This is a genomic window from Nocardia sp. NPDC004604 (assembly GCF_040609795.1).
Classification (GTDB): Bacteria; Actinomycetota; Actinomycetes; order Mycobacteriales; family Mycobacteriaceae; genus Nocardia.
In genome coordinates this window covers 172175-271438 of record NZ_JBEXLC010000001.1, presented here as the reverse complement: position 1 = coordinate 271438, position 99264 = coordinate 172175, and the positions used below count along the sequence as shown (strand labels likewise).

At 66.6% G+C, this 99264-nt stretch carries 85 protein-coding genes and 1 pseudogene (1 of these 86 running past the window's edge); 25 read left to right on the top strand and 61 right to left on the bottom strand.

The annotated features are described in order from the left end of the window. Positions 1–456: 456 nt before the first annotated feature. The 15 genes from ABZW16_RS01300 to ABZW16_RS01230 form a co-directional block, all read right to left on the bottom strand. A complete protein-coding gene (locus ABZW16_RS01300; RefSeq protein ID WP_354950880.1) occupies positions 457–864 on the bottom strand; it encodes a subtilase-type protease inhibitor in 408 nt (135 codons plus the stop codon). 97 nt (positions 865–961) lie between these two features. Beyond that, on the bottom strand, positions 962–4234 hold the full coding sequence (locus ABZW16_RS01295) for a hypothetical protein (RefSeq protein WP_354950920.1): 3273 nt from the start codon (positions 4232–4234) through the stop codon (positions 962–964). 76 nt (positions 4235–4310) lie between these two features. Next, on the bottom strand, positions 4311–5525 hold the full coding sequence (gene metK / locus ABZW16_RS01290; RefSeq protein WP_354950878.1) for a methionine adenosyltransferase: 1215 nt from the start codon (positions 5523–5525) through the stop codon (positions 4311–4313). Between the two features lie 286 nt (positions 5526–5811). Next, entirely contained in the window at positions 5812–7035 is a 1224-nt protein-coding gene (gene coaBC, locus ABZW16_RS01285) for a bifunctional phosphopantothenoylcysteine decarboxylase/phosphopantothenate--cysteine ligase CoaBC (RefSeq protein ID WP_354950876.1), read from the bottom strand. A 51-nt stretch (positions 7036–7086) separates the two neighbouring features. Further along, positions 7087–7368 carry a DNA-directed RNA polymerase subunit omega gene (rpoZ, locus tag ABZW16_RS01280; protein WP_354950874.1) on the bottom strand — a complete coding sequence of 94 codons (282 nt, stop codon included), beginning with the start codon at positions 7366–7368 and terminating at the stop codon, positions 7087–7089. A gap of 59 nt (positions 7369–7427) precedes the next feature. After that, on the bottom strand, positions 7428–8012 hold the full coding sequence (gmk, locus tag ABZW16_RS01275) for a guanylate kinase (RefSeq protein WP_354950872.1): 585 nt from the start codon (positions 8010–8012) through the stop codon (positions 7428–7430). Positions 8013–8020: 8 nt separating this feature from the next. Next, the gene (mihF, locus tag ABZW16_RS01270) at positions 8021–8338 is read right to left on the bottom strand and encodes an integration host factor, actinobacterial type (RefSeq protein WP_062993489.1); all 318 of its coding nucleotides are present in this window, start codon (positions 8336–8338) and stop codon (positions 8021–8023) included. Between the two features lie 625 nt (positions 8339–8963). Further along, positions 8964–9788 (bottom strand): orotidine-5'-phosphate decarboxylase, encoded by an 825-nt coding sequence (pyrF, locus tag ABZW16_RS01265; protein WP_354950870.1) that lies wholly within the window; start codon positions 9786–9788, stop codon positions 8964–8966. Between the two features lie 28 nt (positions 9789–9816). After that, complete coding sequence (gene carB / locus ABZW16_RS01260; protein ID WP_354950868.1) at positions 9817–13125, bottom strand: carbamoyl-phosphate synthase large subunit; 3309 nt, start codon at positions 13123–13125, stop codon at positions 9817–9819. Further along, positions 13125–14246: a glutamine-hydrolyzing carbamoyl-phosphate synthase small subunit gene (gene carA, locus ABZW16_RS01255; RefSeq protein WP_354950866.1), complete on the bottom strand. Its 1122-nt coding sequence runs from the start codon at positions 14244–14246 to the stop codon at positions 13125–13127. The genes carB and carA overlap by 1 nt, the downstream gene beginning before the upstream one ends. A 41-nt stretch (positions 14247–14287) precedes the next feature. Continuing rightward, positions 14288–14782, bottom strand: coding sequence for a transporter (locus ABZW16_RS01250; RefSeq protein WP_354950864.1), 495 nt, complete (start codon positions 14780–14782; stop codon positions 14288–14290). After that, a complete protein-coding gene (locus ABZW16_RS01245; protein WP_354950862.1) occupies positions 14783–16081 on the bottom strand; it encodes a dihydroorotase in 1299 nt (432 codons plus the stop codon). It lies immediately after the preceding gene. Continuing rightward, positions 16078–17034: an aspartate carbamoyltransferase catalytic subunit gene (locus ABZW16_RS01240; RefSeq protein WP_354950860.1), complete on the bottom strand. Its 957-nt coding sequence runs from the start codon at positions 17032–17034 to the stop codon at positions 16078–16080. Before ABZW16_RS01240 ends, ABZW16_RS01245 begins: the two co-directional genes overlap by 4 nt. A gap of 73 nt (positions 17035–17107) precedes the next feature. Further along, a complete protein-coding gene (gene pyrR / locus ABZW16_RS01235) occupies positions 17108–17743 on the bottom strand; it encodes a bifunctional pyr operon transcriptional regulator/uracil phosphoribosyltransferase PyrR (protein WP_354950858.1) in 636 nt (211 codons plus the stop codon). A 193-nt stretch (positions 17744–17936) separates the two neighbouring features. Beyond that, positions 17937–18797 carry an SAM-dependent methyltransferase gene (locus ABZW16_RS01230; protein WP_354950856.1) on the bottom strand — a complete coding sequence of 287 codons (861 nt, stop codon included), beginning with the start codon at positions 18795–18797 and terminating at the stop codon, positions 17937–17939. Positions 18798–18901: 104 nt separating this feature from the next. Between ABZW16_RS01230 and ABZW16_RS01225 the strand changes: the two genes are divergently transcribed. The 3 genes from ABZW16_RS01225 to ABZW16_RS01215 are packed head-to-tail and all read left to right on the top strand — an operon-like array spanning position 18902 to position 20643. Next, positions 18902–19456: a helix-turn-helix domain-containing protein gene (locus ABZW16_RS01225; RefSeq protein WP_354950854.1), complete on the top strand. Its 555-nt coding sequence runs from the start codon at positions 18902–18904 to the stop codon at positions 19454–19456. A gap of 55 nt (positions 19457–19511) precedes the next feature. Further along, positions 19512–20138: an alpha-ketoglutarate-dependent dioxygenase AlkB gene (locus ABZW16_RS01220; protein ID WP_354950852.1), complete on the top strand. Its 627-nt coding sequence runs from the start codon at positions 19512–19514 to the stop codon at positions 20136–20138. Positions 20139–20196: 58 nt separating this feature from the next. Next, complete coding sequence (locus ABZW16_RS01215; protein WP_354950850.1) at positions 20197–20643, top strand: SgcJ/EcaC family oxidoreductase; 447 nt, start codon at positions 20197–20199, stop codon at positions 20641–20643. Between the two features lie 41 nt (positions 20644–20684). Here ABZW16_RS01215 and ABZW16_RS01210 read toward each other — a convergent pair whose 3' ends face one another. Continuing rightward, positions 20685–21542: a hypothetical protein gene (locus ABZW16_RS01210; RefSeq protein ID WP_354950848.1), complete on the bottom strand. Its 858-nt coding sequence runs from the start codon at positions 21540–21542 to the stop codon at positions 20685–20687. A gap of 140 nt (positions 21543–21682) precedes the next feature. On the opposite strand from ABZW16_RS01210, the gene ABZW16_RS01205 reads away from it, so the two are divergent. Next, complete coding sequence (locus tag ABZW16_RS01205; protein WP_354950846.1) at positions 21683–22402, top strand: HD domain-containing protein; 720 nt, start codon at positions 21683–21685, stop codon at positions 22400–22402. A gap of 95 nt (positions 22403–22497) precedes the next feature. Here the strand turns inward: ABZW16_RS01205 and ABZW16_RS01200 are convergent, their stop codons facing one another. Next, positions 22498–23070, bottom strand: coding sequence for a helix-turn-helix domain-containing protein (locus tag ABZW16_RS01200; RefSeq protein ID WP_354950844.1), 573 nt, complete (start codon positions 23068–23070; stop codon positions 22498–22500). Between the two features lie 84 nt (positions 23071–23154). Between ABZW16_RS01200 and ABZW16_RS01195 the strand changes: the two genes are divergently transcribed. Next, positions 23155–24123, top strand: a complete 969-nt coding sequence (locus ABZW16_RS01195; RefSeq protein WP_354950842.1) for a zinc-binding dehydrogenase — start codon at positions 23155–23157, stop codon at positions 24121–24123. Between the two features lie 141 nt (positions 24124–24264). On the opposite strand, the gene ABZW16_RS01190 is transcribed toward ABZW16_RS01195, so the two are convergent. From ABZW16_RS01190 to ABZW16_RS01180, 3 genes are all read right to left on the bottom strand, one after another. Beyond that, complete coding sequence (locus ABZW16_RS01190; protein ID WP_354950840.1) at positions 24265–25497, bottom strand: FAD-dependent oxidoreductase; 1233 nt, start codon at positions 25495–25497, stop codon at positions 24265–24267. A gap of 152 nt (positions 25498–25649) precedes the next feature. Beyond that, a complete protein-coding gene (locus tag ABZW16_RS01185; RefSeq protein WP_354950838.1) occupies positions 25650–26207 on the bottom strand; it encodes a DUF4334 domain-containing protein in 558 nt (185 codons plus the stop codon). A gap of 113 nt (positions 26208–26320) precedes the next feature. Beyond that, positions 26321–32044 carry a TIR domain-containing protein gene (locus ABZW16_RS01180; protein ID WP_354950836.1) on the bottom strand — a complete coding sequence of 1908 codons (5724 nt, stop codon included), beginning with the start codon at positions 32042–32044 and terminating at the stop codon, positions 26321–26323. 105 nt (positions 32045–32149) lie between these two features. Between ABZW16_RS01180 and ABZW16_RS01175 the strand changes: the two genes are divergently transcribed. Beyond that, positions 32150–33409, top strand: a complete 1260-nt coding sequence (locus tag ABZW16_RS01175) for an SLC13 family permease (RefSeq protein ID WP_354950834.1) — start codon at positions 32150–32152, stop codon at positions 33407–33409. A gap of 12 nt (positions 33410–33421) precedes the next feature. Here ABZW16_RS01175 and ABZW16_RS01170 read toward each other — a convergent pair whose 3' ends face one another. The 4 genes from ABZW16_RS01170 to ABZW16_RS01155 form a co-directional block, all read right to left on the bottom strand. Continuing rightward, complete coding sequence (locus tag ABZW16_RS01170) at positions 33422–34348, bottom strand: inositol monophosphatase (protein ID WP_354950832.1); 927 nt, start codon at positions 34346–34348, stop codon at positions 33422–33424. Next, complete coding sequence (locus tag ABZW16_RS01165) at positions 34330–35046, bottom strand: hypothetical protein (RefSeq protein ID WP_354950830.1); 717 nt, start codon at positions 35044–35046, stop codon at positions 34330–34332. The genes ABZW16_RS01170 and ABZW16_RS01165 overlap by 19 nt, the downstream gene beginning before the upstream one ends. After that, entirely contained in the window at positions 35047–35943 is an 897-nt protein-coding gene (locus tag ABZW16_RS01160) for a hypothetical protein (protein ID WP_354950828.1), read from the bottom strand. It lies immediately after the preceding gene. A 69-nt stretch (positions 35944–36012) separates the two neighbouring features. Beyond that, positions 36013–36654 (bottom strand): TetR family transcriptional regulator, encoded by a 642-nt coding sequence (locus ABZW16_RS01155; protein ID WP_354950826.1) that lies wholly within the window; start codon positions 36652–36654, stop codon positions 36013–36015. Positions 36655–36948: 294 nt separating this feature from the next. Here ABZW16_RS01155 and ABZW16_RS01150 point away from each other — a divergent pair, with 294 nt between their 5' ends. Beyond that, positions 36949–37905 (top strand): NADP-dependent oxidoreductase, encoded by a 957-nt coding sequence (locus tag ABZW16_RS01150; RefSeq protein ID WP_354950824.1) that lies wholly within the window; start codon positions 36949–36951, stop codon positions 37903–37905. 269 nt (positions 37906–38174) lie between these two features. On the opposite strand, the gene ABZW16_RS01145 is transcribed toward ABZW16_RS01150, so the two are convergent. From ABZW16_RS01145 to ABZW16_RS01130, 4 genes are read right to left on the bottom strand one after another with little or no spacing between them, the layout of a single operon-like run. Beyond that, positions 38175–38441: a YciI family protein gene (locus ABZW16_RS01145; protein ID WP_354950822.1), complete on the bottom strand. Its 267-nt coding sequence runs from the start codon at positions 38439–38441 to the stop codon at positions 38175–38177. Further along, complete coding sequence (nusB, locus tag ABZW16_RS01140; RefSeq protein WP_354950820.1) at positions 38438–38947, bottom strand: transcription antitermination factor NusB; 510 nt, start codon at positions 38945–38947, stop codon at positions 38438–38440. Before nusB ends, ABZW16_RS01145 begins: the two co-directional genes overlap by 4 nt. A 34-nt stretch (positions 38948–38981) precedes the next feature. Next, a complete protein-coding gene (gene efp / locus ABZW16_RS01135; RefSeq protein WP_354950818.1) occupies positions 38982–39545 on the bottom strand; it encodes an elongation factor P in 564 nt (187 codons plus the stop codon). Positions 39546–39588: 43 nt separating this feature from the next. Beyond that, positions 39589–40716 (bottom strand): Xaa-Pro peptidase family protein, encoded by a 1128-nt coding sequence (locus ABZW16_RS01130; RefSeq protein ID WP_354950816.1) that lies wholly within the window; start codon positions 40714–40716, stop codon positions 39589–39591. Positions 40717–40882: 166 nt separating this feature from the next. Between ABZW16_RS01130 and ABZW16_RS01125 the strand changes: the two genes are divergently transcribed. From ABZW16_RS01125 to aroB, 5 genes and pseudogenes are all read left to right on the top strand, one after another. After that, complete coding sequence (locus ABZW16_RS01125; protein WP_354950918.1) at positions 40883–41905, top strand: glycerophosphodiester phosphodiesterase; 1023 nt, start codon at positions 40883–40885, stop codon at positions 41903–41905. Between the two features lie 101 nt (positions 41906–42006). Further along, positions 42007–42462, top strand: coding sequence for an A24 family peptidase (locus tag ABZW16_RS01120; RefSeq protein WP_354950814.1), 456 nt, complete (start codon positions 42007–42009; stop codon positions 42460–42462). A 91-nt stretch (positions 42463–42553) separates the two neighbouring features. After that, complete coding sequence (gene aroC / locus ABZW16_RS01115; RefSeq protein ID WP_354950916.1) at positions 42554–43747, top strand: chorismate synthase; 1194 nt, start codon at positions 42554–42556, stop codon at positions 43745–43747. Next, a pseudogene (locus ABZW16_RS01110) lies at positions 43744–44262 on the top strand (shikimate kinase); the annotation flags it as partial. The gene aroC and the pseudogene ABZW16_RS01110, both read left to right, overlap by 4 nt. A gap of 400 nt (positions 44263–44662) precedes the next feature. Continuing rightward, positions 44663–45796, top strand: coding sequence for a 3-dehydroquinate synthase (gene aroB / locus ABZW16_RS01105; RefSeq protein WP_354950812.1), 1134 nt, complete (start codon positions 44663–44665; stop codon positions 45794–45796). A 71-nt stretch (positions 45797–45867) separates the two neighbouring features. Here the strand turns inward: aroB and ABZW16_RS01100 are convergent, their stop codons facing one another. The 6 genes from ABZW16_RS01100 to ABZW16_RS01075 form a co-directional block, all read right to left on the bottom strand. Continuing rightward, a complete protein-coding gene (locus ABZW16_RS01100; protein WP_354950810.1) occupies positions 45868–46350 on the bottom strand; it encodes a B-4DMT family transporter in 483 nt (160 codons plus the stop codon). Between the two features lie 46 nt (positions 46351–46396). After that, positions 46397–47260 carry a shikimate dehydrogenase gene (locus ABZW16_RS01095; RefSeq protein ID WP_354950808.1) on the bottom strand — a complete coding sequence of 288 codons (864 nt, stop codon included), beginning with the start codon at positions 47258–47260 and terminating at the stop codon, positions 46397–46399. Further along, the gene (locus tag ABZW16_RS01090) at positions 47250–48842 is read right to left on the bottom strand and encodes an endolytic transglycosylase MltG (protein WP_354950807.1); all 1593 of its coding nucleotides are present in this window, start codon (positions 48840–48842) and stop codon (positions 47250–47252) included. The genes ABZW16_RS01095 and ABZW16_RS01090 overlap by 11 nt, the downstream gene beginning before the upstream one ends. After that, positions 48839–49312, bottom strand: a complete 474-nt coding sequence (gene ruvX, locus ABZW16_RS01085; protein ID WP_354950914.1) for a Holliday junction resolvase RuvX — start codon at positions 49310–49312, stop codon at positions 48839–48841. Before ruvX ends, ABZW16_RS01090 begins: the two co-directional genes overlap by 4 nt. 143 nt (positions 49313–49455) lie before the next feature. Then, on the bottom strand, positions 49456–52122 hold the full coding sequence (gene alaS / locus ABZW16_RS01080; protein ID WP_354950806.1) for an alanine--tRNA ligase: 2667 nt from the start codon (positions 52120–52122) through the stop codon (positions 49456–49458). 114 nt (positions 52123–52236) lie between these two features. Next, the gene (locus ABZW16_RS01075) at positions 52237–53583 is read right to left on the bottom strand and encodes a replication-associated recombination protein A (protein WP_354950912.1); all 1347 of its coding nucleotides are present in this window, start codon (positions 53581–53583) and stop codon (positions 52237–52239) included. Positions 53584–53737: 154 nt separating this feature from the next. Here ABZW16_RS01075 and ABZW16_RS01070 point away from each other — a divergent pair, with 154 nt between their 5' ends. The 3 genes from ABZW16_RS01070 (at position 53738) to ABZW16_RS01060 (ending at position 57322) form a co-directional block, all read left to right on the top strand. After that, entirely contained in the window at positions 53738–55405 is a 1668-nt protein-coding gene (locus tag ABZW16_RS01070) for an alkaline phosphatase D family protein (protein WP_354950804.1), read from the top strand. A 282-nt stretch (positions 55406–55687) separates the two neighbouring features. Beyond that, positions 55688–56035 (top strand): YciI family protein, encoded by a 348-nt coding sequence (locus ABZW16_RS01065; RefSeq protein ID WP_354950803.1) that lies wholly within the window; start codon positions 55688–55690, stop codon positions 56033–56035. Positions 56036–56053: 18 nt separating this feature from the next. Continuing rightward, positions 56054–57322, top strand: coding sequence for a sigma-70 family RNA polymerase sigma factor (locus ABZW16_RS01060; RefSeq protein ID WP_354950801.1), 1269 nt, complete (start codon positions 56054–56056; stop codon positions 57320–57322). Positions 57323–57340: 18 nt separating this feature from the next. Here ABZW16_RS01060 and ABZW16_RS01055 read toward each other — a convergent pair whose 3' ends face one another. Then, entirely contained in the window at positions 57341–58510 is a 1170-nt protein-coding gene (locus tag ABZW16_RS01055; RefSeq protein ID WP_354950799.1) for a kinase, read from the bottom strand. A gap of 868 nt (positions 58511–59378) precedes the next feature. On the opposite strand from ABZW16_RS01055, the gene ABZW16_RS01050 reads away from it, so the two are divergent. Beyond that, positions 59379–60125 carry a hypothetical protein gene (locus ABZW16_RS01050; protein WP_354950797.1) on the top strand — a complete coding sequence of 249 codons (747 nt, stop codon included), beginning with the start codon at positions 59379–59381 and terminating at the stop codon, positions 60123–60125. 66 nt (positions 60126–60191) lie between these two features. Here ABZW16_RS01050 and ABZW16_RS01045 read toward each other — a convergent pair whose 3' ends face one another. Further along, positions 60192–61160: a DUF389 domain-containing protein gene (locus ABZW16_RS01045; RefSeq protein WP_354950795.1), complete on the bottom strand. Its 969-nt coding sequence runs from the start codon at positions 61158–61160 to the stop codon at positions 60192–60194. 139 nt (positions 61161–61299) lie between these two features. After that, complete coding sequence (gene aspS, locus ABZW16_RS01040; RefSeq protein WP_354950910.1) at positions 61300–63102, bottom strand: aspartate--tRNA ligase; 1803 nt, start codon at positions 63100–63102, stop codon at positions 61300–61302. A 216-nt stretch (positions 63103–63318) separates the two neighbouring features. Between aspS and ABZW16_RS01035 the strand changes: the two genes are divergently transcribed. Beyond that, entirely contained in the window at positions 63319–64242 is a 924-nt protein-coding gene (locus ABZW16_RS01035; RefSeq protein WP_354950793.1) for a neutral zinc metallopeptidase, read from the top strand. A gap of 128 nt (positions 64243–64370) precedes the next feature. Then, on the top strand, positions 64371–64910 hold the full coding sequence (locus ABZW16_RS01030) for a hypothetical protein (RefSeq protein WP_354950792.1): 540 nt from the start codon (positions 64371–64373) through the stop codon (positions 64908–64910). A gap of 286 nt (positions 64911–65196) precedes the next feature. On the opposite strand, the gene ABZW16_RS01025 is transcribed toward ABZW16_RS01030, so the two are convergent. Both ABZW16_RS01025 and ABZW16_RS01020 read right to left on the bottom strand, forming a co-directional pair. Next, the gene (locus ABZW16_RS01025; protein ID WP_354950790.1) at positions 65197–66804 is read right to left on the bottom strand and encodes a hypothetical protein; all 1608 of its coding nucleotides are present in this window, start codon (positions 66802–66804) and stop codon (positions 65197–65199) included. After that, positions 66801–67127 carry a type VII secretion target gene (locus ABZW16_RS01020; RefSeq protein ID WP_354950788.1) on the bottom strand — a complete coding sequence of 109 codons (327 nt, stop codon included), beginning with the start codon at positions 67125–67127 and terminating at the stop codon, positions 66801–66803. The genes ABZW16_RS01025 and ABZW16_RS01020 overlap by 4 nt, the downstream gene beginning before the upstream one ends. 247 nt (positions 67128–67374) lie before the next feature. Between ABZW16_RS01020 and ABZW16_RS01015 the strand changes: the two genes are divergently transcribed. From ABZW16_RS01015 to ABZW16_RS01000, 4 genes are all read left to right on the top strand, one after another. After that, positions 67375–68379, top strand: coding sequence for an NAD-dependent epimerase/dehydratase family protein (locus ABZW16_RS01015; protein ID WP_354950786.1), 1005 nt, complete (start codon positions 67375–67377; stop codon positions 68377–68379). A 31-nt stretch (positions 68380–68410) separates the two neighbouring features. Continuing rightward, on the top strand, positions 68411–69427 hold the full coding sequence (locus tag ABZW16_RS01010; RefSeq protein ID WP_354950784.1) for an Rv2578c family radical SAM protein: 1017 nt from the start codon (positions 68411–68413) through the stop codon (positions 69425–69427). A gap of 83 nt (positions 69428–69510) precedes the next feature. Continuing rightward, positions 69511–71454, top strand: a complete 1944-nt coding sequence (locus tag ABZW16_RS01005; RefSeq protein ID WP_354950782.1) for a 2-oxoacid:acceptor oxidoreductase subunit alpha — start codon at positions 69511–69513, stop codon at positions 71452–71454. After that, positions 71454–72533 carry a 2-oxoacid:ferredoxin oxidoreductase subunit beta gene (locus tag ABZW16_RS01000; RefSeq protein WP_354950780.1) on the top strand — a complete coding sequence of 360 codons (1080 nt, stop codon included), beginning with the start codon at positions 71454–71456 and terminating at the stop codon, positions 72531–72533. Before ABZW16_RS01005 ends, ABZW16_RS01000 begins: the two co-directional genes overlap by 1 nt. A gap of 6 nt (positions 72534–72539) precedes the next feature. On the opposite strand, the gene ABZW16_RS00995 is transcribed toward ABZW16_RS01000, so the two are convergent. Further along, complete coding sequence (locus ABZW16_RS00995) at positions 72540–72986, bottom strand: MarR family transcriptional regulator (RefSeq protein ID WP_354950779.1); 447 nt, start codon at positions 72984–72986, stop codon at positions 72540–72542. Positions 72987–73044: 58 nt separating this feature from the next. Here ABZW16_RS00995 and ABZW16_RS00990 point away from each other — a divergent pair, with 58 nt between their 5' ends. Next, a complete protein-coding gene (locus tag ABZW16_RS00990) occupies positions 73045–73440 on the top strand; it encodes a hypothetical protein (RefSeq protein WP_354950778.1) in 396 nt (131 codons plus the stop codon). A gap of 32 nt (positions 73441–73472) precedes the next feature. On the opposite strand, the gene ABZW16_RS00985 is transcribed toward ABZW16_RS00990, so the two are convergent. From ABZW16_RS00985 to hisS, 3 genes are all read right to left on the bottom strand, one after another. Continuing rightward, on the bottom strand, positions 73473–74480 hold the full coding sequence (locus tag ABZW16_RS00985; protein WP_354950776.1) for a malate dehydrogenase: 1008 nt from the start codon (positions 74478–74480) through the stop codon (positions 73473–73475). A gap of 576 nt (positions 74481–75056) precedes the next feature. Beyond that, a complete protein-coding gene (locus ABZW16_RS00980) occupies positions 75057–75713 on the bottom strand; it encodes a hypothetical protein (protein WP_354950775.1) in 657 nt (218 codons plus the stop codon). Positions 75714–75758: 45 nt separating this feature from the next. Next, positions 75759–77036 carry a histidine--tRNA ligase gene (hisS, locus tag ABZW16_RS00975; RefSeq protein ID WP_354950908.1) on the bottom strand — a complete coding sequence of 426 codons (1278 nt, stop codon included), beginning with the start codon at positions 77034–77036 and terminating at the stop codon, positions 75759–75761. A 135-nt stretch (positions 77037–77171) separates the two neighbouring features. Here hisS and ABZW16_RS00970 point away from each other — a divergent pair, with 135 nt between their 5' ends. Further along, the gene (locus ABZW16_RS00970) at positions 77172–77987 is read left to right on the top strand and encodes a peptidylprolyl isomerase (protein WP_354950773.1); all 816 of its coding nucleotides are present in this window, start codon (positions 77172–77174) and stop codon (positions 77985–77987) included. A 422-nt stretch (positions 77988–78409) separates the two neighbouring features. Continuing rightward, positions 78410–78964 carry a hypothetical protein gene (locus ABZW16_RS00965; RefSeq protein WP_354950771.1) on the top strand — a complete coding sequence of 185 codons (555 nt, stop codon included), beginning with the start codon at positions 78410–78412 and terminating at the stop codon, positions 78962–78964. A 190-nt stretch (positions 78965–79154) separates the two neighbouring features. Here ABZW16_RS00965 and ABZW16_RS00960 read toward each other — a convergent pair whose 3' ends face one another. The 18 genes from ABZW16_RS00960 to ABZW16_RS00875 form a co-directional block, all read right to left on the bottom strand. After that, entirely contained in the window at positions 79155–79541 is a 387-nt protein-coding gene (locus tag ABZW16_RS00960) for a DUF4913 domain-containing protein (RefSeq protein WP_354950769.1), read from the bottom strand. Positions 79542–79759: 218 nt separating this feature from the next. Further along, a complete protein-coding gene (locus ABZW16_RS00955; RefSeq protein ID WP_354950768.1) occupies positions 79760–81583 on the bottom strand; it encodes a TraM recognition domain-containing protein in 1824 nt (607 codons plus the stop codon). 48 nt (positions 81584–81631) lie between these two features. Continuing rightward, the gene (locus ABZW16_RS00950) at positions 81632–82339 is read right to left on the bottom strand and encodes a hypothetical protein (RefSeq protein WP_354950767.1); all 708 of its coding nucleotides are present in this window, start codon (positions 82337–82339) and stop codon (positions 81632–81634) included. Continuing rightward, positions 82336–84039, bottom strand: coding sequence for a peptidoglycan DD-metalloendopeptidase family protein (locus ABZW16_RS00945; RefSeq protein ID WP_354950765.1), 1704 nt, complete (start codon positions 84037–84039; stop codon positions 82336–82338). Before ABZW16_RS00945 ends, ABZW16_RS00950 begins: the two co-directional genes overlap by 4 nt. Before the next feature lie 46 nt (positions 84040–84085). Further along, positions 84086–84394: a transposase gene (locus ABZW16_RS00940; protein WP_354950763.1), complete on the bottom strand. Its 309-nt coding sequence runs from the start codon at positions 84392–84394 to the stop codon at positions 84086–84088. A gap of 49 nt (positions 84395–84443) precedes the next feature. Next, positions 84444–86762: a hypothetical protein gene (locus ABZW16_RS00935; protein WP_354950761.1), complete on the bottom strand. Its 2319-nt coding sequence runs from the start codon at positions 86760–86762 to the stop codon at positions 84444–84446. Positions 86763–86769: 7 nt separating this feature from the next. Continuing rightward, positions 86770–88263: an SCO6880 family protein gene (locus ABZW16_RS00930; RefSeq protein WP_354950759.1), complete on the bottom strand. Its 1494-nt coding sequence runs from the start codon at positions 88261–88263 to the stop codon at positions 86770–86772. Further along, entirely contained in the window at positions 88260–89744 is a 1485-nt protein-coding gene (locus ABZW16_RS00925) for a hypothetical protein (protein ID WP_354950757.1), read from the bottom strand. Before ABZW16_RS00925 ends, ABZW16_RS00930 begins: the two co-directional genes overlap by 4 nt. Then, positions 89738–90589 (bottom strand): hypothetical protein, encoded by an 852-nt coding sequence (locus ABZW16_RS00920; RefSeq protein ID WP_354950755.1) that lies wholly within the window; start codon positions 90587–90589, stop codon positions 89738–89740. The genes ABZW16_RS00925 and ABZW16_RS00920 overlap by 7 nt, the downstream gene beginning before the upstream one ends. Then, positions 90583–91398 carry a hypothetical protein gene (locus ABZW16_RS00915; RefSeq protein ID WP_354950753.1) on the bottom strand — a complete coding sequence of 272 codons (816 nt, stop codon included), beginning with the start codon at positions 91396–91398 and terminating at the stop codon, positions 90583–90585. The genes ABZW16_RS00920 and ABZW16_RS00915 overlap by 7 nt, the downstream gene beginning before the upstream one ends. Beyond that, a complete protein-coding gene (locus ABZW16_RS00910; protein WP_354950752.1) occupies positions 91395–92093 on the bottom strand; it encodes a hypothetical protein in 699 nt (232 codons plus the stop codon). The genes ABZW16_RS00915 and ABZW16_RS00910 overlap by 4 nt, the downstream gene beginning before the upstream one ends. 23 nt (positions 92094–92116) lie before the next feature. Further along, positions 92117–92392 carry a hypothetical protein gene (locus tag ABZW16_RS00905; protein WP_354950750.1) on the bottom strand — a complete coding sequence of 92 codons (276 nt, stop codon included), beginning with the start codon at positions 92390–92392 and terminating at the stop codon, positions 92117–92119. Positions 92393–92400: 8 nt separating this feature from the next. Further along, positions 92401–92697 (bottom strand): hypothetical protein, encoded by a 297-nt coding sequence (locus ABZW16_RS00900; protein ID WP_040692318.1) that lies wholly within the window; start codon positions 92695–92697, stop codon positions 92401–92403. A 60-nt stretch (positions 92698–92757) separates the two neighbouring features. Further along, entirely contained in the window at positions 92758–93399 is a 642-nt protein-coding gene (locus ABZW16_RS00895; RefSeq protein WP_354950748.1) for a hypothetical protein, read from the bottom strand. Beyond that, positions 93396–94274, bottom strand: coding sequence for a hypothetical protein (locus ABZW16_RS00890; RefSeq protein WP_354950747.1), 879 nt, complete (start codon positions 94272–94274; stop codon positions 93396–93398). Before ABZW16_RS00890 ends, ABZW16_RS00895 begins: the two co-directional genes overlap by 4 nt. 19 nt (positions 94275–94293) lie before the next feature. Further along, on the bottom strand, positions 94294–95229 hold the full coding sequence (locus tag ABZW16_RS00885) for a hypothetical protein (protein ID WP_354950745.1): 936 nt from the start codon (positions 95227–95229) through the stop codon (positions 94294–94296). 54 nt (positions 95230–95283) lie between these two features. Further along, positions 95284–96915, bottom strand: coding sequence for a cutinase family protein (locus tag ABZW16_RS00880; RefSeq protein ID WP_354950743.1), 1632 nt, complete (start codon positions 96913–96915; stop codon positions 95284–95286). Positions 96916–97257: 342 nt separating this feature from the next. Beyond that, on the bottom strand, positions 97258–99264 hold the 3' portion of the coding sequence (locus tag ABZW16_RS00875) for a RelA/SpoT family protein (protein ID WP_354950741.1). The gene runs 399 nt beyond the window's last position; only the last 2007 of its 2406 coding nucleotides appear in the window; the start codon falls outside the window, past its right edge; its stop codon occupies positions 97258–97260.

Below are 99264 nucleotides of genomic sequence, written 5' to 3'. Positions count from 1 at the left end.
GGGAGGATTACCGGACTCGCTAACCAGTACACTCTCGGCCTTGGCGAACCACCCTGGCGGAGGAACAGTCATCCTAGGCCTCGATGAGGCAAACGCCACGCGCATGGTCACGCCCGAATCTGCCGTGCAGTCCATGCTGCCCAGTTGGCGCGGACCGCAGCTCCTTTCGTCGGAGGAGGTCGGTGCGGGGTGGCACCGCAACGGCTCTCGGACACGGTTCAGCTGCGGTGCGCTGGCCTCCTATGCGCGGGTTGCAGGCCGCAACTGTTCGGCGCCGCCAACGGTGGCCTGGCATGCGAAGGCGGTCGGTTGGCGGAGGCCTTACGACAGCTCTCACACACGGTTTCAGCCACGGCGCACAAGCTGCACACTATGCGTGGCAACCACTGGCGGGCAGACGCTGCTTCGTGCAGTTAGGGGGATGCAGAGGGACGCGGCCTAGCGCGGGGTGCCGGTTCAGCTGGTGAAGAAGTCGAAGAGTGGGGTGGTGGCGGCGCGTAGTTCGCAACTGTTGCCGAAGGTCTTCTGCCACTGGAAGTTTCGGCCGTGCCAGGTACCTGCGGCCGTCGCGGTGACCGGGGCGTAGATCTTCATGCAGCGGACGCCGGGAGAGCCCGCTAGTTTGTCGAAAGCGCCATCGGCGGCCGTCAGCGCTGCACACGCCTCGCTCGCGGCGGGATGGCTACCGGCCGCGGGATCGCACGTCAGCGTGACCTGCTCCGCATTAGGACTCTGCGCATCGCCCTTGCTGACGCTCAGCGATAGCTCGGACTGCTCGGGGTCCGCGCCTGCCGGTGCCGCTGACAGTGCGGCGGTGGCGATCGCAAGGCAGATGGTAGCGATGGTGCGAAGCGAGTTGGTCATCATCGGCCCCACTCAACCACAGCAGGCACGGCACCACGGTCGGTCGGCACAAGTCGGCACGCCGGCGACAGTTCGCGCAGCAAATGGCGGGCGAGTGTCAGCCGATGTCGACCGGGTCGATTTGGACGCGGAGGGGGGCGTCGGAGCGGTGGGTGCTGCGGATGGCCTGGGCGGCGGTGAGGGCGCGGGCGAGGGCGGCACCCGAGGCGCGGTTGACGCGCAGCAGCATGCGCTCGACTTCGGCAGGAGAATCGCCGCTGTCGAAGGGTTTGCGGGCGCCGGGCGGGAGTGGCACCGGGCCGAGGCGGTCGACACTATCCGGAAGCTTTGCAGCCGAGAGCAGTTCGGCAATCGAGTCGGAAGTGCCGTCGATGGCGGCCATGCGGACCGCGGGTGGGAAGCCGACCTCGGCGCGGCTCGCCAACTCGGCACGGGCATGGCCGACCGGATCCCAGCGCAGCAATGCCTGCACGGTCGGCAGCGAGGGTTCGGCCATGACGATGACCTGGCCGTGGTTGCGGACCAGGGCCGCTGCCGACATCCACCGGCGCAGCGTGTCCTCGGCGGCGCGCAGGTCCGCGCGGCTGAGCAGGGCCCAGCCGTCGAGCAGCAGCGCAACACCGTAGCCACCGGGCAGCACCGGTTCGGCGCCGACGGTCGCGACGATCACCTGCGGGCCCGGTTCCACCGTATCGAGGATCGCGCCGCCGCTGGATCCGCGAATCGGCACGCCGGGAAAGGCGCGACCGAGTTCCTCAGCGGTGCGCGCCGCGCCGATCACCACCGCGCGCAGCGCCCTGGAAGCGCAGGCGGGACAACGGAATGCGGCCTCGGTGATACCGCACCACCGGCATGCCGGACTGTGCGCGGTCTCGCCGCGATGCCCGGCTCGCCCATCCGGCAGGGCAAGTGGGCCGTTGCAGTGCCGACATCGTGCGGGCGTACGGCATTTCGCACAGGCGAGCGCCGGAATGTACCCGCGCCGCGGCACCTGCACCAGGACCGCCACCCCCTCCTTCAGCGCCGATCGCGCGGCGGCATATCCCACCGCGGGAATGCGAACGGCCCGCGCGACGGGATCGCGCTCCATCGCGATATCGGAGTCACCCGGTGCACTGATCCGCGGCGAAAGCTTGCGCACCACGGCACGATCGGCGATCAGATCGTGCGCCCACCCCGAGTCCACCACGGCCTGGATCTCCGCCGTCCGCGCAAATCCCCCCGCAACGAATGCCGCCCCTGTCTCATGCGCCCGCAGCATCGCGACCTCTCGCGCATGGGGATACGGCGCACGCGGCTCGGCATAGGTGTCGTCACCGTCATCCCAGATCGCGATCAGCCCCAGATCATGAGCGGGCGCGAAGACCGCACTCCGGGTCCCGACAATTACCCGCGCGCTCCCCCGCAATGCAGCCAGCCACCGCCGATACCGCGCCGCCGGACCCAAACCCGCCGCCAATCCGACCGCCGAATCCCCCACCAGCCGAACACACTCCGCCAACACCCGATCCAGATCCCGCTGATCCGGCACCATAAGAATCGCACTGCGCCCCCGCCCCGCGACCACCGCGGCCAACTCCGCCAACCGCCGCGCCCAATCCTCCCCCGGCACCGCCTGCCACCCTGCCCGCACCCCCTTCCCCTGCCCCAGCGCACCGACAAACGGCCTCCCGTGGACATACCGCCCCCACGCATCCAGATTCACCGCAACAGCCCCGGACGGTCCCCCCGATTCGCGGCACGCACCAGCACCCTGCACATCCGGTTCCGCACTGCTCCCCATTGTTGTGCCCACCGCTGTATCGGACGAATGGTGCGTGCTGGGCGCCTTCCTGCCGCCCGCCACCGGTGCATCCGCCGAATCGGTCACCGCCACTACCGCATTCACCGGCATGGCGAGCTCGACCCCATCCGCTGCACCTACAGCGTCAGCCGCCAGCGACGCATCGAACGATTCCGCGCCCACAGCCGCGGCATCCACCCGTTCGGCGGAGTCGGCAGAGTCTGTCGCTGCCACACCGGACACTGGTCCGCCCGCAACCGGAGCATCCGGCGAATCAGCCCGCGCCGCCACCACATTCACCGCCGCAACGGATTCACTCACATCCGCCGGTGCACCTTCTCCGTCGGCCGCCGACCGCCCTTCGAATGAATCACCAACCCCCACTGCAGCATCCACCCCTAAGGCTTCGACGGCAGAGCCGACCGCCGCCACCCCAGATGCTGGGCCGCTCACCGATGCAACCGGCGAACCGGTCAGCGCCACTACCGCATTCACCGATGCAGCTGACTCGCTCGCATTCGCAGATACACCTCCAGCGTCGGCCGCCGACCCCCCTTCGAATGAATCACCAACCCCCACTGCAGCATCCACCTCTTCGGCAGAGTCGGTCCCCGCCGCCCCGAGTGCCGGTGCTTCCGGCGAACCAGCCTGCGCTGCCATCACATTCACCTGCGCAACGGGCTCGCTCACATCCGCCCGTGCGCCCACTGTGTCACCCATTGGCCGCGCATCGAAGGAATCACCGACCGCCGCTGCGGCATCTACCCCCACGCCAGAGTCGGTCCTCGGCGCCCCCGGTACTGAGCCGCTCACGGGTGCATCCGGCGAATCAGTCAGCGCCGCTACCGCATTCACCGCCGCAGCGGAATCGATCGCACCCGCTGATGCACCTCCGCCGTCAGCCTTCGGCGTCGCATCGAGTGAATCAGTGACCGCGGCTGGTGCATCTACTCCAACGGCGGAGGGGGCGAAGTCGGTCCCGGCCGCCTCTGGTGACCCCGAACCGGAGGACGCCCGTTGCGGGTCGGCACCCAACGGTGCGTCGCGTCGGGCAGCGGCGGATGGCGCATCGGGGACGGCGGCAGTCGGTTCCGCAGCGGGATCGTCGACGAGTTCGCTGTCCAACGGCGCGCGCAAGGTGCTGGATTCGACGGCTCGACGCGGAGGCGTAGCAGAATCCTGCTGCGGCTCTTGGGATTCAGCTGACTTCTTCGGGCCGCCGTTCTCGGTGCGCGCATGGCGGGGCGGGATGGCGAGGCGCAGGACGTCGGCGCGGGTGCCCGCGTAGCGGGCGGCTACCGAGGTGGCCAGCCGAAGGATTTCCGGGGTCAAGACGCGTTCGGCGGAGACCACGCGTTCGAGTTTGACCATTTTCCCGGTGTGGTCGCTGTGCGACAGGCGGGCCAGGATGTAGCCGTCGACGAGGCGGCCCGCGAAGCGGACGCGGACCCGAACGCCGGGTTGGGCGAGTTCGTCCAGTTCCGGGGGCACCAGGTAGTCGAAGTCGCGGTCCAGATGCGCAGGCGACAACAGCGGGAGCACCCGTGCGATCGGATGTCCCGCTGTTGTCGAATCGTGCGTTGCCATGACTGCGGCACCGGCGTCGGCGGAAGCCATGGCGGAGAGGTCCGCTGTGGGTTCGCGCACGCGGACCCCGATGTGCCTACAGTCCCACAGCCGCGCGCAACTTGTCGGCGCGGTCGGTGTGCTCCCAGGGCAGGTCGATGTCGGTGCGGCCGAAGTGGCCGTACGCGGCGGTCGGCGCGTAGATCGGCCGCAGCAGGTCCAGATCGCGAATGATCGCGCCGGGCCGCAGGTCGAAGACCTCGGTGATGGCCGTGGCAATGCGCGCCGGGTCGACCTTCTCGGTGCCGAAGGTCTCGACGAACAGACCGACCGGTGCGGCCTTACCGATGGCGTAGGCGACCTGAACCTCGACCCGGTCGGAAAGTCCGGCCGCGACGACATTCTTGGCAACCCAGCGCATGGCGTAGGCGGCCGAGCGGTCCACCTTCGACGGATCCTTACCGGAGAACGCGCCGCCACCGTGGCGGGCCATGCCACCGTAGGTGTCGACGATGATCTTGCGACCGGTCAGACCGGCATCACCCATCGGACCACCGAGCACGAACTTGCCGGTGGGGTTCACCAGCAGACGAATATTGGAGACATCCAGCGGCGCGGGCAGGTCGAGATCGGCGAGCACCGCGTCGACGACCTTCTCGCGGATATCGGGTGCCAGGAGGTTGTCCAGGTCGATATCGGCGGCGTGCTGGGTGGAGATCACGACCGTATCCAGGCGGACCGGGCGGTCGCCGTCATATTCGATGGTGACCTGGGTCTTGCCATCGGGACGCAGGTACGGCAGCACACCGGACTTGCGAACCTCGGTCAGCCGACGCGAGAGGCGGTGCGCGAGCGCGATCGGCAGCGGCATCAGCTCGGGAGTGTCGGTGTTGGCGTAGCCGAACATCAGGCCCTGGTCCCCGGCGCCCTGACGTTCGATCTCGTCATGGGATCCGGCAGTGCGCGCCTCGTGCGAGGTGTCCACGCCCTGCGCGATATCCGGCGACTGCGCGCCGATCGCGATATTCACACCGCAGGAATTGCCGTCGAAACCCTTTGCGGATGAGTCGTATCCGATTTCCAGGACCTTTTCACGGACGATTTTGGGAATATCCGCATAGGCCGAAGTAGTGACCTCACCCGCGACGTGGACCTGACCGGTGGTCACGAGGGTCTCCACCGCGACCCGGCTACGCGGGTCTTCCGCGAGCAGGGCGTCGAGGATGGAATCGCTGATGGCGTCACAGATCTTGTCCGGATGACCTTCGGTCACGGACTCACTGGTGAAAAGGCGGCTGCCAGACGTGGGCACAGTTCTTCCCTCTCCCTCAACGGGTTACTCGTATCGAATTGCGACGGTAACGCGATGCGTCCACCACACAATCCTTCATCTCAGACTATTCCAAACCACCGACACGATGGAGCTGACGACAGGCAACTGTCTCAGACTATTGAATCCGTCAACGTGTCGGGCCGGGGCTCCAGCCTCCAACACGTCGACCAGTCCGGGTTGCGGTCGACCACCAGCCTAACCATGCATCGGCGGCGCTTCCACCAAATGTTTTCGGTGCATGTATTTCCAAGCACCGCACCGGGTCTCAGCGCAGCAGCGGACCGAGCGCGTCCAGCACCCGGCTGGCGAGCAACGCCTTCGACCCGTGATCGAGCGCCTGTTCGGTGCCGTCGGCGCCGAGTAGCCAGCCGTCGTTGGTATCGACCTCGAACGCCTTGCCCTCACCGACCGCGTTGACGACCAGCAGGTCGCAGCCTTTACGCGCCAGTTTGGCCCGCGCGTGCGTGAGCACATCGCCGTGCTCGTCACCGGTCTCGGCGGCGAAGCCGACGATCGCGGTTCCGGGCAGTTGACCATCGCGGCGCGCCTGGACCAACCCGGCGAGAATATCGTCGGTCTTGGTCAGCGGGATCACATCGGGCTCGTGTGCACCCTTTTTGATCTTGGCCGCGGCCACCGTTGTCGGCCGGAAATCGGCGACGGCGGCGGCCATGATCACCGCGTCCGCACCGAGCGCATGCTTCTCGACGGCGGTCTTGAGCTGTTCAGCGGTGGTGATGTGCACCAGATCGACGGCGGCGGGTGCGGCCATCTCGATCGTATTGCCCGCGATCAACGTCACGTGGGCACCGCGCTGCGCGGCGACCCGCGCCAGCGCGTAGCCCTGCTTGCCGGAGCTGCGATTGCCCAGGAAACGCACCGGATCCAGCGGTTCTCTGGTTCCGCCCGCGGTGATGACCACGCGGCGGCCCACCAGATCACGCGGGATGGCGTCGGCGCGTTCCAGCAGCAGCGTCGCGAGCCCGAAGATCTCCTCGGGCTCGGGCAACCGGCCGGGACCCGTGTCGGCGCCGGTCAACCGGCCCGACGCGGGTTCCATGACGATCGCACCGTGCGAGCGCAGCGCCGCGACATTGGCGACGGTGGCCGGATGCTCCCACATCTCGGTATGCATCGCGGGCGCGAACAACACCGGACATCGGGCCGTGAGGAGCGTGGCGGTGAGTAGATCGTCGGCGCGGCCGTGCGCGGCCCGCGCCATCAGATCGGCGGTCGCCGGGGCGATGACCACCAGGTCCGCCTCCTGGCCCAACCGCACATGCGGCACCTCGGGTACATCGGTGAACACATCGGTGTGCACCGGGTTCCCGGACAGTGCCTCGAACGTTGCCTTGCCGACGAACTGCAGCGCCGACTCGGTGGGGATCACCCGCACCTGGTGCCCGGTTTCGGTGAACCGGCGCACGATCGAGCAAGCCTTATAAGCAGCGATTCCGCCGCCGACGCCGACGACGATCCGTGTGGTCACTACCCCTCCGGTGGGCTGATCCCCGCCTGAGCGGGGAGTTCGACGAGCCTGCTATTCGCCTTCGGAGTGCTCGAGCAGGTCGGAGTGGATTTCTCGCATCGCGACCGAGAGCGGCTTTTCCTGCAGACCCGGCTCGACCAGCGGACCGACGTACTCGAGAATGCCGTCGCCGAGCTGGTTGTAGTAGTCATTGATCTGGCGGGCCCGCTTGGCCGCGTAGATCACCAGCGCATACTTGGACGAGGTGCGCTCCAGCAACTCGTCGATCGGCGGGTTGGTGAGGCCGATCGGAGTGTCGTATGCGGGCGCGGGCTTGATGTCCGTACTGCTCACTTGTGTGGGCTCCTGCGGGGATCGGTTCTTCGGGCTGGGTTATTTCGAGCGTGAGCCTGTCACGAACTCGAATTTGTGCTAACGAACAACGATACCAACTGCTCACAGGCGCTGGTCACCTCGTCGTTCACTATGACCATGTCGAACTCGTCACAGGCCGCCAATTCGGTCCTGGCGGTATCCAACCTGCGTGCGATCACCTCGGGCGATTCGGTACCGCGCGAGGTCAGCCGGGATACCAATTCGTCCCAGCTGGGCGGGGCGAGGAAGACCAGCAGCGCCTCCGGGATGGCCTTGCGCACCGACCGCGCACCCTCGAGGTCCACCTCGACGAGCACCGGCAGACCGGCCGCCATTGCGGTACGCACCGGTTCGGCCGGGGTGCCGGAGCGCTGAAGTCCCCCGTGGATATCGGCCCACTCGAGAAGTTCGCCTGCCTCGATCATGGCGTCGAACTCCTGCCGGGACACGAACCGGTAGTCGCGGCCGTCGACCTCCCCGGGCCGTGGGGCCCGGGTTGTCGCCGACACGCTGAAGACCAGTTGGGGAAGTCGCTCGCGGACGCAACGGACCACGGTCGACTTACCCACGGCCGAGGGGCCGACCAGTACAACCAGTCGACCCTTCCGCGTGTTTTCGACCACCTTGGTGGTCAGGCGAAGTCGAATCGGGCGAGCAGCGCCTTGCGCTGCCGATCACCCAGTCCGCGCAGCCGCCGGGTGGGGGCGATCTCCAGCTCGCTCATGATCTCCGCCGCCTTGACCTTGCCCACCTTGGGCAGGGCCTCCAGCAGAGCCGACACCTTCATCTTGCCGAGGATCTCATCGGTTTCGGCGTCGGTGAGGACCTGCTTCAGGTCGGTGCCGCCACGCTTCAGGCGCTCCTTGAGCTCCGCCCGAGCACGGCGAGCGGCAGCCGCCTTCTCCAAAGCAGCGGCGCGCTGCTCGTCAGTCAGCTGGGGAAGGGCCACGGTTCCTCCGTCTCATCGTTCATTGCATTAACTCCTGCCGGTAACCCAGCAGTCCCAGCGACCGTACCCACGACGTTCCTCGATTGCGAACCCACCCCCCAGGTCAGCGCATGATTCGCCGATATCGTAGGGGTGGGCGCGGCGGGATGCGCACAGCGCGTCGATCGCTGCGGTGATCCTACCGCCGAAAGCTCGAAATGCCCCACGAGCAGGGGTTTTTCATAGATTCATTCGGTTAGCGGAGCGATAGCGGCGACAACCCGCACCACGCCAGCAACCGGTCGCTCGTCCGACCTGGAAGTTTCTCGGATTTTTCCGCGTGTCGCGTTGTTCTTGCGCGTGTCGGACGCGCGAATCGACCGATTTCGAGTCTTCCGGCCCTACCGGCGATCGCCCGAAGGGTGGCACGGTGGGCATGAGCGGCACCCTGTGCCGCGCCAGCGCGGCCCGTGATCGATCAGAACGCCGGGTCGGCCATCGGTGTGCCAGATGGCGGGGAAAACGGCGCAGCGGGGCGCACAGCTGTTCGATATGACATGTCATCCCCGCTCAGCCGACACCGCCCACCCCGGAAACGCAGAATGGACCGACGCCGAAGCGCCGGTCCACCGTCATCATCGCCGCGTTATCGCCGCAGGAAGGCGAACTCCTCCTGCAATGCGCTCACCTTGGCACGCAGTGCCGATACGGACGGGCCGTGGCGCAGCACCTCGCGCGAGGCATTCGGCACAACCGCGTGCAGCTGCTGATCCGAGACCAGCTCACGCACGGTTTCCGGGCCGCCGCCCTGCGCGCCCACGCCCGGCATCAAGATCGGACCGTTGAGCGCCGCGAGGTCCGGCGCCTCGGTGAGTGTGGCTCCGAGCACAATGCCGACCGAACCGAACTCCTGCCCCGCATTGCACTGTGCCGCCGCGTCGACCATCGTCTGCGCCACCGTGCGACCGTCCGCCGCCAGCGCCCGTTGCACCTGCGCACCTTCGGGGTTCGAGGTGGCGGCGAGCACGAAGACACCGCGGCCGTTCGCCTGCGCCTGCGTCAAAGCCGGTGCGAGGGAACCGAATCCGAGATACGGCGAGACCGTCACCGCATCCGATCCGAGCGGGCCATCGGCGAGCCAGGTGCGCGCGTAGGCGGCCATGGTGGAGCCGATATCGCCGCGTTTGGCGTCGGCCAGCACCAGGGTGCCCGAGGCGCGCAGCACCTCGATGGTGCGCTCCAGCACCGCGATGCCACCGGAACCGTAGGCCTCGAAAAAGGCGACCTGCGGTTTGATCAGCGCGACCTCACCGTCGAAGGCCTCGACGCAGATCTCGGCGAACTTCTCGACACCGTCGACATCGTCGGTGAGGCCCCAGGACTCGAGCAGGCCGGGATGCGGATCGATGCCGACGCACAGTGGCCCGAAATGCCGCATGGCGTGCTGCAATCGGGCACCGAATGTCTTCATCGCCGCGCCTCCCTCGTCCGTCGCCGCCTCAGCCACGCAGCACCGAATGCAGTTCCTGCAGTGAGCGCACCCCGATGCCGCCGTTGATACTCGCCTCGATGCCCTGCACCGCGGCGGCCGCACCCTGCACCGTGGTGATGCACGGGATGTTCACGCCCACCGCAGCGGTGCGGATCTCGTAGCCGTCCACGCGCGGCCCGGAGTTGCCGTAGGGGGTGTTGAACACCATATCGACCTCACCGTCGCGGATCTGCTCCACAATGGTCGGCTGGTCGGCCGGACCGTCCTCGGAGTGCTTGCGCACCTGTTCGCAGGGAATTCCGTTGCGACGCAGCATTTCCGCCGTGCCCTCGGTGGCCAGGATCCGGAAGCCGAGATCGTTGAGGCGCTTGACCGGAAACACCATCGCGCGCTTGTCCCGGTTGGCGATCGAGACGAAGACGGTGCCCTCGGTCGGCAGCGAACCGTAAGCCGCGGACTGGCTCTTGGCGAAGGCGGTGCCGAAATCGGCGTCGATGCCCATGACCTCACCGGTGGACTTCATTTCGGGCGAGAGCAGCGAATCCACACCGCTGCCGTCGGCCTTGCGGAACCGGTGGAACGGCAGTACCGCTTCCTTGACCGCGACCGGCGCGTCGAGCGGCACATGGCCGCCATCGCCCTCGGCGGGCAGCATGCCCTCCTTGCGAAGTTCGGCGATGGTCGCGCCCATGGTGATCCGCGCGGCCGCCTTGGCCAGCGGCACCGCCGTGGCCTTGGATACGAACGGAACCGTCCGGCTCGCCCGCGGATTCGCCTCGAGCACGTAGAGCACATCGTCCTTGAGCGCGTACTGCACATTGAGCAGTCCCTTGACGCCGATGCCCTTGGCAAGCGCAATGGTGGAGCGGCGCACCGCCTCGATATCGCTGCGGCCCAAGGTGATCGGCGGCAGCGCGCACGCGGAGTCGCCGGAGTGGATGCCCGCCTCTTCGATGTGCTCCATCACACCGCCGAGGTAGACCTCGTCACCGTCGCAGAGCGCGTCGACATCGATCTCGATGGCGTCTTCCAGGAAGCGATCGACCAGCACCGGATGTTCCGGGCTGAGCTCGGTGGCCCTGGAGATATAGCCCTCCAGCGAGGCCTCGTCGTAAACGATCTCCATGCCACGCCCGCCGAGCACATAGGACGGGCGCACCAGCACCGGGTAGCCGATGCTTGCGGCGATCTTCTTGGCCTGCGCGAAGGTGGTCGCGGTGCCGTACTTCGGCGCGGGCAGACCCGCGGCGACCAGCACATCGCCGAATTCGCCTCGGTCCTCGGCCAGGTCGATGGCGGCGGCACTGGTGCCGACCACCGGCACACCGGCGTCGGTGAGGCGCTGCGCCAGCCCGAGCGGGGTCTGCCCGCCGAGCTGCACGATCACACCGGCAACGGTGCCGGACTCGGTTTCGGCGTGGTAGACCTCGAGCACGTCCTCGAAGGTCAGCGGCTCGAAGTAGAGTCGATCTGCGGTGTCGTAATCGGTGGAGACGGTCTCCGGATTGCAGTTGACCATCACCGTCTCGTACCCGGACTGCGACAGCGTCTGCGCCGCGTGGACACACGAGTAGTCGAACTCGATGCCCTGACCGATGCGGTTCGGGCCCGAACCGAGGATGATCACCTTCTCGCGCTCGCGCTGCGGCGCGACCTCGGACTCGGCGGCGGGGTCGAGTTCGTAGGTCGAGTAGTGGTAGGGCGTCTTGGCCTCGAATTCGGCGGCGCAGGTGTCGACGGTCTTGAAGACTGGACGGATATCGAGCCGGTGACGCAGGGCGCGTACGCCGGTCTCGCCCGCCAATTCCGGTCGCAGCGCGGCGATCTGGCGATCGGAGAGGCCGTAGTGCTTGGCGCGGCGCAGCAGCGCTTCGTCGAGCACGGGTGCGTCGATGACCTCCCGGCGCAGTTCGACGAGCCCGGCCACTTCCGCGACGAACCAGGGGTCGATGCCGGAAGCCTTGGCGACGTCCGCGATGCCGGCGCCTAGCCGCAGCGCACGCTCGACCTGGTAGATGCGTCCCTCGGTCGGGGTGCGCAGGTCTTCCAGGACGGCTTCGGTATCGGTCCACTTGCCGTCGTCCTGGGTCCAGAAGCCCGCGGCCTTGGTCTCCAGCGAGCGCAGCACCTTACCGAGCGCCTCGGCAAAGTTGCGGCCCAGCGACATGGCCTCGCCGACCGACTTCATGGTGGTGGTCAGCGTGGCATCGGCACCCGGGAACTTCTCGAACGCGAACCGCGGTGCCTTGACGACCACGTAGTCCAGGGTCGGCTCGAAACAGGCCGGGGTTTCCTTGGTGATGTCGTTGACGATCTCGTCCAGGGTGTAGCCGATGGCCAACTTGGCCGCGATCTTGGCGATCGGGAAACCCGTTGCCTTGGAAGCCAATGCGGACGATCGCGAGACCCGCGGGTTCATCTCGATGACGATCAGGCGCCCGTCGGCCGGGTTCACCGCGAACTGGATATTGCAGCCGCCGGTGTCGACGCCGACCTCGCGCAGAATGTCGATGCCGAGGTCGCGCAGCCGCTGGTATTCGCGGTCGGTGAGGGTCATGGCCGGGGCGACGGTGACCGAGTCACCGGTGTGCACGCCCATCGGGTCCACATTCTCGATCGAGCAGACCACCACGACATTGTCGCGGCCGTCGCGCATCAGCTCGAGTTCGTATTCCTTCCAGCCCAGGATGGATTCCTCGATGAGCACATTCGCGGTGGGCGAGGCGGCCAGACCGCCGCCCGCGATGCGATCGAGGTCCTCATGGTTGTAGGCCATGCCCGAGCCGAGGCCGCCCATCGTGAACGACGGCCGCACGACCACCGGAAAGCCCAGTTCCGCAACGGTGTCGCGGACCTCGTCCATGGTGTGGCAGACCCGGGAACGCGCGCTCTCGCCGCCGACCTTGGCGACAATGTCCTTGAACTTCTGCCGGTCCTCACCGCGCTGGATGGCCTCGAAGTCGGCGCCGATCAGCTCGACGTTGTACTTCTGCAGCACACCGCGTTCGTGCAGGGCGACGGCCGTGTTCAGCGCGGTCTGCCCGCCCAGGGTGGCGAGAATGGCGTCGGGGCGCTCCTTTTCGATGACCTTCTCGACGAACTCCGGCGTAATCGGCTCCACGTAGGTGGAATCGGCGAATTCCGGGTCGGTCATGATGGTCGCCGGGTTGGAGTTCACCAGCGATACCCGCAGGCCCTCGGCCCGCAGCACCCGGCACGCCTGGGTGCCGGAGTAGTCGAATTCGCAGGCCTGGCCGATGACGATCGGGCCAGAGCCGATCACCAGGATGTGCTTCAGATCCTCGCGGCGAGGCATCAGGCTCCTTCCATGAGACCGGCGAAACGGTCGAAGAGATAGGCGGCGTCATGGGGTCCGGCGGCGGCCTCCGGGTGGTACTGCACCGAGAACGCGCGGCCGTTCACCAGGCGGACGCCCTCGACGGTGCCGTCATTGGCGCAGATGTGGCTGACCTCGGCCTTGCCGAACGGGGTGTCGAACTGCTCGCCCTGCTCACCTTCCAGTGCGAAGCCGTGGTTCTGCGCGGTGATCGAGATCCGCCCGGTCTCATGCTCGACAACCGGGATATTGATACCGCGGTGGCCGAACTTCATCTTGTAGGTCTTGCGGCCGAGGGCGCGGCCGAGGATCTGGTTGCCGAAGCAGATGCCGAACAGCGGCAGGCCCTGCTCCAGCACCCCCTGGGTGATCGCGACCGCACCGTCCTGGGTGGCCGGGTCACCGGGACCGTTGGACAGGAAGACGCCGTCCGGCTTCAGCTCCCGGATCTGGTCCAGGGTGACGGTCGAGGGCACCACGTGCACCCGCATGCCGCGCTGGGCGAACATGCGCGGCGTGTTGGTCTTGATGCCGAGATCGACCGCGACCACGGTGAAGCGCCGGTCACCGCTCGGTTCGATCGTGTACAGCGCGTCGGTGCTGACCTCTTCGGCCAGGTCGGCGCCGAGCATCGAGGGCTGGCCGTTGACGCGGGCCAGCAATTCATCGGCGTCGGCCAGCGCCGCGCCGGAGAAGATGCCCGCCTTCATCGAACCGCGGGTGCGCAGGTGGCGCACCAGCGCGCGGGTGTCGATGCCTGCAATGCCGACGACGTGCTGGCGGTCCAGCTGGTCCTGCAGGGTGCCGGTGGAGCGCCAGTTCGACGCGACCCGCGAGGCGTCGCGGACCGCGTATCCGGCGACCCAGATCTTGGCGGATTCGTCGTCCTCGTCGTTCCAGCCGGTATTGCCGATCTGCGGGGCCGCGGCCACCACGATCTGGCGGTGATAGCTGGGGTCGGTGAGGGTCTCCTGGTACCCGGTCATCGCGGTGCAGAACACCGCCTCACCGAGTGTTTCGCCAACAGCACCGAAGGCCGTGCCGCGGAAAACCCGACCGTCCTCGAGCACCAAAGCTGCCTGTTCTTGCCCTCCCGCCACCCGGCCACCGCCCCCCATCGAATCGCTCCGCGATCCTGCATTCATTCGTCGTCTCCCGTCATCGCCCTGGCCCACGCCGGGTACACCGTCTTGTCGTCACCTCGGAAACCGGTATCTATCTCGGTTCCGGTCGGCAGCTTCCAGCGAATTACCAGCACTCCATCTTCCGTCATTACCTTGCCCGCATGTCCGCGTTCGGTCCGCACGGCCGTAATGGATTCCTGCGGAATCCACAGCACCGTCGCACCGTCGCGCTCGAGCAGAATCCCCCGTTCGAACCGCGTGAGTTCCGCCGTGGCCCGGAAACCCAAGTCGCCCACCGTGATCCGGTCCTGCCAGCTGGGCGCGATGGTGCTGCCGAGATACAGCCCGGTGGTCGGCTCGAGCACCTGGGCGCCGAGATCACCCGGCACATGTGGTAGTTCGCCGATGCGTGCCACCTGGCGTGCGGCGCGGTTCTGCCAGCCGCGATACATCAGCCAGATGCACAGGGCGAACAGCACGAGCAGCCCGACCACCCACAGCGTTCTTTCCACTTACGGACCTCCCACCGCCTTGCCCTCACGGGCGGTTACCCGGCCTCGCAGCAACGTCGTTGTCACCCGAGCCGGGAACGTCATATCGTCGAACGGCGTGTTGTTCGAAATGCTGGCGAGCTCGGCGGCCCGCACGGTCCAGGTCGTATCCGGATCGACCAGCGTGAGATTGGCCGGTTCGCCCACCTCGATCGGGCGACCGTGCCCGTCGAGTCCGACGATCTCGGCCGGACGCTCGCTCATCACCCGGGCGACGCCGCGCCAGTCCAGCAGGCCGGGTTCGACCATGGTCTGCACGATGATCGACAGCGCGGTCTCCAGGCCGAGCATGCCGGGGCGGGCGACGGCGAATTCGCAGCACTTGTCCTGTTCGGCATGCGGGGCATGGTCGGTGGCGACGCAGTCGACAATCCCCTCGGCCAGCGCCTGCCGCAGTGCGACGGTATCGGAGACCTCGCGCAGCGGCGGGTTCACCTTATTGACCGCGTCGTAGGTCTCCAGGCGCGAATCGTCGAGCAGCAGATGGTGCGGGGTGACCTCGGCAGTAATCGAAATGCCCTGTGCCTTGGCCCATTTCACCAGTTCGACGGTGCCAGCGGTGGAGGCGTGACAGATGTGCACGCGGGCACCGGCGTCGCGGGCCAGCAATGCGTCGCGCGCGACGATCGACTCCTCCGCGGCGCGCGGCCAACCGGCCAGGCCGAGGCGGGCCGCGGTCGGACCCTCATGTGCGACAGCGCCCTTGGTCAGGCGCGGCTCCTCGGCATGCTGGGCGATCAATACACCGAGGGAGTTCGAGTACTCCAGCGCGCGGCGCATGAGCAGCGGGTCGTAGACGCAGTGGCCGTCATCGGAGAACATGCGCACCGCGCCGACTCCGGCGGCCATGGTGCCCATTTCGGCGAGTTGCTTACCTTCCAGGCCGACGGTGACCGCACCCACCGGATACACATCGACCAGGCCGATCTCCTGGCCGCGCCGCCACACGTGATCGGTGACGACCACCGAATCGGCCACCGGATTGGTATTGGCCATGGCGAAGACCGCGGTGTAGCCGCCGAGTGCCGCTGCGGCGGAACCGGTTTCGATGGTCTCGGTGTCCTCGCGGCCCGGCTCGCGCAAATGGGTGTGCAGATCGACGAACCCGGGCAGCAAGATCTGGCCCTGCGCGTCGATGACCTCGGTGTCCTCGCCGGTGTCGAGATCGGTGCCGATGGCGGCGATCATGCCGTCGCGCACGAATACGTCGATCGGCTCGCCCTCGCCGTACGGCCGAACACCCTTCAGCAGCAGACTCATGCGGCAGCCTCCTGGGTACCGACCAGCAGCCGGAACAGCACGGCCATCCGCATATGCACTCCGTTCGTCACCTGTTGCAGGATCGCCGCCTGCGATGAATCCGCCACGGGCGAGGCGATTTCCATACCGCGCAGCATCGGGCCGGGATGCAGCACCACCGCGTCCGCGTCCAGCATCGCGAGCCTGCGCTCGGACAGCCCGTAGTTGACCGAGTATTCGCGGGCCGACGGGAAGAATCCGCCGTTCATCCGCTCCTGCTGCACCCGCAGCATGAGCACCGCATCCGCACCGGGCAATTCGGCGTCCAGGCTATGTGCGATCCGCGCCGGCCAGGTTTCCGCGCCGACCGGCAGCAGCGTGCGCGGCGCGACCAGTACCACTTCTGCGCCGAGGGTGTTCAGCAGGAACACATTCGAGCGCGCGACCCGGCTGTGCAGAATATCGCCGACGATGACGACACGCTTGCCCTCGATATCGCCGAGACGCTGCCGCAGGGTCAGCGCGTCGAGCAGTGCCTGGGTGGGGTGCTGGTGGGTGCCGTCACCCGCATTGATGATCGCCGGACCGGAGCGGCCCTCGGCCGCTGCCCAGGCATCCATCCACCGCGCGATCTGGTGTGCGGCACCGGAAGCCGGATGCCGAACGATCAGCGCATCGGCACCGGCGGCGTGCAGGGTGAGCGCGGTGTCACGCAGCGATTCGCCCTTGGAGACCGACGAGCTGCTGGCGCTGACATTGATCACGTCCGCGCTCATCCACTTGCCCGCGACCTCGAAGGACACTCGGGTGCGCGTCGAGTTCTCATAGAAGACGGTCATCACCGTGCGGCCGCGCAGGGTCGGCAGCTTCTTCACCTCGCGACCGAGCAGCGCCTGTTCGAAGCGTTCGGCCTCGTCGAGCAGTTCCGTGGCAGTGGCGCGGCTCAGGTCGGTCACCGTCAGCAGATGCTTCACGCCGCCACCTCCCGCACCACGCGACGACCGCGAATGCGCTGGTCGAGGCCGGGGTCGGATCCGGCGAGCCGGTTCACTGCGCTTCCTCCTGATGCAAGTAGACGCCGTCGCGGCCGTCGTGTTCGGTGAGCAGTACAGAGATGTCCTCGCTGCGGGAGGTCGGCACGTTCTTGCCGACGAAATCCGCACGGATGGGGAGTTCGCGATGACCGCGGTCGATGAGCACCGCGAGTTGGACGGCGCGGGGGCGGCCGAGATCACGCAGACCGTCGAGGGCGGAGCGAACGGTGCGGCCGGAGAAGAGCACGTCATCGACCAGCACGACCAGTGCGTCTTCGATACCGCCATCGGGCACCGAGGTCCGTTCCAGCGGGCGGTGCGGGCGGCTGCGCAGATCGTCGCGATAGAGGGTGATATCGAGCGAGCCAAGTGCCGGGCGTACGCCGGAGAATTCCTCGATCTTGTCGGTGAGCCGCGCGGCGAGCGTGGTGCCGCGGGTAGGAATGCCGATCAGCACCACGCGCGGTACGTCCGGCTCGCCCGAATCCAGGGCGGTCTTCTCGATGATCTGATGCGCGATGCGCGCGATGGTCCGGCCGACGTCGGAAGGAGACAACAGCTCACGTCCCGCGCTCACCCACTCCGGGGTGTGTCGCTGCGACGTTTCGGCAGCGCCGGACTTGGCGGCCCGTTCCTCGGGCACGGCCATGCCGACCTCCTTCCCCGCCTCACCGGACGGTCCGTTAAAGGATGTCTTACGGCATGCAGCCTAGCAGCGCCGATTACCCGGCCTTAACCAGGCATATCCTGCTGTGAGCAGGGCCACCCGAGCCCGGTGCGCCGGTCGCCCGCACGTTTCGGATCCTTCGGGCATTCCGGGCAGCGCGACGCAATCGACACCGTTAAGGCTCACGCACCGCGACAACGACTCCGATCTCCGGATCGTGCAACGCCACGGGCCGGTCGAAGGCTGCGACCATATCGTCCCAGCTGTGGAATTCGGTGCGCCAGCCGTGTTCGTCCAGCCAGGTTCTGGCATCGGCCCCGAGGCCGGTGCGCGACCGGTCCACCCCCTCGTCACCACGGACCAGCCGTTTGAGTTCGGTATAGGGTCGGGCATTTTCGTCGACGGCGAAGCGGCTGACGCCGAAACGGCTTCCCGGAGCGGATAATTCGGTCAGTGTGGTGACCACGTGCAGCGCATATTCGTGGGTCAGATAGCCGAGGACGCCCTCATCCACCCAGTGCGTCGGCAGTTCCGGCCGAAACCCGCACTCACCGAGCAACTTTGCCCAGTCCTCGCGCAAATCGGTAGCCAGCACCGCGCGTTCGCAGCGCGGTACCGCCTGCGCCGCGGCGAGGACCGGCTCCTTGAATGCGAAAAGCTCCGGCAGATCGATCTCGAACACTCGCACATCGGCGGGCAGCGGCATGCGAAATGCTCTGGTGTCCAGACCCGCGCCGATCAGCACGATTTGGCGTATCCCCTGTTCGATCGCCTCGGCGACCCGGTCATCGACGAGCCGGACACCGACCGTGCGGCCCTCGAAGAACGTCTCCGCGACCTGTTCGAGCCGCACCCAGCGCTCCGCGCCCCCGTCGACGTCGTCATAGGCGCGGCGCGCGGCATCCACGAACAACCGCGCGAACGGATCGTCGTACAGCCGGTCCGGCCGCGCGGATTCCTTGGCTCGGATCACCGCGACTCCGATCGCGGTCAACGCCACACCCGCCGTCGGCACCTTCGGATGCGTTTCGGTCATTGCCATCTCCCAATAGTTAACTTGCCGCCCGGCTAGTAATCCGGATACAGCGAGGACGCTAGGCTTCTGCTAGCCGGTCGTCAAGCAAAAATGGGAAGGACGCCATGGACGGACGTCGCAGCGATACGCGCGAGCGAATTCGTTCGGTCGCAATGGAATTGTTCTCCGAGCGCGGCTACGAGAAGACCTCCCTGCGCGAGATCGCCGACCGCCTCGGCGTCACCAAGGCCGCGCTCTACTACCACTTCCGCACCAAGGAAGACATCGTCGCCAGCCTCTCCGACGACCTGCGCCGCGGTATCGACGACATCGTGACCTGGGCCGAGAGCACACCATCCGGCCCGGATCGAGCCAATGAAATCCTCACCCGCTACGGCGCCCTCCTCCACGGCATCGGCCGCCCGATGGTGCGCTTCTGGCACGAAAACCAGCCCGCCTTCCGCCAACTCGATTTCGGTTCCAGCATGCGCTACCAATTCCGCGTCCTCGCCGACCTCATGGCCGGTACCGACCGCCCAGCCCTCGCCGTCTTCCGGGCCCGCGAAGCCCTCCTCGCCATCAGCTGGAGCACCGCCATGAGGGGCGATCTCCCGCTCACCGATGACGAGTGCTACGCCGAAGCCGTCGATATCGCCAAGGACATCCTCACCAAGAACTGAATTGATGTCCGTTTCTCGCTAGCACATATGTTCGAACCGGCGTAGATTCGGCGGCATGTCGACACCGCTGCAAGGATCGCTGCTCGACGGATTCGGTGAGATCGAGGTCGGAAGCCTTACCGGCATTCGACGGACGATATTGACCCATGGGGCATGGGTGGATGTGCTGCCCGGGTGGTTGTCGGGGGCGGATGCGCTGTTCGAGCGGCTGGTAGCCGGGGTGTCGTGGCAGGCGGAGCGGCGGCCGATGTACGACCGGGTGGTGGATGTGCCCCGGCTGCTCCACTTCTACGAGGAGGGTGCGACGCTGCCGGACCCGTCACTGGACGAGGCGCGGGCGGCATTGAGTGCGCACTACCGCGACGAGCTCGGCGAGCCGTTCCGCACCGCGGGACTCTGCTACTACCGCGACGGGCGCGACAGCGTGGCCTGGCATGGCGATACTTTCGGACGCGGGGCGACCGACGACACCATGGTGGCCATCGTTTCGATCGGTGCGCCGCGAGCGCTACTGCTGCGACCGCGCGGGGGCGGCGCGAGCATTCGATATCAGGTCGGCCACGGCGATCTGCTGGTGATGGGCGGCTCGTGCCAGCGCACCTGGGAGCATGCGGTACCGAAGACACGCAAGCCGACCGGCCCGCGGATCAGCATTCAATTCCGGCCGCGCGGCGTCCGCTGAGTGACGCGGCCGACGATTTGTTGACCTCAACCAAGGTTGAGATCAGAAGCTGATCTGCATGAGCGCAAAGACAATTCAGCCGATGGTCGAGGACAACACGGTCGACCACGCCGACGATATCGCCGCGATCGAGCAGATCATCGCCAATGTCCAGACCGCGTACAACACCAATGACGCCGAATTGATGACCGCCGACTTCACCGCCAATGCGGCGGTGGTCAATGCGGTCGGCGCCCTCATGGTCGGCAAAGATGCACTGTTCGAGGCGAATCGACAGGGACTGGCGGGATTCCTGAAGGATCAGTACGTCCGTTACGACGTCGCCGACATTGTCTTCCTGCGGCCCGATATCGCGATCGCGCACAAGGTCGCGCGTGCGACAACCGCCGATGGTGCACTGATCGATCTCGATCACGCCATGATCGCGTTGTACGTCCTGGTGAAGGAGAACGGTCGGTGGTGGACCGCGGCCAGGCAGAACACGCTGGTTCCGCAGGCGAAATAGCCGCACGGAAAGGGCAGCGGCGACGCTGCCCCTTCGCATGATCAGTTCGGCGCGAGCGGTTCCGCGGTAGTGCGTTGTTCAGGAGTCGGAAAACGACGTCGGCGAACGGTCGCGGCATGCGACCAGATCGCCCGCTGGACCTCCTCCGTCGGCGCGCGCCCGCCCCGTCGGGCCAGCACCTCGGCGCGGGCCTGGCGTGCGACATTCACATTCCGGCGGTACTGCCGGAAGATCTGCACCTCACCATTGCGGTCTTCATCCAGGTACTCATAGTCCATGCCGTAGTACGCATAAGTGCCGAGCGTCGCGAGCATGGTCCCCCACGAACGCAGCTGATCGGCTGCCCCGAAAATCGTCACCAGGCCGCCGATGCGATCGACACGCTCCCATCCGGTGGGGATATCAACGAAATTCCAGTCCCGCTCCCCCGGCCCCTTCGCCCGCCACTCCCGCAGTTCGGCCACCGCTGCGTCCAGTCCGAAGGTCTGCCAGCGGACGGTCCCCTGCGAACCATCGCGGAACGGCAGCCGCCTGCGCAGGCCGATGGCTGCGGCGCGGGTGAATACGGTCAGATCCGAGGGCACCAGCACAATCGGATCCGAGGGCGCGGCATCGAACGGATTCGGATCCAGATGCGCCGGATCGATCACCATGAGCGTGCCCGGCCGTCGCTGATAGGCCAGCCCCCACAGCAGCCGGGCGAGCACCCGCGCGCCGCGCCAATCGGAGAGCACATGCCAGGTGTCGTGAAAACGATTGGTGGCGAAGCGGAAATCGCTGCCGGGGCGCAGGCTCAGCACCGTGTACACGCGCCCATCGAGCACCATGGTGCGTCGATGCAGTTTCAACATATTGTCGGTGGCCGAACCCGGGCGCGGCCGTTTGTATTGCGCGGCCACGTTCACCTCCAGTCCGCCTCGCGTGCGTTCCAGGAGACCACGGCCGTCCGCGAGCGGCAACGGATTATTTCGCCGGGCAATCGAGAGGAACAGTGTTCCGGAGCACAGCGCCGACCGGCCCGCCCCGATAGATTGGCGTTATGAGCAATCCTGGGGCGGGGGTTTTGGCCGTGATGCCGCTACATACGATCAGCGAGGTCTACGGCGAATCCGGACTGCGTGAACGACTCCTTTTCGAAATCGCCGAACTATCCGACGCCGAGCGTCTCACCGCCGCGCTGGATCTGGCCACCGAACTGCATCGCGATGATCGCTACGGGCGCGAACCGTATTTGAGTCACCTATTGCGCGTCGCGATTCGGATCGTCAGCCATTACGAGGTGCGCGACCCGGACGTCATCGCGGCCGGACTGCTGCATGATGCGGTCGAGGATCATCCCGTGGAACTGGCCGGAGCCCGTCCAGGCTCGCCGACCGATGCCGCACTCGCCGAACTTTCCGCGCGATTCGGTGCCCGTGTCGCCGAACTCGTCGCCGCCGTCACCAACCCCGAACCGGATCCGGCTGTGGATCGGCACGAGCAATACCGGGAACACGTCGCGGCCAATCTTGATCGCGCGCCCTGGGCCCGCATCGTCAAACTCTCCGATTTCACCGATAACGGTGTCGGCATCCTGTATGCCGACAGTCCGGCAATGCGCAGACTCGCCACCAAATACCGCCCGCTCACCGATATCTATCGCGAACTCGTGACCCGCCAGGACACGCCGCTTGCCGAGCACGTCAAACGCCGCATCCTGCACCAGCTCGATAGCGCCGACGAACGTTTCGACGCCATCCTCGCGCGGGATCAGGGCTGACCATTTCGAGCGACCTGCAAGCAGTCGCTACGCTCCATTTCGAGCGACCTGCAAGCAGTCGCTACGCTCCATTTCGAGCGACCTGCAAGCAGTCGCTACGCTCGCACCACCGATTCGACCAGTTGACGAACCGCCGCGAGCAGGCGACCGGTCTCCCCCGCACGCGCCAGCCGCGGCACCTGTTCACCGCCCAACGCGCCGAGCAGCAACCTGCCCACCACCTCGGCATCCAGATCCGGGCGGGCCTCCCGCAGCAGCGCGACGATATGCGCGTCCCAGAATTCGTGGATCTCGGCGGCCCGTGGATGCGGCGGGCCCTGTAGGTAGGCAACCGTCAACTCGATGTTGTCGGTCATCAATCGGACGAATGCCTCGAAGAAGGCCACCAGCCGCTCCCCGGCCGGCGCCCCTGGTCCCAGTGGCGGCGGTCCGGTCCGCACGGCATCCATCAGCGCGAATGTGCCCTCGGCGATCAGTTCGTGCAGCAATCCGGCGCGATTGCCGAAGCGATGGAAGATCGTGCCCTTGCCGACCCCGGCAGCGGCCGCGACACGATCCATGGTGAGCGCGTCGGCACCGTGTTCGGCGAGCAGCGCGGCGGTCGCGGCCAGTATCGCCTGCCGGTTCCGTGCGGCATCCGCGCGTTCCCTCGGACGTTCGTCGGTCATTCCACCACTTTCATTGACAAGTTGACCGTCGGTCCATATTGTTTCCGAGACATCTGGACCGACAGTCAAGTTATGGAGTTATCGATGCAGGCAATCGTAATGACGGGCGTAGGCGGACCCGAGGTCCTGGTCGCCCAGGACGTCCCGGCACCGCATCCCGGCCCGGGCGAGCTGGTGATCCGAACCGAGGCGATACCGGTACTGTTCCCGGAGACCAAACTGCGCTCGGGCGAGTTCCCGATGCCGGTCGAGCCACCGGTGGTCTTCGGCTTCCAGGCCGCCGGTGTGGTCATCGAGGCCGGAGCCGGGGTCGATGCGGCATTGATCGGCCGACGCGTTGCGTTGGATACCGTCGGCTTCGGCTCCTACGCCGAATTCGTCTCCGCGCCAGCGTCTTCCGCTACCCCGATCCCCGACGGCCTGGCATCGGCCGATGCGGTCGCGGTCCTGATGAACGGTTCGGTGGCGCTGCCGCTACTCGAGACTGCGGCACTCACCGGCACCGAAACCGTGCTGATCGAAGCCGCCGCAACGGGAGTCGGTAGTGCACTCACCCAGCTCGCCAAGGAGCGCGGCGCGGCGCGCGTCATCGCAACCGCGGGTGGTCCCGAAAAGTGCGCACGGGCCAGGGAATTGGGGGCCGATGAGGTCATCGACCACAACGCTGCGGACTGGCCCACCCGACTGGCCGAAATCCTCGACAGTACAACGCTGGACGTCGTCTTCGATTCGATCGGCGGCGCCAGCGCCCTCGCTCTGCTCGATACCATGACCCCGTTGCGTGGCCGAATGCTCAGCTACGGTTGGCTTTCCGGCGCTCCCGCCCAGGTCTCGGCCATGGATCTGATCACCCGCAGCCTCACCCTGACCGGTTGCGCCGGGCCGAACTGGCTCGCCGAAGTAGCGCGAGCCCGCCCCGCGGTCCTGAACCGAGCCGCCACCGGAACCCTCACTCCCCGTGTCGATTCGGTGCTGCCACTCGACCAGGCGGCCAAGGCACACCAGCTCATCGAGGAGCGCTCCCCCATCGGCAAGATCATCCTGCAGCCCTGATTCCGGCGGGTTCGCGGGCATCTATCGCAGGAGCAGATACGTGAAATTGACTGTGGCCTTTGATATTTCCCGTGAACCATGGAATTCACCGCATGCATTGTTGCACTGTGCGCATGCAATCGATGCCGCTGACGCGGGCCGTCAGGGCCGCCGCGCGAAGGCGGGCGCATGTTCGGGCAGGATGCCCCGGGCGATCAGGAACGGGGGGACGGTCCGCAGCACGGGGATTCGACGCAGTACCCGCACCGCTAAGGGGGCCTCGGCGGCATTGGCGATATCGATTCGGCCGGATAGCGCGGGGCGAATCGCGAAGGCGTGCAGAAATCGTTGCATGCCCTGGGTGACGGATGTCGGGATGCTGCGGCGGCGCTGCACCTTGGCCAGGTCATGGGTTGTCACCGTGCCCGAAGCCAATGGTGCGGCCAGGATTCTCGCGGTGGCGACGGCGTCCTGGACAGCGAGGTTGATACCCACGCCCCCCGCCGGGGACATCGCGTGGGCGGCGTCGCCGATACAGAGCAGGCCGTCGGTGTACCACTTGTCCAGGCGATCCAACTTCACTTCGAGCAGTTTCACATCGTCCCAGTCCCGCAGCGCATCAACCCGATCGCGCAGCCACGGCGCGGTGTCGGCCATGCTGCGCACGATATCGGCGACGGGACCGCGGCGGGCCACCGCATCACTGCCCTTGGCGATGAGGGTGGCGACCTGCCAGTAGTCGCCGCGGTCCAACATGACCACGGCGCGTTCGGCGCTGAGCAGCGCGAGCAATCCGGCCGGGTCGATATCGGTGCGTGGCAGGCGGAACCACCACACATCCATCGGCGTCGGCCAGCGGTGCGACCTGAGCCCGGCCGCGGCCCGCAGCACCGAGTCGCGGCCATCGCAGGCCACTGTGAGATCGGCCCGGATCTCACCGGTGCCGCCGTCGCGGGTCCGATAGGTGACCCCGGTGATCCGGCGACCTTCCCGAATCACCCCTGTCGCCTCGGTATTCATGCGCAGCAGGAAGGTCGGTTCGCTATCGGCCGCCCGCGCCAACAGGTCGAGCAGATCCCACTGCGGCACCATCGCGATGTATTTGTATTTGCCGGGCAGGTGCTCGAGGCTGAACACGGCCTGCACCGAACCGCGGATCGGCAGTTGGACCGTATTCAGTTTGCGCGCGGGGAGTTTCGCGAATTCCTCCGCCAGCCCGAGTTCATCCAGCAGGTCCAGGGTTGTGGGATGTACGGTGTCGCCGCGGAAGTCGCGCAGGAAGTCCTTGTGCTTCTCCAGGACGGTCACATCGATACCGGCGCGGGCGAGTAGGAGTCCGAGCACCATTCCGGCTGGACCGCCACCGACCACCAGACACGTCGTGCGCTCGGCCACGCGGGGCCTCCCTCCGTGCTTGCGCGCCGGACGGACATTCCGCGGGCGCGGATGTATCGGTTCCCTTGGCTCAGCTCCATGGTAGGCCGCGTGGCCGAGCGAAGGTCCGGAAATCGTCACCGCGCCAACCGAAACCCGCCGATAACAGCTGGTCAGCGGCGCAGGATGAAGAAGTAAGGTTCGCCCATCTCCCGCATATCCATGACCCCGAGCAGCGTATCCGCAGCTACGCGCCGGAAGTGGTCGATGATCGGCAGGTGGTCGTAGACCATCGCGGCACTCACCACACCGCGGTACTCGATATCGCGCAAACGCGCTGCGGGCCTGCGTGTTCGGATTGCCGGACCGATCACCGGCAATAACTTCCGTACCGCCTCGACACCCGCGACCGGCACCTTGCCGGCCAGGCCGAGGGGGACCCGGCGCGGATCGACGGCGAAGATATTTCCCGATGCGTCGGCGAACAGCAGCGGATGCACCGAATCCGGATCGTCGAACTGTTTGCCGTACCAGCCCGAGGCGACGAGCACTCCGGCGAACGGATGTCCGGTATCGAGTTCCTCGCCCCGCCAGCGTCCGAGCGTGACCTCTGCGACCCTGGCCGCGGGCAAACGATCGAACAGCTCCCACGCATGCTCCGCGGTGCACCGACCACCGAGCAGTTCCGCCAGCTCGACAGCGGCTGACCCCGCGTCTCCCACCTCGGCCATCTCCAACCCTCTCACCGACCGAAACATTGCAAGAGAAACCCTATCTGTCTCTCAAAGACTCGGTACGACCGCCACCCCGGACCGAATCCCCACCCGGGAAGGCGGCACCAGCCTCAGAAGGGCGCGTCGGCCGCGATCTGCCCGACCTCCGGCAGATAGGGGTCGAGTTCCCCGGATTCGAAGCGCGACATACCGATGACATGCCAGAACTGTCCGGCGGTATTGCCTTCGAACTTGTAGCGACCATCCGGCGCGAGCGCCGCCCATCCTTCGGCCAGACCGAGCAGAATCGCCCGGATCGACGGCACGACGCCGACATCATCCTGCGGACGCGACCACACGATGATGTTCCCGTCATCGCCACCACTGGCCAATACCCGGCCGGACGGGTCGAAGCTCAGCGACCAGACCCGACGCTTATGTCCTTCGAGCGTATGCAGATGACGTCCGGATGCCATATCCCACAGTCGGACGACCAGATCGTCGCCGCCGGTGGCCAAGGTGCCGGTGTGCGGGTCGACCGCGGCGGTCCACAGTCGGCCGGTGTGCCGGGTCAGGGTGTGCAGCGCGTCGCCGGATTCGACATCCCAGATGCGGGCCGTGGTGTCCCACGAGACGCTGGCCACCCGACCGTCGTGGAAGGCGACCGCATACACCCGGTCCCGGTGACCGCGCAGCGCCCGCAGGAACCGGCCGGAGCGCACATCCCACAGCCGCACGATGGAATCGTCACAGCCGGTGGCCATCAGCGTGCCGTCGGCACTGAATGCGATCGAGCGCACCCGCCCGCGATGTTCGGCGCAGACGGCGTGCAGCGCACCGGTGGTGCGCACCCAGATGATCACCGTATCGTCGTCGTTGGCGGTGGCCACGAAGTCGCCGGTGGGGTCGAAGGCAATCGCCCAGATCGGCGCGGATTCGACAGTGATGTGCCGCTCGTACAGGTCGGTATCGAGATTGAACAGGCTGAGCCGCCCGTCGTTGCCGACCATGCCGAGCTGCTGCGGCCGCACCGCGCTGAACACCGCCGATTCGAAGGTGAGCAGGCGATCCTCGCTACCGATCAGCCTGCGGACCAGCCGACCGGTCACCGGGTCCCAGAGCCGCACCACACCGTCGTTGCCGACTCCGGCGAGCAGTGTGCCGTCGGTGTTGAATGTGACGGTGCGGACCTGGCGGCCGTGACCGGTCAGGGTGTGTTTGCAGGTGCCGGTGACCGGATCCCAGAGTCGGGTGGTGAATTGGTCATCGGTAATGGCCAGTTGGGCGCCGTCCGGGCGGAAGGCGAACGGCCAGATCGAGCCGGTGTGTGCGGTGAGCCGGTGCCGCAGTTCCCCGGTCGCGCTGACGCGCAGGCACACCAGCCCAGCGCTGTCGCCCGAGGCCAACAGTTCGCCGGACGGATCGAAGGCCAGCCAGTAGATGGCCGCACTGTGGTCGGTCAGCGCCTGTCGTTCGACACCGGTGTCGGCATCCCACAGCCGCAGTCCGCCATCGGTATCCCCGCTCGCCAGGATCGGCAGATTCGGATGGAAGGTCACGGTGTACACCCGTCCGGTATGACCGGGCAGATCACGAATCTTGCGGCAGCTCAGCGGATCCCAGAGCGCCAGGGTGCCGTCGACGCCGCCGACCGCGAGCAGCTCACCGGTCGGGTTGAACGCGACCCGGAACACCGAGCCGGCGGCACCGCTGAATTGGCCGCTTTCCCTTCCGGTTTCGATATCCCACAGCCGTACGGTCCCGTCTCGGTAGGAGGCCGCGACCAATGGTCCGTGAATCGCCAGGCTGTAGATCAGTTCTCGGTCACTGGCGGCGGGGCGGCATTCGTGGCGGAGTTCGCCGCTGGGCAGTGTCCAGAGGCGCAGCACCCCTTCGGCGTCACCGGTGGCCAGCAGATCACCGGCGGGGCTGAGTACCACGGGCCATGGCCAGTTCTTGTGCCCCTGCAGAATTCGGCGCAGTTCACCGGTGGCGGCATCCCAGATGGCGACGGTGCCGTCACCTGATCCCGTGATCAGCACCGTCTCGGTGAAGGCCACCGCGAAGGCTCTGGCCCGATGTGTCTGCAGCGTGCGCAGCGGTCTACCGGTCTCGCTATCGCAGATGAGCACGCCGCCGTCATCGCTGCCGATGGCGAGGGTGCCGCCGTCCGGATTGTAGGCGACCGGCTGCGGCAGTCTGCCGTGTCTGGCGTGGAAGCCGTGCCGGACTCCGATTGCGGCCGGGGCGAATTCGGTCTGTGCCGCGGCCCCGGGCACCCAGGCCGCGCCGCGCAGATCGGTGCCGCTGGGGGTGCCGGTGACATCGATCAGGGCGGCGCGGGTCCAGCGGCTGCCGCTCGCCCGCGACCCGGTCAGATCGGTGTGCACCAGTCGCGCACGGGTCAGATCGGCCGCGCCGAGATCCGCGCCGACCAGGCTGGCCTCGTCGAGCCGGGCGCCGACCAGCCGCGCACCGTGCAATACGGCGCGGTCCAGGTTGGTGCCGACCAACCGGGCGCCGGTGAGGTCGGCTCCGGTGAGATCGACATCGCGCAGATCCCGGTAGGATAGATCTTCCCCTACCAGGCTCGCACCGCGCAGGTCCGCGGTCGGCGCGGTACGCAGCCTGGTTGTCACCCGAATGGCATTGGTGCGCGAGACATCATCGGCCGCCTGGTCCGCAAGCACACCTTCGGCCCACGCACGCAATGCCCGGTTGTCGGCGAGATCGCAGAGAAAGTCGATCGAAAGTTGCGATAGCGGCGCTTGGGCGAGCTGTACGGGCGCTGCGGTTCCGACCTCGAACTGTTCGGCAATGTGGTTGGCCACCAACCATTCCATTACCGAGGAATGGATGAAGCCGAACAGGTTGTCCTCGGTGCGCACCAGCAGACTGCCGGAGCCGATGGCATGTGCCGACTGCTGCACCGACAGGCGCGTCGACCCGGTCAGTTCGGCCAAACCCGCCGCCACCTCGGTCAATTCGGATAGCCGCAGATACGGTTCGGCGGTCTCCCAGCTGCGCAGTGCGAATGCGGTCACCCCCAGCCACAATTCGTGCAGGCGCAGCCCGGGCAGTGCGCCGGCGACGCCCGCGGTCCGGTCGGCCTCATAGGTCAGCCAGGATTCCAGGATCTCCCGGTACAGCCCGGCCGGACCCACCGCCTGCTTGGCGCCCGCGGCCGCGCGCAGCCGCCGTTCGTCCAGATCGGCAATGAAGCCGAGCATTCTCGGATTCTGTGCGAGTCCGAGCAGATCTTCGATACCGGTGATCAACCCCATTCGGGCATCCGCGCGGCGCACATCGCCGCCGTAGCGGTTGGTCAGGAAGGCGTGGATCTGTGCGGGGGCGAAGTCCTCGATGCTGACGATGCGTCGATCCTGGAGCAGCCCGACTCTTTCGCCGAGCGCGGTGAGCACCTGGGCGCGGGATTCGAAGTGCTGGGTCCGGCTCGCCACAATGATCTTCGCCTTGCCGACCGCGGCTTGCAGCAGGGTCTCCAGATGGTCGGCGGCGAAGTCGTAGCTGATCCTGGTGACGAGTTCGTCGAAACCGTCGAACAGCAACACCACGCGGCCCTCGCGCAGCATGTAGTGCAGCGCCTTGAGATCGATCCGATCCTCACCGTGGTTGGCCAGATGTGCGGCGACCAGACCGTCCACCGAATGCGTTTTGTCCAGTGCACGCAGATCGATGAGGATCGGGATCAGCGCGGGCATGGTTTCGGTGATGCGCCGGGCCAATTCGCGCAGCGCGAAGGTTTTGCCGCGGCCGAAATCGCCGAGTACCAGGATGAATCTGCCGTGGTCGGCGGCGACCACCTTCATCAGTTCACCGACCAGATCGTCACGGATCAGTTGGTCACCGTGTTCCAGGATCCGGAAGCGTTGCGGCACATACAGATCCGGCGGATAGGTGCGATCGCTACGCAACCGCGCGGCCTGATGGGTGAGATAGTCGTCCAGATCGAGCAGGCCCTGGAATTCGGTGAAGCTGCGCACCCGCAGACCGTGGCTGGCGGCCTCCTCGCGCAGTGAACGCGGCGGCGGCGCACCGCGATAGACGAGTTCGGAACCGTATTCCGGATCGTGGCCGAGGAAGTCCTCCACCACCTGCCGCGTCATATCGCCGACGTGCACACCGATGCGCCACTGGGCGATGACCTCGTCGTACTCCCTGGTAATGAGCAGATGCGGTGGCTCCACCTCGACGCGGCGGATTTTCGCACCGGGATAACGGGTTTCGCATACCTCGGCGACGCGCTCGAGCAGCCGCCCGTGCGGGTCGACCGCCGGTGCCTCGGTGGGCGGTTCGGGGAGTTCGGGCTCGTCCGGACCGAGGAGTTCGGGTTGTTTGGCCGTTGGCAGCGCAGCCGTGGTCTTCAACCAGTCCAGCTCGAGTTGCCCGGTCGTATCACCCCGGCCGGAGAACCGGGCCAGTCCCGCGGCGGTGAGCTGGATGATCTCATCGCGGCCCGGCGCGGCGGCGGGCAGCACGGGTAGTGTGCCGTCGAGCCGATCCAGATGCGGCCCACCGGGTCCCGGGCCGTGCACCAGCAGATTCAACCGGCTGCCGAGCAGCCGCGACAGGGTGTCGGCGTCGCGCAGCAGATCCGGATCATGCGCGGGCGTACCAGCACCGGGCAGCGGATCGTGCCGGATGACGCCGAGGCGCAGCCATCCGTTCTCCTCGAACGGGCGCAGCCGCTCGGCAAACCACGCCGCCTGGGGTTCCCCGATCCGGCCGTAATCGTCCTCGGGCAGATGGGTTGCGGCCATGGTGGAATTCAATCCGGCCACCACGACACGCAATTCGGGAATCGGGAACAGCGTCCATGGCTGTCCGACATCGAAGACGAGGTGATCCAGCCCCTGATACAGCGCGGCGAACATCCGCGCGTACTGCTCCAGCTTCGGGAAGTACGGCGGCTGCGGCTTGCGATCGCGGGCCTCGCAGCCCAGGAAGTACGCGTGGCAGGCGGGTTTGGATACATCGTGATTGCCGGGCACCACGATCAGCCGATCCGGACCGAGACCGAGTAGCGTGCGCAGTCCGCTCAGAAAGGTCAGCGCCTCGTCGACCTCGCGCGGACGGCCGGATTCGGTCATATCGCCCGAGACCACGATCAGATCCGGCTTGGTCACCCCCTGATTCACCAGATGGGTGACATTTGCGTGGATGCGCGCCTGCAATTCGGCCGCGGTGCTCGGCTCGTCCGGACCGAGCAGGCCGCGACCGAATCGTGGTCCCGCCACATGCAGCACCGAAATGCCGGTGCGCTGCTCGTCGCGCTGCGCGGCACCGGGAAAGGCCGGAGCCGACACCGGCGTGCGGCGGCGCAGCACGGATTCGACAGTGTCCGAAATGGTTTCGGCGGCAAACCGGTCCGGCCCATGGCCAGGGCCATCATGCGGAAAGCCCGGTTCCGACGGCGGCTTGGCCCGCCCCGCGAGTAGATGTCCGACCCGCTCCAGCAGGATTCGGCGCGCCTCATCGGCGCTGGGCACCCGTACCAGATCGAGATAGGTGATGGTGGCGAGCAGGCCCTCCAGCGCGCATTCGGCGATGCGCACCGGCATCAGCTTGCCCGGATCGGTTCGGTAGGCCGCCTGCCATTCCATGGTTCCGTAGTACGAACCGAGATAGTTCTCCGACAGCACGACCAGCACCACCGCCGATTCGCGCACGCCGCGATCCATAAAATCGATGAAGTTCGTGCCCGGTACAAAATCCCAGGCCTGGATGAGGGTGGTGTAGCCAGCGCTCTCCAACTGCCAGGCCAACCAGGTGGCCCAACGCTCGTCGGCCGGTGAATAGCTGATGAAGAAGTCCCGCCGCCCGCCCGAAGTCACAGCATCAGTATGCCCCGAGGGGTCGCCACACCAAACGGAAGAAGATCAATGCGAAGCGAGGCGAATAGAGAAGTGCCCCAGCCGATATGCTGCATGATGGGGCATGTGTCCGAACAGGTCGATTCCACTGCGGAGAACCCGCCGTCGAGTGCCCTGACGTCCACACCGGCGCCCAGATGGGGGCTGAGCACGCTGGATCGGGTCCGGCTCGGACTGTTCGCGGCCGGGCTGCTGTGTGTGGCAACCGGGTTGCTGCCGCGGGCCGAGGCCGCCGACAATATGCGCCGGATCGGGCCACTGCTGCTGTTCCTGTGCAGTGTGATTATTCTCGCAGAGCTCACCCGACAGGCGAAGGTCTTCGATGTGATCGCCCACCGGCTGGCCATTTTGGGCCGGGGCTACTATCCGGCGCTGTTCCTGCTCTGTGTGCTCTTTGCATCGGCGACCACCACCCTGCTCAATCTCGATACCACCGCCGTCCTGCTCACCCCGGTTATGCTCGCGCTGGCCACACCGGCCCGCATTCCGCCGCTGCCCTTGGCAATGACCACGCTCTGGCTGGCCAATACAGCGAGTCTGCTGCTGCCGGTCTCCAATCTCACCAATCTCCTCGCCGCCGATCGAGTCGCGTTGCGCGCCACCGATTTCGCGGCGCGGATGTGGGCGCCGCAGTTGGTATCGATCATCGCGACGATGGTGTGCCTATGGATCTGGTATTGGCGGCGCGGGCGACGCGAGACCGACCGATACGTACCGCCGGAGCCGATCCGCCCAGAGAATGCCAGTGAGCGCACGCTGCTCTACACGACGGCGGGCGCATGTCTGCTTTTCATCCTGGCAATACCGTTCGTGGGTGACCGGATCGGCATCGCTGCCACCCTCGCCGCCGCCATCGCGGTGACGGCCTTCGCGATCCTGGACCGATCCTCGTTGCGCTGGTCGCTGATCCCCTGGCAACTCCTGGTTTTCGTGGTCGGACTGTTCCTGCTGGTGCCGACGCTGAGCCGATTCGGTCTCGCCGATGCGATGCGCGCGCTGATCGGTGACGACTCCGGCACTGTCGGGGCCTTCCGCGCGGCCGGGGCCGGGGCCGGACTATCCAATGTCGCCAATAATCTTCCGGCCTACACGGCCGGTGAGGCGGTCATTCCCGAACATCATGGGGATCAGTCACTCGGCCTGTTGATCGGCACGAATATCGGGCCGATTGTGACGCCGTGGGCGTCGCTGGCCACTCTGCTGTGTCTGGAGTTCTGCCGGAAGCACGGGGTGCGGGTGCCGATGCTGCGGTTCGTGCTCACCGGCCTCGGGCTGGCAGTGGTCGCGACGGCAGGAGCGGTCGCGGCACTACTCGTGACCGGATAGCCGCACTTCACCTCAGCCCGGCAGACCGGTGACGATGATGTCGGCGGCCGACTTGACCAGTAGCGTCAGCTCCGGGAGCATTTCGCCGCTCGCGGCAATGAAGTTCACCTCACCGATGGGCAGATCGAGGCGATCATCGAGCGGTGCGCCGTCGAAATCGGTAAGGTGCAGGCCGGATTCGCGGGCAAGCAAGGTTCCGGCCGGGAGATCGACGAAACCGGCGCGATAGCCGACGAAGCCGTCGATATCGCCGCGCGCGAGCATGACCCAGCACAACAGCGGCGACCAGAGTTGGATCAGACGGCGCGAGCCGGATTCCAGGGACAGACGCAGGGCACGTGCGGCCGCATCGGTGCGACCCACCGGATACCCCTGCAACCAGGCCAGGGTCGGCGCGGATGCGCTGGACCGATGTGCCGGGCGGCGGACCGGGCCGCCGGGTCCGCTCGCGCCGCCGCCGCGCACGGCCGACCAGGTGCGGTCCGATACCGGCTCGTGAATTACGCCGAGTACCGGGATTCCGTTGTGGCACAGGGCGATACCAACCGTGCAGACCGGCAGGCCGATGGCGATGTTATTGGTGCCGTCCAGCGGATCGACGACCCAGCACCAGGCATCGTCCACCCCATCGAGACCTGACTCCTCGGCGAGGATGCGGTGATCGGGAAAGGCCCGACGTATATGGCCGACAATGAGATGTTCGGCGCGTACATCCAGATCAGTGACCAGATCACCGGCCGCATCCTTGACCCGCACGGTCAGCGATCCGGCCAGACCCGCACGAATCGCCCGACCCGCCTCGACCGCCGCCTCGACCGCGACCGACCGCGCGAGCGCGAGGATCGCCTCCGGCGGCTTTTCGCGCAATGCCCCGATCCGGACCGCATCGGCCCGATTCACCTGGGGGACAGCCAGATTCATCACGTCGCTCGCTCGCATCGGTCCTCCAGCTGTTCCGGCACGGTACTCAGATGATCCAGCACGGTCTCGGCGGCCTGCCGGATTTCGGTTGTGGTGCACGCCGTTCGGTGCACCCAGTGGTCGGCGGTGGCGAGGCCACCGAGCGATCGGTCCGGTCGGCCGGGTCGAGCCTCGCCGAGCACGACTGTGGCCGCCTCGCCCGGTACGTCGGAGACGTGAAATACCCCGTGCGGCAACGTGTATACCTCGCCCGAGTGGAAGTGCTCGGTCGATCGGGTACGGCAGGTGACCAGTTGCGCGGTCGCGCGCACCACGTCACCATCCGCGGCACTATGGATTTCGAATATCCGGTGCGTCGGCCGATCGGTAGCGCCTGTCACGTCGAGAATCTGGTTGCCGACCCGGCCGTACAGCACCGCGCTCAGCAGATCCCAACTGTGCGCGTGCATCGGCGAGGTCGTCGGCTCGGCGCGCAGACCCGCGGTCCAGACGTGCACGCAGACGCCGCGACCGCCGCCACGCCAGACCGGAAAGCACAGGAACCCCAACGGATGTCGGACCGGGCTGACCTCGACGCGACCGCCCAGCACACCGGTCATCAGGTCGTGGGTCCAGCGGCGCACGGTGCCGTTTGCGACCGCGCGCCGCTCGCTCGACGAGACGCGCCCCGCCGCGTCGGAGCCGATCAGCGTTAGGAGACGGTCGTAGTCGTTCATTCAGTACGGATTCCTCGGCTGTAGCGCGCGGCGCACGATATCGGCGACATCGCGATCGGTGTAGGAGGCCGGTAGTGCGAGACCGAGCGCATCGAACAGCCCGCGGGTCTGATCGACGGACGGCTCATCGGCCAGCGGCAGCTCCTCGCTGCGGCTGAGCGGCACCTGCCTGGCCTGCTTGAAACTCGCCACCAGTTCCCGGTTGAAGTCCCGGTAGTAGGGCTTATCCCGTTCGAACATCAGGGCCGGGGTGTTCGGATTGTCCTGGGTGACAATGACGCAACTCGATGACAGGTCCCAGCGGAAGGTCGTCATCACCGTCGACAGACCGACATCGATGGTCAGGAAGGTGAAGCGCTGCCGGTACCAGCAGGCGGCGAGCACCGTCGCGAAGGACTCCTTGCGAGTGCGTTCGGTGGTCCACAGTTCGCCGGTGCGGTCGGCCTCCGGGACCAGCGACGAGCGGAATTGCGCATAGGTCTTGCACAGCTGCTCATTGGTCGGATCGAGGACCTCGACCTGGATCCGCAGCGGACGCTGTTCGCGGCGGGCGTTTTCGACGCATTCGCGCAGTGTGACGGCCCGTAGATAGGTTCCGGTGCCGCCCTTGAACAGCCATTGTTCGGTGCCGCGCCGCGCCAGGGTATGCGCGTGCCCGATCTCCGGACCGTACAGCAGCTGCACCGAATTCGAATCCCGAATTGCCTTGGCCGACAGGTGCCGATCACGCAGCAGCGTGGTGGCCAGCAGACCGAGCACCAGCAGGATGACGGCGTTGATCCGATCCGCATCGAAGAAGCCGATATCGATCAGCGAGATCACACCGAAGATGACCGCCAGAACCAAGGCGACGAGACCGTCGATATTGTTCCGCAGCCAGATCAGCACCCGTGCCATAGGTTTTCGGCCTCCCCTGGGGTTTCCACCCAGGATAGGTGCATCGGTGTCGACGCAGCGAGCGAACCGTCAAGTCCCAGTAGCGGACCGGTGCGTCGACACGGCGTCCAGTCGCGCGGTGAGGAGTCGGCGGGCTCGGTCGTAGGGGGCCGATTCGCCGAACAGCAGCGCGTCCTGGGCCGCGGTGCGTGCGATGGCGTCGAGTTCGAAGGCGAGGTCGGCGGGCTCGTTATCGGCGGCGATCTCACCGAGGTCGACGGCCTCGGCGACGGTAGTTTCATAGAGCCGCAACCAGTCTCGCCGCGATGCGGCCACGGCGTCGTGCACCCGGCCCGGACGGGCATCGAATTCCGCGACGGCGGACAGGAAGAAGCAGCCACCGCTGAAGTACGGCTTGGCGGCATAGTCCAGCCAGGACTCGGCCAGCGCACGGACGCGGCGGATACCAGCGGGTGCGCGCCGCGCGGGCTTCACTACATGTGCGACGAAGACCTCGACGGCCGCGCGGACGGTGGCGAGCTGGAGTTCCTCCTTCGAGCCGAAGTGCGCGAAGACGCCGCTCTTGCTGAGGTCGAGTTCGGTTGCCAGGCGCCGCACGGACAGGCTTTCCAGGCCCTCGACCGAGGCGATATCCATGGCGCGGTCGAGGATGACGCGGCGGGATCGCTCACCGCGCTGCAAACGCTTGTCGACCTTGGTCTCGACGGTCATCGGTACCTGCCTTTCGCCCGAGATCGAGCATAGTCGACGGACGGTTGTCCCGATTGTTTTGCACCGAATTATCTGGATCATCTCGTCGTTCGCCCGATGTTGACAGACAACTGCGGGCACAAGTAATAGTACGACTGTCCACATAGTTCACCGTAGCCACAAGCTAGCGCCGCCGATCGGCAGCATTCACCGCTATCGGAGAGGCGGATTGCAGTGCAGAGTTGGCACAGAATCGGCAGATCTGTGGACACATCGGCCGCTCGAAAAATTGGGACGAGCGTCCACTTTGTTCAGATGAGAGGACAGATCATGCGCGCTATTCAGCAGGAGCACTGGGGTGGGCCCGAAACCATGCGACTCGTGGACATCGAGCGGCCAAGACCCCTGTACACCGAAGTGCTGGTGAAAGTCATTGCGGCGGGGGTGAATCCGGTCGACTGCTTCAGCAGGGAAGGGCGGGCGTACGCCGATGTACGGACGCTACCCTTCGTCAACGGCTGGGATGTCGCCGGAATCGTCGAGGAGGTCGGCTACGGTGTGACCCGGTTCCGGCCCGGCGACCGGGTGTACGGCATGCCGTGGTTTCCGCGCGCGGCGGGCGCCTACGCGGAGTATGTGACCGCGCCGTCGCACCAATTCGCCCGCATGCCAACGGGTTCGAGTTTCACCGAGGCGGCGGCACTGCCATTGGCCGCGCTCACGGCCTGGCAGATGCTCGTCGACATCGCGAAAGTCGCTCCCGGACAGCGCGTTCTGGTATCCGCCGCGGCAGGCGGGGTCGGCCACCTCGCCGTGCAGATCGCAAAGTCGTTCGGGGCCCATGTGATCGGCACCGCGCGCTCGGCCGAGCACGACTTCCTCGCCGAACTCGGCGCCGACGAGACCATCGACTACACGACGACCGATATCGCCGCCACGGTCCGCGATGTCGATATCGTGCTCCAGATGTACGGCGGCGATCCGGCGCTGCGCATGCTCGAAACCTTGCGTCCCGGTGGCATTCTCGTCAACGGACAGGCGGCATGGACACCCGGAATGTACGAGCGCGCGGCCGAACTCGACGTGCGCGCCAGCACCTTCCTGGTGGAACCCGACCGCGCGGACCTCGAATCACTGACCGATCTGGTCGAAAAGAAACAACTGCGCCCACACGTCGAAACGGTGCTGCCGCTGGAACAGGCGGCCGAGGCACACCGACTGATCGAACAGGGCCGAACCACAGGGAAGATCGTGCTCACCGTTGCCGAGTGACCCAGGCCACACCATGGCTCCTTGACCTCGAGTGCAGTTGAGGAACCAAGATCGATCCGTGCCCGGGTTCGCCGAATGCGGCGCACGTCGAAGCGCGCCGCCGAGCCCGGCACACCCGAATCCGCGAGCCGGTCAGCGTCGATGACTCGCGGTTCGCTCCCACTGGACCAGTACACCCACCAGTGGGAGCGTGGGTGGGCGCAGCCCATGCATAGCCTGAAACGCCAACAGCCGCACACCATTTCGGTGCGCGGCTGCGCGAGTGACGATCAAGCGGAGACGGCGATCTCCCACTCGTAAACGGTGAGTTCCGACGACCCGGTGGTGTGCACCGGGTCGGTGAACGCGATCTCGCGGGCGGCTTCCAGACTTTCGGCACGGATCACGTAGGCACCGCCGGTGCCGTCGGTGAACCGTCCGCTCTCCACCAACTGCCCACGCTCCAACAGCTCGTTCAAAAACTGCCGGTGCGGTTCGATGGCGGCCGGGTCGAAAGATGGTTTGCGCATCGCCATGACCAGGTATTTATTGGTCACGACTGCGGCTCCGGACGCGGCGCCCTGGTCGCCGCGGCGGCGGCGCGCACCTGCGGGGCCACCAGCACGACCTGGCCGAGCACACCATTGACGAATCCGGGCGAATCGTCGGTGGACAGCTCCTTGGCCAACTCGACCGCCTCGTCGACGGCGACCACCGGCGGAACATCGTTGGCGTGGAACAACTCCCACACCGCGATGCGCAGAATGGCCCGGTCGACGGCGGGCAGCCGGGACAGCTCCCAATCCTTGAGGTAGGACTCGATGGTGCCGTCCACCCGATCCAGATCGTCGGCGACGCCCTCGACCAGGGTCCGGGTGTAGGCGTGCACCGGGGCGACCGCCTGATCCTGGGTGGCCAGTTCGACCCGCTCGCTGAGCAGGTCGGCCGCGTCCACGTCGCGCGCTTCCGCTTCGAAGAGCAGGTCGACCGCCCGGCGGCGGGCCTTGTGGCGCGCGCCGAGCTTCTTGAACGTGGACTTCTTGTCTACAGGCTGTTCCGCCACAGCAGTCATTATCCCTGTTTGCCTGGAGGGGCGATCAGGCGTTGACTCGGCCGAGGTAGCTGCCGTCGCGCGAGTCGATGCGCAGCTTGTCACCGGTGTTGATGAACAGCGGGACCTGCACCTCGGCGCCGGTCTCGAGGGTGGCAGGCTTGGTGCCGCCGGTGGAGCGGTCGCCCTGCAGGCCGATATCGGTGTGCTGCACCTCGAGCTCGACGGTGACCGGAAGTTCGACGTAGAGCGGCGCACCCTCATGGGTGGCGACCTGCACGACCATGTTCTCCAACAGGAAGCGGGCGCCGGGGCCGATGGTCTCTTCGGCGATGGAGATCTGGTCGAAGGTCTGGCTGTCCATGAAGACGTAATCCGTGCCGTCGTGGTACAGGTAGGTCATATCGCGACGGTCGACCGTGGCGGTCTCCACCTTGACGCCCGCGTTGAAGGTCTTGTCGACGACCTTGCCGGACAGCACGTTCTTCAGCTTGGTCCGCACGAATGCAGGGCCCTTACCCGGCTTGACGTGCTGGAATTCGACGATCTGCTGGAGCTGACCGTCGATCTTCAGCACGAGGCCGTTCTTGAAGTCGCTGGTGTCCGCCACTGTTCTCGGATCTCCTAGTTCATGAATGTTCGGGCAACCGGCGTCAGTCGACGACGGTCAGGTCTTTGCTGGTGTTGGTGAGCAGATCCGGGCCCCCCTCGCGCACCACGAGCGTGTCCTCGATCCGGACGCCGCCGCGGCCGGGGAAGTACACACCTGGTTCGACGGTCACCGCCACGCCAGACAGAAGTGTACCGGTTCCGGTTTTGGCGATTCCCGGCGCTTCGTGGATCTGCAGTCCGACACCATGCCCGAGACCGTGCACGAACAGCTTCCCGTGCCCGGCTTCCTCGATCACCGCGCGTGCCGCCGCATCCACGTCGTTGACCTGGGCGCCGGGCTTCAGCGCTTCGCGCCCGGCCCGTTGCGCCGCCTCGACCAGCGCGTACACCTCGCGATGCCAGTCGGAGGCGGTGCCGAGCACGAAGGTTCGGGTCATATCGGAGTGGTAGCCGCCGACCACGGCGCCGAAGTCGATCTTGACGAAGTCACCGGTGGCGAGGACCGCGTCGGTGGGCCGATGATGCGGAATGGCGGAATTGGCACCGGTCGCCACGATGGTCTCGAAGGCGACCGCGTCGGCGCCGTGTTCGAACATCGCCCACTCCAGATCCCTCGCGACCTGACGTTCGGTGCGGCCGGGTCGCAGGCCACCGCGTTCCAGCAGGGTCGCCAACCCGGCGTCACCCGCTGCGCAGGCGGCGCGCAGTTGCTCGATCTCATAAGCGTCCTTGACCATGCGCAACTGTTCGACCAGCCCCGGCGTGGCGACGAACTCCAAACCGGTCTTCTGCGCGATGAATCCCCGATGCTGGTCGACCGTGACGACGTGACTCTCAAAGCCGACCCGGCCGAGTTGCCACTCCCCCGCGAGCTCCACGATGCGCCGGGCGGTGGCCCTGGCGATTTCGGCGCGCAGGTCCGGCACCTGCTCGGCGACCTGGCTCAGGTAGCGCCCGTCCGTCCCGATCACCGTGCGCTCCTCGGCATTACGCATATCCCACGAGGTCACCACCAGGGTGGCATTGGACCCGGTGAAACCGGTCAGGTACCTGATGTTCACCAGATCGGTGACCAACAGCGCATCGACCTCGTTTTCCACCAGCAGACTCCGCAGCGCACCACGACGCGCCGCGTAGTCGGGCCAACGGCCCGCGGGATCAGCAGACATGTGTCAAAACTACCGCCGACACGCCGTGACTCCGCATAAAACATCGGCATAACCCGTGCCGTACCCGACGTATTCGGCACAATGTCCCGTTCCCGAAGCCGCTCCGACAGCTCCGATTGCTACGTTCGGGCCCATGTCGATGACCATGCGGATGCGACGCGGCCTGATTTCCGGCATCGCGGCAGTGCTCGCGATCGGCATAGTCGCGTCCTGCGAATCGTCCTCGCAGACCACCGAGCACGACACCCACACCGCGATCGACCTGCAGGCGCACCGCGGCGGGCGCGGCCTCACCATCGAGGAATCGCTCGACGGCTTCGCCAAGGCGCTGCGGCTCGGCGTGACCACCCTCGAACTCGATATCGTGCTCACCGCCGACAAGACGCCGCTCATCTGGCACGACCCGGTGGTGCTCGCGGAGAAATGCACCGACACCGCGCCCGCCTTCCCCGGTGACCCGCAATTCCCCTACGTGGGCAAGGTGATTCACGATCTCACCTACGCCCAGACCCAGACGCTGGACTGCGGCAGCCGCACATTGCCGAATTTTCCGCGCCAGCAAGCGGTTCCCGGCAACCGGATCGCCACGCTGCCCCAGCTGTTCGACCTGGTCAGCACGCACGGCGCGGACGGGGTGCGCTTCAATATCGAAACCAAGGTCGAGGCCGATAAGACCGAACAGTCTGCTGCGCCGCAGGAGTTCGTCGACACCATCCTCGCCGCGGTCGCGCAGGCTGGAAAGACCGATGCCGTGGAGATCCAGAGCTTCGACTGGCGGACCTTGCCGCTGGTGCGCAAGGCCGCGCCGTCGATACCGCTCGTCGCACTTTATGACGACACGACCTTCCACGCCGGCTCGCGCTGGCTCGGACCGGTTCGCTACGAGGATCACCCCGACGACCCGCTCGCCGCGGTGCGGGCTCTCGGCGCGGATATCGTCTCGCCCGGGTATTCGGTCCCCTACGGCAAGAAGGCGGGCGAGCCCGGATTCGCCCTCATCGCCGACCGGACCTATGTCGACAACGCCCACCGCCTCGGGCTGCGGGTGATTCCCTGGACGGTGAACGATAAGGCCACCATCGCGGCCCAGATCGATACCGGTGTCGACGGCGTCATCACCGACTATCCGGATGTCATGCGAGAAGTGCTCCAGGAGAAGGGGCGTCCGCTTCCGCCGGCCTATCGATAGCTGCGCTCGAGCGAGCCGATCGATGTTCACATATCGATCGGTTATCCCCAATCCGAAGATCGGGGCTGCATCGGCGGACGAGGCGGACGAGGCTGGAAGCCATGCCTCCCATCGCCTTTGCCCTGCTGGTGGCCTGGTGCGCAGCCCTCACCGCAGTCGATCTCTGGCAGCGCCGACTACCCAATGCGCTCACCGCGTCCGGTACCGTGATCATCTTCGGATATGCGCTGTTCACAACACAATTCACAGCAGCGGCAGTCGGCGCTGTCCTGCTCGCGGTGCCCTATCTCTTGGTGCACTTGATCGCACCCGCCGCGCTCGGAGCGGGTGATGTGAAGCTCGCTGTCGGACTCGGTGCGGTCGCCACGCTCGGCGGTGCACAGGTGTGGGTCCGGGCGGCTATTGCGGCCCCGGTCCTCACCGCGGCATTCGGACTGGCCGTGCTGGCCCTATGGCGGATTCGAGCCGGCGATAATCGAGCCGGTCCGCGGGCGCTGCCCCATGGGCCCGCCATGTGCCTGGCGACGGTACTGAGCCTGGCGGCGGCACATGGCTAGCCGAACCCATGGTGCGGGACGCGCGAGCGTGCCGGTCATCACGTCGGGCCGCGTGCCGGAGCACCCGCGCCGACATGGGAAGATGGACGACGTGCTGCGCTGGATAACTGCCGGAGAATCCCATGGTCCCGCTCTCGTCACCATCCTCGAGGGGATGGTGGCCGGTGTCGAGGTGACATCGGAGGAGATCTCCGCACAGTTGGCGCGCCGTCGGCTCGGGTACGGGCGCGGCGCCCGGATGAAGTTCGAGGCCGACAAGGTCACCGTGGTCGGCGGCGTGCGCCACGGACGCACCATGGGCGGCCCGGTGGCCATCGAGATCGCGAACTCCGAATGGCCGAAGTGGACGACGGTGATGTCCGCGGACCCGGTCGACGAGAGCGAACTCGCCGATCTGGCTCGCAACGCGCCGCTGACCCGGCCCCGGCCCGGCCATGCCGACTACTCCGGCATGCTCAAGTACAACTTCGACGACGCTCGCAATGTGTTGGAGCGGGCCAGCGCTCGCGAGACCGCAGCGCGCGTCGCGGCGGGCACCGTCGCAAGGAACTTCCTGCGGCAGGCCTTCGGTGTGGAGGTCGTCTCGCACGTCGTCTCGATCGGCACCGCCGCCAACACCACCGGCATCGTGCCGACCCCCGCCGACCTGGCCGCGATCGATGAGAGTCCGGTGCGCGCGTTCGACAAGGACGCCGAGGCCGCGATGATCGCCGAGATCGAGGCCGCCAAGAAGGACGGCGACACCCTGGGCGGCGTCGTCGAGGTGATCGTGGACGGGCTGCCTGTCGGACTCGGTTCCTTCGTCAGCGGTGCAGACCGGCTCGATTCGCGACTCGCGGGCGCGCTCATGGGCATTCAGGCGATCAAGGGCGTCGAGGTCGGCGACGGCTTCGAAACCGCGCGCCGCCGCGGTAGCCAGGCCCACGATGAGATGCGGCCGGGACCCGACGGTGTGCTGCGCTCGACCAACCGCGCGGGCGGTCTGGAAGGCGGCATGACCAATGGCGAACCGCTACGCGTGCGCGCCGCGATGAAGCCCATCTCAACGGTGCCGCGCGCGCTGTCCACGGTCGATATGACCACCGGTGAGGAGGCCGTCGCCATCCACCAGCGCTCCGACGTCTGTGCCGTACCCGCCGCGGGTGTGGTCGCCGAGTCGATGGTCGCGCTGGTCGTGGCGCAGGCCGCATTGGAGAAGTTCGGCGGCGATTCGCTGGTCGAGACCACTGACAACATCACCAGCTACGTCAAGCGCGTCAGCACCCGACCACACGTGCCGCAATGATCGTGCAGTCCGATCCGCGCGCACCGCGCGTGGTGCTGGTCGGACCGCCGGGGGCGGGGAAATCGACGATCGGCCGCAAGCTCGCCAGGGAACTCGGTGTCGAGCTGTACGACACCGATGCCGGGATCGAGCGCGAGACCGGACGCACCATCCCGGAGATCTTCGCCGAGAACGGCGAGCCCGAATTCCGCAGGATCGAGGAGCGGGTGGTGCGCCGCGCCATCCTCGCCGAACGTGGCGTGGTTTCGCTCGGTGGCGGGGCCGTGCTGTCCAATGACACCAGGGTACTGCTACGCAATCGCACCGTGGTGTATCTGGAAATCAGTGTGGCCGAAGGACTTCGGCGCACCGGCGCGAGTACCCAGCGACCGCTGCTCAACGGTGCGGATCCGGGTGCGAAGTACCGCGAGCTGATGCGCAAGCGCAGGCCGCTGTATCGGGAGGTCGCCACGGTGCGGGTGCGTACCGATGGTCGCAGTCCGGGCCGGGTGGTGCGGATGATCATGGCCAAGCTGGGCATGGAATCGGTGCTGCCACAAGACGCGGAGCCCGATTCGACCGGCATCGCGCCGGATACGGCACAAAGTGCCGCGGGCCCATCGACCCAAGCCGCAAAGCCCCAGGGCAGCAGCAGGTCACGCGCCCGCCGTGCGGCCCGCCGCCGGGCCGCCGCCCGCCGCCGGGCAGCCACACAGGCCGATGCCGGCGAACCAACGGCCGCAGAACGGGCCAAGATCACCACCGCGACGAGCGACCGGACCAAGCCCACCGGCAAAATCTCCAGTGGCCCCTCCGGCTCCGAAGGATCCGGTGATACGCCGACCCCTGGCAGCCGGTCCCGGCGCACCCGGGCCCGCCGCGCCCGCGCGCGAGCGCTCAACCAAACAGCACGCACAGAATCGGAGCCGAGTACCCGTGAGTGAAAGCCCAGCCGAGCCGACTCGCATCGAAGTCCGCACCGCCGACCCGTATCCGGTGATCATCGGCCGTGGCCTGCTCGCCGAACTCGTCGACTCGGTCGCTGGCGCGACCACTGGCGTGCGCACCGTCGCCATCTTCCATCAGCCGCCGCTGGCCGAGACCGCCGAGGTGGTCCGGAAGGCGCTGGCCGACAAGGGGATCGACGCGCACCGCGTCGAGATCCCGGACGCCGAAGCGGGGAAGGATCTGGCCGTCGCGGGCTTCTGCTGGGAGGTGCTCGGCCGCATCGGCCTGACCCGCAACGATGTGGTGGTGAGCCTCGGCGGCGGTGCGGCCACCGATCTGGCCGGATTCGTGGCCGCCACCTGGATGCGCGGGGTGCGGATCGTGCATGTGCCGACCACGCTGCTGGCCATGGTCGACGCGGCCGTCGGCGGTAAGACCGGCATCAATACCGAGGCGGGCAAGAATCTCGTCGGCAGCTTCCACGAACCGGCGGCCGTGCTGGTGGATCTGGCAACCCTGGAGACGGTGCCGCGCAATGAGATCGTCGCGGGTATGGCCGAGATCATCAAGGCCGGTTTCATCGCCGATCCGGTGATCCTGGAGTTGGTGGAGCGCGATCCAGAGGCGGCCCTCGATCCGACCGGTGATGTGCTGCCCGAGCTGATCCGCCGGGCGATCCAGGTGAAGGCCGATGTCGTCGCCGCAGATCTCAAGGAAGCCAGTCTGCGCGAGATCCTCAACTACGGTCACACCCTGGGCCACGCCATCGAGCGCCGCGAGCGCTACCGCTGGCGCCATGGCGCGGCCGTCTCGGTCGGTCTGGTCTTCGCCGCCGAACTCGGACGCCTCGCCGGCCGACTCGACGATGCGACCGCCGACCGCCATCGCGCCATCCTGGCCAGCGTCGGCCTGCCCACCAGTTACGACGCCGACGCCCTCCCCCAGCTCATGGACGCCATGCAGACCGATAAGAAGACCCGCTCCGGCGTTCTGCGCTTTGTTGTGCTCGACGGCCTCGCCAAACCCGGCCGCCTCGAAGGTCCCGACCCCACCCTGCTGGCCGCCGCCTACTCGGCGATCGCCCGCGAGGACAGCCCCAGCAGCGGCGCCATCCTCCTCTAGTCACAGAGCGAAGGCGACCTTCCTTGCCGTATCGGCCAGGAAGGTCGCCTTCGGTCGAATTCGCGAGCGGGCTATACGGAGGTCGCGGCCGACTCCGGCACCTGCGGTGCGGGCGGGTTCACCGACTTGTTCAGGCGACGGTCGGCGATCATGCGGCCGATGCCGACGCCGACGAGGCCCGGGATGAAGACCAGCAGCACGATGAAGGAGGCGCCCGCGGTCAGCTCGAAGAGCAGGCCGTTATCGCCGAGATCGAACTTGGGCAGCCAGTCCAGCCCCCAGGAGACCGCGCCACTGCCGAGACCAGCAGCGACCGCCGTCTCGAGCCACAGAATGGTCAGATCCGAGCCGTGCTCCGGGTCCGGATGGACCTCGCGGTCCTTGCGCCCGTCCAGCACGCCCCAGAACACGATTGCCACGAGCAGCACGACCAGGCACAGCGGCCGCATCCAGCTGCCCTGGGTCGGCCAGTACACCATCGCGAATCCCAGCACGGCACGCAGGAAAACGACCAGCGCACCGAGTGCTATGGCCCGCAACACCCAACCATTCATGGTCAACACCATAGCCTCGAGTCGACCGGATCCAAATGAGAACCGGTTACAGATTTATCGCCGCGGCCATTTCCGCGCGCGGTGCCGGGCGACCGGTGAACTGCTCGACCTGCCCGTAGGCCTGGTTCAGCAGCATCTCCAGCCCACTCACCACGGTATGCCCCGCCCGCGCGACCGCGACGGCCAGCGGGGTCGGCCACGGGTTGTAGATCGCGTCGAGCACCACCGGTGCGGTGGCCACCGCCTCGGCGACGACGGCCGCGGCCTCCGCCGGAATCGTGCTCACCACGGCGCCTGCGTCCGCGCATACCGCGCGCAACGGGCCGGGGTCGAAGGCGATCATGGTGGCGGTCATGCCGAGACGTTCCGCGAGATCTATTGCCCCGCGCGCCCTTCCGGCATCCCGCGCGACGACGGTCACCGCCTTCGCGCCGAGTTCGGACAATGCGAGTAGCGCCGGGCGCGCAGTGCCGCCCGCACCGAGCACCACGGCCTCGGCGAGTTCGCCGACACCACCGCTGCGCAACGCGCCGAGCACCCCGTCCACATCGGTGCAATCAGCACGCCAGCCGCCGCTGGCCGGTGCATCGGCCGAAACCGCCGCGCTCGAGCCAGCGTCGATCCGAACCAACGTATTCGCCGACCCGACCAGCACGGCCCGCTCGGTCCGCTCGCTCGCGTACGCCAGCGCGGCCTCCTTGCCCGGCATGGTCACCGAAAGCCCGACCCATTCGGGACCGAGTCCGTCGACCAAGCCCGGCAACTGCTCAGCGGAACATTCGATGCGCTCATAGGTCCAGTCGAGACCCAGCGCACGGTATGCGGCCAGGTGCAGTTGCGGCGAGCGCGAATGTGCGATCGGCTGCCCGAGCACCGCCGCCTTGCGCTGGCCGCTCCCTTTACCGTCCACTGTCGAGAATCCCACTCTGCCTGGCTTTTTCGATATTGCGCAGATGTTCGCTGTAGCTCTCGGTGAACAATGTGGTCCCCTGCTTGTCGATGGTCACGAAGTACAGCCAGGTCCCGGGCTCCGGATTCTCCATGGCACGCAACGCATTCAGTGACGGAGCCGAGATCGGCGTAGCGGGCAGCCCGGGCATGGCGTAGGTGTTCCACGGGGTCCGCTTGGCGCGGTCGGTATCGGTGGTCGCGACCTCGGTGCGGTCCAGCGCGTAGTTCACCGTCGAGTCGAACTGCAGCGGCTGGTTGACCTCGAGCCGGTTCACGATCACCCGCGCCACCTTGCCCATATCCTGCGGCAGCGCTTCCCGCTCCACCAGCGAGGCGGCGATGAGGGTCTGATACGGATTCAGCTTCGTTTCGCCGCCCGACTGCAGCAGTCCGGTCGACTCGTAGCTGCGCGCACTCGCACTCACCAGTTGCTGCAGGATCTGCTGCGGCGTCCCGCTCGGATCGAAATCCCAGGTGCCCGCGGCGATCAAACCCTCGAGCTGCCTGTTGCGGTCGGGCACATCACGCACCCGCTGTTCGGCCCAGCTCGGCACGCCGAGGGCGGCCAGATCCGCGCCCGATCCGGCGGCGTCGAGCTGGTCATAGGTGATGCACTTCTTATTGGTGCCCGTGCCCACGCAGCTGGCGTCCGCGATCTTGCGGTAGATCCCGTCCTTGCGTGAGCCGGTGTTCACATCCTGCTGATCGTGCAGCTGCCTGCCCTCGGAGACGACCAGATTTCCGACCCGCGAATCCTTGCCGAGCAGCGCGGTCACCGCCTGCGCGGCCGGACTGTGGCTCGGGATCGCGTAGTACCCGGGCTGCACCGAGTTCATATTCGTATTACGCACAGCCGCTTGGAAGAATGCCTCGCTGCTCGCGACGACACCCTTCTTCAGCATTGCGTCCGCGATCTGGTTCGAGGTGTCACCCGGATGCACCTGCACCACCACCAGCGGTCCCGCCGGACCCGCGAAATCCTCTGGGGCGCTGAACATTTTGGCCAGCTTCAGCCCCGCGAAGACCGCGGCGCCGACGAAGAGCACCACGAACATCGCGCCGATGAGCCACAGATACCGGCGGCGCTTCTTCCGCTCGGCGGCCTTGCGTGAGGCCGCCCGCGAACGCCTGCCACGCGACGGCGCGCTGCGCTGACGCTCCGAACGGGACTCCGAACGGGGTTCCTCGGCACGGCTCCCGCCGCGCTGGGTTCGGGGCCGCCCGGACCCGGACCGCGCGGAACCGCCACCGGCCCGGCCGCCACCCAACCCGTCGCCGCGCGAGCGCCGGGGCTGCGCGTCCTCGGCACGCTCGGCGCTCGAAGCGCGGCCCCGCCGCGGTTCCGAGTGCTCGGCATGCTGCGGCGCCGCGCGACGCGAACGCCCGGCCGGGAGCGGTTCGTCCGGATCCTCGTCGGTGTAACGCGGGATGACATTGGTGTCGTCGTCGTAGTCTTCCCAGGCTTGGTCGTTTCGCCGGTAACGCCGATCAGCCTCGCGCTGTCGGAACCGTTCCTCGGCTTGCGCCCATCGATCCGTCATGCACCGTCTCCGGACTCAGACGCCGCTTCGGCCGACCTCAACACCGCACTCCGTTCGTCCAACCATCCCTGCAGGATCGCCACGGCCGCCGCCTGATCGATCACCTGCCGCTGGCCACGCGCGCGAACACCACTGTCCCGCAATGCACGTGCAGCTGACACCGTAGTCAAACGTTCGTCGGAAAGTCGGATAGGCACGGGTGCTATGACTGCGCGCAAACGCTCCGCGAATGCGATCGCCAAACCGGCCGCAGCGCCCTTTTCCCCACGCAATGTCCGAGGCAGGCCGACGATAACCTCGACGGCCTCATACTCCCGCACAATTTCAGCAATTCTGGAAATATCGCCTGCCAGAACGGACGCGCGCCTATCCGGCTTTGCGCGCGGCACCGTCTCCACGGGGGTGGCGAGCACGCCGTCCGGGTCGCTGGAGGCGACCCCGATCCGGACGCTGCCGACATCGACGCCGATCCGCCTGCCGCGACCGGGATCGGTCGCGGGTGACGGGCGGTCGGCACCCCTAGGCGAAGCGCCCTCCGGATCAGCCCTAGGCGAAGCGCGCTCCGGATCAGCAGAGCGCGCCTCGGACGAATGATGACTCTCCGAGTCCCCCATCACCCGGCCAGTTCGGCCACCCGGACACGGACCGCGGCCAAGCCGACTTCGATGCCCGCGGGATCCGAACCGGCGCCCTGCGCCATCTCCGGCTTGCCGCCGCCGCGACCCGCGATACTCGGGCCGAAGCTGGCGACCAGATCACCGGCCTTGAAGCCGAGGTCCTGCGCGCTCTTATTGACCGTCACCACGAACGGAACCTTGCCGTCGGCATTGCCGAGCAGCACCACCACCGCCGGGTCGCTGCCGAACCGGCCACGAATATCGGTCGCCAGGGTGCGCAGATCACCAGCGGCGACGCCCTCGGGCGCGGCGGCGGCCACCAAGAGCACATTGCCGAGCCGCTCGGCCGTGTCCACGAACTTGCTGGCCGAGGCGAGCACCGCGGCGATCTTGGTGCGCTCCAGTTCCTTCTCGGCCACCTTCAGCCGCTCGACGAGTTGCTCGACGCGCGCGGGCACCTCCTCCGAGGGCACCTTCAGCGAGGACGCCACACCGGCCAGCAGCGCGCGCTCCTTGGCCAGGTACTGGTAGGAGTCCAGGCCGACGAAGGCCTCCACCCGTCGCTTACCGGAACCGATGGCCGACTCGCCGAGCACGGTGATCGGGCCGATTTGCGAGGAATGCTGTACGTGCGTACCACCGCACAGCTCCATCGAGAACGGCCCGCCGATCTCGACGACACGCACCTCGTCGCCGTAGTTCTCACCGAACAGCGCCAGCGCGCCCATCTGCTTGGCCTTGGGCAGATCGGTGACAAAGGTGTTCACCGGGAAGTCGGCGCCCACCGCGTCATTGGAGACGGCCTCGATATCGGCCTTCTGCTGTTCGGAGAGCTGACCCTGCCAGTTGAAGTCGAAACGCAGATAGCCCGGCTTGTTCATCGAACCGGCCTGCACGGCGTTCGGGCCGAGCACCTGCCGCAGCGCCGCGTGCACCATATGCGTGCCGGAGTGGCCCTGGGTGGCACCGCGCCGCCACGCCGGATCCGCCTGCGCGAGGACGACATCGCCCTCGGTGATCTGCCCCTGCTCGACGGTGGTCTTGTGCACCCACAGCTTCTTGGCGATCTTCTGCACATCGTTGACGCGCAGCTTGAGGCCCTGGGCGGTAATCGTGCCGCGATCGGCGATCTGACCGCCGGACTCCGCGTACAGCGGGCTGCGGTCCAGGATGACCTCGACGTCCTGACCGACGGTTGCGGTCGGCACCCGGACGCCGTCGGCGATCAGCGCGAGCACATGCGCCTCGGAGGTCAGCTCGTCGAAGCCGGTGAATTCCGTCGCGCCACGGTCGACCAGTTCCTTGTAGATGGTCAGGTCGGCGTGTCCATGCTTGCGCGCCTGCGCATCCTCCTTGGCCATCTTCCGCTGCTCGGCCATGAGCGAGCGGAAGCCCTCCTCGTCGACCGACAGTCCCGCCTCGGCCGCCATCTCCAAGGTCAGCTCGATCGGGAAGCCATAGGTGTCATGCAGTTTGAAGGCGTCCGAACCCGGAATGGTCTTGCCGCCCACGGCCGCGACCTCGTCGACGGCCTCGGCGAACAACCGGGAGCCGGTGTTGAGGGTCTTGAGGAACGCCGCCTCCTCACCCACCGCGACATTCTCGATCCGGGCGAAGTCGCTGGCCAGTTCCGGATACGACGGCGACATCAACTCGCTGACGACCTTCATGAACTCGCCGATCACCGGCTTCTCCGCACCCAGCAGCCGGGCCGAGCGCACGATCCGGCGCAACAGGCGGCGCAGCACATAGCCGCGGCCCTCATTACCCGGGTTGACGCCGTCGGCGATCAACATGGCCGAGGTGCGCGCGTGGTCGGCGATGACGCGGAAGCGCCGGTCGTCTTCGTGTTCGACACCGTAGGACCGGCCGGTCAACTCTTCGGCCTTATCAATGATCGGGCGCAGCAGATCGGTCTCGTAGACGTTCTCGACACCCTGCAGCAGCAGCGCGATGCGCTCGACGCCCATGCCGGTATCGATGTTCTTCCTGGGCAGCGATCCGATCGGCGGGTGGCCCAGCTTGGGGCTCTGCTCGCCGCGGATGTCCTGCATGAAGACGAGGTTCCAGATCTCCAGGTAGCGATCCTCGTCGGCGACCGGACCGCCGTCCTTGCCGTATTCGGGGCCACGGTCGTAGTAGATCTCCGAACACGGACCGCCGGGTCCGGGCACGCCCATATCCCAGTAGTTGTCCTTGCCGTCGCGGAACTGGATCCGTTCCTTCGGGATACCCGCGACGCGGTGCCAGATCTCGGCGGCCTCCGGATCGGATTCGTAGGCGGTCACCCAGATCCGCTCGGGATCGAAGCCGTAGCCGCCGTCCTCCTGCGATTTGGTGATCAACTCCCAGGCAAGGGTGATAGCACCCTCCTTGAAGTAGTCACCGAAGGAGAAGTTGCCCGCCATCTGGAAGAAGGTGTTGTGCCGCGTGGTGACACCGACCTCTTCGATATCGCCGGTGCGGACGCATTTCTGCACACTGGTCGCGCGCGCGTAGGGCGGCGCCTCCTGGCCCAAGAAATACGGCTTGAACTGAACCATGCCCGCGTTGACGAACAACAGGGTCGGGTCGGCCAGGATCAGCGAGGCACTGGGCACCTCGGTGTGTCCGGCACGGACAAAATGGTCCAGGAATCGCCGTCGGATCTCGTGGGTCTGCACAAATATCCAGCCTACCGGTGTCGCGCATTCGATTTTTCAGCGACCGGGGTTGGTGCCACCACCATCGACCCGGTCCCTGGAATCGCCGCCGCGCTGATCGCCGGGAATTCGCGGTCAGCGTCCGCGAACGATTCGGCGCAGCTTCTCGACTCGGCGTTGGATATCGCGTTCCACACCGTGGTCGGTCGGGGTGTAGTAGTCGCGGCCGACGATTTCGTCGGGTGGATACTGCTGGGCCAGCACGCCGTCCGGGTCATCGTGCGGATACTTGTAGCCCTTGGCATTGCCGAGGGCGGCGGCGCCCGCGTAGTGGCCGTCGCGCAAATGAGCGGGTACCGCGCCAGCCTTGCCCGCCGAGATATCGGCGAGGGCGGCGCCGAGGGCGGCCGGGACCGCACCGGATTTCGGGGCGGTGGCCAGGTGAATCGTCGCGTGGGTCAAGGTGAGTTGAGCCTCGGGCATGCCGATGAGCTGGACGACGTGCGCGGCCGCGACCGCCGTCTGCAGCGCCATCGGATCGGCCATGCCGATATCCTCGCTGGCCGAGATCACCAGGCGGCGGGCGATGAAGCGGGGATCCTCCCCCGCACTGAGCATTCGGGCCAGATAGTGCAGGGCCGCATCGACATCCGAACCGCGAATGGATTTGATGAACGCGCTCACCACGTCGTAGTGCTGATCGCCAGCGCGGTCGTAGCGGACCGCGGCCTTGTCCACGCTGGCCTCGACGAGGTCCACGTCGACGGTGCCGTCCAGTGAGGATTCGGCCGACGCCTCCAAGGCGGTCAATGCCCGACGGGCGTCACCGCCCGCGATCCGCACGATGTGCTCGAGCGCGGATTCGGTCACCATATATGCCCCGTCATAGCCACGCGGATCCGCCAGCGCGCGATCGAGCACGGTCCGGATATCGGCCGCGGTGAGCGATTGCAGTTGCAATACCAGCGAGCGCGACAGCAGCGGCGATACCACCGAGAACGACGGATTCTCGGTGGTCGCCCCGACCAGCAGCACGATCCGGTTCTCCACCGCGGCCAGCAGCGCGTCCTGCTGGGTCTTGGAAAAGCGGTGCACCTCATCGATGAAAAGCACGGTCTGTTCGCCGACGCTGAGGCGACGGCGGGCCACATCGATGACCGCGCGTACCTCTTTGACACCCGCCGACAATGCCGACAGCGCCTCGAAGCGGCGGCCGGTGGCCTGCGAGATCAGCGAGGCCAGCGTCGTCTTGCCGGTTCCAGGCGGTCCGTACAGCAGCACCGACGCCGCGCCCGAACCTTCGATCAACCGACGCAGCGGCGATCCGGGCCCGAGCAGATGCTGTTGCCCGACCACCTCGTCCAAGGTCGCGGGCCGCATCCGCACCGCGAGCGGCGCACCGGCATCGCGGCGCACAACACTGTCGATGGAGTGCCCCGTCGGCGCGTCGCCGCCGGGCACGTCGAATAAGCCGTCGCTCACACCGAGCACGTTACCGAGCGGGACCGACACCTCCGCGCGGTGCGGGCGCGGGAGGTTGTTCGGCACCGTCATCGCAGTCCACCGACAGAGACCGAGCGGTACGGGAACGGTCCCGATTTGCCTGTGGCAAATGGATCAGCTGTGATCGACATTCGTGGCTGAAAACGTCGTCGTTCCAGATTCTTTGCCCCTCGGGCCGTTCGCTCGACGCACCCTGCTGAAGGGCGGGGCCGCGGCGACCGCCACTGCACTGTTGACCACCGCGCCCGCGCGAGCGGACGGGCCGATATTCCGCCACGGCGTCGCCTCGGGCGATCCACTGCCGAACGGCGTGATCATCTGGACCCGCGTGACGGTCTCCGATGACGCGACGCCCGGTGCCGGCGTCGGCGTAGCGGCTGCGGTGCGCTGGGAGATCGCGTCCGATGAGCGCTTTACCTCGGTCGCCGCATCCGGAATCGCAACGGCCACAGCCGAATCCGATCATACCGTCAAAATCGACGTGACCGACCTGCAGCCCGGCAGCGGCTATTTCTACCGCTTCACCGCATTCGGCGTGCACTCCCCTGTCGGCCGGACCCGCACCGCCCCGGCCACCTCGGCGCAGGTCGACCGCCTACGCTTCGGCGTGGTGTCGTGCTCGAATTGGGAGGCCGGATACTTCGGCGCCTACCGGCATCTCGCAAACCGCACCGACCTGGACGCGATCGTGCATCTCGGCGACTACATCTACGAATACGGACGCGGCAAATACGGCGGGCGCAGCGGGGCGGTTCGTCCGCACGAACCGTCCAACGAGATCGTCACGCTGGCCGACTATCGAATTCGGCACGCGCAGTATAAAACCGACCCGGACCTGCGCGCATTACATGCGCGAGTGCCGTTCATCTGCACCTGGGACGACCACGAGTTCGCCGATAACGCCTGGTCCGGCGGCGCCAATAACCACGATCCGGCCACCGAGGGCGACTGGCAGTCCCGCCGCGCCGCCTCCGCCCGGGCATATCTCGAATGGATGCCGGTCCGCGCGACCAGCTCGGGCACCGAGGTCCAGATCTATCGGAGACTGCGTTTCGGCGGCTTGGCCGAGCTGTCCATGCTCGACCTGCGCAGCTATCGTGATCAGGAAGTCAAACCGGTCGCGGGCTGGCGCGAGGTCGACAACCCGGCGCGCACCATTACCGGCAAGGCTCAGATGGATTGGCTCACCAGCGGTTTGGCCTCCGCACCGGTGCAGTGGAAGCTCGTCGGCAATTCGGTGATGATCGCGCCGCTGGTATTCCCGCCGCTGGAACCGGCCACCACCCAGGCCATCACGACCATGATGGGCGTACCGCAATCCGGCATTCCGGCCAACGGCGACCAGTGGGACGGCTACACCGCCGACCGCCGGACGCTGTTCCAGTCGATCATCGACCAGCAAGTCGGCGACGTCGTCTTCCTGACCGGCGATATCCACTCCTCCTGGGCCGCCGACCTGCCGGTCGACTCGGCCAACTATCCGGCCGGACCGACCGTCGGCGCGGAATTCGTCGTCCCGTCGGTGACGTCGTCGAGCCTGGGCGAACTGCTCAATTCTCCTCCGCGCACGGTCGCAGTGCCGGTCGAGGAATCCGTCAAGGGCGTCAACCGGCATCTGCGGTACGTCGAGATGGAATCGCATGGGTACGGCGTCTTGGAGGTCACCCCGGCCCAGGCTCAAATGGACTGGTTCTATGTCGCCGACGTCGCCGATCCGAATTCCGGTGTGCGCCATGGTGCTTCGTTCGCAGTGGGGTCCGGTGGCCGGGTCGAGCCGCGCCCGGGGCCGGTGGCCCAGTAGCACTTGGCCTCGATCGGCCTGAGCACGCAAAAGATCGCCGGATACACGAAGCACGCCGTCGCGGCCGCGGCCAGGTCGGCGACGCCGAGGCTCGAGCAGGCCGGGCGGGTGCCGAGCCCCGAACTGAGCCGCCCGCAAGCCTGCGTCAGCGCTTTCGACACGCCCGACACATTTCGGGAGCAGAATTTCTCGCGACAGGTTGTCGATTTCCGTCGAGCTCGCTCGTCGGAACGAATACGACGGCCCGATCGGCGGGTCGCCGGAACCCGAAGGAGCGAGATCATGAGCCAGTACTTGGTGCTGATTTACGAGGACGAGAGCGCATATGCGGGCGCATCGGAGCAGGTCATGGGCGAGGTCTACCAGGCGCATGTGGCTTTCCAGGAGATCGCGGGCGATGCGGTCAAGGGCGGCAACGCACTGCAGCCCACCCCCACCGCCACCTCGATCCGGCAGAACGACAACGGCGATTTCACTGTGACCGACGCGCCGTTCGCCGAGGCCAAGGAGGCCCTCGGCGGCTACTACCTGATCGAGGCCGCCGATCTGGATGCCGCGATTGCAGTGGCCAAGCAGGTACCCGCCCGGTTCGGCGGTGTCGAGGTGCGGCCGATCATGACCTTCGACTGATCACCTTCGACTGATCCGATGCCGATCGACACCGATGCGGCCGACCGTGCCGCCGCGGCCGTCGAGCAAGCGCACCGTCGCGAATGGGCCTTCGTGCTCGCCGCGACGGTGCGGCTCGTCCGCGACTTCGATCTCGCCGAGGAATGCGTTCAGGACGCCTACACACGCGCACTCACCGAGTGGGCCCAGCACGGCGTCCCCGCCAAGCCCGGCGCCTGGCTCACCACCGTCGCCCGACGGCGTGGCCTGGATCTGCTGCGCCGCGATTCGACCATGCAACGCACCCTGCCCAAACTGATCACCGACCAGACCGACGACGACACCGCCGATCTGGCACTCGCCGAACTCGATTCGGCCGCCGCCATCCCCGACGACCGGTTGCGCTTGATCAGCACCTGCTGTCACCCCGCCCTTGCCCGCGAAGCCCAGGTGGCGCTGACCCTGCGCCTCGTCTGCGGTGTCACCACCGCCGAGGTCGCCCGCGCCTTCCTCACCAGCGAATCGACCATGGCGGCCCGGATCACCCGCGCCAAGAGGAAGATCGCGGTGGCGCGCATTCCCTACCGGGTGCCCTCGGTTCGCGAACTTCCCGACCGGCTCGACGCCATCTGCGCGGTCATCCACCTGCTGTTCACCACCGGTCATACCGCCCCTTCGGGCGATACGCTGGTCCGTCCCGATCTCGTCGAACGAGCACTCCAGGTCGCCCGCATGATGCACGCGCTGGTCCCCGACGACCCGTCCGTCACCGGCCTACTGGCACTGATCCTGCTGACCGACGCACGGCGTGACGCACGGCTGGATGCCGACGGCCGACTCTGCACCCTCGAACACCAGGACCGCTCGCGCTGGGACCGAGCAGCGATCGCCGAAGGCGTCGCCTTGGTGAAAAGCGCTCTGCCACATACCGATCGATACACACTGCAGGCCGTCATCGCCGCCGTCCACGACGAGGCCCCCTCCTGGGAACAGACCGACTGGCGCGAGATCACCGGCCTCTACGCGCTGCTGCTGCGCACCTGGCCCGCACCGGTCGCCCACCTGAATTACGCTGTGGCCGTGGGCCTTTCCGGCAACCCCGCACGCGGACTCGCCCTACTCGACGCCCTCGCCAGCGAACCGGCCCTGGCCACCTACGGCTACCTGGAGGCCTCCCGCGCCGCCTTCCTCACCCGACTGGGCCGCATCACCGAAGCCGCCCGAGCCTACGAATCGGCCCTGTTCCTGACCGAAAACACGGTGGAACGAGCCTATCTGGAATCCCGCCTCGCCGAACTCAGCCCCTGATCCAACAAGCGCAAAACCCTATTCCGCCCAACGCTCTTCGAGCATCGCCGACACATCCTCGGCGAAATCACCGACCGCGTCGTCGCCCGTGCAGCGCGCATCCTCCGCGAGTGCGGCCCAGCGGTTGATCAGGGCTTCCGAGCGCGGGACGGACAGCCCGTGTTCGCGCGCGGCGGCAATGCGGGTGTGGTCCGCGGGCAGGAACCAGTAGGTGGTCAGCCATACCCAGATGAGGCGGGCCTCCAGGATGCGTTCGGCCAGGACGGCGTCGTCGGCCAGTGCGGGCCAGACGCCGACGACCTCCGCGCGCCACGCCTCCACCATCTGCTGGGCGCGTTCGCGGGACAGTTCGAAGTCGCACAGGCAACCGGGGAAGGACACCAGCGCGTACGCGATATCCAGGGTGGCATCGCGGTAGCCGCCCCATTCGTAGTCCAGGAAGCGCGCGCCCTCCTCGTTGAGGATCACATTATCGGGGCACAGATCGGACGGGCTGAACGCGCGGAAGCGTCCGGCGGAGAAGAGCCGATTGCCCCGAACGATCCGCTCGGCGATCTCACCGGGCACCTCGATGCCGAGTTCACGCTGCAGCATGCCGGGCACCTCGGAGATCGCGGCCTCGGCCTGCTGTGCGATGCCGTCGACCCGATGCACCACATCCACCCGGCGCAGCAGCGCGACGAAATCGGCTTCCCGCCCGACGGTCGCCGCATGCATCCGCCCCAGCGCCTGCGCGAATGCCATCAACCCATTGCGCGTGACCGGTTCCGCACCGGATTGCAGCACCTGCGTCATCCGGGAGTTGTCACCGAGATCGCTCAGCACGAGCAGCCGATCCGGCAGGCTGTGCGCGATCAGGTATGCGCCGGGCCGCTGCTCGCGGCTGAGCGCGGTGGTGAACTGGTAGGACACCGCCTCGCGCAGGAATGCGGAATCGATGCTGGCGACACCGGGCGCTAGACCACCCGTCGTGCGGTCCGCCGCGGCTCCGCGAACCTGCTTGACGATGAGCGTCCGGGGTAGGGAGAAGGCGTTCTCTGAAACACGCACGCGTAGGACCGTCGTCCTACCACTACCGCTGAGTTCCATCGGATCGCTCAGCTTTACCGGAGCACCCATTCGCTTTGTGAGCAACTGTTGTGCTGCGGACACGACTTCGGCGGCGCGTTCGGCCAATAGTGCGGTCATCGCTACTCAAGCTACTCGCACTGGGTCACTTCTAGCGAGCGGTTGGACAACCTTTCCGCGTCGTTCGGCGTGTCTGCGCCAAGGTTGCGGACCGGGCGCTGCTTGCTTGACACCATTGCGGCTGTCCGGTTTTCTCATCGTCAACTGCCGTGCGCCACACCGCAAACCAGTTGCGTCGAAAGGTCTGCAGATAATGGCCGACACCCCGTCGCCCCATCCGAACGAACCAACTGGCTCCCCCGAGGACAGTGGTGGCGCGCCCGGGGCCAGTGCTGGCGAACAGCTCGCCGCGCGACCGGGGCAGCACGAAACTCCGAACCCGCAACCGACGGAACCGGGCACCGGACACCGCGGGTACGAGATGGCAGGACCCGCGGGATACCCACAGTTCGAGGGCCCCGGTGCGGCGCAATACGGCAGTGAACCGGTCGAGCCGGCACCGCCGGTCGGCGCGCCCGTGCAATCGGGGCAGCCCAGTTACGGTCCGCCGGGAACCGGTCCTGCACCAGCGCCAGCAACGATGCCACCTGGCACAATGCCACCTGGTGCTACACCGACCGGCGCCGCTCCCAGCTTGGACAAGCCCGGCACGGTACCCTCCAGCGCAATGCCGCCCGGTGCGATGCAACCCGGCACCATGCCGCCCGGCGCAATGCAACCCGGCGCAATGCAACCCGGCGCAATGCAACCCGGCGCAATGCAACCCGGCGCAATGCAACCCGGCGCAATGCAACCCGGCGCAATGCCGCCCGGCACTATGCCTCCTGGCGCAATGCCTCCGCCTGGTGCGATGCCGCCCGGCGCAACGCAACCCGGCGCAATGCCGCCCGGCACTATGCCTCCTGGCGCAATGCCTCCGCCTGGTGCGATGCCGCCCGGCTCAATGCAGCCCGGCACCATGCCGCCCGGCGCAATGCCTCCGCCCGGCGCAATGCCACCCGACTTCCAACCCGACACACCGACTTACGGCTACCAATCCGCCCCCGGCGTCCCGATCAGCCTCGACGTCGGCAATGCGCTGAGCTACGGCTGGGAGAAGTTCCGCGCGAATTTCGCTCCCTGGCTGGCGGTCACGGCGCTCGGCGTGATCATCTACCTCGCCTTCGTGCTCATCGTCCAGGTCGTCCAACCGAATTCACTGTTCAGCCTGTTGCTGATCTTCTTGGCAGTGATGGCCGCGATCTGGCTGCTGCAGGCCGCCATGATTCGCGGTGCCCTCTATGAAACCGACGGCAACAAAGCGACTTTCGCGTCCTACTTCCATTTCGTGAACGCGGGCAATGTCCTCTTGACAGCTCTGCTCGCCTTTGCACTCACCTGGATCGGCGCGGCGCTGTGCTTCGTGCCCGGCCTGATTGCCGGGTTCCTGTGCATGTTCGCAATGCATTTCGTCGTCGATCAGGAACAGGGCCCGTTCGCTGCGATCAAATCCAGCGCCACCCTGGTCATCACCAATATCGGGCAGGTACTGCTACTCGCCCTGGCGGTCCTGGTGATCACCTTCGTCGCCACGCTGCTGTGCGGATTCGGCCTGCTGGTCGCCGGACCGGTATGCACGATCGCGGTGACCTACGCCTACCGGGCACTCACCGGCGGAACCTTGTCCGCGTCCTAGTCCATGGCGCTGGGCGCACCCGCGCCCAGCGCTTCGGAACCTCGGCCCCCGCAACAGAATTGGCGGTCACTTCGACGGCAGCGACCGCAACCACAGCCACTTCTCGAGCCGCACGATGGGCCCGCCCTCGCTGCCAGCGCGCGGGCGCAGCGCGAGCACGATCACCCCTGCGGTCACAATGCCCGCCAGATTCACGGCGAGCTGCCCCGCCGACATGAACGCGATATGCCACTGCCCCAGTGTCGCCGCGATCACCGCGAATCCGGCCGCGGGCACGGTCGTCACCGAGATGAACACCCCGACCAGCGCCGCCGATTTCGCGGTGACCACCGCCAACATGCCCGCCCCACCGGCCAGCAGCGCGACCACCAAAGAGAACGGCCCGACCTCGTAGATGAAATCGACATTCTCGATCGCTTCGATGTCGGTCAACGTGATCCAGCCGAACTGCTCCCACAGCACCGTTGCGAACATCGTGATGACCATCGCCACCGGAAACGCCACGAGTAGCGCGACCGCCGACCTGCGGGCGAGCCGGAAATCGCGCCGCCACAGTCCCACCGAAAAGGCTGCCAGCGGCCCGAATTCCGGCCCGACCACCATCGCGCCGACAATCGTCACCGGCGAGTCGGTGGCCACTCCGACGGCCGCCAGCAGACATGCGATGGTGAGGAATGCGACGAAACTCGAGGTGAGCGAGGACTCCTCATGAGTCTGCGCGAGTAGTTCCTCCCACACCACCGCGTCGGCCGGATCGCCGGGCGCCTCGCTGATCGCCCGATCGCCAGCATCCGAGATCACCGTCTCGACCGGGCCCAGTGTGATGCCGCCGGAGTGTTCGATGCCGAGCGAGGTCAGATCGGCGAGCACATCGTTGGCGGCCTCGCGTGCGATGTCGGCCTGGATCAGATCGCCGACGGGTTCAACGGCGACGCCCCGCGCCAATGTCACATGGGTGACTCCTGGGTCGGCGCCGAGCACCGCCATTACCTTCTCGGTGCTATCGGGCGGGCTGATCAGGCGCAAATGCAGCAACGAAACCCCTTGTGGTCAGCGTCGGTGAAACTGACCAAAGTACCGTTGGCCCGACTGCACCGCTATCCCTTGGCACGACGCTCGTCGTGCTGGCGAGCGACCGACGCGATGCGGCGTCGGTCGCTCGGCACTGTCCGCCCTACTCCGCGGCGGCCGGCCCCTTCGCAGCGCCGTCCTTCTTCTGCTCCGGCTTGACGTCGAGCCCAGCTTCCTTGCGCTGCTGTGCGGTGATCGGCGCGGGCGCGTCGGTCAGCGGATCGACACCGCCACCGGTCTTCGGGAAGGCGATGACCTCGCGGATCGAATCCATACCGGCCAACAGCGCGGTGATCCGGTCCCAGCCGAATGCGATACCGCCGTGCGGCGGCGCGCCGTAGGAGAACGCGTCGAGCAGGAAGCCGAACTTCTCCTGGGCCTCCTCGTGCCCGATGCCCATCACCTTGAAGACGCGCTCCTGGACATCGCGGCGGTGGATACGGATGCTGCCGCCGCCGATCTCATTGCCGTTGCAGACGATGTCGTAGGCGTAGGCCAGGGCCGAACCCGGGTCGGTATCGAAGGTGTCCATCGATTCCGGCTTGGGTGAGGTGAACGCGTGGTGCACCGCCGTCCACGCCGAATAGCCAAGTGCCACATCACCACTCGCGGTCGCATCGGCGGTCGGCTCGAACATCGGCGCGTCCACGATCCACACGAACGCCCAGGCGTTCTCATCGATAAGACCGCATTTGCGCGCGATCTCGCCGCGCGCCGCACCGAGCAGCGCACGCTGCGCCTTGGCCGGACCGGCGGCGAAGAACACACAGTCACCGGGCACCGCGCCGACATGTTTGGCCAGACCCTCACGCTCGGATTCGCTGAGGTTCTTGGCGACCGGACCGCCGAGCGTGCCGTCCTCCTGCACCAGCACATACGCCAACCCCTTGGCGCCGCGCTGCTTGGCCCACTCCTGCCAGGCGTCGAGCTGACGCCGCGGCTGGCTCGCACCGCCCGGCATGACGACCGCACCGACATACTCCGCCTGGAACACCCGGAACGGGGTGTCCTTGAAGTATTCGGCGCATTCGGTGATCTCCACGCCGAAACGCAGGTCCGGCTTATCGCTACCGAAGCGACGCATCGCCTCGGCATAGGTCATATGCGGAATCGGGAAGGGGATCTCGTAGCCGACCAGCCGCCACAGCGCCTCCAGGATCTCCTCGGCGACGAGGATCACATCCTCTTGGCGCACGAAGCTCATCTCGAGGTCGAGCTGGGTGAATTCGGGCTGGCGGTCCGCACGGAAGTCTTCGTCGCGGTAGCAGCGCGCGATCTGGTAGTACCGCTCGACTCCCGCGACCATCAGCAGCTGCTTGAACAGCTGCGGGCTCTGCGGCAGTGCGTAGAAGCTGCCCGGCTGCAGGCGTGCGGGCACCAGGAAGTCGCGGGCGCCCTCCGGTGTCGAGCGGGTCATCGTCGGGGTCTCGACCTCGACGAATTCGTGTTGGGCCAGCACCGCGCGGGCGGCGGCGTTGACCTTGGACCGCAGCCGAATGGCCTTACCTGGCGCCTCGCGGCGCAGATCGAGGTAGCGGTACTTCAGTCGGGCCTCGTCACCGGGCTGCTCGTCGAGCTGGAACGGCAGCGGCGCGGCCTCGTTGAGTACCTCGAGCTTCGTGACGTTGACCTCGATCGAACCGGTCGGCAACTCCGGGTTCTCATTGCCCTCGGGCCGCCGCTCGACGACACCGGTGACCAGCACGCAGTACTCGGCGCGCAGCTTGTGCGCCTGTTCGGCGGGCTCACCCTCGCGGAACACCGCCTGCGCCACACCCGACGCATCGCGCAGATCGATGAAGATCACGCCACCGTGGTCACGACGCCGGGCCACCCAGCCGGTGAGGGTGACGGTCTGACCGGCATGCTCGCTTCGCAGCGAACCAGCCAAGTGGGTGCGCAGCACGGGATTCCTTTCGACGAATGTGACACCGGAAAGGCGAACCCGGTGCGCGTCCATCGTAGTGAGACACATTCCGCAACTGGAAACCGATATCGCCGCCACCCGTGCGAAGCTGTATAGCGACAGGGTTGCGGCCGCCTCTTCTGGGCCGATCCGAGCAGCACGGCGCAGGTGCCCACCGCCGCAGGCGCTGCACATCCAACACAGAAAGCGAAGCAGATGACCTTCAACGAAGGCCTCCAGATCGACCCGGATCGCGCTTCCTCCGGTGGTGGACCGGGGATGGGCGGCAAGCTGGCGCTCGGCGGTGGCGCGGGTGGTCTGATTCTGCTGGTGCTGGGCCTGTTGTTCGGCGGCGATCCCGGGTCACTGCTCGGTCAGCTGAACGGCACCGAGCAGAGCACTGTGCAGCCCGGGACCGCTGGCACGCCCGCGCATTGCAAGACCGGCGCGGATGCCAATAAATACGTCGACTGCCGGGTGGTGGCCACCGCGCAGAGCCTCGACGCGGTGTGGGCGGCACAACTGCCGCAGCAGACCGGTAAGAAGTATTCGAAGCCGAAGCTGGTGCTGTTCTCCGGTGCCGTCTCGACCGGCTGCGGCAATGCGACCAGCGCGGTCGGCCCGTTCTACTGCCCCGCTGACCGGACCGCCTACTTCGACACCAGCTTCTTCCAGGAGCTGGTCGACCGCTTCGGGTCCAGCGGCGGTCCGCTCGCCCAGGAATACGTGGTGGCGCACGAGATCGGCCACCACATCCAGAACCTGCTCGGCGATATCGGCCGGGCCCAACGGGATCCGCGCGGGGCCGAATCGGGCGCGGTGCGCACCGAACTCCAGGCCGACTGCTACGCGGGCATCTGGGCCCACTTCGCGGATAAGCAGAGCGCCCCCGGCAGCGATCAGCCGTTCCTGAAACCCCTGTCCGACAACGACATCCGCGATGCCCTCTCCGCCGCCTCCGCGGTCGGCGACGACCGGATCCAGCGCGCCGCCCAGGGCCGGGTCAATCCCGAGGCCTGGACCCACGGCTCGTCGGAGGAGCGGCAGAAGTGGTTCCTCACCGGATATAAGACCGGCCAGGTCCAGGCATGCGATACCTACTCGGCATCGGATCTGAACAATCCGTCGGGCCTGCGCTGATCGAATAGGAATTGAGCGACACCACAGTGCGCGGGCACCGATTCGGGCTCGCGCGCTGCGATGATCGAGGGCACTCGGTTCGATCATCGAGAGCAATTGGCCTGTGGCACACCGTAGATGGGGATTTCATGCGCACGAAGTCGGCACTGTTGGTTCTGGTCGTGGCACTCGCCGGTAGCTGGGGCATCGCCTCGGCCCAACCGGCCACCGACGCGCCGCCGCCCGCCCCGGTCCAGGCGCCCTTGCCTGCCACCGCGTTGTTGACGCTGACGACCATCCCGAGCGGCTGGTCCGAGCGAGTCGACCTGCGCCCGATGCTGCAGATCTACGCCGATGGCCGCGCCGTCCACCAACCCGATGCCGCCGCGACCACCCGGTCCGCCGACGTCTCACCACAGCGGCTCACCGGCACCGTTCCCACCGACATCCTGAATGCCGCACTGGCGGAAACCAGAGCACTCGCCGCCCTCGATCTCGGCATGCCGAGCAACGACGACCGGGGCTCGCAGATCATCGACCTCATGCCCACCCCACCCGACCAGGACGTCCACCTGCTCATGTACGCCCCCGAGGCGACCGAGGGCCTGACCACCGACCAACAGGCCAACCGCAAACGCTTCACCGATCTCTATCGCAAACTCCTCGACGCCTTCAGCCAGGAACACTGAATCCACCCAGCGCCGCGACCCTCCCACACCGGGGCGAGGGTCGCCGCCGTTCGGCCGAGATCTACAGAGCCGCACCCCAATTGGGTTTGCGGGTGGCGCCGGATGCAGCAGACTCGTTAATGGAGTGAACATTTCCGCACCCGACACTTCGAGTACGGAAGAGAGACCTCCATACCGGGTGGGATCCCGACAACGCGGACCCGGCGGGATAGCACCGATAGAACAACAGCACCCCCGGCCGGAAACCGGGCGGGGGCACTGTCAGAACCGTTGTGGCGGTTGGGGGTTAGAACTGGTCCTGTTCGTAATCCGAGCTGACCAGTTCGTCGGGATGGGTCGCACCGATGACGTCGGGGGTGGATTCCCCGAGCGGACCGGTGAGGTCATCATTGCCGATACGGCTCTGGTAGGACTCGACAGTACGTGAGTGCTCGTCGTCGTTGGCACCGCGCTGGCCGGTGGCGCCGGGGCTGCCGCCCATGAAGGAGTTGCCCGTGCTGGCGCCGCTTGTCGAAGTGCCGGCGCCGAACGACGTGCCCGACAAACCCGAGACCCGACTGATGGGCGAGACGGTGCTGCCCGGCGTGCCGGTCACCTTCTGCGTCGACGGCGAACCCGATGTGCCCGGCGATCCGGACCGGCTCCCGATGCCGGTGATGCTCGGGGTGCCCGCGGTGGTGTGTCCGGTGCTCGTCGACGCCGTCGTGGTGGACGTGTTCGGCGAGCTCGAGGTGCTCGATCCGTCCAACAGGCTCGCCGCGTTGGTCGAGGTGTCCGATGCGATGGACTTCGCCTGCTCCATGATCGGCTCACCGATGTTCTGCATGACCGCCTGCGCGACCTCCTGCGGCGCAGGCAGACCGCTGGTCCCGAGCAACTGGTTCACCAGACCGGTCAGCTCGGCCGTCTTTCCGGCCAGGTCACCGCGGGTGGCATTGGCGACCGCGACGGCCGTCCCCAGATGTTCGGTCGCCGTCGCGATCAGCGCGGCCTGACCGGGCGGGGTCAGCGCCACCGGCACGAGTGCGGTGGCCTGTGTGGCGAATTCGCTCGCGATCCCGAGCAACTGCGCATTGCCCTGCTGCACCACCGCGGCGGCCCGCTGGGTGAGTTCGGAGATGTCGATACCGCGCTGACTGGTGTCCTGCCCCTGGGTCTGCGCCGTCTTGCTCGCGGCCTGCGCCTCGCGTGAGGACTGGCCCTCCCACAGCTGCTCGACGGTCTGCAGACCACCCTTGCCCACGCTCACGGCCGCCTCGATGATCTTCGAGGACTGACTGAGAATCGCGGTCGGGTCGAAGGCGCCGATGACACCGGTGCCGAAGCTGCTGATCAGCTGAAGAATCGGCTGAAACAAGGTGTCGATGCCGGGAATCCCGGGAATCGAGAGCCCCTGCATCAGCGCCGCGACCGGATCGGTCGGAATGTTTGTCGCCGCCGCGCTCGCCGCCGCCCCCTGGGTGCCCGCTCCGCCGAGCGCACTGCTGACCGCGCTCTGCGCCTGCTGCGCCACGTTCTGCGCCGCTTGGATCGCCGGCGCCGCCGCATGGCTGATCGCGGTATGCGCATCGCTGAGCGCCTGCGATACGTCGGGCGGCACCGCCCCGGACAGGATCGCGCTGGCATCCGGCGTCGAATTGCCGTTCAGCCCCGACAATCCCGATGGCATGGTGCCCAGCTGCGGCGAATCCTCGGTGATCTTGCGCGCGAGTACGAATTCGGGCGCCTCGATCGGCGGCAGATCCGCGGGCATCTGCGGCAGCGATAGATCGCTCAAACCCTGCCCCGCATTCTGCAGCGCATCGACCGCGGTGTTCTGCGTCGCGATCACGGCTTCTTCGATCGCCACGTTCTGGCCGTCGGGTGCGATCACGCCGGTATCCATCGGCTTCATGCCCCGCCTCCGACCTGGTTCGTGATCGCGCTCAATACGCCAGCGTTGCTGGAGTCGGTGGTATCGAACGCGGCGGCCGCGGTGAACGCCGATTTCGACAGCTTGTCGTACTTGGCCGAGAGATCGTTGATGTCCTTGGCCTGCAATACCTGTGCCGCGGCGAAGGCCAACAGATAGTCGGCGCCGATCAAACCGAATACCGGCGTGAGCGCGACAACGTTCTGCACGCCGTCGAAGCCCGCCCCCGCGATCTCGCTGGCGACCCCGGCGTTCGTGGTCGCGAAGGCCCGGACCGCATCGGTCTCCACCGAGAGATCAGCCATCGAGTTGCACCCCCCATATCCTCTTGAACTGCAGTTCAGTACTCATAGCGTCGATCAACGTCACTCCCTGCCCGAACCGGGCAGCTGAGCTGTGATCGGGCCCCTGCGCAACCGCGAGTTGATACCAGCGCCGCTGCGGTTGCGCCCAATATAGCGGACCCCAACGGCAACTTTCGAGCCCAATGCAGACACCCGAAAGGAACTGGAACGTGTTGCAAATTAGAACAAGTTCTATATTCTCGATCACATGAAGGTCGCAGTGACCGGCGCAGCCGGGTATCTTGGCACGAATCTGCTCAACCTGCTGGTCGAACGAGGACATGAGGTCACAGCAATCGATCGGATCGTTCCGGAGCAGCGGACGGACCCGAACGTCACCTGGGTCAGCGGCAATGTGCTCGATCCCGAATCGATGCGCACCGTCCTCGCAGGCGCGGAGGTTGTCTACCACCTGGTCGCCGTGATCACCCTGGCCGAGCAGCACGACCTGGCCTGGAAGGTCAATACCGAGGGCGTGCGCGTCGTCGCCGAGGCCGCACTCGACCTCGGCGTGCGCCGGATGGTGCACGCCAGCTCCATCCACGCCTTCAACCAGTACACCTGCGGTGGCCGCATCGATGAGTCCTCGGCGCGCTCGACCGATCCCAGCCTGCCGGTCTACGACCGGTCCAAGTGGGCAGGCGAGGTCGAGTTGCGCAAGGTCATCGATAAGGGACTCGACGCGGTGATCTGCAATCCCACCGGAGTATTCGGCCCGCTCGACTACAGCACCCCACTATCCAGGATCAACCGCACGCTCAAGGACGCGGCCCGCGGCCGGGTGCCCGCGATGATCGGCGGCGGCTTCGATCTGGTTGACGTGCGCGATGTCGCCAAGGGCCTGATCCTGGCCGGAGAGCGCGGAAAGACCGGCGAGAACTACCTGCTCGGCGGTTCGATGATCTCCATGCTCGACCTGTGTCGCACGGCGGCGGCCTGCGCCGGCAAGAAGGGGCCGAAGTTCGCGATTTCCCCCAAGGTCGTCAACGGCCTGATCCCGGCACTAGAGCCGATCGGCAAATTGTTCAAGACCGATATCGTGTCGAAGGCCGCGCTCGGCGCGCTGGTCTCCGCCCCGATCGTCGACCACGGCAAGGCCGAACGCGAAATCGGCTATCAGCCACGGCCCATCGACGAGACCGTGCGCGATCTGGTCACCTTCTTCACCGACCCGGAGCAACTGACCACGTCCAACACCCGACAGATCGCTTGACACCTTTTAGAACACATGTTCGACTGAGGGTGTGCGGTGGCAAAGCCAAACCCTGGATGCCGACGATGGCGCCCTGCCCGGCCTCGGCCGGGCGGGTTTCGTGCGCACCGTACAGACCCCCGAATTCGAGGGCATCACGTTCCACGAGGTGCTCTGCAAGAGCGCACTGAACAAAATGCCGGAGGCGTCGAACCTGCCGTTCCATTGGACGATCAATCCGATGCGCGGTTGTTCACATGCCTGCCGCTACTGCTTCGCGCGCCCCACGCACGAGTATCTGGATCTGGACGCGGGCCGGGATTTCGATTCGCAGATCGTGGTGAAGACCAATATCGCCGCGGTACTGCGCAAGGAACTCGGCCGCCGCTCCTGGCATCGGGAACCCGTCGCACTCGGCACCAATACCGATCCATATCAACGGGCCGAGGGGCGGTATCGGTTGATGCCCGGCATCATTCGCGCGCTGGCCGATTCCGGGACGCCGTTCTCCATCCTCACCAAGGGCACCCTGCTGCGCCGGGATCTACCGCTGCTCACGGCGGCGGCCGGGCAGGTTCGGGTGAGCATCGCGGTCTCCATCGCAATTCTGGACATCGATCTGCACCGCAGCCTGGAGTCGGGCACCCCGGCTCCGAAGGCACGGCTGGAGATGGTGCGAGCACTCGCCGATGCCGGGTTCGAGGTGAATGTCATGGTCGCGCCAGTGATTCCGTATCTCACCGACAGCCGCGCTCATCTGGACGCGCTGTTCGGCGCGATCGCCCAGGCCGGGGCGGCTTCGGTGGTCGCGTTTCCGATGCATCTACGCGGCGCCACCCGCGGCTGGTTTCTGAGTTGGCTGGCCGAGCACCATCCCGCGCTGCTGCGGCGCTATCGCCAGCTCTACGGCCGGGGCGCCTATGTGACACCGGAGTACGGCTCCTGGCTACGCGAGCGGGTACAGCCGCTGCTACAACAGCACGGTCTTATCCGCGAACACCCCCTGGAACCCGAGCCCCAGGCCACGACACCGGTTCCGAACGACACGCAGCTGGCTCTGTTCGCGTAAAGCATTTCACAGGCAAATCCCGCACACGGCGGAGTAGGTTGGCCAATGGCACCTCCCATCGGACGAGGAAGTGAAGCAGGCATATGCCCCCACATCATCGGATCAGCGCGGACCAAAATGATGTCGGCGCAGCGAAATTGGAAAAGGTCGTAATTCGCTTCGCTGGGGACTCCGGCGACGGAATGCAGCTCACCGGTGACCGCTTCACGCACGAGGCGGCCGCATTCGGCAACGACCTCGCCACCCAGCCCAACTTTCCGGCCGAAATCCGGGCGCCGCAGGGCACGCTCCCCGGCGTCTCGTCCTTCCAGATCCAGATCGCCGACTACGACATCCTCACCGCCGGTGATCAGCCCGATGTGCTGGTGGTGATGAACCCGGCCGCGCTGAAGTCGAATCTGGAGGACCTGCCGCGTGGCGCCACCGTCATCGTGAACACCGACGAATTCACCAAGCGCAATCTCGGCAAGGTCGGCTATGCGACCGATCCGCTCGACGATGACACGTTGAGTGATTTCGTGGTGCATCGCGTCCCGATGACCTCACTCACCCTCGGCGCGACCGAACCGACCGGTGTCGGCAAAAAGGACGGCCAGCGCGCCAAGAATATGTTCGCGCTCGGCCTGCTGTCCTGGATGTACGGTCGCCCGATCGGCGGCACCGAGCGCTTCCTGCGCGAGAAGTTCGCCGCGAAGCCCGATATTGCCGAGGCGAATCTGCTGGCCTTCCGCGCGGGCTGGAATTACGGCGAGACCACCGAAAGCTTCGCCACCACCTTCGAGGTATCCCCCGCCAAGCTGCCGCCGGGCACCTACCGCCAGATCACCGGCAATACCGCGCTCGCCTACGGCCTCGTCACCGCGGGTCAATTGTCCGGATTGCCGGTCTTCCTCGGCACCTACCCGATCACGCCCGCCTCGGACATCCTGCACGAGTTGAGCAGGCTCAAGAACTTCGACGTCACCACTTTCCAGGCCGAGGACGAGATCGCGGGTATCGGCGCAGCGCTGGGCGCTTCGCTCGGCGGTGCGCTGGGGGTCACCAGCACCTCCGGGCCCGGACTCGCGCTCAAGAGCGAGACCATCGGACTCGCGGTGATGACCGAGCTGCCGCTGCTGATCGTCGATGTGCAGCGCGGCGGTCCGTCCACCGGACTGCCGACCAAGACCGAACAGGCCGATCTACTGCAGGCGCTGTACGGGCGCAATGGGGAATCACCGGTCGCGGTGCTCGCGCCACGTTCCCCCGCCGACTGCTTCGCCACCGCGGTGGAGGCGGCCCGCATCGCGCTCACCTACCGCACACCGGTGCTGTTGCTCTCGGACGGCTCGATCGCGAATGGTTCTGAGCCATGGTCGATTCCGCGTGTCAGCGACTTGGCGCCGATCGATCCGCGCTTCGAGCCGCATGCCGAGGAGGGCACGCCGTTCCAGCCCTACGCCCGTGATCCGGAGACCCTCGCCAGACCGCTCGCGGTGCCGGGCACCGCGGGCCGCGCACATCGGATCGGTGGACTGGAGAAGGCCGATGGCAGCGGCAATATCTCCTACGAGCCCGCCAACCACGAGCTGATGGTCCGCCTACGGCAGGCCAAGATCGACGGCATCGCCGTTCCCGAACTCGAGGTCGACGATCCCGATGGGCGTGCCGAACTGCTGCTGATCGGCTGGGGCAGTTCCTATGGACCGATCGGCGAGGCCTGTCGCCGCGCCCGCCGCCGCGGCGTCCCGGTCGCCCAGGCGCACCTGCGATACCTGAATCCGTTGCCCGCCAACCTCGGTGCCGTACTGCGCCGCTATCGCACGGTGGTGACGCCGGAGATGAACGGCGGTCAGCTGGCCATGCTGCTGCGGGCGAAGTACCTGGTGGATGTGCAGCCGTGGACGAAGATCGCGGGTACGGCGTTCTCCGCGCAGGAACTCGTCGGGGTGATCGATGCCGCACTGGACGGGTCGATCGAGGAGATGGAAAACGATAAAGCCTTCGCGGCGCGGGCTCGGGCTACGTACTCGACTGGGGGTAACTGATGACCATCGTCGAAACCTCGCTCATCGGAGCCGATCTGGGTCTCACCGGGATCTCCGGTGTCCCGGCCGCTGACGGGCCGCAAAAGGTCAAGGACTTCACCTCCGATCAGGAGGTGCGCTGGTGCCCCGGCTGCGGTGACTACGTGATCCTGGCGACCGTGCGCGGCTTCCTCGCCGAACTCGGATTGCGCAGGGAGAACCTGATGTTCGTCTCCGGGATCGGCTGCTCGAGCCGGTTCCCGTACTACCTCGAGGCCTACGGTATCCACTCCATCCATGGCCGGGCGCCCGCCATCGCAACCGGCCTCGCGGTGACCCGGCCCGATCTGTCGGTATGGGTAGTGACCGGCGACGGTGACGCGCTGTCCATCGGCGGCAATCATCTGATCCATGCACTGCGCCGCAATGTGAATATGACGATCCTGTTGTTCAACAATCGGATCTACGGACTCACCAAGGGGCAGTACTCCCCCACCTCGGAGCAGGGCAAGATCACCAAGTCGACGCCGATGGGCTCGGTCGACCACCCGTTCAACACCCTGTCGGTCGCGCTCGGCGCCGAGGCCAGCTTCGCGGCCCGCGCACTGGATTCCGATCGTGCTGGCCTCACCGAGGTGCTGCGCGCCGCCGCTGAACACCGCGGCACCGCATTCGTGGAGATCCTGCAGGACTGCCCGATCTTCAATGACGGCTCCTTCGATGTGCTGCGCAAGGGCGACGCCGAATCCCGCCTCATTCCGCTGCACGACGGCCAACCGATCCGCTTCGGTGCCGACGGTGAATTCGCTGTGGTCCGAGATGGTTTCGGGCTCGCGGTGGCGCGCGCCGACGAGGTCGCGGAGTCCGACATGATCGTGCACGACGCCTACGCCGACAATCCGGAGTACGCGTACGCCCTCTCGCGCCTGTCCGACCAGGACCTCGGCCATGTGGTGACCGGCATCTTCCGCAATGTCACCAGGCCCACCTACGACGATGCTGTCCGCGCCCAGACCGCGGCGGCTCGGGAACGCAAACCGGTACAGGCGGACTCGCTGCAAACCCTGCTCAATGGCCCGGAAACCTGGACCGTCAGCTAGCTGCGACTAGCTCGGCAGTCCCAGCCGATCCGCGAGCGCGCCGAGGGTGCGCTGCAATGCGGCGCGCTCGGCGGCGGTGAGATCCGCGGTCGTCTCGGCGTCGATCGCATGTGCCGCTTCGAGGCATTTGCGCAGTAGCGCGCGTCCGTGGGAGGTCAGGCTCAGGACCTGACGGCGGCGATCCTCCGGGTCGCGCAATCGATCGATGGCGCCCAGGGATTCCAAGTGGTCGGCCAGAGTGACGACCAGACTCGGCGCGACGCGCAGGATCTGCGCCATCTGCATCTGCGATGCGGGACCGTTGGCCGCAAGGACATTCAGCATTCCGGCATGTTTCGGCTTCAGGCCCAGATCCGCCACGCGGGCACTGAAGCGGTCTGTCAGGAACGCGCCGAGCAGCCCGAGTCGGAAGGTCATGGTCTCCGGCAGATTTTCCGCCTTGACGTTCTTCATGAGTCGCATAATACTGATCCAGAACCATTCATAACCTGAACGATTCTGAGAGTGAAAGATGCAGACCGAGAAACTCATCAAGTCCGCGATCATCGTCAACGCAATCGGTGCGGGTATCGCCATGGCATTCAGCGCCGCGGCTGTCATCGACCCCACCCTCGCCGTAACCGGCGGCGCGGACTCCCCGAGTGTCGATATGTACGCCCAGGCCTATGCCGCCCGCGCCGTCCCGCTGGGCGCCGCCCTACTGTTCAGCCTGACCAGCCGCCACAAGCGCGGCCTGCTCCCGCTGCTGACCGTTTCCGGAGCGGTCCAACTCGGCGACGTCGCCATCGGCGCCACTCAGGGGATTCCGGGCATGATGGTCGGCGGCACCGTGCTCGCGCTCATCCATCTGGCGACTGCCGGCCAGTTGGTCCTCGGCAGGAATCGCGGCGCCGCCGTCACCGCCTGAGCCATGAGTATGGCGCGATCGACCGTCGAGGATCAGGGGCGCTTGGCGAACCCCAGGTCGATTACGGCGTCACGTTCTTGTTCGAGTTCGGCCACGCTGGCGTCGATGCGGGTGCGGGAGAAGTCGTCGATATCGAGGCCCTCGACGATCGAGTATTCGCCGTCAGCACAGGTGACGGGGAACGAGGTGATGAGGCCTTCGGGGATGCCGTAGGAGCCGTCGGAGGGGACGGCCATGGAGGTCCAGTCGTCGACGTGGGTGCCGCGGGACCAGTCGTGGATGTGGTCGATGGCGGCGCTCGCCGCGCTGGCGGCCGACGATGCGCCACGGGCCCGGATGATGGCGGTACCGCGCTGTTGGACGGTGGGGACGAAGTACTCGCTCAGCCAGCTCTGGTCGACCACGTCGAGGGCGGGGCTGCCCGCGATGGTGGCCTGCGTGATGTCCGGGTATTGAGTCGCGGAGTGATTACCCCAGATGGTGACGCGGGCGATATCGGCGGCGGGCGCGCCGGTCTTCTTGGCGAGTTGGGCGATGGCGCGGTTGTGGTCGAGGCGGGTCATGGCGGTGAAGCGGTCGGCGGGCACGTCGGGGGCATTGCTCATCGCGATGAAAGCGTTGGTATTGGCCGGATTTCCGACCACGAGCACCTTGACGTCGTCGGCGGCGCTGGCATTGATGGCCTGCCCCTGGTCGGTGAAGATCGGGCCATTGGCGGCCAGCAGATCCGAACGCTCCATGCCCGCAGTGCGCGGCCGCGCCCCCACCAGCAGCGCGACATTCGCCCCGGCAAAACCGACCCAGGGGTCGTCACTGATATCGATCGACTGCAGCAGCGGGAAGGCACCGTCCTCGAGCTCCATCGCCACACCCTCCAGTGATGCGACGGCGGCCGGGATCTCGAGCAGCCGCAGCCGCACCGGCGTGTCGGACCCGAGCATGGCCCCGGACGCGATCCGGAACAGCAGACCGTAGGCGATCTGCCCCGCACCCCCGGTCACGGCAACGGTCACGGGCGCGGTCCGAGCGGCGGTGCTCACGACGAACTCCTTGCAATAGGCGGACACTCGATCCCCACCCTAACGACTCTCACCACCCCCGAACCGCTGTGGTGAGCTACACGACAGTCACCCCGGCAGACACATCTATCCCGCCCGGCGACCAAGAAGCGCGAGTCGACCCGCCCTCGACTCGACTGCTTTGCCGCACCCAACAGCCCCACCAAGAATCCACGCCTGTGCGGGCTCGAGGGGTATTGCAGCACGTCTGATCAGGAGTGCTGATGATGCTTTGTGCGCCCCGCTCGGGTGGGAGTTTTGAGCACCTGCCAGTGCGAGGGTACGGATCCCCCGAACCGCTGCCGCCGTTCGACACATCGCGCAACCGTGCATCATGTGCAATGTCGCACCGTCGGCTGATTCGCATGTCGCGCAGCTCAACTCGCGCCTTGGGGATCCCGAGTGAACCGTAGCCACTGCGCGAACGTCCGCCTAGTGAGAGAGGCTGTCCTCCAGCGACACTCAACCTACCCGCTGACTCAACCCGAGCAACAACTCAGCACCCCATCAACGCATCCTGCCAACCTCGGCCATGCGCGAAATCCGCTGCGCGCGAGTTCAGCACAATCCCGCGACTTCCTGATCGGTCAGCACGATCGGCGAAACATAATCCTTCGCCCTCGCAAGCTGCACAGCGCGATACAACGGACGCTCCGCCAAACCCGCGTCACGAGCTTCGGCGCGCAGTTGGTGGACGAGCATTGTCGAAACCGCAACGGCCGCAGCGAGTTCACTGGCGGACAGGGCATCGGCGAGTTTGCGGAGGCCGAGCAGATGGAGTTCGCGACCGCTGCCCGCGTCGGTGTACATCGCCAGCGGAACAACCTGTGATTCGGCACCGGCGGTGACTCGCAGGACGATTCGGCTCAAACGGGCCGGATAGACAAGTATCTCCACGCCGTTCGCGGCGGCGAGGTCGACCCGGTGTTCACCGAAGGTGTGTCTGGCGTGAATCGTGGTTCCGGCCAACCACATCCGCCGCCGCCGCAGGGCAATGGCATAGGCAACCGTTGGCGCACCCACGACCACACCGATCGCGATCGCGATCGGCCACGGCACCAGCAGTGCCGCGAGCAGTGCGGCACCGACACCCACCCCTACCGCGGCGAGGGCAAGTCGCCGCAGCATGGGTGCGTAGGTTTCGGGTGCGACGAGGTCGAGTCCGACCGTCGGAACCGGTTCGGCTGCGCCGGGGTCGATGGGTTCTACGGGCACGGCTGCGCATTCATATGGGTGCGGATGTCGTCTCCCGGCACCGTACTACCCCGCCGGGCGCAGCGCCGCCGCGACAGCGGCGACCGTCTCGTCCAATGGGATCTGGCGCTGCTCACCGGTGGCCATATCCTTCAGGCCGATGGTGTTCTCGGCCAGGTCACGATCGCCGAGGACCAGGGTGAATTTCGCACCGGACTTATCGGCGGCCTTCAAGGAGCCCTTGACGCCACGGCCACCGTAGGCCAGGTCGACCCGAATCCCCGCCGCCCGCAACTGCGCCGCCAGCACGACGAGGCGCTGTTTGGCCGCATCGCCCAGCGACACACCGTAGACCTCACACCGCGCCGGATCGCCCGCCGACTTGCCCTCGGCCTGCAAGGCCAGCATGGTGCGGTCGACGCCGAGGCCGAAACCGATACCGGACAGCGGTTGTCCACCCAGCTCGGCCATCAACCCGTCGTAGCGACCGCCGCCGCCGATCCCCGACTGCGCCCCGAGTCCGTCGTGCACGAATTCAAAGGTCGTCTTCGTGTAGTAGTCCAGGCCGCGCACCATGCGCGGATTGACCACATACGGTATGCCGAGCGCGTCCAGATATCCCAGCACCTGCTCGAAGTGCGTCTTCGCAGATTCGGACAGGTGATCGATCATCAACGGCGCGTTCGCGGTCATCTCCCGCACCTCGGGCCGCTTATCGTCGAGCACGCGCAGTGGATTCAATTGCGCCCTCCGCTTGGTCTCCTCGTCCAGCGGCAGGCCGAACAGGAACTCCTGCAACAGCTCCCGATACTGCGGACGGCAGGTCTCGTCACCGAGCGAGGTGATCTCCAGCCGGAAACCGGCCAGTCCGAGCCCGCGATATCCGGCATCGGCGATCGCGATCACCTCGGCGTCCAGTGCCGGATCATCGACACCGATGGCCTCGACGCCGACCTGCTGCAGCTGCCGGTAGCGACCGGCCTGCGGGCGCTCGTAGCGGAAGAACGGACCCGAGTACACCAGCTTCACCGGCAGTTGACCCCGGTCGAGCCCGTGTTCGATCACCGCTCGCATGACACCGGCGGTACCCTCCGGCCGCAGCGTAACGCTGCGGTCACCGCGGTCGGCGAAGGTGTACATCTCCTTGGTGACCACATCGGTGGACTCACCGACGCCACGGGCGAACAGCGCGGTGTCCTCGAAGATCGGCAGCTCCACATGCCCGTATCCGGCCAGTCGGGCGGCGCGGATCAAGCCGTCGCGCACCGCGACGAACTCGGCCGAACCGGGTGGCACGTAATCCGGGACCCCCTTCGGGGCGGAGAAGCTGCTGGTCTTGGTCACGATGGTCAAGTTTCCACCACCACCGCCCGTCAAGTCCAACCGGTTAGCCCACGCGGCAAATGGCCTGCTGAGCAGTCTCAGGAATAGATGGCACAATCCTGTGCCGTACGTAACGGATACGGGAGGAACGTGGTAGTGCCGAGCAACGAACAGCGACGGGCAGCGGCGAAACGCAAGCTGGAGCGCCAGCTGGCCAACCGGGCCGATCGGGCGCGCAAGCGCAAGCGACTCATGATCGCCGGGTCCGCGCTCGGCGTGGTCGTCGTGGCCGCGGCGGCCGTCGGCGTGTACTTCCTGACCAAGGGCGATGAAAAGCCCGCCGCTATCAGCTGTGACTACCGCAATAGCCAGAAGCCCGCCGATAAGCCGGTGAACAAGCCGCGCACCAGCGGCATCCAGAACACCGGCGATAACGCCGAGCTCAGCGTCAGCATGGAGACCACCCAGGGCCCCATCGGCCTGACCCTGGACAACGCCAAGGCGCCCTGCACGGTGAACAGCTTCGCCAGCCTGGCCGGTCAGGGCTACTTCGACAACACCATCTGCCACCGTATGACCGCGGACGAGGGTCTGAAGGTGCTGCAATGCGGCGACCCGACCGGCACCGGCACGGGCGGTCCCGGCTACCAGTTCGACAATGAGTACCCGACCAATCGGTACAACCCCGCCGACCCCGCATTGCAGAAGCCGATGGACTACCAGCGCGGCACCCTCGCCATGGCCAACGCGGGACCGGATCCGATCGACGGCGGTGGCACCAACGGCAGTCAGTTCTTCATCGTCTATGGCGATTCGAAGCTGCCGCCGAACTACACCATCTTCGGCACGGTCGACCCGAACAGCATGGCCACGTTGGACAAGATCGCCGCAGGCGGTCAGGACAACTCCAACGGCCAGGGCGACGGTAAGCCGAATCTCCCCGTGACCATCCAGTCGGTTCGCATCGACTAGTGACACGCCCGATCCGGGTGCTCGCTTCGTTCGGGCCCGCTGCGCACAATGAGCAGCGGGCCCGAACTGTCATCCACTGGATGAGCCTAGGGTAGGCGACCCTAATAGTTCGGTTAGGATGCGCTAAAACCGAAGATCCTCCGAAGCTTTCGCCTACCCGCCGGAATTGTGCGATATATGCTCTTAAGCGGCACGCCCACGCGGTTGGTGCCGAGCTTTCTCGGGTAATCTCGAATGAAGGAGAACGCGTAGCGTAGCTATCCCTGATCGGGCAACCCCCGTGGGAGTGCCACGCGACGAGTCCTCTGGGTGTCCACGTTTGCAGGCGGGGCACCGACACGACGGGTTACAGTTCGGCGTGGCGGCGTCCGTGTCAAGCACCACAACATCCATAGTGATCACTGCAGCATCGGGGAGCAGCCATGTCCGAGGAACTGGACGACATCGGCCGGGAAACCGCGGCCATGATGAAGACTATGTTGCAGCTTGCGACCCTGGTCGCGCTGCGGACCCGGGAGCGTGGTCAGAAAGAAGCCGAAGCCCGCGTCAAGGTCACCGAGGCCCGTATCAAGGAGGCCCGGGAACTCCAGATCCGTGAGGCCCGCGACGCCAAGGCCAAGGACCCACGCAATCTCGAACTGGCCCGCATGGTCGAGAAATCGGTACCGGCCCAGGGCATTTCGCTGGAGAAGGATCGTTTCTCCGCACAGGCCGAGGCCAGCCGGATGGCCGCGACGGCCTCAGCTCAATCGAAACCACTCGTACGGTATGACTCCGCGGAACGCCGGATGGCGATCGCGGCGCACCTCGCTCGCATCGGTATCGCACCGGAGTTGGCGGCGGTGCGGATGCTCATCGAAGTAGGCCAGGGCCAACCGCCCGAAGAGGCGGTTCGCATTCGCGATGAAGCGGCCCGAGCCGCTGCGGCACGAGGCCGGGAGCAGGACGCCCGCGGCCTGGAACGCGTCAGACAGTAAGGCGCACACCGCAAACCGAAACGCCCGCTGAAATCAGCGGGCGTTGCTTTTTCCGCCTCCCCGGATCTTCAGCCGACCGGTCGGTGCCCACAACGTCGCGTCGCGGTCCGGCGGCCGTGCGCATGGTTCAGTTCTGGGCGTACCCGACGAGTTACCCATGTACGTGCGAAATCAGTTGTCATGTAGGGCATTACATGCGGAAGTCGCCGATTGTGGGATCACCGAACAACCCTTGTGCCGGGGACTTCAGCGGTAGCGGGCTGAGCATGTCCTTGTGGCCGTTGCGCACACTGCAGTACTTGAACGGGCCACGCGGATCGAACAGCTTCGTCATATGTGGATCGGCGTGGTCGAGGAACCAGATGCTCAATCCGGTGCTCGGCTCCAGTCGGTAGTGCTCCCATGCGCGCCATAGCGCGTCCAACCGCGCCACCGCCTCGGCATGCTTCCACCACTCCGGACACCACACCGTTTCACTGATGTCGGTGACCTGACGCCGATACACCAGGCTCAGGTAGTTCTCGACGAACTCCACCACATTGGTGTAGATCATGGGCTGTTGCTGCTGTTCGGTCACAGCTGCACCTCGCTGACGCTCGGCTCCGCTGTGCCCGATGGTGCTGTGTCCATGGTTCGCTCGCTCCGCTCCCTCACACCCGCACCTCACTAACGCTCGGCTCCACTGTGCCCGATGGTGCTGTGTCCATGGTTCGCTCGCTCCGCTCCCTCACACCCGCACCTCACTAACGCTCAGCTCCACTGTGCCCGATGGTGCTGTGTCCATGGTTCGCTCGTTCACAGGGGCCGGACCTCCTCGACTTGGCCGTATTCGGGTGGCGGAGCAGCCTTGGTCAGGTTGGGCGAGCCGAACAGGTCGGCGATCTCGGTCTTGCGCCCCGGAAGATGGTGCGAGATCGACTTCTTCACATCGTCAGCGTAGTCGCCCTCCCACCACGGCACGGTGCGCACGAGCACCGCGGGCTGGCCGGAGGTGAAGACGATCGCGCGCCCCTGCGGCAGGGTTGCCAACGCGTTCACGGTGAAGGTCTTGGATGAGCCCAGTGACCGCGAATAGCTCTTGCCGCCTTTGGATTCCGAGACCGATGAGGAGATCGCGTCGTATTCCCCGATCGCCTCGGACCGGTCCCGCAGGAAGTTCATATCGTCGACGCCGGGGCCGAGCACCTTGATATTGGCCGCCGACCACAGCGCCAGCATGCCGTCATCGCCCCAGCAGCGCGCGCCCTGGGCCCAGGACTGCAACACCGTCATCACCACGATGCCGCGCGAGCCGAAGTGGCTGTACTGCTTGGGCAGATCCTTCCAGCGCACCACATTCGCCGCCTCGTCGAGCACGGCGAGCATCGGAATCGGCAGCCGTCCGCCGGGCGAGCGCGAGGCCTTGCGCATGGCGACATCGACCACGGCCTCGGTGAGCGCACTCACCAATGGCGCCGCCGAACCGCGGCCCTCCAGCGACAGGCTGTAGAGAGTGCCGTTGTTCTCGATGAATTCGAGTTCGTCGAACTGCATGCGGTTATCGCCGGGCAGGATCCACGGATGCACGTTCGACAGCTGCAGGCAGCGGATCATCTTCTTCGCGGTGCCGAAGATGCCGCTCTTGGTGCGTGGATCAGCGTTGTACTGCATCGCGAGGCCCGAGGCCGTGTAGTGCTTGCTCGCATTGCGCAGCAGCTCGATGGGTTCTGCGTCGTTGGGGTTGGTCACCCAATCCCAGACCTGGACGATCGGGCGATTGCCGAGCGCGGCGGCCAGGAACAGCCCGGCCAGCAGATCCTCGGCCTCCGGATCGAAGAATACGTCACCCTTGGCGTCGGAGCCGTTGTCGGCGTCGGCGAAGTGACCGGCCAGCCGCGCGGCCCGCATCTCGGCGCCGTCATGGTGGGCGTCCACCCAGTCCAGCGGATCCCAGAACCAGGAGGGCTCCTCCCCCGCGACGCCCTGCGGATCGAAGACGAAGGTGCGACTTCCCTTGGCCTCGCGCACATCTCGGGTTGCGTCGACCACATCGCGCTTATTCGAGGTGGACAGCACCGGGCCGATCGCGGTCAGGATCGCCGGGATCACCCGCGAGGTCGACTTGCCTTGTCGCGGGCCCCAGATGTCCAGGTGTAGATCCTCATAGGAGCCGTAGAGCATCACCCCGTCGGCGACGCCGATGCCGATCGGCACGCCAGGGCTGTCGTTGTAGCCGAGTCGCACGCCGAGCAGATCGGCCTTGGCCCGGACCCCGGCCTCGGTGAGCGACTTGATGGCGCTGCCGCTGCCCATGACATCGGCCTTGTCATCGACGGCGAGCCTGCCCACCGCCCGGCGCGCGGCAAGCCTTTTGCGCACCACCAGATAGGCGATGAGCGCCGCGATGACGAGCAGCACGATTACGGTGGAGGCGCGCGGCCAGTGCAGCTTGCCCTTGGCGAGATCGGCGACGATCTCGATCGGGTTGATCGGAATGTGCTGCGGCGTGACCGCTATCGCGTTGCCGAGATGCAGTGCGAGCCAGAGGGTTCCGAGCAGCGCGAAACCGGCGTAGATCATGTAGAGGGTGATATCGGGTCCGACCACGGCCGGATCCTGCACCTTCTTCTTTTTCGCCATGTCTGCCTCCTGTTAGGACCTAGCTATGCGGTTGTCGCTGGTACGGGTTCAGCGGTACGCGTCGAGCCGCCAGCCCGCTGGTGTGCGTACGACGGTCGCGATCACCGTTGTCGGCGGCAGGGATTCCTTGCGCCCGTTCGGATAGACGACCGTCTGCTCGATCCCGATCTTGAACTGCTCGACGTTCGGATCCGTGCTCGCGGGCGGGCGCTCCCCCGACGCGAAGGTGAAGGCATCGATATGCGCCTGCGCCTTGGCCCAATCCGCCCACTGCAGCGTCGCCTTCGGCGTCTCCACCGCGGTCGGTGTGCCGTCCAGCATGCGGATCAGGCTGGGCCCCAACCATTTCCGCGCACGCGACAGCGAGGCGCCCTGGGCTTCGGTGGCGGGCTGCCAGGAGTAGATCTCTTTCAGCGCGGCCACCGCGACACCATCGGGCGTCACCGGATCGGGTGCGGGCACCTCCTCCAGCAATCGGGTTGTGGACGTGGGCGCATGCGGCGCAGCGGAACCCGCGTCCTTGTCCTTGCCGCCACACCCTGCACCGAGCATCGCAACGCTCACCACCAGCATCACCACCAGTTTCGCGCGTGTGTCATTCAAGGCTAGCCGCCACGGCCGATACTTGGGCGGTCCGATCGACGCACGCGCCTCGGCGTGTTCGCTCGCTGCACGCGCGGTCGGCATCTCTGCCGGGGTTGTGGTCTCCACCGCGGTTGTGGTTGTCGTCCCCGCCGCGGTAGCGGTTGTCGTCACAGCACCCTCCTCCCGCGGCCATCGCCCGGCACCGCGACCTCGGTCACGCCACTGGAATGCCCGTATGTTGCGGGCACGGATTTGATCATTCGTCCATTGCCGGAATAGATTCCGACGTCGGCGGGACCACGCGGGCCGAACGAGCTGAATACCAGATCGCCGGGCTCCAGCTTGCGCATGGGCACCTCGATGCCCGCCTCCCACTGCTGTTCGGCGGTCCGCGGCAGCGTAACCGTGCCCGAGGAGGCCGCGAACACGGCGGCCGAGGTGAGACCCGGTCCGTCCAGTCCGCCACCGCTCGGTCCCTGTGGACCGCCACCGCCCCACACGTACGGGGTGCCGAGCCACTGCTGCGCCGCCTGGACGATCTGCCCGCGGCCCGCACCCTCCTGCGGGGTGAAGCGCCCGTTGGAGCCCTGCGCGCGGTACAACGGTTCCATCGCAAGGATATTCGCGACATAGGGCTGGGTCTCCGCATAGTGCGCGGCCACCAGGTTCGGCATGCCGCCGGAGGCCAGTACCGCACCCTCACCGGCGTTGTAGGCGGCCAGGGTCAGCGCGACGACATCGCCCTGTACCCGGCCCTCGGACTCCCATGCGACGATCTTGCGCGCGATGGCGCACATATAGCGGCCCTGACCCATGATCGCGTCACCGTCGTCCCATACGCTGGCCACGCCATTGCCGTCGGCATCGATAACGTAGGGCTTACCGTCGTCGGGGTCGATACTGGCCGCGGTCCCGGGCAGGAACTGGGCCAGCCCCTGCGCGCCAGCGGGTGAGGACGCACTGCGCCGGAATCCGGACTCCTGCCTGCCTTGCGCGGCCAGCAGCGAGGGGGTGATCTGCGGGCAGATGGAACCCGCACGGCGATACCAGATTTCGAGTTCCTGGGGCACCTTGCCCGCCGCCAGCGCGCCGCCCGCCGTGCCGAAGCCGCGATTGCAGCGCGGATCGGAGGAGAAGGCCTGCGCACCACCGACATCCGGGGTCGGGGCGCCGTCGAGCCAGGGCAGCGGGTCGATCTGGCGGCCACCGGTGAAGCGCCCGCCCGGGACGATTTCGAAATGCAGGTGCGGACCGCTGGATTGGCCCGCCGACCCGACCTGAGCGATGGGCTGACCGGCGACGACGGTGTCGCCGACGTGCACGTGCACACCGCTGTCCCACATATGCCCGTAGACCGCCGAATACGCGCGGCCGTTGGTATCCACGGAGTCGACGACGATCCAGTTGCCGAAACCCGATGCGGGACCGGCCGCGACGACGCGTCCATCGGATACCGAGTAGATGGTGGTGCCGTCCGTGGCGGCGAGGTCGACGCCCAGATGCGTGCCACCACGCGCGCCGAAGACATCCGACACGGTGAAGGTGCCAACGGCCAATGGCAGGGTCCGGCGGATCGGGCCGATACCGGCGGCCAGCGACGGGGCACCGGTGGCGGTCGGATTAGCCTGTGTGGCAGTGAGATCGGTCTTCGTGACAGTGGGATTGCCGGTTGTACGCGCGGCGGAAGTGGTAGCGGCGACCCGGGAATCGCCCGGCGCGTAACCACCCAGCGGCGGCAGCACACTCGACGATCCGAGCACCGAGGAGCCCTCGCACCCGTCGTCCACGGCGGGCATCACGACGACCAGCACCAGGGTCATCAAACCCAGCACACTCGCCAGCGCCAGGTATAGGACGGTCCGCCCGGTCACCGCATCCCCGGCGGCGCCGATCGGACGCGAGACGAATTCAGGTGACTCACCGTTGCCGCCGAGATTGGTTGAGGGTGTCGGCCAGCGTCCGGTTCATCTCCGCCGCGGCGGCCAATTGTTGTTGCAGCAGTGCGACTTTGCGGCGCAAGGCGGTCGCGTCGAGGCGCTCCAGACTCGGTCCCTCTGCCGCACGCACCCAGTTGCGAACCGAATTGGTATGCACGCCGATCTGCTCGGCCACCACTCGACACGCCTCCGATTCGCTGCGCAATTTGCCGGTCAGTGCGATGACCTGTTCGACCGCGGCCTTGCGCACCTCCGGGGACACTCTGCGATAGGACCGGTGCGGCATCATGCGCCCCACCTCACACAGACAACCGGTCTCCGTAACAGTGCGGGTTTTCTCATGCGGCGCTCCCATTGGGGGAATCGCCACCGCGCGAAGTGGATTCGGTGAACTCGGAGAAACGCTGGTTGGTTTCGTGGATACCACTCTCCTTCTCGGACAGGGTGAATTCCATATGGAACGGGATGCCGGGGCGACGATCCTCACCGATCTTCAACAGGAATTTGCCGGTACCCGGCGGTGACGGACGTTGCTGGCCGGGTTTGAGTGCCTCACCGGTCAGCGCTTGCGGTGCGGACCATCCGGTCACCATCTCCTCCTCGGCGGATGTGAACGGAACCACGCTGTCCAGGCGCTTGATCTCCTCGCCGGGCAGCGCGCCGAATATCTTGGCGCGCGCGCGTTCGAGGAAGCCGAGCGCCTTCGCGATGGCGGCCTCCGATCCCAGTGCTTGCAGGTCCTTGATGGTGTGGCTGATCATGATCAGCGCGGTGGCGATGGTGCGCTGTAGACGGGTCAGCTCATCGACCCGGTCGACCATGAAGTCACCGAGTCCGAGCACCTGCCACAGCTCGTCCATGACCACTTGGAAATAGCGCTGCGGGCCGAGATTCGCGTCGGCGAGCACATGTGCGGCCTCCACCGAGGCGAATCCGTCGGCCCAGCAGGCCAGCATCACCGCGGCCTTGAGTTTCTTATCGCCGGTGGGGATGTGCGAGACGTCGATGCAGACCGCGACCGCGCTGGTATCGATCGGAACGCTGGTCTGCCCGTTGAAGATCGCGCCGAAGGGGCCCTGAGTGAGTGCGCGCAGCGAACGCCGCAGGCCCTTGATGGCGACCTGGTATTCGTTGGGGTCGTCGGCGCCCGCGTCGAGCTGTAACTCGTCACCGCCGCTGACGATCACCTCGAGCAGGTTCTCCATGATGGGCGGCTGGTCCGGGGTGTAGCCACTGCCCGGCCGGTAGAGGATGCGCAGCGCGGTGGCGATCAGGGTCTCCTCGTAGTCGCGCACGCGTGCGCCGCGCACGAGTTCCACCAGACCGGCGATGAGCGTGACCTGGCGGGCGCGCAGGTCCTGCAGCACCTGAAGTTGCAGTGCGGGAAGCTCGTCCAGCAACGGCACGACCGAACCGAGCACACCCGCGGCGAGCGGGTTGAGCTTGCCGTGGCCGTAGCCCAGATCGATCACCTGACCGCCGACCAGCTCGACCAGCTTGCGGTAGTCCGGTTTCACGTCGGCCAGGATCAGCGGGGTGATGCCCTGTGCGATACCGCCGAGCACGATCCGGCGCACCAGCGAGGACTTACCGAAACCATTGAGCCCCAAGACGAAAAGGCTCGGCGCGGTAATGAAGCTGCCGCGCAGGAACCAGTTCATCGGATCGAAGCAGACCGGCGCGCCGGTGTGCAGATGCGAACCGAGCGGAGTGCCGATCAATGGCGCACCGGCGCCGACCGACCAGGGCCACAGGCCGGCCACCTGGGCAGTGGTGGCCCGGTATTCGACCGGGCGGCCGACGACATTCATCCGGCCGCCACCCGGGCCCAGATAGCCGCGATCGGTGAGTTGGGCCGTGCTGCGGTCGAATCCGTCCTCGAAGACCTGTTCGGCGCGGGCCGCGTAGTTGCGGCGGCGGATATCGTCGGTGCGGACACGGAAAGTCGCGAAGGCCGCCCGCAGTCCGGTGCCCTCGCGGCTGATCTGTTCGAGTTTGGCCCGGGTCACATCGTCGAGCAGGGGCGGACCGGACTGCTTGCGCTTATCGGCCCTGGCCTTTGCCCGGCGGGCGGCCTTATCCATCTGCGGGGTGCCCATCGCACGGTCGGCGGTGTAGTCGACCTTGGCCGCGCGCTGTGCCTCGCGACTCGTCCTGGCTCCGTTGCGATCCGGTCGTGCCACGCGTTCCCCCCGTACCGATCGTTGTGGTGCGCCCTCGCGTGTGGGGCGGGCGGTCCTGGCGCCGTCGAGACGGCCACGATCGGCCGAAGTTCGCTCACCCCGGCCGCTTTCGGATCTGGTGCGCCCGCGCTCGGAGCCGGACTGCGGCCGATCGGCACGGCCACCGTCGGCGGATCCGGCGCCGGGACGCGCCCGACGCTCTGCCGCATCGCGCGACGGTCGCCGCTCCCGATCGGACGTCTGGCCCACCCCGGTCCGTTCGCCGCCGCTCACCCGCGCGGACCGCCGATCCCGGTCGGGCATGTCCTCGATGCCCGACCGCTCGACCCGGCCACCGGTGGGCCGCTGTGCACGTCCCGGTGCGGGGCGGGGCCGACCGTCACTGGTCGGCGGCGCCCACGCCTCGTCCTCGGGACGCCGCTTGCGGCGCACCTCGTCCCGCTCGCGCACGGGTGGCTCGTACTCACGTGCCATGGATCGCTCACCCCGCCAAGGCTTTCGGAATTGTCGCGTGTTCCGGCAGGATCACCCCGCAACCGAGCGAGGCCGCGAAGGCCGCCGCCTGATAGCGGTAGCACCGCCGGATCTTCAACCGCGCCTGTGTGGACAGGTCGCGGGTTATGGCTTCGATACGCGGCAGGTCGCCGCGTAGGGGCTCGGTAATGGTCACCAGCGCCCCGAAGCGGGTCACACCGTGACCCCGGGCTTGTTCCTCACGGGCCTGCTGGGTGGCGCCCACCCGCAGGGTCGCGGCCGCCGAGACGACACCCCGTTCGCTCTGCTGTGCCACCAGCGCGTTCTTGAAGTCGTCATCGACGATTTCGGCGGCGTCGGCAGCCGAATGCGGACGGTACACGATGGCGATGCGCTTGCGCGGCACTTCGGGATTCGGCGCCAGCAGCCGCTGCAGCACCCGCTCGTCCACCGCTCCCTCGGGTGCGGCGTCCATCTCCCAGGTGACCGAGCGACCGCCGTCGTGCACCAGATGATCCCACTTCTCGTCGTGCGAGACCGGTCCGGCATCGGCCCAATCCAGCCCGTGCCCTTCGGGTTCGCCGGCGGCGACCTCGAGATCGGCCTGCGAGGCAGGGTCGTAGCTGCGCCGGATGAACGAGATGACCTCATCGGCCGACATGGGCTGGGCGCGCACGCCCGCCTCGGCGAGCGCGGCGCAGATGCCCGGCAGTCTGCGCCCGATCTCGACGGCCTCCTCGGCGGGATTCTTGCGCCGCTCGGCGGTGGTCGCCTTGAAGGTGATCGCGACCCGCGGCAGCAATTGCACCCGTTCCTGCGGTAGTTCGGTCGCGAGTTCGTACATCACCTGCTGCGCCAGTTCCGGTGCCTCCGGCCGGGTGATAGTGGAAACCTCGGTGAGCAGCCGGTTGCCGGTTTCGGGCACGGTATCGATCACCGGAACCACGGCGACGATGTCACTGGTCTGGCCGACCGAGGCGAGGAAGGTGCCCCATGCCGAGACCCAGCGATCGATGACCGGCTGATCGACGGCCTCGTGGCCCTGCGGCCACGCCCGCAAAACCACTGTGTACTGGGCGAATTGCGGTAGGTGGATCATGCCGAAGCTGTAGCCGCCCGCATCGATGCCCTCATAGAGCTTCGAGGGGGCGAGCAGACCGGGTAGCCGGGTGACACCGCCCGGAATCCGCGAGAACCGGCCACCTCGGTACACATGCTCGCCGCGGCTGCGTGAGCGCATCCAGTTGAACATCATCAATCCGTTCTCGTATCCGGAGCGGCCCCCGGTCCGCCACACCAGTGGAACCATCACGACAACGCCGGTGCCGCCCACGATCAGACCCCATTGGAACCCGCCGACCATGGCGCAGATCAGGGCCGTGATCACGACGACGAAGCCGATGACGGTCTCTTCCCAGCGCAGACCGAAAAGGCCTGCGCTGCGCGGCTTCTGCCACAGCCCGTACGAGCGGCGCTCGTAGGGATCGCTCGTCATCGTCATCGCGGAATGGTGCTCCTCCCGAGGTCGGGCGAACGATTCGCCCAGCGGTCACCAGCTACATCACCCATGGCCTCATCGGCGCGGGTCAGCGGCGCGGTCGCGGCGCGGGCCGCACCGATCGCACCCGCCGCCCTGGACGCTCCGGACGGTACTCCCGCCCCGCCCTGCGGGCCGGAGGCGCGCGGAGGTGCGCCCGTCGCGGCACCGCCACCGCCACCGCCACCGCGCGGCGGGACCGGACGCGGAGCGCCACCGCCACCGCGCGGACCGCCAGCGCCGCCCGGGGGCCGCGGACCGGTGGACGAACCGCTGACATACCCAGCCGAACCCGGTGCGGCACCCTTGGCCGAAACGGCCTTGGTACCCATCGCACCCAAAGCGCCTACCGCAATCAGGGTTCCACCCGTCGCGGTGAGACCGGAACCGCCGCTGCCCACGATCGCGACCGCGGGCGTCACCAGTCGCATCAGCGCGGGCAGTACGAACGCGACACTGCACAGCAGCACGATCGCGACCAACATCCGCTGTGCCTGTTCACCTTCGGGCAGCCCGCCGGTATCGGTCAGCGAATCAACATGGCCCGCAGTGGTGAACGCGATCATATAGACGATGGCAGCCACCGGCTTCCAGAGCATGAACGCGATGATCCAGCCGATCAGCTTCTGATAGGACTGCTTGCCGACATTCATACCGGACGCGGCCGCCGCCAATGGCAGCACACCCGCCGCGATGAGCAGCAGACCCTGCCGGACGATGGCGAGCACGATCTGCGCGAGCGCGCCGAGCAATCCGACGATCGCGATGATCAGCACCAGACCCGGCGAAAACGCCTGCAGCTTACTGGTTTTCACCATCAGCTCGGCCAGGTCCTTGGCATTGCCATCGGTCGAATCGTTGATGATCCACTCGGAGAAGCGATCCGAGGCCTGGGTACCGGCGACGATGACGGCGCCGAGCATCCAGGAGCTGAAAACCACACGGGCGAACATGCGGAACGATTCGGCCGCCTCGTTCATCGCGGCGCCGCGTCTGGCTTCGGCCAGTCTGGCGCCGGACAGGATCACCGAGGCTATCAGCAGCAATATCTGCGCCTGATAGGTGTAATCGTTGATCTTCACGAACAACGAACCGTTATCGCTGGCCGCCTCGTTGGGGACCTTCATCCAGAAGGTCAATGCGAGGATGATGGCCTGGCCGAGGCCGTTCATCAGCGAATCGACGACCTTGCCGAAGGTCGAATCCCAGGCCTTGTCCTTGATCGCGTTCGCGACGCCGCTGGGATGTGATGCGGCGTTACCCGCCTTGCATACCGCCGACGCGGCGTCACCGAGGGATACCCCTGGCAGGCCGACATTGTCGAGGGTGTCGTGCAGTTCGTTGCACGTGTCGTCGAAACCGTAGGTCTGTCCGTATGCCACCGTCGGTGTCGCGATCATCACTGTGAAGATGACCGCGAAAATCGTGACTAGACGCCTCACCATTGTGTCCACCCCTCGATGCTTCGCAGGGAATCGATCTGGACTTGCTGCTGTCCACTCACCGCCGTGAGCTTCCAATCGCCTTCGCGCCATACGACTGCCAGGCGCATGCCGACCCATGTTGGTTGGCCATCAGCTGTTTCTCGGGCCTTTCTCGCAAACTGGACGATCGCTGAATCTTCGGTATAGCTCTCGATTCGGAATGCATCCGAAGCGAACAGCAAGGGTCTCAACTTGTCCGGCAGTCGATCCGAGACCTTGCCCTCGGCCACGAGTCGGTCGTAATCGGCCAGATATTGCGGCGTGACCTCGACCAGCCGCAGTAGCAGATCACGGTCGCGCGGGTTGGCATTGGTGCGCCAGTAGATCTGCTCGGCCGCCAGGGCCGCGCCCTGCGGAGTGTGGGCGAATCCGACGGCTGCCTTGCCGTCGATGCGTGCCGGACCATCGGAGGTGGAGAACCGCACCACAGGTCCGCCGAACACGCGCTGCCACACGCCTTGACCACTGGCAGGCTGCGGTGCCGCGGTCTGCCAATTCGGCCCACCCGGCTGCTGTCGCAGTGCGGGATTCTGTTCCAGCACAACGCCTATGCCATTGTCGGGCACATCGACTCGGCGGCCGAATATATCGACGTCCGGATTGCCGAAGCCCGCCGCCCCGGTCTCGGGCACATTCTCCGAACTCGTCCCGGTCTTCGATACCTGGTCGCCGCCAACGGCGTTGTCCCGCATCGCAACCACGGTCACCACGACCGCGACGACCACCGCGAGCAGCGCGCCGACGCCGAGCACCGCGAGCGGCGAACGGTTACGTGCCGGACCCGAGCCGGGCCCCAGGCTCACCATTTCGTCCACCCGTTCAGGGATTCGACATACTCGGTCTGCGTGGTGTTCGTGGTAGCGGGCTTCAGTCGCCAGTCCCCCGCATCCCACACCATGACCAATCGCAGAGCCGCCCACAGCTGCTTGCCGTCGACCACTGGGCCACGCGAAGCGAACTGAATGATCGCCAGATCATCCGCATAGTTCTCAACCCTGAACGCATCCGAGGCAACGAAATACCGAGTTACCTTCTCCGGCTGCTGTTCCGGCAGCTTGTCCTGGGACAGTGCCTTGTCATAGGCGGCGATCTGCTGGGCCGAGACGCGCACCTGGCGGACGTAGAGGTCGCGGTGGGCGGGGCGGGCGTTGAGGCGGTAAGTGATCTGGGCCGCCGCGAGCACCGCGCCTTGTGGGGTGTGCGAATAGCCAACGGCCAGACCGTCTTCGATGCGGGTGGGTCCGTCCGAGGTGGAGAACGGGACGGAGGCGCCATAGACCCGCTGCCAGCCGTGCGGTGCGGTGGTGCCCTCGGGGGCGGCGGTCAACCAGTCCGCGTCGGACGGTTTGCGCTGGCGGGTCGGATCCTGCGGAAGTGGTTGTCCGGCAGAATTGTTCGGGATATCGACGCGTCTGCCGAGAATATCCACCTCGGGGGTCGCGAAGCCGTCCGCGCCGGAACCCGTTGCGGCGGCAGCCTTGTCGCCGCCGGAACCCGAATCGTCCCGCCCGATGAAGACGAATATGCCCACCACGACGATGAGCACCACCACGGCCGCGGATGCGATGACACCGAAGGAGACGCGATCGCGCGGGTACGACTCCTTTTCGCTCATGCCGGTGCCTCCAATTTTACTATGTCCGTGGGTAATTCATCGACCGACTCAATGGGCCGGGCGGTCGGGTCCTGGTCGGGCAGCCGTAACCTCCAGTCGTTGCCGAACCACTCGACGGTGGTGTGATTCACCGCCTTGGAGCTGTCGGAATATTCGGTATAGACATCGACGGCCGATGCCGCGTCGGTGTAGCTGGTGATCTTGTAACCCAGCAGTCTCGGAGCGTATTCGGGCGATGCCGGGCCGGTGATCGAGAGCTGCAGGCGGTTCACCGACCACTCATCTCTCGCCTTGTCCGGCACTACCTCGAGGCGCACGATATCGGGCCACTGACTGTCGGCGGCGATCGACAATCGCACCGTGTGGACGATCGCCGCGAGGGCCGCACCGCTCGGTGACTGCTCGAAACCCGTTGCGGCGCCGTTGGCCGTTTTCTTGGGCCCCTGCGCGGCGTTCGGAAGTGCGACGCCCTGGAACGGCTGCCACCGCACCTGAGTCGGCGCGGCCGACAGGTTCGGGCCGGAATCGCCGTCACCGCCGCCGCAGCCGACCGTCGCCAGCAGCATGGCAGCACTGAACACACCCGCAGCGGGAGTGCGGATGCGCCGCCGCGGCGCGATGAGGTGGTTTCGCGCGTGCTCGCGCTCTGCTGTTGCGCGCGACCGGCGAGCGGTCGCCAGCGGTGTGGAATTCATGCCAGGGCCGTCCCCATCCCGGTTCACGTCGGCAGGAACGCCAACGCGATCCCCGAGGCCGTACTCGCCACCGCTGCCCCGAGCAGACTCATCAAAACGCCGTGCGAGGCGTCGTTCATCGCCAGATCGCTCCGGAATGCGATCCACAGGCGGCCCGCGGACACGATCATCCACGCCAGGCACACCAGCAGCACGAACCAGAGCAACCAGTTCAGCAGCTGCATCAGCGGTTGCAGCACTTCGGCGGGCATCTGCTTGTAGGCGAGCAGTTCCGCCGCGGACATTCGCACGGTCGACATCGCGGACATCAGGTTCCGATGACGGCGTTCATGATGGTGCCCGCGCTGGTCGCGACCACCCCGCCGATCATGGCTCCGGCCACCATCTTCGGCGACTCGAGTCCACCACCTGTCCACTTCTCCCATGCGAACTTGCCGCCCGCGTAGGTGATTCCGCAGATTCCGGAGAGCAATACGAACCAGGTGAGATACCGGACCAGCTGCAAGATCTTCTCCGAGCCGGGAGGCGCCTCCGGGGTCGGGTTACCGACCTGAGCCAGGACAGTGCCGTACGTGTCCTGCACGGCGAGGAGAATCATGCTCATCGGCTGCCTTTCTGGGTTGAAATTGTCGTCAACGGTCCGGTCCGGCGGTCAGTGTCAGGCTCATCGGTGGCCCTCCTCGAAAGATGTACTGCTATCCAGGTTTTCGCGTACCACCGCAACGATATCGGCGCCGAGTTCGCGGACTTCGAGCGGAACTTCCTCGAGCGGGTCGATCTTTTTCTTTTTCGGCGGAATCTCGTCGCCGGGGGTCCAGATGGGCAGTTTCTCCGGCTCGACCAGAGTCCATTCCTCGTACCACGGGATCTGCCAGACCTGGCCCGCGAGCGAACCGACCACATCGCGGTAGCGGCGGATCTCGGCGGGCAGGCGACCGGGACGTGCGGCGACGGTGATCAGACCGAGCACCTCACACGATCCGGCGAAGTCCGAATGGTATTGGCGCAGAAGGTCATGCGCGCGGGTGAGCCCGGTAATGGTTTCCCTGGCCACCAATACGACGAAAGGGGATTCACGGTCGAAGACGCCGGGCCAGCGGCGGCCCGAATCCGCCGCGGGCGCAAGCACATGCGCGAGGGTACTGGCTCCCGCACCGCCGTGCACACCTAGCAGCCACCACAGCGGAGCTCGGCCGACGCCGGGTACGGGGCGGTCCCAGATAGGTGCACGACGAGATTCCGGCGGGGCGACCACACCGGCTCTAGCGGCTTCGGTTCGACGGCGAAGTTTCATGGCGGCCGTCATGATGCCACTCCGGCGAGCAGCCGCCCATAAGCACGGCGCGTCTCGGCGGCCAGCGATGCGTGGCGCACGAGTTCACCGCGCGCCAAATGCGGATCGTAGGGAATCTCCATGATGTCGCGAACCCAGCCGGACAGATGTTCGCGCAAATGGTCGGCAACATGCGAGTCCGCACCCGACATCTGGTGTGAGACAACGATTGTGGTATCGCCGACGATACCGCCGCCCTGTCCCTCGGCCGAGTCGCCGAACTGGTCGTCGAGCCATTCCAGGGTGACCCGGAGCCGGTTCGCGGCATCGGCGCGCGCCGGAATGGCAAGCACCAGAGCGACATCCGCGTCATCGAGCAACGGCCGCAGCTGCCGTCCGGCAATCGGGTTGCCGCCGTCGTAGACCGCGGTGTACCCGGCGTCATAGATTCCGCGCGCGACTGTGAGATATGTGGCACGCCGACGCAATGGCGCGGCGTCGCGCCACAGCAGTCCGATGCCCGAACTCGCCTGCGACAGACACTCCTTCAACGGCGCCGGTTCATCGCCACCACGTCCGTACAACCACGACTGCAGACTGATCGGATGCAGGTGCTCGTCGGCTCCGCGTAGCGCCAGATCGCTGCCCGCCGCGGTCGCGTCCACCGCCACCGTCGGCGTGCCCGCCATGCCCAACTCACCCGCCAGGCCCAATGCCGTGGTTGTCGTCCCTGCACCACCACAGCCACCGACCACCAGAATCGAACGCTGCGTCGGTTCCGCAGATTCGGTCTCACCGCGCTTGCTGCGCCGCAGTCGCACCACCGGAGCCTTGGATGGCGCATGCCGGTCCGACGAATCACCCGCATCGGGCGCCTCATCGAGCCAGCGGCTCCAGTCGTCTCCCATCGCTATCAGCTCTCCCTACTCATCCGGCCGCAACGCCCGTGATGAGCGTGCGGCCGCCGACCATCACCGTGGTGACGGTCTGCTTGTTGTACGTGGCGGGCGCGCCGCCGGGCCGGTACTCGGTGACCTCGACCGAATACCGGTTCTCGGTGATGGTCTGGATCCGCACGCAGTGCGTGGTGCCGATCGGAACGGTGTCGATGCCGTGCTGGATCACCTCGGCGGCGGAGATATTCGAATCCGGTGCGACAACCGCCCGGACTCGCTCGCCGGAGCGTTCCACGTAGTAGGCGTACTGAAATGCCAGGATCGCGTCCGGTCCGGAATCGGTGCCACCGGGTTCGGCACTGCGCACGATGCGGTCGGCGCGTTCGGTTGGGCAATCCGAAATGCCCTGGGATCGAACGCTGCCCGCGGTGAACTGCATCGAGGGCACGAGCGGTGCCGCGGCGCCGTGATCACCGGAGGAACGCAGCAGATAGATCGCGCCAGCGGCGGCAGCCGCCAGCAGCAGCACGGCCACGACGAGCACCGCGGCCACCCGGGCTCGACGCGCGGATGGGTGATCGCGTGCCTCCTGGCGCAACGCTCGCGTCGCCCGCTCGGCGCGTGAAATGCGACTGTTGTCGTATTCGTCCTCCGGCCACGGGAACTGGACGAGTTCGCCATCGCGCGGCCCGACGTAGTCGTCGTCCGGGCCGGGGGCGTGTCCGGCGACCCAATCCGACCAGCCACCGGTGAATTCGCTGCGATTGGAGCCCAGATCGGCCGGAACCTCGTTACGCGCACGCATTTCGTCGGGATCCTCTTCGCGAATGTAGTGCGGATACCGGGCCGGGCCGTCCTCGTCGCTCGGCATCCGCAATTCCGCCTCGTCCTGCTGCGGGGTGGATACATCCGCTTCCGGCTCCAGCGCGCCGTACCAGCGCGACAGCTGTTTGTACGACTTCAACATTCCCCCATTCCCGCAGCGCGAGGCACGTGATGCATCATCGGACCCTCTCTGCGATCAGTTCGTGGAGAACGGGTAGGTGTTGTTTGCGGTGCCGGGTACTACGGTGGGCCGAGCCGACGCTGCGCCGCCGGATGACGCGCCATCGGCTCCTGTCCCAAACGGAAATTGTCCCGTACCGGAGGTATTCGGCGTAGTCGACGCGCCGGAAGTTTGTCCGAAGAATCCGGTACCAGGCTTGGCGTTCCCGCCCTCCGGCACCGCGCCGCCGCCGAATTTGTCGGCCAGATCGTGTGCCACCGCGGCGAACCAGTCGGCGACGAATCGGGTGGGCGCCGCACCGGTGGCGGTCACGGCCGTGGTGCCGTAGGCGCCGTGGCGCTGGACGGTGTCCCAATACCGCACCCAGGTCGTCACATTGAGCAGGTCGCTGTTGTCGGTGATGTTCTGTACAACCGCGTCGAAGGCCTGGGTGACCAGCCGGACACCGGTCGTCGGCGGCACCAACTGGGGCAGCGCGCCCAACAATTTCGTGCCGAGCAGCAGGATTCCGGAGACCGGGTCGGACAGGCCTGTGGTGGCGAGTTGAGTGATGGTCGCCGGGTTGATGACCGCCTTGACCACCGTCACGACGGCGTTCAGACCGATCGTGCCGACCCTCAGCAGTGCCCGCAGTGCCGCGGGGGCATCGAGCGGAGTTCGCGGGTCAGCGGCGTCGGCGAGGCGCTGGGAAATCGACTTCTTGGGCGAGATCGACAGATTCGCCACCGAGTTGCCTTGGACGTCCTGGTTGACGACCTCGGTTGCGGTCTTGATCGAGGTGAAGGCCAGCGCCTGCGCGATCGAAACCAATGAGGCGATCGGATCGCCACCGCTCAACTTGGTCTGTCCCGCGATACTGGCCACCGCTTTGAGGATCGGCGCACCCTCCGGCGCGTCGCACGCGAGATCGCCTGCGGCACAGAAACTGGCGACGCGGCCGGTCAGCGCGGCGAAGTTGGCGGCCTTATCGCGTTCAGGTCCGATGCCGCCGCCGCTGGCCGGTTCCTGCGGCAGTGCCGCGATGGACGCGATCTGATCGCCCGAGGTACCCGGCGCGGGATCGGGGGTCGCCTTGCCCGGCGAGCCGGGAAACAGCGGCGCACCGGGATTGCGGGTCGGATCGGCGAACAGGGCGACCGCCGCGACCCTGTCCGGCGTGATCACGCCGTGGCCCTGCCCGACCTCCTGGGCGAACATCGAGGCCACATGCGCGCCTTGCGAATAGCCGACGATCGCGAAACGGGTCTCGGCACAGCGGTCTGCGACATCCTTGGCCATCGAACGCAGCCGAGCCAATCCGCCGGTCACCGACTCCGCATACGACGCTGCACCACCGGCGGTCGCGCCGCCGAAGCCGGATTCATAAGGGACGTAGGCCCGATCGACCAATCCGGGCTGCGACGCCTTGGCCAGCATCGGCATGAAGACCGTGGAGAGCATGCCGGTATCGGTGGTCGGTGCGGCATCGGGCGACGATTCGCCGGTGCCCTGAATTCCCAACGCGTACAGTGCCGGACAGGTGCCGATGGCGATATTCGTCGTCGGGCCAACGGGATCGGACGGTTGCGCCACGGCGGTTCCCGCGGTCACCACAGCAACGGTGAATGCGACCAGCATTCCCGACATCCGTGCCGTGTACTTCGTCATAGCGATCCGCAATCAATTCGTGTTGCCGCACCCAACCAAAACGCCATGAAACGCAATAGACCGTAACAGATTCCGACTCTTCCTGCGGGTTCGACGAAAAGTCCGCGCGAACCGCCGTCGGACAGATGGCAGTTCGCGGCGTGCCGTCACCGATATTCCGACAAACTTCCGATCGCCGGAATCACCCGGCAACTGGTGGTCGCCCGCTCGGCGATTCGAATCATCAACGTGGACATCGCATTCCGGTGATCGGCGGACCGCATGCACCAGGCCATCGCGCCGATCCCTACGGATGCGCCGGATATGCCCTCCGGCGATGTTCAGCGTGCTCGACCGGAGCGATCAGGTGGCCGAGGTCACACGATAGACGTCGTAGACGCCTTCCACGTTGCGCACCACATTCAGCAAGTGGCCCAGGTGTTTCGGATCGCCCATTTCGAAGGTGAACTTGCTGATCGCGACCCGGTCGCCGTGCGTGGCCACCGAGGCGGACAGGATATTGACCTTCTCATCGGCGAGCACCTTGGTCACATCCGAGAGCAGCCGGGTGCGGTCGAGGGCCTCGATCTGGATGGCCACCAGGAATACCGAGGACGGCGACGGCGCCCACTCCACGTCGATGATGCGCTCGGCCTGTTCACGTAGCGAACCGGCGTTGGTGCAGTCGGTGCGGTGCACGCTGACCGCGCCGCCGCGGGTAACGAAGCCCATGATCTCGTCGCCGGGCACCGGGGTGCAGCACTTGGCCAGTTTGGCGACCGTGCCGGTCGCGTTGGGAATCAGTACGCCAGCATCACCGGTGACGCGCTGGCGGGCCGGGGTGGTCGACGGCGTGGAGCGCTCGGCGAGTTCGTTCTCGACATCGCCGATGCCGCCGAGCTGTGCCATCAACCGCTGCACGACGTGGTGCGCGGACACCTGGTGCTCACCGACGGCGGTGTAGAGCGTGGAGATATCGGTGTAGTGCAGTTCATGCGCGACCGCGGTCATCGCGTCCACGCTCATCAACCGCTGCAGCGGCAGCCCGACGCGGCGGACCTCCTTGGAGATCTGCTCCTTACCGCTCTCCAGCGCTTCCTCGCGGCGCTCCTTGGCGAACCACTGCCGGATCTTGGCCTTCGCGCGCGGAGAGACCACGAAGTTCTGCCAGTCGCGACTGGGTCCGGCATTCTGCGCCTTCGAGGTGAATACCTCGACGACCTCACCGTTTTCGAGCTGACGTTCCAATGCGACCAGTCGGCCGTTGACCCGCGCGCCGATGCAGCGGTGCCCGACCTCGGTATGCACCGCGTAGGCGAAGTCGACCGGAGTCGACTTCTGCGGCAACGTGATCACATCACCCTTCGGAGTGAAGACGAAGATCTCCGGCGACTTCAGATCGAAGCGCAGCGATTCCAGGAATTCCGCCGGGTCGGCGGCCTCTCGCTGCCAGTCGAGGAGTTGCCGCATCCACGCCATATCGTCGACTTCGGTGGAGTCATTGGAGTGCTTGCCGCGGGTTTCCTTGTAGCGCCAGTGCGCGGCAATGCCGAATTCGGCGGTGCGGTGCATGTCCTGGGTGCGGATCTGCACCTCCAGCGGCTTGCCGTCCGGGCCGACGACGGTGGTGTGCAGCGACTGGTAGACGCCGTAGCGCGGCTGGGCGATGTAATCCTTGAACCGGCCCGCCATCGGCTGCCACAGCGAATGCACGACGCCGACCGCCGCGTAGCAGTCACGGACCTCGTCGCACAGGATGCGGATGCCGACCAGGTCGTGGATATCGTCGAAGTCCTTACCCTTGACGATCATCTTCTGGTAGATCGACCAGTAGTGCTTGGGGCGGCCCTCGACTATCGCGTTGATCCGCGACGCCGCAAGGGTATTGACGATTTCCGCGCGCACCCGCGCCAGGTAGGTGTCGCGCGAGGGCGCGCGATCGGCGACCAGTCGCACGATCTCGTCGTATTTCTTCGGGTGCAGGATCGCGAACGCGAGGTCCTCGAGTTCCCATTTGACCGTGGCCATACCCAGGCGGTGCGCCAGCGGCGCGATCACCTCGAGGGTTTCCTTGGCCTTCTTCGCCTGCTTCTCCGGCGGCAGGAAGCGCATGGTGCGCATGTTGTGCAGGCGGTCGGCCACCTTGATCACCAGCACACGCGGGTCGCGCGCCATCGCGATGATCATCTTGCGGATGGTCTCGGCCTCGGCGGCAGCGCCCAGGTTGACCTTGTCCAACTTGGTGACGCCGTCGACCAGATGCGCGACCTCGGCGCCGAAATCCTGGGTCAGCTGCTCGAGCGAGTAGCCGGTGTCCTCCACGGTGTCGTGCAGCAGCGCCGCGACCAGGGTGGTGGTGTCCATGCCGAG

Bases quoted from the DNA above. Each gene is read 5' to 3' on its own strand.
- ABZW16_RS01300 (WP_354950880.1), bottom strand. From the start codon at position 864: ATGACCAACTCGCTTCGCACCATCGCTACCATCTGCCTTGCGATCGCC.
- ABZW16_RS01295 (WP_354950920.1), bottom strand. From the start codon at position 4,234: ATGGCAACGCACGATTCGACAACAGCGGGACATCCGATCGCACGGGTG.
- pyrF (WP_354950870.1), bottom strand. From the start codon at position 9,788: ATGAAGACATTCGGTGCCCGATTGCAGCACGCCATGCGGCATTTCGGG.
- carB (WP_354950868.1), bottom strand. From the start codon at position 13,125: ATGCCTCGCCGCGAGGATCTGAAGCACATCCTGGTGATCGGCTCTGGC.
- ABZW16_RS01245 (WP_354950862.1), bottom strand. From the start codon at position 16,081: ATGAGTCTGCTGCTGAAGGGTGTTCGGCCGTACGGCGAGGGCGAGCCG.
- pyrR (WP_354950858.1), bottom strand. From the start codon at position 17,743: ATGGCCGTGCCCGAGGAACGGGCCGCCAAGTCCGGCGCTGCCGAAACG.
- ABZW16_RS01230 (WP_354950856.1), bottom strand. From the start codon at position 18,797: ATGACCGAAACGCATCCGAAGGTGCCGACGGCGGGTGTGGCGTTGACC.
- ABZW16_RS01225 (WP_354950854.1), top strand. From the start codon at position 18,902: ATGGACGGACGTCGCAGCGATACGCGCGAGCGAATTCGTTCGGTCGCA.
- ABZW16_RS01220 (WP_354950852.1), top strand. From the start codon at position 19,512: ATGTCGACACCGCTGCAAGGATCGCTGCTCGACGGATTCGGTGAGATC.
- ABZW16_RS01215 (WP_354950850.1), top strand. From the start codon at position 20,197: ATGAGCGCAAAGACAATTCAGCCGATGGTCGAGGACAACACGGTCGAC.
- ABZW16_RS01205 (WP_354950846.1), top strand. From the start codon at position 21,683: ATGAGCAATCCTGGGGCGGGGGTTTTGGCCGTGATGCCGCTACATACG.
- ABZW16_RS01200 (WP_354950844.1), bottom strand. From the start codon at position 23,070: ATGACCGACGAACGTCCGAGGGAACGCGCGGATGCCGCACGGAACCGG.
- ABZW16_RS01195 (WP_354950842.1), top strand. From the start codon at position 23,155: ATGCAGGCAATCGTAATGACGGGCGTAGGCGGACCCGAGGTCCTGGTC.
- ABZW16_RS01185 (WP_354950838.1), bottom strand. From the start codon at position 26,207: ATGGCCGAGGTGGGAGACGCGGGGTCAGCCGCTGTCGAGCTGGCGGAA.
- ABZW16_RS01170 (WP_354950832.1), bottom strand. From the start codon at position 34,348: ATGCGAGCGAGCGACGTGATGAATCTGGCTGTCCCCCAGGTGAATCGG.
- ABZW16_RS01165 (WP_354950830.1), bottom strand. From the start codon at position 35,046: ATGAACGACTACGACCGTCTCCTAACGCTGATCGGCTCCGACGCGGCG.
- ABZW16_RS01160 (WP_354950828.1), bottom strand. From the start codon at position 35,943: ATGGCACGGGTGCTGATCTGGCTGCGGAACAATATCGACGGTCTCGTC.
- ABZW16_RS01155 (WP_354950826.1), bottom strand. From the start codon at position 36,654: ATGACCGTCGAGACCAAGGTCGACAAGCGTTTGCAGCGCGGTGAGCGA.
- ABZW16_RS01150 (WP_354950824.1), top strand. From the start codon at position 36,949: ATGAGAGGACAGATCATGCGCGCTATTCAGCAGGAGCACTGGGGTGGG.
- ABZW16_RS01130 (WP_354950816.1), bottom strand. From the start codon at position 40,716: ATGTCTGCTGATCCCGCGGGCCGTTGGCCCGACTACGCGGCGCGTCGT.
- ABZW16_RS01120 (WP_354950814.1), top strand. From the start codon at position 42,007: ATGCCTCCCATCGCCTTTGCCCTGCTGGTGGCCTGGTGCGCAGCCCTC.
- ABZW16_RS01100 (WP_354950810.1), bottom strand. From the start codon at position 46,350: ATGAATGGTTGGGTGTTGCGGGCCATAGCACTCGGTGCGCTGGTCGTT.
- ABZW16_RS01090 (WP_354950807.1), bottom strand. From the start codon at position 48,842: ATGACGGATCGATGGGCGCAAGCCGAGGAACGGTTCCGACAGCGCGAG.
- ABZW16_RS01065 (WP_354950803.1), top strand. From the start codon at position 55,688: ATGAGCCAGTACTTGGTGCTGATTTACGAGGACGAGAGCGCATATGCG.
- ABZW16_RS01060 (WP_354950801.1), top strand. From the start codon at position 56,054: ATGCCGATCGACACCGATGCGGCCGACCGTGCCGCCGCGGCCGTCGAG.
- ABZW16_RS01055 (WP_354950799.1), bottom strand. From the start codon at position 58,510: ATGACCGCACTATTGGCCGAACGCGCCGCCGAAGTCGTGTCCGCAGCA.
- ABZW16_RS01050 (WP_354950797.1), top strand. From the start codon at position 59,379: ATGCCGCCCGGCTCAATGCAGCCCGGCACCATGCCGCCCGGCGCAATG.
- ABZW16_RS01035 (WP_354950793.1), top strand. From the start codon at position 63,319: ATGACCTTCAACGAAGGCCTCCAGATCGACCCGGATCGCGCTTCCTCC.
- ABZW16_RS01030 (WP_354950792.1), top strand. From the start codon at position 64,371: ATGCGCACGAAGTCGGCACTGTTGGTTCTGGTCGTGGCACTCGCCGGT.
- ABZW16_RS01025 (WP_354950790.1), bottom strand. From the start codon at position 66,804: ATGAAGCCGATGGATACCGGCGTGATCGCACCCGACGGCCAGAACGTG.
- ABZW16_RS01020 (WP_354950788.1), bottom strand. From the start codon at position 67,127: ATGGCTGATCTCTCGGTGGAGACCGATGCGGTCCGGGCCTTCGCGACC.
- ABZW16_RS01015 (WP_354950786.1), top strand. From the start codon at position 67,375: ATGAAGGTCGCAGTGACCGGCGCAGCCGGGTATCTTGGCACGAATCTG.
- ABZW16_RS01005 (WP_354950782.1), top strand. From the start codon at position 69,511: ATGCCCCCACATCATCGGATCAGCGCGGACCAAAATGATGTCGGCGCA.
- ABZW16_RS01000 (WP_354950780.1), top strand. From the start codon at position 71,454: ATGACCATCGTCGAAACCTCGCTCATCGGAGCCGATCTGGGTCTCACC.
- ABZW16_RS00995 (WP_354950779.1), bottom strand. From the start codon at position 72,986: ATGAAGAACGTCAAGGCGGAAAATCTGCCGGAGACCATGACCTTCCGA.
- ABZW16_RS00990 (WP_354950778.1), top strand. From the start codon at position 73,045: ATGCAGACCGAGAAACTCATCAAGTCCGCGATCATCGTCAACGCAATC.
- ABZW16_RS00965 (WP_354950771.1), top strand. From the start codon at position 78,410: ATGTCCGAGGAACTGGACGACATCGGCCGGGAAACCGCGGCCATGATG.
- ABZW16_RS00955 (WP_354950768.1), bottom strand. From the start codon at position 81,583: ATGGCGAAAAAGAAGAAGGTGCAGGATCCGGCCGTGGTCGGACCCGAT.
- ABZW16_RS00940 (WP_354950763.1), bottom strand. From the start codon at position 84,394: ATGATGCCGCACCGGTCCTATCGCAGAGTGTCCCCGGAGGTGCGCAAG.
- ABZW16_RS00935 (WP_354950761.1), bottom strand. From the start codon at position 86,762: ATGGCACGTGAGTACGAGCCACCCGTGCGCGAGCGGGACGAGGTGCGC.
- ABZW16_RS00930 (WP_354950759.1), bottom strand. From the start codon at position 88,263: ATGACGATGACGAGCGATCCCTACGAGCGCCGCTCGTACGGGCTGTGG.
- ABZW16_RS00925 (WP_354950757.1), bottom strand. From the start codon at position 89,744: ATGGTGAGGCGTCTAGTCACGATTTTCGCGGTCATCTTCACAGTGATG.
- ABZW16_RS00920 (WP_354950755.1), bottom strand. From the start codon at position 90,589: ATGGTGAGCCTGGGGCCCGGCTCGGGTCCGGCACGTAACCGTTCGCCG.
- ABZW16_RS00915 (WP_354950753.1), bottom strand. From the start codon at position 91,398: ATGAGCGAAAAGGAGTCGTACCCGCGCGATCGCGTCTCCTTCGGTGTC.
- ABZW16_RS00910 (WP_354950752.1), bottom strand. From the start codon at position 92,093: ATGAATTCCACACCGCTGGCGACCGCTCGCCGGTCGCGCGCAACAGCA.
- ABZW16_RS00905 (WP_354950750.1), bottom strand. From the start codon at position 92,392: ATGTCGACCGTGCGAATGTCCGCGGCGGAACTGCTCGCCTACAAGCAG.
- ABZW16_RS00900 (WP_040692318.1), bottom strand. From the start codon at position 92,697: ATGAGCATGATTCTCCTCGCCGTGCAGGACACGTACGGCACTGTCCTG.
- ABZW16_RS00895 (WP_354950748.1), bottom strand. From the start codon at position 93,399: ATGACGGCCGCCATGAAACTTCGCCGTCGAACCGAAGCCGCTAGAGCC.
- ABZW16_RS00890 (WP_354950747.1), bottom strand. From the start codon at position 94,274: ATGGGAGACGACTGGAGCCGCTGGCTCGATGAGGCGCCCGATGCGGGT.
- ABZW16_RS00885 (WP_354950745.1), bottom strand. From the start codon at position 95,229: ATGTTGAAGTCGTACAAACAGCTGTCGCGCTGGTACGGCGCGCTGGAG.
- ABZW16_RS00880 (WP_354950743.1), bottom strand. From the start codon at position 96,915: ATGACGAAGTACACGGCACGGATGTCGGGAATGCTGGTCGCATTCACC.